Source organism: Nocardia donostiensis (assembly GCF_002081715.1).
GTDB lineage: Bacteria > Actinomycetota > Actinomycetes > Mycobacteriales > Mycobacteriaceae > Nocardia > Nocardia donostiensis.
The window spans coordinates 1-115,343 of record NZ_MUKP01000002.1 but is presented as its reverse complement, the minus strand read 5'-3'; the positions used below and the strand labels follow the sequence as shown (position 1 = coordinate 115,343).

General features: G+C 67.3%; 99 protein-coding genes and 1 pseudogene (1 of these 100 running past the window's edge). 49 read left to right on the top strand and 51 right to left on the bottom strand.

Annotated elements, in window-relative coordinates; translation table 11 throughout:
* The 4 genes from dprE2 to B0T44_RS02005 form a co-directional block, all read left to right on the top strand.
* Nucleotides 1-166 carry the end of a decaprenylphospho-beta-D-erythro-pentofuranosid-2-ulose 2-reductase gene (dprE2, locus tag B0T44_RS02020; RefSeq protein WP_077114981.1) on the top strand. 599 nt of this gene lie to the left of the window's left edge, so the window shows 166 of its 765 coding nt (coding positions 600-765); its start codon lies off the left edge, out of view; its stop codon occupies nucleotides 164-166.
* A 22-nt stretch (nucleotides 167-188) separates the two neighbouring features.
* The gene (gene cbiE / locus B0T44_RS02015; RefSeq protein ID WP_077114980.1) at nucleotides 189-1,469 is read left to right on the top strand and encodes a precorrin-6y C5,15-methyltransferase (decarboxylating) subunit CbiE; all 1,281 of its coding nucleotides are present in this window, start codon (nucleotides 189-191) and stop codon (nucleotides 1,467-1,469) included.
* A gap of 75 nt (nucleotides 1,470-1,544) precedes the next feature.
* Nucleotides 1,545-2,168 carry a DUF8020 domain-containing protein gene (locus B0T44_RS02010; protein WP_077115157.1) on the top strand — a complete coding sequence of 208 codons (624 nt, stop codon included), beginning with the start codon at nucleotides 1,545-1,547 and terminating at the stop codon, nucleotides 2,166-2,168.
* Entirely contained in the window at nucleotides 2,165-2,911 is a 747-nt protein-coding gene (locus B0T44_RS02005) for a cobalt-precorrin-6A reductase (protein WP_077115156.1), read from the top strand. Before B0T44_RS02010 ends, B0T44_RS02005 begins: the two co-directional genes overlap by 4 nt.
* A gap of 345 nt (nucleotides 2,912-3,256) precedes the next feature.
* On the opposite strand, the gene B0T44_RS02000 is transcribed toward B0T44_RS02005, so the two are convergent.
* Nucleotides 3,257-4,105, bottom strand: a complete 849-nt coding sequence (locus tag B0T44_RS02000) for a class I SAM-dependent methyltransferase (RefSeq protein ID WP_077114979.1) — start codon at nucleotides 4,103-4,105, stop codon at nucleotides 3,257-3,259.
* A gap of 89 nt (nucleotides 4,106-4,194) precedes the next feature.
* Here B0T44_RS02000 and B0T44_RS01995 point away from each other — a divergent pair, with 89 nt between their 5' ends.
* Complete coding sequence (locus tag B0T44_RS01995) at nucleotides 4,195-4,803, top strand: TetR/AcrR family transcriptional regulator (protein ID WP_077114978.1); 609 nt, start codon at nucleotides 4,195-4,197, stop codon at nucleotides 4,801-4,803.
* Between the two features lie 11 nt (nucleotides 4,804-4,814).
* Here the strand turns inward: B0T44_RS01995 and B0T44_RS01990 are convergent, their stop codons facing one another.
* Complete coding sequence (locus tag B0T44_RS01990; RefSeq protein ID WP_245839183.1) at nucleotides 4,815-5,294, bottom strand: PadR family transcriptional regulator; 480 nt, start codon at nucleotides 5,292-5,294, stop codon at nucleotides 4,815-4,817.
* A 128-nt stretch (nucleotides 5,295-5,422) separates the two neighbouring features.
* The gene (locus B0T44_RS01985) at nucleotides 5,423-8,122 is read right to left on the bottom strand and encodes an AAA family ATPase (protein WP_077114977.1); all 2,700 of its coding nucleotides are present in this window, start codon (nucleotides 8,120-8,122) and stop codon (nucleotides 5,423-5,425) included.
* Between the two features lie 155 nt (nucleotides 8,123-8,277).
* Between B0T44_RS01985 and B0T44_RS01980 the strand changes: the two genes are divergently transcribed.
* Nucleotides 8,278-8,634 (top strand): nuclear transport factor 2 family protein, encoded by a 357-nt coding sequence (locus B0T44_RS01980; RefSeq protein WP_077114976.1) that lies wholly within the window; start codon nucleotides 8,278-8,280, stop codon nucleotides 8,632-8,634.
* Nucleotides 8,635-8,684: 50 nt separating this feature from the next.
* On the top strand, nucleotides 8,685-9,107 hold the full coding sequence (locus B0T44_RS01975; RefSeq protein WP_077114975.1) for a hypothetical protein: 423 nt from the start codon (nucleotides 8,685-8,687) through the stop codon (nucleotides 9,105-9,107).
* Between the two features lie 94 nt (nucleotides 9,108-9,201).
* Here the strand turns inward: B0T44_RS01975 and B0T44_RS01970 are convergent, their stop codons facing one another.
* The 6 genes from B0T44_RS01970 to B0T44_RS01940 all read right to left on the bottom strand — a co-directional run bounded on the left by B0T44_RS01970 (nucleotide 9,202) and on the right by B0T44_RS01940 (nucleotide 15,842).
* Nucleotides 9,202-10,953: a precorrin-2 C(20)-methyltransferase gene (locus tag B0T44_RS01970; protein WP_077114974.1), complete on the bottom strand. Its 1,752-nt coding sequence runs from the start codon at nucleotides 10,951-10,953 to the stop codon at nucleotides 9,202-9,204.
* Nucleotides 10,950-11,585: a precorrin-8X methylmutase gene (locus B0T44_RS01965; protein WP_077114973.1), complete on the bottom strand. Its 636-nt coding sequence runs from the start codon at nucleotides 11,583-11,585 to the stop codon at nucleotides 10,950-10,952. Before B0T44_RS01965 ends, B0T44_RS01970 begins: the two co-directional genes overlap by 4 nt.
* Before the next feature lie 75 nt (nucleotides 11,586-11,660).
* The gene (gene cobG / locus B0T44_RS01960; protein ID WP_077114972.1) at nucleotides 11,661-12,875 is read right to left on the bottom strand and encodes a precorrin-3B synthase; all 1,215 of its coding nucleotides are present in this window, start codon (nucleotides 12,873-12,875) and stop codon (nucleotides 11,661-11,663) included.
* 740 nt (nucleotides 12,876-13,615) lie between these two features.
* A complete protein-coding gene (locus B0T44_RS01955; protein WP_077114971.1) occupies nucleotides 13,616-14,086 on the bottom strand; it encodes a hypothetical protein in 471 nt (156 codons plus the stop codon).
* A gap of 406 nt (nucleotides 14,087-14,492) precedes the next feature.
* Complete coding sequence (locus tag B0T44_RS01945) at nucleotides 14,493-15,065, bottom strand: putative immunity protein (protein ID WP_077114969.1); 573 nt, start codon at nucleotides 15,063-15,065, stop codon at nucleotides 14,493-14,495.
* Nucleotides 15,066-15,227: 162 nt separating this feature from the next.
* Nucleotides 15,228-15,842 carry a hypothetical protein gene (locus B0T44_RS01940; RefSeq protein ID WP_077114968.1) on the bottom strand — a complete coding sequence of 205 codons (615 nt, stop codon included), beginning with the start codon at nucleotides 15,840-15,842 and terminating at the stop codon, nucleotides 15,228-15,230.
* A 60-nt stretch (nucleotides 15,843-15,902) separates the two neighbouring features.
* Between B0T44_RS01940 and B0T44_RS01935 the strand changes: the two genes are divergently transcribed.
* The 4 genes from B0T44_RS01935 to B0T44_RS01920 all read left to right on the top strand — a co-directional run bounded on the left by B0T44_RS01935 (nucleotide 15,903) and on the right by B0T44_RS01920 (nucleotide 19,528).
* Nucleotides 15,903-16,709, top strand: a complete 807-nt coding sequence (locus B0T44_RS01935) for a DUF8017 domain-containing protein (protein ID WP_083744968.1) — start codon at nucleotides 15,903-15,905, stop codon at nucleotides 16,707-16,709.
* Nucleotides 16,710-16,724: 15 nt separating this feature from the next.
* Nucleotides 16,725-17,942 (top strand): hypothetical protein, encoded by a 1,218-nt coding sequence (locus B0T44_RS01930; RefSeq protein WP_077114967.1) that lies wholly within the window; start codon nucleotides 16,725-16,727, stop codon nucleotides 17,940-17,942.
* Entirely contained in the window at nucleotides 17,939-18,418 is a 480-nt protein-coding gene (locus B0T44_RS01925; RefSeq protein WP_245839156.1) for a hypothetical protein, read from the top strand. Before B0T44_RS01930 ends, B0T44_RS01925 begins: the two co-directional genes overlap by 4 nt.
* 159 nt (nucleotides 18,419-18,577) lie before the next feature.
* Entirely contained in the window at nucleotides 18,578-19,528 is a 951-nt protein-coding gene (locus B0T44_RS01920; RefSeq protein ID WP_139347656.1) for a hypothetical protein, read from the top strand.
* 22 nt (nucleotides 19,529-19,550) lie between these two features.
* Here the strand turns inward: B0T44_RS01920 and B0T44_RS01915 are convergent, their stop codons facing one another.
* Entirely contained in the window at nucleotides 19,551-22,472 is a 2,922-nt protein-coding gene (locus B0T44_RS01915) for a helix-turn-helix transcriptional regulator (RefSeq protein WP_175647930.1), read from the bottom strand.
* Between the two features lie 301 nt (nucleotides 22,473-22,773).
* Here B0T44_RS01915 and B0T44_RS01910 point away from each other — a divergent pair, with 301 nt between their 5' ends.
* The 4 genes from B0T44_RS01910 (at nucleotide 22,774) to B0T44_RS01895 (ending at nucleotide 28,214) form a co-directional block, all read left to right on the top strand.
* The gene (locus B0T44_RS01910) at nucleotides 22,774-23,916 is read left to right on the top strand and encodes a beta-ketoacyl-[acyl-carrier-protein] synthase family protein (RefSeq protein ID WP_077114963.1); all 1,143 of its coding nucleotides are present in this window, start codon (nucleotides 22,774-22,776) and stop codon (nucleotides 23,914-23,916) included.
* Between the two features lie 40 nt (nucleotides 23,917-23,956).
* Nucleotides 23,957-25,036, top strand: a complete 1,080-nt coding sequence (locus B0T44_RS01905) for an amidohydrolase family protein (protein WP_077114962.1) — start codon at nucleotides 23,957-23,959, stop codon at nucleotides 25,034-25,036.
* Complete coding sequence (locus B0T44_RS01900) at nucleotides 25,033-26,253, top strand: MFS transporter (protein ID WP_077114961.1); 1,221 nt, start codon at nucleotides 25,033-25,035, stop codon at nucleotides 26,251-26,253. The genes B0T44_RS01905 and B0T44_RS01900 overlap by 4 nt, the downstream gene beginning before the upstream one ends.
* Before the next feature lie 494 nt (nucleotides 26,254-26,747).
* Complete coding sequence (locus tag B0T44_RS01895; RefSeq protein WP_077114960.1) at nucleotides 26,748-28,214, top strand: wax ester/triacylglycerol synthase family O-acyltransferase; 1,467 nt, start codon at nucleotides 26,748-26,750, stop codon at nucleotides 28,212-28,214.
* Between the two features lie 23 nt (nucleotides 28,215-28,237).
* On the opposite strand, the gene B0T44_RS01890 is transcribed toward B0T44_RS01895, so the two are convergent.
* Nucleotides 28,238-29,254 carry an alpha/beta hydrolase gene (locus B0T44_RS01890; RefSeq protein WP_245839155.1) on the bottom strand — a complete coding sequence of 339 codons (1,017 nt, stop codon included), beginning with the start codon at nucleotides 29,252-29,254 and terminating at the stop codon, nucleotides 28,238-28,240.
* 913 nt (nucleotides 29,255-30,167) lie between these two features.
* Here B0T44_RS01890 and cobN point away from each other — a divergent pair.
* Together cobN and B0T44_RS01880 are read left to right on the top strand one after the other, a co-directional pair.
* Nucleotides 30,168-33,740 carry a cobaltochelatase subunit CobN gene (gene cobN / locus B0T44_RS01885; RefSeq protein ID WP_077114958.1) on the top strand — a complete coding sequence of 1,191 codons (3,573 nt, stop codon included), beginning with the start codon at nucleotides 30,168-30,170 and terminating at the stop codon, nucleotides 33,738-33,740.
* A gap of 163 nt (nucleotides 33,741-33,903) precedes the next feature.
* Entirely contained in the window at nucleotides 33,904-34,191 is a 288-nt protein-coding gene (locus B0T44_RS01880) for a hypothetical protein (RefSeq protein ID WP_139347655.1), read from the top strand.
* A gap of 248 nt (nucleotides 34,192-34,439) precedes the next feature.
* On the opposite strand, the pseudogene B0T44_RS26250 reads toward B0T44_RS01880, so the two are convergent.
* A pseudogene (locus B0T44_RS26250) lies at nucleotides 34,440-34,548 on the bottom strand (integrase core domain-containing protein); the annotation flags it as partial.
* 126 nt (nucleotides 34,549-34,674) lie between these two features.
* On the opposite strand from B0T44_RS26250, the gene B0T44_RS01875 reads away from it, so the two are divergent.
* Complete coding sequence (locus B0T44_RS01875) at nucleotides 34,675-35,634, top strand: endonuclease/exonuclease/phosphatase family protein (RefSeq protein WP_077114956.1); 960 nt, start codon at nucleotides 34,675-34,677, stop codon at nucleotides 35,632-35,634.
* Nucleotides 35,635-35,762: 128 nt separating this feature from the next.
* Here B0T44_RS01875 and B0T44_RS01870 read toward each other — a convergent pair whose 3' ends face one another.
* On the bottom strand, nucleotides 35,763-36,026 hold the full coding sequence (locus B0T44_RS01870) for a helix-turn-helix transcriptional regulator (RefSeq protein WP_077114955.1): 264 nt from the start codon (nucleotides 36,024-36,026) through the stop codon (nucleotides 35,763-35,765).
* A 76-nt stretch (nucleotides 36,027-36,102) separates the two neighbouring features.
* Here B0T44_RS01870 and map point away from each other — a divergent pair, with 76 nt between their 5' ends.
* Nucleotides 36,103-36,870, top strand: a complete 768-nt coding sequence (gene map / locus B0T44_RS01865; RefSeq protein ID WP_077114954.1) for a type I methionyl aminopeptidase — start codon at nucleotides 36,103-36,105, stop codon at nucleotides 36,868-36,870.
* Nucleotides 36,871-36,924: 54 nt separating this feature from the next.
* Here map and B0T44_RS01860 read toward each other — a convergent pair whose 3' ends face one another.
* The gene (locus tag B0T44_RS01860; protein ID WP_077114953.1) at nucleotides 36,925-37,644 is read right to left on the bottom strand and encodes a DUF8817 family protein; all 720 of its coding nucleotides are present in this window, start codon (nucleotides 37,642-37,644) and stop codon (nucleotides 36,925-36,927) included.
* 123 nt (nucleotides 37,645-37,767) lie between these two features.
* Between B0T44_RS01860 and B0T44_RS01855 the strand changes: the two genes are divergently transcribed.
* Together B0T44_RS01855 and B0T44_RS01850 are read left to right on the top strand one after the other, a co-directional pair.
* Complete coding sequence (locus B0T44_RS01855) at nucleotides 37,768-38,325, top strand: PadR family transcriptional regulator (RefSeq protein WP_077114952.1); 558 nt, start codon at nucleotides 37,768-37,770, stop codon at nucleotides 38,323-38,325.
* 92 nt (nucleotides 38,326-38,417) lie between these two features.
* Nucleotides 38,418-38,801: a PPOX class F420-dependent oxidoreductase gene (locus B0T44_RS01850; protein ID WP_077115153.1), complete on the top strand. Its 384-nt coding sequence runs from the start codon at nucleotides 38,418-38,420 to the stop codon at nucleotides 38,799-38,801.
* 240 nt (nucleotides 38,802-39,041) lie between these two features.
* Here the strand turns inward: B0T44_RS01850 and B0T44_RS01845 are convergent, their stop codons facing one another.
* The 3 genes from B0T44_RS01845 to B0T44_RS26915 form a co-directional block, all read right to left on the bottom strand.
* Nucleotides 39,042-40,424, bottom strand: a complete 1,383-nt coding sequence (locus B0T44_RS01845; protein WP_077115152.1) for a TldD/PmbA family protein — start codon at nucleotides 40,422-40,424, stop codon at nucleotides 39,042-39,044.
* 17 nt (nucleotides 40,425-40,441) lie between these two features.
* Complete coding sequence (locus B0T44_RS01840; protein WP_081511475.1) at nucleotides 40,442-41,992, bottom strand: TldD/PmbA family protein; 1,551 nt, start codon at nucleotides 41,990-41,992, stop codon at nucleotides 40,442-40,444.
* Nucleotides 41,993-42,071: 79 nt separating this feature from the next.
* Nucleotides 42,072-42,239 (bottom strand): hypothetical protein, encoded by a 168-nt coding sequence (locus tag B0T44_RS26915; RefSeq protein ID WP_175647929.1) that lies wholly within the window; start codon nucleotides 42,237-42,239, stop codon nucleotides 42,072-42,074.
* A 54-nt stretch (nucleotides 42,240-42,293) separates the two neighbouring features.
* On the opposite strand from B0T44_RS26915, the gene B0T44_RS01835 reads away from it, so the two are divergent.
* The 8 genes from B0T44_RS01835 to B0T44_RS01800 all read left to right on the top strand — a co-directional run bounded on the left by B0T44_RS01835 (nucleotide 42,294) and on the right by B0T44_RS01800 (nucleotide 64,170).
* Entirely contained in the window at nucleotides 42,294-43,463 is a 1,170-nt protein-coding gene (locus B0T44_RS01835) for a sensor histidine kinase (protein ID WP_077114951.1), read from the top strand.
* Between the two features lie 31 nt (nucleotides 43,464-43,494).
* On the top strand, nucleotides 43,495-44,154 hold the full coding sequence (locus B0T44_RS01830) for a response regulator (protein WP_077115150.1): 660 nt from the start codon (nucleotides 43,495-43,497) through the stop codon (nucleotides 44,152-44,154).
* 164 nt (nucleotides 44,155-44,318) lie between these two features.
* On the top strand, nucleotides 44,319-44,810 hold the full coding sequence (locus B0T44_RS01825) for an FxsA family protein (RefSeq protein ID WP_077114950.1): 492 nt from the start codon (nucleotides 44,319-44,321) through the stop codon (nucleotides 44,808-44,810).
* 78 nt (nucleotides 44,811-44,888) lie between these two features.
* Nucleotides 44,889-46,493 carry an amidohydrolase gene (locus B0T44_RS01820; protein ID WP_077114949.1) on the top strand — a complete coding sequence of 535 codons (1,605 nt, stop codon included), beginning with the start codon at nucleotides 44,889-44,891 and terminating at the stop codon, nucleotides 46,491-46,493.
* On the top strand, nucleotides 46,483-48,228 hold the full coding sequence (gene lnt / locus B0T44_RS01815; RefSeq protein ID WP_077114948.1) for an apolipoprotein N-acyltransferase: 1,746 nt from the start codon (nucleotides 46,483-46,485) through the stop codon (nucleotides 48,226-48,228). Before B0T44_RS01820 ends, lnt begins: the two co-directional genes overlap by 11 nt.
* A 395-nt stretch (nucleotides 48,229-48,623) precedes the next feature.
* Nucleotides 48,624-62,276 carry a non-ribosomal peptide synthetase gene (locus B0T44_RS01810; RefSeq protein WP_077114947.1) on the top strand — a complete coding sequence of 4,551 codons (13,653 nt, stop codon included), beginning with the start codon at nucleotides 48,624-48,626 and terminating at the stop codon, nucleotides 62,274-62,276.
* Complete coding sequence (locus B0T44_RS01805; protein WP_139347654.1) at nucleotides 62,273-63,262, top strand: ATP-binding cassette domain-containing protein; 990 nt, start codon at nucleotides 62,273-62,275, stop codon at nucleotides 63,260-63,262. The genes B0T44_RS01810 and B0T44_RS01805 overlap by 4 nt, the downstream gene beginning before the upstream one ends.
* A gap of 92 nt (nucleotides 63,263-63,354) precedes the next feature.
* Entirely contained in the window at nucleotides 63,355-64,170 is an 816-nt protein-coding gene (locus B0T44_RS01800) for an ABC transporter permease (RefSeq protein ID WP_175647935.1), read from the top strand.
* An 82-nt stretch (nucleotides 64,171-64,252) separates the two neighbouring features.
* Here B0T44_RS01800 and B0T44_RS01795 read toward each other — a convergent pair whose 3' ends face one another.
* Nucleotides 64,253-64,588 (bottom strand): RNA polymerase-binding protein RbpA, encoded by a 336-nt coding sequence (locus B0T44_RS01795; RefSeq protein ID WP_077114945.1) that lies wholly within the window; start codon nucleotides 64,586-64,588, stop codon nucleotides 64,253-64,255.
* Nucleotides 64,589-65,020: 432 nt separating this feature from the next.
* On the opposite strand from B0T44_RS01795, the gene B0T44_RS01790 reads away from it, so the two are divergent.
* On the top strand, nucleotides 65,021-65,344 hold the full coding sequence (locus B0T44_RS01790) for a hypothetical protein (RefSeq protein ID WP_077114944.1): 324 nt from the start codon (nucleotides 65,021-65,023) through the stop codon (nucleotides 65,342-65,344).
* 173 nt (nucleotides 65,345-65,517) lie between these two features.
* Here B0T44_RS01790 and B0T44_RS01785 read toward each other — a convergent pair whose 3' ends face one another.
* Nucleotides 65,518-66,198, bottom strand: a complete 681-nt coding sequence (locus B0T44_RS01785; RefSeq protein ID WP_077114943.1) for a M23 family metallopeptidase — start codon at nucleotides 66,196-66,198, stop codon at nucleotides 65,518-65,520.
* A 183-nt stretch (nucleotides 66,199-66,381) separates the two neighbouring features.
* Between B0T44_RS01785 and B0T44_RS01780 the strand changes: the two genes are divergently transcribed.
* Nucleotides 66,382-66,702: an ArsR/SmtB family transcription factor gene (locus tag B0T44_RS01780; protein WP_077114942.1), complete on the top strand. Its 321-nt coding sequence runs from the start codon at nucleotides 66,382-66,384 to the stop codon at nucleotides 66,700-66,702.
* 54 nt (nucleotides 66,703-66,756) lie between these two features.
* Here B0T44_RS01780 and B0T44_RS01775 read toward each other — a convergent pair whose 3' ends face one another.
* Nucleotides 66,757-67,734, bottom strand: a complete 978-nt coding sequence (locus B0T44_RS01775) for a glycosyltransferase family 9 protein (RefSeq protein WP_077114941.1) — start codon at nucleotides 67,732-67,734, stop codon at nucleotides 66,757-66,759.
* 263 nt (nucleotides 67,735-67,997) lie between these two features.
* Between B0T44_RS01775 and B0T44_RS01770 the strand changes: the two genes are divergently transcribed.
* A complete protein-coding gene (locus B0T44_RS01770; RefSeq protein ID WP_077114940.1) occupies nucleotides 67,998-68,303 on the top strand; it encodes a hypothetical protein in 306 nt (101 codons plus the stop codon).
* A gap of 353 nt (nucleotides 68,304-68,656) precedes the next feature.
* On the opposite strand, the gene B0T44_RS01765 is transcribed toward B0T44_RS01770, so the two are convergent.
* On the bottom strand, nucleotides 68,657-69,136 hold the full coding sequence (locus B0T44_RS01765; protein ID WP_077114939.1) for a nucleoside deaminase: 480 nt from the start codon (nucleotides 69,134-69,136) through the stop codon (nucleotides 68,657-68,659).
* Nucleotides 69,137-69,199: 63 nt separating this feature from the next.
* Nucleotides 69,200-69,793 carry a TetR/AcrR family transcriptional regulator gene (locus B0T44_RS01760; protein ID WP_077114938.1) on the bottom strand — a complete coding sequence of 198 codons (594 nt, stop codon included), beginning with the start codon at nucleotides 69,791-69,793 and terminating at the stop codon, nucleotides 69,200-69,202.
* A gap of 95 nt (nucleotides 69,794-69,888) precedes the next feature.
* Between B0T44_RS01760 and B0T44_RS01755 the strand changes: the two genes are divergently transcribed.
* The 3 genes from B0T44_RS01755 to B0T44_RS01745 are packed head-to-tail and all read left to right on the top strand — an operon-like array spanning nucleotide 69,889 to nucleotide 71,183.
* Nucleotides 69,889-70,317 (top strand): nuclear transport factor 2 family protein, encoded by a 429-nt coding sequence (locus B0T44_RS01755; protein ID WP_217697425.1) that lies wholly within the window; start codon nucleotides 69,889-69,891, stop codon nucleotides 70,315-70,317.
* Between the two features lie 8 nt (nucleotides 70,318-70,325).
* Nucleotides 70,326-70,781 (top strand): hypothetical protein, encoded by a 456-nt coding sequence (locus B0T44_RS01750; protein WP_175647928.1) that lies wholly within the window; start codon nucleotides 70,326-70,328, stop codon nucleotides 70,779-70,781.
* Between the two features lie 51 nt (nucleotides 70,782-70,832).
* Complete coding sequence (locus B0T44_RS01745; protein WP_077114935.1) at nucleotides 70,833-71,183, top strand: hypothetical protein; 351 nt, start codon at nucleotides 70,833-70,835, stop codon at nucleotides 71,181-71,183.
* Nucleotides 71,184-71,243: 60 nt separating this feature from the next.
* Here B0T44_RS01745 and B0T44_RS01740 read toward each other — a convergent pair whose 3' ends face one another.
* The 3 genes from B0T44_RS01740 to B0T44_RS01730 all read right to left on the bottom strand — a co-directional run bounded on the left by B0T44_RS01740 (nucleotide 71,244) and on the right by B0T44_RS01730 (nucleotide 73,717).
* Nucleotides 71,244-72,440 carry a Dyp-type peroxidase gene (locus B0T44_RS01740; protein WP_077114934.1) on the bottom strand — a complete coding sequence of 399 codons (1,197 nt, stop codon included), beginning with the start codon at nucleotides 72,438-72,440 and terminating at the stop codon, nucleotides 71,244-71,246.
* Nucleotides 72,433-72,999, bottom strand: coding sequence for a copper chaperone PCu(A)C (locus tag B0T44_RS01735; protein WP_081511473.1), 567 nt, complete (start codon nucleotides 72,997-72,999; stop codon nucleotides 72,433-72,435). Before B0T44_RS01735 ends, B0T44_RS01740 begins: the two co-directional genes overlap by 8 nt.
* A gap of 187 nt (nucleotides 73,000-73,186) precedes the next feature.
* Entirely contained in the window at nucleotides 73,187-73,717 is a 531-nt protein-coding gene (locus B0T44_RS01730) for a hypothetical protein (protein ID WP_077114933.1), read from the bottom strand.
* Nucleotides 73,718-73,915: 198 nt separating this feature from the next.
* Between B0T44_RS01730 and B0T44_RS01725 the strand changes: the two genes are divergently transcribed.
* Entirely contained in the window at nucleotides 73,916-74,194 is a 279-nt protein-coding gene (locus tag B0T44_RS01725; protein ID WP_077115147.1) for a hypothetical protein, read from the top strand.
* 11 nt (nucleotides 74,195-74,205) lie between these two features.
* On the opposite strand, the gene B0T44_RS01720 is transcribed toward B0T44_RS01725, so the two are convergent.
* The 3 genes from B0T44_RS01720 to B0T44_RS01710 form a co-directional block, all read right to left on the bottom strand.
* A complete protein-coding gene (locus B0T44_RS01720; protein WP_077114932.1) occupies nucleotides 74,206-74,988 on the bottom strand; it encodes an SDR family NAD(P)-dependent oxidoreductase in 783 nt (260 codons plus the stop codon).
* Nucleotides 74,989-75,274: 286 nt separating this feature from the next.
* Nucleotides 75,275-76,924 (bottom strand): MDR family MFS transporter, encoded by a 1,650-nt coding sequence (locus B0T44_RS01715; protein WP_077114931.1) that lies wholly within the window; start codon nucleotides 76,922-76,924, stop codon nucleotides 75,275-75,277.
* Nucleotides 76,908-77,414 carry a MarR family winged helix-turn-helix transcriptional regulator gene (locus tag B0T44_RS01710; RefSeq protein WP_077114930.1) on the bottom strand — a complete coding sequence of 169 codons (507 nt, stop codon included), beginning with the start codon at nucleotides 77,412-77,414 and terminating at the stop codon, nucleotides 76,908-76,910. The genes B0T44_RS01715 and B0T44_RS01710 overlap by 17 nt, the downstream gene beginning before the upstream one ends.
* A gap of 237 nt (nucleotides 77,415-77,651) precedes the next feature.
* On the opposite strand from B0T44_RS01710, the gene B0T44_RS01705 reads away from it, so the two are divergent.
* The 6 genes from B0T44_RS01705 (at nucleotide 77,652) to B0T44_RS01680 (ending at nucleotide 83,580) form a co-directional block, all read left to right on the top strand.
* Nucleotides 77,652-78,260: an HdeD family acid-resistance protein gene (locus tag B0T44_RS01705; protein WP_077114929.1), complete on the top strand. Its 609-nt coding sequence runs from the start codon at nucleotides 77,652-77,654 to the stop codon at nucleotides 78,258-78,260.
* 78 nt (nucleotides 78,261-78,338) lie between these two features.
* Nucleotides 78,339-79,817 (top strand): S8 family serine peptidase, encoded by a 1,479-nt coding sequence (locus B0T44_RS01700; RefSeq protein WP_077114928.1) that lies wholly within the window; start codon nucleotides 78,339-78,341, stop codon nucleotides 79,815-79,817.
* A 28-nt stretch (nucleotides 79,818-79,845) separates the two neighbouring features.
* The gene (locus B0T44_RS01695; protein WP_077114927.1) at nucleotides 79,846-80,481 is read left to right on the top strand and encodes a maltokinase N-terminal cap-like domain-containing protein; all 636 of its coding nucleotides are present in this window, start codon (nucleotides 79,846-79,848) and stop codon (nucleotides 80,479-80,481) included.
* Between the two features lie 48 nt (nucleotides 80,482-80,529).
* Nucleotides 80,530-80,940: a hypothetical protein gene (locus tag B0T44_RS01690; protein WP_077115146.1), complete on the top strand. Its 411-nt coding sequence runs from the start codon at nucleotides 80,530-80,532 to the stop codon at nucleotides 80,938-80,940.
* A 294-nt stretch (nucleotides 80,941-81,234) separates the two neighbouring features.
* Nucleotides 81,235-82,872 (top strand): TlrC/CarA/OleB/SrmB family ABC-F type ribosomal protection protein, encoded by a 1,638-nt coding sequence (locus tag B0T44_RS01685; protein ID WP_077114926.1) that lies wholly within the window; start codon nucleotides 81,235-81,237, stop codon nucleotides 82,870-82,872.
* 282 nt (nucleotides 82,873-83,154) lie between these two features.
* Nucleotides 83,155-83,580 (top strand): hypothetical protein, encoded by a 426-nt coding sequence (locus B0T44_RS01680; RefSeq protein ID WP_077115145.1) that lies wholly within the window; start codon nucleotides 83,155-83,157, stop codon nucleotides 83,578-83,580.
* 19 nt (nucleotides 83,581-83,599) lie between these two features.
* On the opposite strand, the gene nuoN is transcribed toward B0T44_RS01680, so the two are convergent.
* The 16 genes from nuoN to B0T44_RS26910 all read right to left on the bottom strand — a co-directional run bounded on the left by nuoN (nucleotide 83,600) and on the right by B0T44_RS26910 (nucleotide 101,580).
* Nucleotides 83,600-85,222: an NADH-quinone oxidoreductase subunit NuoN gene (gene nuoN / locus B0T44_RS01675; protein ID WP_077114925.1), complete on the bottom strand. Its 1,623-nt coding sequence runs from the start codon at nucleotides 85,220-85,222 to the stop codon at nucleotides 83,600-83,602.
* Entirely contained in the window at nucleotides 85,212-86,840 is a 1,629-nt protein-coding gene (locus B0T44_RS01670; protein WP_139347653.1) for an NADH-quinone oxidoreductase subunit M, read from the bottom strand. Before B0T44_RS01670 ends, nuoN begins: the two co-directional genes overlap by 11 nt.
* Nucleotides 86,837-88,723: an NADH-quinone oxidoreductase subunit L gene (gene nuoL / locus B0T44_RS01665; RefSeq protein WP_077114923.1), complete on the bottom strand. Its 1,887-nt coding sequence runs from the start codon at nucleotides 88,721-88,723 to the stop codon at nucleotides 86,837-86,839. Before nuoL ends, B0T44_RS01670 begins: the two co-directional genes overlap by 4 nt.
* Before the next feature lies 1 nt (nucleotide 88,724).
* Nucleotides 88,725-89,024: an NADH-quinone oxidoreductase subunit NuoK gene (gene nuoK, locus B0T44_RS01660; protein ID WP_029892786.1), complete on the bottom strand. Its 300-nt coding sequence runs from the start codon at nucleotides 89,022-89,024 to the stop codon at nucleotides 88,725-88,727.
* A complete protein-coding gene (locus B0T44_RS01655; protein WP_077114922.1) occupies nucleotides 89,021-89,872 on the bottom strand; it encodes an NADH-quinone oxidoreductase subunit J in 852 nt (283 codons plus the stop codon). Before B0T44_RS01655 ends, nuoK begins: the two co-directional genes overlap by 4 nt.
* The gene (gene nuoH / locus B0T44_RS01650) at nucleotides 89,869-91,713 is read right to left on the bottom strand and encodes an NADH-quinone oxidoreductase subunit NuoH (protein ID WP_077115144.1); all 1,845 of its coding nucleotides are present in this window, start codon (nucleotides 91,711-91,713) and stop codon (nucleotides 89,869-89,871) included. The genes B0T44_RS01655 and nuoH overlap by 4 nt, the downstream gene beginning before the upstream one ends.
* A 25-nt stretch (nucleotides 91,714-91,738) precedes the next feature.
* The gene (locus tag B0T44_RS01645) at nucleotides 91,739-94,258 is read right to left on the bottom strand and encodes an NADH-quinone oxidoreductase subunit G (protein ID WP_077114921.1); all 2,520 of its coding nucleotides are present in this window, start codon (nucleotides 94,256-94,258) and stop codon (nucleotides 91,739-91,741) included.
* A complete protein-coding gene (gene nuoF / locus B0T44_RS01640) occupies nucleotides 94,255-95,583 on the bottom strand; it encodes an NADH-quinone oxidoreductase subunit NuoF (RefSeq protein ID WP_077114920.1) in 1,329 nt (442 codons plus the stop codon). Before nuoF ends, B0T44_RS01645 begins: the two co-directional genes overlap by 4 nt.
* A 1-nt stretch (nucleotide 95,584) precedes the next feature.
* Complete coding sequence (nuoE, locus tag B0T44_RS01635) at nucleotides 95,585-96,370, bottom strand: NADH-quinone oxidoreductase subunit NuoE (protein ID WP_081511470.1); 786 nt, start codon at nucleotides 96,368-96,370, stop codon at nucleotides 95,585-95,587.
* Nucleotides 96,367-97,779: an NADH-quinone oxidoreductase subunit D gene (locus B0T44_RS01630; RefSeq protein WP_077114919.1), complete on the bottom strand. Its 1,413-nt coding sequence runs from the start codon at nucleotides 97,777-97,779 to the stop codon at nucleotides 96,367-96,369. Before B0T44_RS01630 ends, nuoE begins: the two co-directional genes overlap by 4 nt.
* Nucleotides 97,779-98,495 carry an NADH-quinone oxidoreductase subunit C gene (locus B0T44_RS01625; RefSeq protein WP_077114918.1) on the bottom strand — a complete coding sequence of 239 codons (717 nt, stop codon included), beginning with the start codon at nucleotides 98,493-98,495 and terminating at the stop codon, nucleotides 97,779-97,781. The genes B0T44_RS01630 and B0T44_RS01625 overlap by 1 nt, the downstream gene beginning before the upstream one ends.
* The gene (locus B0T44_RS01620) at nucleotides 98,492-99,046 is read right to left on the bottom strand and encodes a NuoB/complex I 20 kDa subunit family protein (protein ID WP_077114917.1); all 555 of its coding nucleotides are present in this window, start codon (nucleotides 99,044-99,046) and stop codon (nucleotides 98,492-98,494) included. The genes B0T44_RS01625 and B0T44_RS01620 overlap by 4 nt, the downstream gene beginning before the upstream one ends.
* 50 nt (nucleotides 99,047-99,096) lie before the next feature.
* Nucleotides 99,097-99,477, bottom strand: coding sequence for an NADH-quinone oxidoreductase subunit A (locus tag B0T44_RS01615; protein WP_077114916.1), 381 nt, complete (start codon nucleotides 99,475-99,477; stop codon nucleotides 99,097-99,099).
* A 322-nt stretch (nucleotides 99,478-99,799) separates the two neighbouring features.
* Entirely contained in the window at nucleotides 99,800-100,210 is a 411-nt protein-coding gene (locus B0T44_RS01610; protein ID WP_077114915.1) for an Rv3143 family two-component system response regulator, read from the bottom strand.
* Nucleotides 100,211-100,558: 348 nt separating this feature from the next.
* On the bottom strand, nucleotides 100,559-101,332 hold the full coding sequence (locus B0T44_RS01605; protein ID WP_077114914.1) for a PRC and DUF2382 domain-containing protein: 774 nt from the start codon (nucleotides 101,330-101,332) through the stop codon (nucleotides 100,559-100,561).
* 77 nt (nucleotides 101,333-101,409) lie between these two features.
* Nucleotides 101,410-101,580, bottom strand: a complete 171-nt coding sequence (locus B0T44_RS26910) for a hypothetical protein (protein ID WP_175647927.1) — start codon at nucleotides 101,578-101,580, stop codon at nucleotides 101,410-101,412.
* A gap of 310 nt (nucleotides 101,581-101,890) precedes the next feature.
* Between B0T44_RS26910 and B0T44_RS01600 the strand changes: the two genes are divergently transcribed.
* The 3 genes from B0T44_RS01600 to B0T44_RS01590 all read left to right on the top strand — a co-directional run bounded on the left by B0T44_RS01600 (nucleotide 101,891) and on the right by B0T44_RS01590 (nucleotide 104,056).
* Nucleotides 101,891-102,274 carry a BlaI/MecI/CopY family transcriptional regulator gene (locus tag B0T44_RS01600; protein WP_077114913.1) on the top strand — a complete coding sequence of 128 codons (384 nt, stop codon included), beginning with the start codon at nucleotides 101,891-101,893 and terminating at the stop codon, nucleotides 102,272-102,274.
* A gap of 213 nt (nucleotides 102,275-102,487) precedes the next feature.
* Nucleotides 102,488-103,591 carry a winged helix DNA-binding domain-containing protein gene (locus B0T44_RS01595; RefSeq protein ID WP_254854136.1) on the top strand — a complete coding sequence of 368 codons (1,104 nt, stop codon included), beginning with the start codon at nucleotides 102,488-102,490 and terminating at the stop codon, nucleotides 103,589-103,591.
* 60 nt (nucleotides 103,592-103,651) lie between these two features.
* The gene (locus B0T44_RS01590) at nucleotides 103,652-104,056 is read left to right on the top strand and encodes an NUDIX hydrolase (RefSeq protein ID WP_081511469.1); all 405 of its coding nucleotides are present in this window, start codon (nucleotides 103,652-103,654) and stop codon (nucleotides 104,054-104,056) included.
* Nucleotides 104,057-104,144: 88 nt separating this feature from the next.
* On the opposite strand, the gene B0T44_RS01585 is transcribed toward B0T44_RS01590, so the two are convergent.
* The 4 genes from B0T44_RS01585 to B0T44_RS01570 are packed head-to-tail and all read right to left on the bottom strand — an operon-like array spanning nucleotide 104,145 to nucleotide 107,962.
* Entirely contained in the window at nucleotides 104,145-104,771 is a 627-nt protein-coding gene (locus tag B0T44_RS01585; RefSeq protein ID WP_077114911.1) for a GTP-binding protein, read from the bottom strand.
* The gene (locus B0T44_RS01580; RefSeq protein ID WP_077114910.1) at nucleotides 104,752-105,126 is read right to left on the bottom strand and encodes a DUF742 domain-containing protein; all 375 of its coding nucleotides are present in this window, start codon (nucleotides 105,124-105,126) and stop codon (nucleotides 104,752-104,754) included. The genes B0T44_RS01585 and B0T44_RS01580 overlap by 20 nt, the downstream gene beginning before the upstream one ends.
* Nucleotides 105,127-105,148: 22 nt before the next feature.
* Nucleotides 105,149-105,574 (bottom strand): roadblock/LC7 domain-containing protein, encoded by a 426-nt coding sequence (locus B0T44_RS01575; RefSeq protein ID WP_077114909.1) that lies wholly within the window; start codon nucleotides 105,572-105,574, stop codon nucleotides 105,149-105,151.
* The gene (locus B0T44_RS01570; protein WP_081511487.1) at nucleotides 105,575-107,962 is read right to left on the bottom strand and encodes a sensor histidine kinase; all 2,388 of its coding nucleotides are present in this window, start codon (nucleotides 107,960-107,962) and stop codon (nucleotides 105,575-105,577) included.
* 177 nt (nucleotides 107,963-108,139) lie between these two features.
* On the opposite strand from B0T44_RS01570, the gene B0T44_RS01565 reads away from it, so the two are divergent.
* The gene (locus tag B0T44_RS01565) at nucleotides 108,140-109,687 is read left to right on the top strand and encodes a succinic semialdehyde dehydrogenase (RefSeq protein WP_077114908.1); all 1,548 of its coding nucleotides are present in this window, start codon (nucleotides 108,140-108,142) and stop codon (nucleotides 109,685-109,687) included.
* Here the strand turns inward: B0T44_RS01565 and B0T44_RS01560 are convergent.
* Nucleotides 109,581-110,096, bottom strand: coding sequence for a DUF779 domain-containing protein (locus B0T44_RS01560; RefSeq protein WP_077114907.1), 516 nt, complete (start codon nucleotides 110,094-110,096; stop codon nucleotides 109,581-109,583). The genes B0T44_RS01565 and B0T44_RS01560 overlap by 107 nt on opposite strands.
* Before the next feature lie 319 nt (nucleotides 110,097-110,415).
* Nucleotides 110,416-110,739, bottom strand: coding sequence for a hypothetical protein (locus B0T44_RS01555; RefSeq protein ID WP_077114906.1), 324 nt, complete (start codon nucleotides 110,737-110,739; stop codon nucleotides 110,416-110,418).
* A 190-nt stretch (nucleotides 110,740-110,929) separates the two neighbouring features.
* Between B0T44_RS01555 and B0T44_RS01550 the strand changes: the two genes are divergently transcribed.
* Nucleotides 110,930-111,811: an LLM class F420-dependent oxidoreductase gene (locus B0T44_RS01550; protein ID WP_077114905.1), complete on the top strand. Its 882-nt coding sequence runs from the start codon at nucleotides 110,930-110,932 to the stop codon at nucleotides 111,809-111,811.
* On the opposite strand, the gene B0T44_RS01545 is transcribed toward B0T44_RS01550, so the two are convergent.
* Nucleotides 111,812-112,387, bottom strand: coding sequence for a class I SAM-dependent methyltransferase (locus B0T44_RS01545; RefSeq protein WP_081511486.1), 576 nt, complete (start codon nucleotides 112,385-112,387; stop codon nucleotides 111,812-111,814).
* A gap of 115 nt (nucleotides 112,388-112,502) precedes the next feature.
* Between B0T44_RS01545 and B0T44_RS01540 the strand changes: the two genes are divergently transcribed.
* Nucleotides 112,503-114,776: an ATP-binding cassette domain-containing protein gene (locus B0T44_RS01540; protein WP_139347651.1), complete on the top strand. Its 2,274-nt coding sequence runs from the start codon at nucleotides 112,503-112,505 to the stop codon at nucleotides 114,774-114,776.
* 212 nt (nucleotides 114,777-114,988) lie between these two features.
* The coding region (locus tag B0T44_RS01535; protein WP_176219215.1) for an FAD-dependent oxidoreductase at nucleotides 114,989-115,343 on the top strand (355 nt) is incomplete at its 3' end.

Genomic DNA, 115,343 nt, shown 5'->3' with positions numbered 1-115,343 from the left:
GATGAGCCCGGCGCCGTTCTCCAGCACCCCGGCTCAGGTCGCCGACGCGGTGGTCGCGGCGCTCGGTCGCCGCGCGGGCAAGGTCTGGGTCCCTCGCGCGCTAGGCCCGATCTTTTTCGGTATGCGACTGCTGCCGCAGGCAGTCTGGCGCCGGATGCCTCGATGAGGCGCGAAGGAGCGCGGGAGTGATGTCGGAATCGGGTGGCAGCGTCCGGTGGGACGGTGCGCCGATACCAGTAGTCGGCATCGGGGCCGACGGCTGGGATGGCCTGGGCCGGGCAGCGCGTCAGGCGCTCGTCGACTGCGAGGTGCTGTTGGGGTCGCCGCGGCAGCTGGACCTGGTGCCCGATGCGGTCACTGCGCGGCGGGTGCGCTGGCCGTCGCCGTTGCTGCCTGCGGTGGCGGGGCTGCTGGACGAGTATCGCCACGTCCGGCTGGGGGTGCTCGCCAGCGGTGACCCGATGTTCTACGGGATCGGTACGACTCTGGCCAGGCTGGTCGGGCCGCAGGCGTTGCGAGTGTTGCCGCAGCCGTCGTCCGCGTCGCTGGCCTGTGCCCGGCTGGGGTGGTCCTTACCGGAGGTCGCGATCGTCAGCGCTGTCGCTCGCCCGCTGACCGGGTTGCTTCCCGAATTGGCCGACCAGCGGCGGGTTCTGGTGCTCAGCAACGACCAGGACACGCCCGCCCACGTCGCTGACCTGCTGGCCGGCCACGGCTTCGGCGGATCCGCGCTGACCGTGCTCGAACAGTTGGGCGGGCCCGCCGAACGGCTCGTCTCCGGGACCGCCGCCGGCTGGAACCATCCGCCCGCAGACCCGCTCAACATCGTCGCCGTGCACGCGGTCGCCGACCTGGACCGAGTGCGCATCACTCGGCTGCCTGGCCTGCCCGACAGCGTGTACGCAGGTGACGGGCAGCTCACCAAATCCGAGATACGCGCCCTGACACTCGCTGCCCTGGCGCCGGCACCGGGCGAACTGCTGTGGGATATCGGCGGCGGGTCGGGCAGTATCGCCATCGAATGGTGCCGCACCGATCCGGCCTGCCGCGCCGTCACTTTCGAGCGGCTCGGTGCACGCCGCCGCCAGATCGCCGGCAATGCCGCCACCCTCGGGGCACCCGGTGTGCAGGTGCGCGGTGAGGCCATGACCGAATTGGGTGGGACCGACCCCGCACCGCCGGACGCGATCTTCTTCGGTGGTGGCCTCACCCAGCACGGCCTGTTCGAGACATGCTGGGCGCATCTGCGCCACGGTGGGCGGATGGTGGCGAACGCGGTGACGGCGGAATCGGAGGCGTTGCTGCTGTCCTTGGCCGACGAGTACGGCGGTGAACTGCGTCGTTACCAGATCTACCGGGGTGAGCCACTCGGCCGGTTCACCACATGGCGTCCGCAGCTGCCGGTCACCCAATGGTCTGTGGTGAAAAGGAGGCAACGGCATGCCCATTCCGGGGAAATTCGGTCTTAAACCCGTCGGTGCCAACGGGTATCGTCTGTGCGAGTTCCGATCATGATCGGAAAACATTTCCTGACGGGGAGATCCATGAAATACAAGAAGTTCGCCGCCACCGCGCTCCTGGCTGTCGCCGCCACCGGTGTCACGGCCGGAACCAGCTATGCCGCACCTGCCGAGGCACCGCCGGCGGCTCAGGACCAGAACGCTACGGTGCCCGCCGTCACCGGTGAGGACCAGGGCGTGAACTACACCCTCGAGCTGGCCGAACAGGGCAAATCGCTGGTGACCACGGTGTCCGGTGGCGCGTTCCGCCTCGACACCGAGAACAAGGCCGTCACCCTGACCAACGCCGAAGGCGCCGTCGTCACCAGCATCCCGCTGGTCGTGACCGCCGCGAACCGGCCGGTCGAGATCGCTGCCGAGATCGACGCCGACAACAGCCGCCTCACCTTGACCCCGCAAGCGACCCCGGTCGCGGGCGCGCCGTCGCAGGCCGAGTTCATCGGGGCGCAGCAGTGGTTCATGGCCGAGCTGCAGCGCGCCTCGCTGGGGGCTCTGGTCGGCGGTCTGATCGGCGCCGCCGTCGGCATCCTGTTCTTCGGCGTCGGCATCTTGCCGGGCGCTGTGCTGGGCGCGATCATCGGCCTCGCGGTTGCGGGTGGGCCGTCGTTGCTCAATGCCGGCCTCGCCTACTTCAGCGGCCAGCCCTGAGAATTCTGTTACTGGGCGGCACCAGGGAAGCCAGGGAGCTCGCCCAGATCGCTTCCGGCGAGCGGGGATTCGAGATCGTGTCCTCGCTCGCCGGTCGTGTTCGTGAGCCGGTGCTCCCGGCCGGCGAGGTGCGCGTCGGCGGGTTCGGTGGCGCCGAAGGACTACGTGATTGGTTGCTCGCCCACCGCATCGACCTCGTCGTCGATGCGACCCACCCGTTCGCCGGAACCATCACGGCCAATGCCGCAGCCGCAGCCTCCGCCCTCGACCTACCACTGATCCGGTTGAGCAGACCCGGCTGGACGGCCGAGCCCGGCGACAACTGGATCCGCGTCCCGGACCTCGCCGCAGCCGCGGAAACCATTGCCGACGTGGGGGAACGGGTCCTACTGACTATCGGACGCCAGGGTGTCTCCGCCTTCGCCGGACTCACCCGGCCTTGGTTCCTGATCCGCGCTATCGACCCACCTGATCCACCCCTTCCGGCTCGATACGAACTGCTCCTCGCCCGTGGCCCGTTCACCGTCGCCGACGAAACCGATCTACTCGTCCGCGAATGCATCGACACCGTGGTCACCAAAGACAGCGGCGGCGACCTCACCTCCGCGAAACTCACCGCCGCCCGCGCCGCAGGGATCCCGGTCGTCATGATCGACCGGCCCCCCACTCCGCCGGGAGTGGTCCTCACCGCGACCGTCGCCGAGACCTGGGAACGAGTGTGCGCAGGTGCCTGCGGCCGCTGACTCGGCTGTCTCCCGAATCTGGCGTTCCTCCGCACCGACGACCCGCCGACAGCCCTACTGCCGCTAGGACCGGTAAGGGCTGAACAGGCGCTAGGGATGCTACGCGCCTGTCTCATAACGGCTTCGGTACAGGTACCTCGGGTTGCGCCGTGCACGGGCTTTGGTTGGGGGCAGGGACAGGGCGGGGGTGGAACCCGCACCAGAGAGCGGCGGTCGAGGGAGGGTTCGACGGGCCGGAAGGTTCCTCTACGCTGACGAGCGCGATGATGTCGAACGAGCTGACGCCGAGCCTGGGTGTGCGGCCGGCAAAGAGAGGTGCCGGCTCACGACATAGTGGTAGCGGTGTTAGGCCTGCGGCTGGTCGGGACGCCTGGCGACGATGGCGAAGTTCAGCGGGATCCTGGGCGATTCCGCTGGCAGTGTCCATCCCTGGGGGCAGGGGATGAGGTCGCCGAACGCGGGCCAGTCCATATAGGGCAGCTCGATGAGTGCCTCGATGCTCAGCCCGGCACGCAGCAGTGAGCCGACGATCTCGCCCAGGTCGTGGCGCCATTCGTGATTGGTGACGTGTGCGATGAGGCCGGCCGAGTTTTCTGTGTAGCTACCCGAGTCTTCGTAGGTTCGGGCCCCGCCGCCACCGAGGTAATCGTCGGTGATCGCCCAGGGCTCGAATTCCATTGCGCCGAGGATCGGGTGATCGTCGCGGATCATGAACACCCCGCCCGGCTGGAGGAGGTCGTGGATCGACTGGGCCCAGTGCTCGAGTTCCGGTAGCCACAGTATGGTTCCGGCGCTGGTGACGATGGTGTCGAAATGTCGGTCGATCAGCGACGAGGCGAACCGTACGTCGCCTTCTACCCAGGCGATGTCCCGGCCGTCGGCCTGCGCGATGCGCGCCGCATGGTGCAGGGATTTGGGTGACAGGTCGACCCCGTGTACGTCGATCGCCCCGAGCCGAGCCCATGAGATCGTATCGGTGCCGATATGGCACTGCAGGTGCAGCAGCGAGCGGTCCTGGACTCCGGAGTCCGGTAGGTGCGGAGCCAGCACCGACAGGTCGTTCTGCACGACCTGCGAGATGTCGGTGGGGTCGTTCAGGAAGCCATCGACGTCGTACATCGCCGAGCGTATGTGGACGTCGGCTCGGTCGTCCCAATTCGCCCGGTTTGCGGCGATGGCTTCTGCCTCGTGCATGGCTGGTCCTTTCGAAAGGAGTCGGTCCTCGGATCGACCCTTTGTATCACGCGCGTGATACATCCTGCATCGGTATTTACACTGTCTCGATGCCTGTACAGGTTGATGCTGATGAGCGCCGCCGCCATATCGCCGAGGCAGCGCTACGCCTGGTCGTCGCCAACGGCCTGGCTGCCGTGACCTTTCGCAAGGTCGCTGTGGAGGCCCGCCTGAATGTGGGCTCGGTCCGTCACTATTTCGCCGACCACGAATCTCTGGTCGTTGCGGCGGTGACCGAGGCAGGAGACCGCATGGGCAAGCGCCTCGCCCGCCGCCCTGCGCCGGCAGTACAGGGCGGCGAAGCAGCGAAACGGCACCTGCTCGCGGTACTCGAGGAGCTGGTTCCGTTGGACGACGAGAAGCACCGAGAAGCGATCGTCCTGATGGAGGTCATCGCCGCCTCGCGAACCAACCCCGCGTTCGAGCCGGTAACCAGACAGATGGCCGCCGACCTGCATACGGTCCTCGTGGAAGCGCTGACCGCTATCGAGGTGGCCGCCCCTGAGCAGGAAGCAGTTCGCCTCGCTGCCCTCATCTCCGGCCTGTCGCTGGATGCTGTCACCCCCCACGGGGCCGTCGATCGGGCGACTATCCGAGCCGTTCTCCACCAGCATGTCGCGACACTCGGACCGGGACGATCCGCCGCGATCGACGGCTGACGTGCTCGTCCCTACTGGCTGCTGTCCGCGACGGCGGGAGCCGAATGCAAGAGCTCCGGCAAACGATCGAACCAGGCGAGTACCGCACGTTCATAGGCGATACCGAACTCCAGCGTCGCCACTCGATGCGGGGGGAGTGTCGAGAGATCCTCGGTGAGATAGCGGTCGAGGCGCTGCTGGTGCACCTCGCGGCCATCGGCCACGAGCTGGTTCAGGTGGGCGGGGTCGAGGTGGTCACCGAAGTTCAGGGTCAGCAGCAGCGGCACCCGGATGGTTTCCGCGCCGGGGTCGCGGGCGATCCAGGCGGCGAACGCAGCGCGTCCGGCGTCGGTGATGTGGTACGGGGTGCGGTCACGGGCGCCGGTTTCGCCTTTGGTGACGAGCCCGGCGGCGTCCATGGCGGCCAGTTCTCGGTAGACCTGGCTCTGGGTGATGGTCCAGAAATCACCGATCCGACGCTGGGCCATGGTGATCAGGTCCCAGCCGGACATGGGGCCCTCGTGCAGAAATCCCAGCAGTGACGCGGCCGTGGAATTCAACGGTCGCTGCCCGCGCGTACTCACCGCCACCGGACTCCCTTCAACGGAAATATTCCATAGTGGGATGTTATCGGACTGCGCTACCCGATTCCCAGCTGGAGAGCCGCCAGCTCACCGCGCGAGGTGACGCCGAGTTTCGGGTAGGCCTTGTACAGGTGATGGCCGACGGTGCGCGGGCTCAGAAAAAGCTGTGCCGCGATATCCCGGTTCGACAGCCCCTGCGCGGCCAGCCGCACGATCTGCAGCTCCTGCGGGGTCAGCCGGGCCCCAACGCCCGGACCGGCCGCCGCGGGGCCGCTCGTACCGAGAGCCGCCAGTTCAGCCCGCGCACGCTGCGCCCACGGTACCGCCGCCATCTGGTCGAAAGCCTCGGCTGCCTGCTGTAGTTGGGTTCTGGCATCGTGTTTGCGGCGCACCCGGCGCAGCCACTCCCCGTAGACCAGTCGCGTCCGGGCCTGCTCCAGCGGCCGTCCACCGATCCGCAGCGACTCCACATAGTGTTCCTCCACTACGGGTGCCGCCACATCGGCGCAGGCGGCGAGCAAGCCGCGGCAACGTTGCGCGAGTGCCTCGATCCATTCGCTGCGCGCGGATGCGGCCCAGGCGGTGAGGCGTGCCATCGCCTCACCCGCTCGTTCCGGTGCGCCGAGCCGGACAGCGGCTTCGACGATATCGGGGAGCACCCGCAGGCCGGCCACATGATGACGTGCGGGTTCGACGGTGAGCGGCGCGAATCGCCGCAGCGCGTTGTCGGCGCGACCCGAGCCCAGATCGAGCAGCCCCAGCGCCGCGTGGGCCCAGCCAGCGCCGGGCGCGAGATCACCCCCGAACTCTTCCGCGGTGGCCCGCGCGACCGCCGCCGAGCAGTCGTCCTCGCGGCCTGTCAGCGCCGAAAGATAGGCGAGGTAGGCGTGGTGCTGGCTGATCCACTGCCCCAGCGCACTGTCTTCGGCGATGCGCAACCCCTCGGTCGCGGCGATCCTGCCCTCACTCGGCCTGCCCAACGCCGTCTCGGCTTCGGCGCGGAAGAACAGCAGCGCGGGCAGCAGGGCGATACGGCCCTGTTCCCGGCATTCGGTGATGAGTTCGGCGGCGAGCTCGCCGACCTGGACGTCCTGGCCGACCACCAAACCGGCTCCGCACATCTGCACCAGGTCACGGGGGCTGTCGGCTCCGAGGTCGCGCGCTCGAACGGCCGCTTCCCGTAGGTCGACGGTGTAGCGGGCGGCGACGGCCCCGAGCATGTATTGCGCAATAGGGGACATCGGTTCGTCCGGCGGCAGGTCGAGTCCGGCGAACAGCTCGGCCACTTCCGCCAGTGCGGTGTTACCGAGATACCACGCCGGGTGGACGGCCTGGACGAGTATCCGTGCGCTGCGCAGCGGATCGCGTTCACGGATACGTGCGGCCGCGCCGAGTAGTAGCCGATGCGCAGGACTCGCTCGGCCCGCACCGAATTCGGCGAGGCCGCGCACGAGGTCGAGCCGGGCGATCAGCACCGGGTCGTCGGTCAGCGCTGCGGCTTGCTCGGCCAGCCGCAGCGCCATATCGAATTGCCCGGTCTCGGCGGCGGTTTCTGCGGCGGGAAGCAGCCTGCGCAGCCTCGCTCTCGCATCGATGCTCAAGTCGGCGGCGCGGGCGTATGCGGCTACCGCGCCGTGGTAGCCGCTGCGCTTACGGGCCCGATCGGCGGTCGCCTCTAACGCGGCGGCCGCGGTTTCGTCGGGGCCGGTTGCTGCCGAGGCCAACTGCCAGGCTCGCAGATCGGCTTTGCCGGGGCCGGTCATCGTCTCGGCCAGCGCCCGGTGCGCGGCGATGCGGCGCGTCAGCGCTGCGCTCTGATAGACCGCCGACCGCAGCAGTGGATGCCGGAAGACGAGACCACCTCCGTCCGTGCGCACCAGCCCGGCCTCCTCGGCGGGCTGCAGATCAGCCAGACCCACACCGAGTTCGGCGGCCGCGCGCAGTACCGTGCCCAGATCCGCGGCGCCCGCGGCCGCCGCGACAAGCAGCAGCGACCGAGTTCGGTCCGGGAGCCGGGATAGGTGACCGTGGAACGCGTCGCGCAGCCGTTGGGTCAGCGGCAGCGGATCGGGGCCGGGGGTCTCGGCGGCCAGCACGGCGGGCAATTCCAGCAGCGCGAGCGGATTGCCACCCGACTCCACCAGCAACCGGTACCGCACCGTCGGCGACAGTTCCGGATAACGGCTGTCCACCAGTGCCGCCGCCGCGTCCTGGCGCATCCCGGTGACCAGCATGTCGTCCAGGCCGGGCGCCGGGAAATCGCCGGTGCCGGTGCGGGAGGCGAAGATCATCACCACGCCTTCGGCATCCAGGCGTCGTGCCGCGAACAGGAGCGTGTCCGCGGTAGCGCGGTCCAGCCAGTGCGCGTCGTCGATCAGGCACAGCAGCGGTTGCTCGGCGGCTTCCTCGGCGAGGAGTGAGAGCACCGCGAGCCCGATCAGCATGCGGTCGCCGGGGTCGTGGTCGGTCGTACCGAACGCGCCGAGGAGGGCCTCGCGCTGCCGTTGTGGAAGCGTGTCGAGCGGGGGAGCGCCGTGGCGCATCAGCAGATGCAGCCCGGCAAAGGGTAATTCGGCCTCCGATTCGATCCCTGCGCTGCGTACCGTCGCCATGCCCTTGGCGGCGGCGTAGTCGAGGAGCGCGGTCTTGCCGATACCCGCGTCGCCGCGCAGCACCAGTGCGCCGCTGCGGCCTGCCCGCGCCGCGGCCAGCAGTGCGTCGATACGGGCCTGCTCGGCCTCGCGTCCATAGAGCATCCGATCACCGTAGCCGTCTCGACCTACACGACCGGTCGCTCATCGCGAAAAGTACTGATGGATGACTGATTCGGCGACCTCACCTGCGCCATAACGTTGTCCGCGTAACCCAGAACCGACTTCGACCCGCAGGTCGAAGCTCTACAGGAGGCACCGTGAACGACATCGTCGCCCAGTATCTCGAGGCATGGAACGTCACCGACCCGACCGCCCGCAAGGCCGCCGTCGCGCGAGTGTTCGCGGCAGACGCCGCGTACACCGATCCGCTGATGGCCGTGCGGGGACATGAGGAGATCGACGCCGGTATCGCCGCCGCTCAGGGACAGTTTCCCGGCTGGGTGTTCCGGTTGGCCGGGCCGATCGACGCCCATCACGATCAGGTCCGGTTCACCTGGGAACTCGGTCCGGTCGACGGCCCGGCCGTAGTGATCGGCTTCGACGTCGCCGTCGTCGCCGAAGGCCGCATCAGCGCCGTGTACGGCTTCCTCGACAAAGTGCCCGCCTCCGCCTGACCCAGTTCCCGGCCGTCCGGCCGCATCTCCCATCCCTCAGGAGTTCTCTCATGACCACCGCCACCGCCTCAGGTTTTCTGTCCACCCTGCGCGCTCCGGGTGACACGCTGCTGCGCCTGTCGTTGCGCACGGACGCGCTGGTCACCGGCGTCAACGGATTGGCCTACCTGGCATTGTCCGGTCCGATCGAATCACTGCTCGGCCTCGACCAGCGTGTGGGGGTCCCGGTCGGCATCTTCTTGACCGTCTACGCCATGGCGGTCGCCGTGGTAGCCCAGCCCGCACGTATCTCCCGCGGCGCATCGCGGGTGGTGATCGCGGTGAATGTGGGTTGGACGGTTGCCAGCCTGATCGCGTTGGCCGGGGGCATGCTGGAACCCAGCGTGACAGGCGCGATCTGGACGGTATTGCAGGCCGTCGTGGTCGGTGCCTTCGCGGCCCTGCAGTATCAGGGGCTGCGGCAGGCTCGATGAACTGCCGAGAAGGCAAAGACGGCCGCGGTATCCCGCGGCCGTCTCGCCATGCCGGCAGGGCTGTTCCGGATTGCCGACGCTCGCTCGGTGAACGCTATCGGATGTGCTCGGCCGGGGTCCGGTAGCGGCGGGAGGTGTAGACGCGCGGGCCGTCGCCGGTGTCGACGAGCGCCGTGGTGGAGGCGCCGATGATCAACAGCGTGCGCATATCGATCTCCGCCGGGTTCAAGTCGGCCAGCGCCACCACGCGCACGGTTTCCTGCGGGCCGCCGACCTCGCGGCCGATCACCACCGGTGTCCGCGGGTCGCGATGCTCGAGCAGCAGGTCCCGCATCGCGCCCACCTGCCAGGTGCGCTGACTGGACGCGGGGTTGTAGACGGCGATCGCCATATCGGCGGCAGCGACCGCGGACAGCCGGCGCGCCACCACATCCCACGGTTTGAGCCGATCCGACAGTGAAATCATCGCGTAGTCGTGGCCCAGTGGTGCCCCCACTCGGCTCGCGACAGCGTTCGCCGCGGTCACCCCGGGCAGCACCCGGACCGGGACGCCCGCCCACTGCGGTGCGGCGGATTCCTCCAGTACCGCCGCCGCCATCGCGAACACCCCGGGGTCACCGGAGGAGACCACCGCAACCCGCGCCCCCCGCTGGGCGAGGTCGAGTGCCATGGCGGCACGTTCGGATTCGACCCGGTTGTCGCTGGCGTGACGCCGCTGCCCCGGCCGGAGCGGGACCCGGTTCACGTAGGTGGTGTAACCGACGATGTCGGTGGCCTCGGCCAACGCCTGCTCGACCTCGGGAGTGGTCCACTCGCTCGCACCGGGGCCGAGACCGACGACGACAACCTCGCCGTCTGCTGCCTCGTCGGCTCGGGTGTTCATCGACGCTGCTGTCGCATCCGACGGAATCCGCGCCTCAGATATCTGCCCGCGCGGCGCGCCGCCATTCGTGACGGCATGTTGCGGCTGAGGCGGGAGGCCATTTTCTGTTCGCCCAGAAGTACGGTGCGGGTGCTCCAGTGGTGCGCCCGAGGCGGTACCGGTGCGCTGCGCCGGTGCCGCGGCCGGGGCGGGCTCGGATCGGGACCTCTCCGATTGCGAAACGGGAAGCGAGGTGGTGGGTTCGGGTCCGGGGACGATGGTGATCGCGAAGTAGGGGACTTCGGAGTCGTCCACATCATCGGCGCGCAGCACCCGCTGACGTCCGGTGCTGGCTCTTTCGATGTAGTAGGCGTCGTCGAGCCGCCCCGAATCGGCGAGTGCGCGGCGGACACCGGGATAGGTGCGGCCGAGTTTCATCACCGCGGCCGCATCGGTGTCACGCAACCGCTGCGTGAGTTCGTCGGGGGACATGGTGCCGGGCAGCACGGTCAGCACCTGCTCACCCTCCACCAGGGGCGTGCCGAGAGCGGCCGACGCCGCGCTCACCGACGTGATGCCGGGAATGATCTCGGCTTCGAACCGGTCGGCCAGTCGCCGGTGCATATGCATATAGGAGCTGTAGAACAGTGGGTCACCGGCGGCGAGCAACGCCACCGAACGCCCCGCCGACAGATGCGCCGCCAGCCGTTCGGCGGCTTCGGTATAGAACTCCTCGATCGCGCCCTGATAGCCGCCCGGATGATCGGTGGTCTCGGTGGTGACCGGGTACACCAAGTGCTCTTCGAGCTGCCCGGCCCGCATATACGGTGCGGCGATCCCCCGCGAAATACTGCGGCCGTGGCGCGCGCTGTGGAACGCGATCACATCGGCCGCACCGATCACCCGCGCCGCCTTCACCGTCACCAGTTCGGGGTCGCCCGGCCCGAGCCCGACACCCCACAGTTTGCCCGCTCGCACCGTCATTCCTGTTCGCTCGCGATCGCGTTCAACGCCGATGCGGTGACGGCGCTGCCCCCACGCCGGCCGCGCACGGTCAAGTACTCGATACCGGTGGCAGCGATCAACGCTTCCTTGGATTCGGCCGCCCCCACGAACCCGACCGGGATACCCAGCACCGCCGCAGGCCGCGGCGCGCCCGCGTCGAGCATGTCCAGCAGATGGAACAGCGCTGTCGGCGCATTCCCGATCGCGACCACCGCCCCGTCGAGCCGTTCCCGCCACAACTCCAGCGCCGCCGCCGACCGAGTATTACCCATCCGAGCCGCCAACTCCGGCACCCGAGGATCCCCCAGCAGGCACAACACCTCGTTGTCGGCGGGCAACCGTTTCCGCGTCACCCCCGAAGCCACCATGTTCGCATCACACAGAATCGGCGCCCCCGCCCGCAGCGCCCCCCGCGCCGCCGCCACCACACCCGGAGTAAACGCGATATCCGCAGCCAGATCCACCTGCCCGCACCCATGGATCATCCGCACCACCACCTGCGCCACATCCGCCGGAAACCGGTCCAGATCCGCCTCGTCCCGAATGATCGCGAACGACTGCCGATAGATCTCGGCCGCGTCGGTGAGGTAACTGGTGCGCACGTCGGACATGCGGACACCCTATTCGGGGCGCGGAGGGCGGCCGGGGTGTGGGTGGCCACGTTCGTCGTGAACGGGCGCAAAAGATCAGGCCGGTGTGATCCGGTAGCCGTCCGGGGTTGCGGTGATCTCGGTGACCGGGCCAGTCGGGCGTCCGCAGCGGCGGTCGCAGCCGGACCAGTGCTGGCGTCCGGCGGCGACGACCTGAGCGGCGGGGACGGTGACAGGTGAGGGGAATCCCGCAGTGACGCCGGAGGCAGTGACGCCGGATACCGAGGCGGTGGGAACGACGCGACCGGAGATAACAGCTTCCGCGGCATCGGCGCGCACATCGGTATGGGATTTCGCGCAACCTGGCAGCCCCGCGCATGCGGTGACCTGCAACCACGGCGAATGCGCGTCGAAGATCAAACCCATCGGAGCGAGGACTCGCACGACCTGCTCGGCCGGCCCCTCGGCGAGATCAGTGATGACCAGGCCACGCCACGGGGTGACCAGCACCGGCCGTTCGACCGCCGCGACGAACTCGGCGGTACGCGCGGGCAGCGAACCCAACGGCACACCCGCACCCAGGCTGACCTGGCCGTCGTCCTGCGGCAGCCAGCCGATCGGGAGCTCGGTCGGTGTATCCAGGTGGAGCCGTTCGGGACCGGGTGTGCGGCCGAGCAGGTCGGTGACCCGGTCGATACCGTCGTCGATCTCGTGCAGTCGCCACTGTCCGTTGCTCAGTTCGAGGAACCCGTACGCCGCGGCGAGCAGCACATCGACGGTATCGCCCGCCGAGACCCGGATACCGCTGTCACGCCCGGCCAGCAGCAACGCGAACTCGTCGGCGGCCGTGGCATGCGCCCCGATATCCGGGCTCAGCCCGCTGACATCACCGCGGCCGTCGTCCAGGGTGAACAACACTCGCCCGGGCAACTGGGCCAATCGCGCCGCCCCCCGCAACCCGGCGTCCAACTCGCGAACCAGCGCATGCACATCCGCACCGCCCCCGACCCGACCGGCCAGCGGTGACGCGATGATATTGCGCACCCGCTCATGCGTGTGACTCGGCAGCAACCCGGCTGATTCCAGCCGCCCGGTCAGTTCCGCGGCATCCCGCACCCGACGCAGCTGCACATTCCCGCGCGAGGTGAGCTCGATATTCCCGTCCCCCAACTCCCGCGCCGCCTCCGCCAGCACCTGCATCTGCCCCGGCTCGACCCGCCCCCCGGGCAACCGGACCCGCGCCAACGGGCCATCGGCGGCCTCGTGCAGTCGCAGGACGCCGGGGCAGGAGTCGGGAGTTGTGCGCGTCATGATCCGACCAGCTTACGGATGTGCCGCAGCCGGCTGCGCGGCCGGTAAGCGAGTGTTCGGCCTGTTCGGCAGGCTCCGATCAGTCGACTCGGTCCGCCCTGAAAGAGCTTCGCCTGGCCGGATGCTCCCAGCTTCACTTTTCGCGGCGCAATGTGTCGGGTTCGGGTCGGGAAACCGGAGAATCAGAGCAGCGATGTTCGGTGGCTGATGTGAAAAATTGCGTTACCAGATCAGGGCGCTGCCGCACGTTTGTTCCGTAATTTCGCGAGTCCCCGTGTCAGCACGGATAAGCCGCTATCCCCTGCTTTGGAGTAACGGCAACGTGTTCAAACCTTACCCGCGGCACCGATTGGGCAAATACGTTCACCCTGCGCGTTACCTGCCGAGGCCCTGCCCTGAATGAAAGAGACGTATACAGTGTGTCGACGCGCGAAGGTAATACCGCCGCTGCATATTGTCCGTTCACATTTGTCCCCGTCGGACAGGCCGTCGTCATCGACCCCCGACTTATCTAATTCCCGGCCCGGCGGGAGTGTCGGTTATCCCGGCACTCCCCACTACGGTTGGCTCTGCCGATTCGCCGTCGTACGTTTTGGCCCCACCCCCATTCAGGGATGGGTCGTGAGAGAGATCGCCTACCTCGTCGGCAGCACATCCCAACGAGTTGGGGATAGTTCTTCCCGAGGTTGATCGGGAAGGAGCACTGTAGTGGCTACCTGGGCGTTTCCCTTCACGGGAGGTCAGCCGATCTGTTTACAGAAGCTGTCCTGGTAGGTGGGATCGGTGGGGAGTGGCAGGTGTAGGCAGCTGATCACCGTGTCGACGATGTCGAGGAGACCGTTGGGCGGTGGGACGGTGACGTGGCTGTCGACGAGAGTGCCCCTGCCGGGATCGCGTACCTGAATGTGGTGGGTGCCGGCGGGTACGTCGCAGATGCGGTGATAACGGTTCTGTCCGACGGTGTTTCGGTTGCCCCAGCCGCAGTGCCGGAGTTCGCGGCCGTCCATCCATATCGTTTCGTCGGTGGTTTCGTTCGGGTGATCCTTGTCGACGGTGACCAGGATCCGTCCCCGGCCTTCGACGACGGACGCGCTCTGTGCCGCTGTCGCGGTCGGTGCGGCGAGTGTCGCCATGGTGAGTGCGCACAGGGTCGTCGCGGCGGCGATGGTGCTTGTCCGGACGTGACGGCTGATTCCTCGCGTACGGGTCATGATCTGTTCCCTCCCGTGGTGTCCGCTCGTCGGAGCGGGTGGTAATTCCCGCCGTGAACGTTACCGGCTGCAGCGCAGGGCGAAAGGCCCCGGAAGTAGGGGTGGGTCGTCGCTCCGACCTCGCGCCGTCTCCTGCTGGTAACTTCCCTCCTGCGGCTCTGGGGGAACGGCTGCCTTGGCCCGACGTGGGAACCGTGGGCGGTTGGTGGAATAGGCGGTTCGATCCCGAGACCGACCCGGTCGGCGCTGATCGCGGGCTGGTGGCGAAACAGGTCTGGTCGCTGCGAGCCGGGCCGGAATCGCGCAAGAGGCGAAACACGCTGGAGTGGATCTTGTTCGGGGAGCGGAAGATGTGTTGTCCTCCTGGGAATGACCCACTGCGATCGATCCGGACCTGCGTGCGCGTCTAAAACCGGTCGGTCGCCAGCCGGCGCAGCGATGCATCCAATATCCGCATCAGCTCTCCGGCGCGGCCGCGACCACTCGGGGCGTTCGGGTAACGCATCAGAACGTTCACCACGGTGGGGTCGGCTAGGTCTCTTGCCTTGTCGATATGGTCGGCGCCGATGTTGCGGTCGTTGCCGGCATCGAGCTCGAAGGCGCGCGCCGCGTGGGCGGCCGATCCGAGGATGTGCAGGACCTGAGTCGCTTTCGCCAGTGGGTGCAGGAATGCTGCACTGGCTGCGGCAACGGCCGCGCGCGCAGCATCGCTCGCCGCGGTCTGTCCTGCGTCTCGTGCGTTTTGATATGCCCGGTGTGCCGCCCACGCGCTGTCACGGATCGCCTTGGTTCGCTCGGCTCCCTCCGCGAACGCCTGTGCAGCGTCGATTGCGGTGCGTGGGCGCTGATCGTCGGGGCGTTCGCGTTCGAATATCGCCAGTGCGGGTTCCGCGCAGGCCACGCCGTAGGCCGTGATCGCGCGTAGTTCAGCCAGGCTGAGTTCGATTTTCAGGTTTTCATCAGCCACGCCGTCAGCCATTCTGTCAACTGTATCGTTGAAACAAGGGTTGAATCTTTCCAGTGATATCAGCAGGACAGCGCAGAGAAACCTTCAAAGTAGTGGGTGGCTCCGCTCGGTAAATCTGCCGCGTGGGCACGGCCTATCGCGAGCCGAGACTGCAAATGCTCAAACCCGGGTGATTCAGCACCAGGCGGCGAACCCTCTGATGCTTTCCGAGCTGCGCGCTTCGTCGCGAGCGAGCATTCGGATCGTCTCGTGCACCATCGGGTGGTAGCGGGTTTGAGTGGGCGCAATTCGCTTTGCGGCGTGCAGTGAGCCGAATGCCGATTTGCGTTCTCCGTGTAGGAGATAAGCGCGAGCGAGGTCGATGTAGTGGTGGCCTGCCCGTTCCCGGGGAGTGGATGCGGGGAGTCGGACGGACTGTGCGCGCGTGACCGCTTCGGTGCCGTCCATCATTTCGACGGCGAGACCAACCGACCAGATGGCCACGTTGGTCGGGCCGAAGTACAGGCGGTAGTCGTCGCGGTCCCGACCGATGCGCTGTGCGGTTTCGGTGACCTCATGGAGACGGGCGTTGGCGAGGTCTCTTTTTCCGGCGCGGGCGGCGGCCAAGCCGGATTTCAGGTGGAGGTTTCCCCACATGGCCAGTGTCGCCGGGTCTTCGCGGCTGAGTTCGGCGTCGATGCGGCTGCGGCTGTTCTCGAGAAAGCGTAGTGCAGATGCCCAATCGGCGGTACCGATCAGCTCGCCCGCCCGCTGGTAGTCGCCGGCCAGCACGGCCAAACAGATTGACACGCTGGGTGCATGGGAATACTGTGCTTCCGGTCGGTTGCATGGGAGGGGTGGGGTTTCGCGGTGAAGTTCGTCAAACTTCTGCACCGGTATGGTGTGTTGAATCCGATCGGGCGGATCATCGTATTGATCGGCGCGTTCGTGCTGTTCCTGAATGTCGTGATGTGGATCGGCAATCCCTATCTCGAAGGCTCCGAGTCTTCGGATGGGGCGGTGGCCTCGTGGACGGCGCCGCCTGTGGAGCGGCCGAGTACCACGGTTGCACCACTGCCGCCGGGATTTCCGTCGATGATGTATCCGCCTCCTATGCCGGAGGTGGGGGAGGGAGAGCCGCAGCCGGTTCCCACCAAGTTCGGGCTCACCTATACCGTGCCAGCAGACTGGCTGGCAACCAACAGCATGGTCATGGGCTGGTCCGACAAAGACGGCTCCATCGCTACCTACGGTGCTGGAAGCGACTACCGGTCCGGTTACTGCGACGAAAGTGACACCTCATCCATGGCCACGGTAGGTGTCACCGGCCGCAATGGGATCGATATCGACCGGGCCGCGCGGGAAGAGGTCGAGAAGGCCGAGCGGCTCTATGCCGACGATGAGGCCGGTTATAAGCCGAAGGTGGAGATCCGGGGGCCGTTCTCATTCGAGGTGTCGGGTCGGCCGGCTATTCGTTACACCGCTGAGGTGAGCGATATCAGGCAGCCGGACACCTGCGGTCTGAGTCGGGCATCGTTCGATGTCGTCGCCACTTCGGGCTATTCGAGTGCAGAGTTCGTGCTATTGGTGGTGATGCGGCACAAGGATCTTCCTGATGCCCTGTCGGATGCTGATGTCGACGCGATCATCAAGTCCTTGCGCAAGACAGAAGAATAGGCAGCGACAGGAACCATGGAATCATTCAAAGCCGATCCCACCCAAATAGCAGGCCTGGCCAATCTCATCGACGATATCGGCGTGGACTGCGCGTCCATAGCGAAATTCATCAACGATAACGGCCGGCCAAAGGGGGAACTCTTCACTGGCGAGATCATCAGCGACCTTCTGCAACCATTGAATTCGGCCGCCGACATCACCCGCGGTCGAATGGCGGATATCGGCGTACACAACGCTAGTGCTGCGGTGGAGTTGAACAAGGCTGCCTGGATGTATCACGACCAGGACCAGAAGAACTACGCGGCTCTCAATGCGCAAACCAGCGAAGTGATGAGCGCAGTGCCCGGAGAGTACGGGTCGGATGTGGAACGGCCGGGTCAAACCGCCGACTACGGCGCAGCGGCTCAGTACCCCAAACCGGAATCCGTCAAACTGGACCCGCCGGAGGCGAATCGAGAGGAACTCGCGAGCCTGATCGGGGAAGTTGCCCCCTGGCTGGAAGGGGTCAACAACGAAATCAAGAGTGTTACCCGAATGGCGGGGGAGGAGGTGGATCCTCTGGTTCTGATATTGCGGCCAGTGGAAGGCAATTGGAATGAACTACGCCGAATCGGGGAGGCATACAAGGCCGCCGGAAACGCGATGGAGGCATCCGGTAAGAACCTCGAAAGCGGTGTCGTCCGAGTGGGCCCGACCTGGAACGGTAAGGCGGCTATTGCTTTCGAGCAGAACTGGGCGCGACGCCAGATCGCGGCAATGAAGTGGGAAGGTCCTGTCGGTCGGGTGATCGCCGACGTGACGGGGATGTTGGCCGACGAGATCCGGGCAGGCATCAAAGCGGCGCTCACCAAGCTCAGGGATATGCTCTTGGACTATATCGACGTCAAGAGCGTGAAGGGTATCTTCAAACAGGTCATCAAGAAAGTGCCTGGTCTCGGTCAGGTGGTCGAGGTGATCGATCTCGGGCACAAGATTTACACGATCGTGTCCACTATTCGGGATATCGTGGACAAAGTCGAGGAAGCAAAGAACAGGCTGAAGGAATTTCTGTCCTTTATCTCCGAGCCCACTGCGACCGTGGCGAGCAAGGTGCAGGAAAAGTTGGAGCCGACCTTGAAGAGGGCGGCTGTCGGCAAGGATTTGGCCGAAATAGCGCAGATCAACAGCACTCTCGAAAGACCACGAGAAGGCTATGAGGTGGGTAGCGGAAGACAACCGTGGGAGAACGGATGAAGTCCAACTGGGACAGCATGCGTGATCCGAACCTCGATCCCGAGATCGAAGCGGCGGCTCGACGAGTCATGGACAGTATCGACGGCTTGCGGACCGCTCGCATACGCGCCGAGAACATGGATGTCGCCTCCGTACTCCATGAGCCGACAGTGGTCACCGACGAGTTGATGTTCGAGTTCGCGGCCCTGCCGTACGCATCACCGGAGCTGCGGTATTACGCCGAACGCGTTCGCAACGGCGAATGCCGATGGCAGGAGATCGAACTGCTCATGCGACCGCTGCCCCCGGAGGTACTCGACCTTCGCTCCTCGCCGAATTTCATCTGGCCGTGGAAGCCGGAACCGCCACCACCGCCACCGGCGGCGTCCACCTCGCCGGGGCAGCAGCGGCAACGCAATGCTGACCGCGTCGTCGGTCCGAGCGATTGGCCGGACGATTTCGACGACTACCCGGGGAGCAAGTCCTGGCTCGTCTGACCGTCGAGAATCGACGATATGGCGTCGGGCATCGGATAACATGTCGCGTCGGACCGGCGGGGTGAGCTCCGATTGGTTCGGTCAGCGGTCTCGAGTTAGTTTGTCGGAGCCCGTATCTGTATCACTATTGGGGGGAATATGTTCCGGCTCCTGGCTCTGGTGAGTGTTCTGGTGGTCTGCGTCGTCGCGTGCGGATCGGAAACCCCCTCGCCCACAGCCGGGACCGACCTGGTGTGGCTCACCGCGCCGCAGAACACCGAACAGCGGCGGGAGGTCATGCAACGGGCTCGGAACATTGATGTGTGCGCCCTGTTGCCACGCGACGAGCTGGGAAAAGTGGGTGAGGTGACATCGGTGAAGACCACCGATACCTACACCTGCAAGGCGGTACTGGATGCTGCCGATCCGTCCGACGGGACCATGGTGAAATGGCAGGTGTTGATGGATCCGCCCCCGCAGGAGGGTGTCCTGCTGCCTGGCGCCGTCAGCACCCTGGGGGATGTGTCGGTGCGGACCGTTATCGATAGAGGCCGCTCCGGTGTCGACCCAGCCGAGCTCCGCGAACGGACCTGCAGCCTGACCGCCACCTACCCGTCGACTGCGGAGCTGTACCTGGAGGTGGTCACCCGGCCGGACACCGATCCGTGCCCCATCGCGCAGACTCTGTTGCCGATCGGTCTGGCCCGATGGGCCGCCGAACCCGAACCAGGATCCTCGCCCGATACGGCGGTAACCGCACTCACCGGTCAGGACCCGTGCGCGGTGGTCGACTCGTTGAACGGTGCCACGCTCGCGGAGGTGCAGCTGCTGTGGAACTGCTATTTCACCTATCAGGGTGACGACATCGTGGTGGACTACAAGTATCAGCTGGAGGGTTCGGCGACCATAGAACAGCCGCTGGTCTTCACCGTCGCCGACCATCCGGTCCACCTTTTCGACGGAGGCGAGGGATACCGCACCTACAACTCCATCGTTGGGCCGCCACTGTATGCGGGCGGGGAATCTTCTTTCCTGGGCACCGAAGTGCCGATGGTTTCGGTGCACGGAACCAATGCCGCCGCGCTCGAAGACGTTATGCGCCGAATACTGGAGTCGCTTCCGAAGCGGTGAAAGACGCTGGGTGCTGGTTCGGCTAATCGGACGGTGTACCGCCGGAAAAGGTTGACCAGCTGTCGCTGGCGACGGCGGCGAGTTCGGTGCGGGACGAGACTCCCAGCTTTGTGTACAGGCGGGTGAGATGGGCTTCCACGGTTTTCTCGCTGACGTAGAGCTCTTCGGAGATCTGACGGTTGGTTCGGCCGAGTACCACGCGGGCCACGATCTCGGACTGCCGTTCGGTCAGGTCGCCGAGCCGACCGGTGGCTGCCCGGGAACGGTTGCGGTGTCTGGGTGCTTGTCGTCCGCCCAGCCGGTGCAGGCCGAGCCGGGCTCGCTCGGCCAGCCGGGTCGCCCCGCACATCTCCGCCGTGCCCAATGCGCTATCGAACGCACGCTCGGCGGCGGGTGCGTCGCCGCTGTCGGATAACGCGTGCCCGAGCAGCAGTCTCGCCCGAGCGGCGTCCACCGGAGTTCCGGCTGCCTCGTAGGCGGCGACGGACTGCTCGGCGCTGGCGACGGCGGCCCGGATATCCCCGCAGGCCAGCTGGATTCGGGCACGGCAGTATCGCGCGTCTCCATCGCGCATACGTAATGTCGGCATCGCGCGGACGATGTCCTCGACATGCCGGGTCGTCTGCTCGGCGGCGTCGATACGGCCCAGGGCGAGTTCGCTGTCGACCAGGAAACGGTAGAAGTACGGCATGGTGGTCGGAAATATCTGCTGGAGTTCGTGACCGCCGTCGACGGTGAGAAGTTCGCGGCGGCCGTGACGGTAGCGGCCCGCCTCGATGAGCGCGGCCCCGTGGACAAGTGGGGCATGCCAGGCGAACAGTGCGTTCGGTGCCTGCGCGTTGACGCGGACGGCCAGCGCTCCGGAAGCGAGGGAATCGGTGGTGCGGCCCAGCAGCATCAACAGCCAGCAGCGTGTTGCTTCGGTCAACGCCACCATCGGTGAGTTGTCCAGCAGCAGCGCGCTTTCGGCGGCACTCGCGGCGGCCGAGAGCCCGGCCTCCAACCGGCCCTGCATGAGGAACGCGAGCGCTCGCAGATGCTGCAGCTCCACCAGATGCCTGCCGTGCCCGGTGTCACGAGACAGCCGGATACCTCGCGCGGCGTGTGCGGCGGCATTGGTGAACCGTTCCAGCGATACCTCGGCGTACACCACGTTGGTGAGTCCGTCCAGCAGGGCGGGCGCGACCTCGGTGTCGGTGAGGGCATCCAGGGCCGCGGTCGCCTCGTCGAGGTGGGCCGCTGCTTGCACCAGCGAGTCCCCACACTGCAGGGTGCCCATATACGCACTGGCTGCGGTCGCGGCGAGGTACAGGCGCCGGTCGTCGCAGGTCTGGGCACTGCGACGCACCTGCCGGGTGACGCGGGCCGCTTCCTCCCAGTTGCGCATCATCAGATGGTTCTTGGCCAGCTCTAGCTGCAGCGATCCCGCCGCGAGACTGCCAGGTGGGGTCAGTGACAAGGCCGCGGTCAGCAGCCGCCTGCCTTCGAGGGCATTGCCGAGTCCTTGCTCGGTCAGGGCGATCCTGGTCATGACACCGGTGCGGTCCATGACCGCGTCGGCGGGAATGAGTTCCAGGGCGCGGCGCAGCACCTCGCTGCATTCGCCGAGACGGCCGGTCGCGGTCAGCGCGTCCGCGAGCGACAACGTCAGGGAGAGACGCCGCTCGGCCGGCGCGTCGTCGGTCAGCAGCCGCAGCGCCGCACGGAACCAGCGCGCTGCAGCGACCGGCGCCCGGGGCGCCGCGGCCGCCCCCGCATCGGTCAGCAGACCGATCGCCTGTTCGTCGCCGACCGCGCCGCAATACTCCCAGTGGTGGGCGCGTACCGACAGCGCCGCGCCGCGCCTCGTCAACGCCGCCGCAGCCCTGCGATGTGCTTGGGTGCGCCAACCGTAGCCCGCGCCCTCGTAGACGGCGAGACGGACGATGGGGTGCCGGAAAACCAGCTGGCCCGGGGTCGCGGACTCGTGCACGATACCCGCGCGCACCACCTCGTCGGCTGCGGAACGGGCCTGTGGTTCGGTCAGTTCGCTGATCTCGACGGCCAGGTCCAGCTCGACCGAACTACCGATCAGCGCGGCGGCGCGGAGCAGGTGGCGGGCATTCGGGGACAAGGCGCGGATCTCCTGCGCCAGCGCGGCCAGGATCGCTGCAGGCACCCCGGCCGGGTCGGTGTCGCCGATATGGCCGGGCATCCGGCTCGGCGATCTTCGCAGGGAGCGGGCGAGTTCCTGGAGGTAGAAGGGGTTACCGCCGCATTGTTGATGCAGTTGCGCCAGTTCGCTGTCGTCGAGGCCCGCATCGTGGACGAGTTCGGCGGTCTCGTCCAGCGACAGCGCACCGAGCTCCAGCGCGGTGAGGGCGTGGTCGTAGGCGGCGCGGGACAAAGCCGCGGTCGCGATATCGGGAAGCTGCGACCTGCGGTAGGCCAGCAGCAGCATCAGGTGCGGCGACCGGTGTCGCAGCAGGTGCGCGATCACCTCGACCGAGGCATGGTCGGCCCACTGCACGTCGTCGAGCACCAGCAGCACGGGCCGCCGCGCCGCGAGCCGGTGCAGCACCGACCGGACCGCCCGATGGCAGCGGTGGCGTTCGATCTGCAGGGCCGTCGTCAACGGTGCCGCCCATGCCCGCAGCGACGGCAGTAGCCGGCCGAGTTCGGCCAGACTGTCCCGCCCGAGTGCCTCGAGCTCCGCGTGGTGCAGCGAACCCAGTGGGTCGTCGAGAGCGTCGATCACGACCGCGTAGGGAATCTCGTGTTCGAATTCGGTTCCGCGCCCGTCCACTACCTGAAAACCGCGTGCTGCGGCCCGCAGTGCGGCTTCCCGTAGCAGACTCGTCTTACCGATGCCCGGTTCGCCGGTGATCGAGATCGCTGCGCTCGCCCCCTGTTCCGTAGCGACCAGTGCCGTGTGTATCGCATGCAGTTCCGCCGTCCTGCCCACCAAGGACTGGCCAGCTCGTCCCGGTGACATCACCGATCCGCTACCTCCGGACCCTACCGGCCCGGTTCGCCGATCTGCCCGGGCCATGGCCGTGGATGGTAATCAGCCCGAGTCCACCTGTCGCGTCGAAACATTCGCCGAGGCCGGCCAGATGTAGGGATCTCCCTACTCTCTGCCTGCCCGCGATACCGGAGATCCTTGGGGTCGGCAGCGCTGCCGACACGAAACCCGTGGTAGACGGCGGCGCGCCGGGATAGAGATTGGACAGCACACCTTGAACCCGACCGCTAGACACCCCAGAGTGTCGGTCCCGGTGGTGACCGTTCCGCCACACGAGATACCCCACCCCGAACTCGTCGACGCGGTGCGCAGCCGATACGAGAAAGTGTTCCCGCCCGGCAGCCCGCGGTCACTCGCGGTCGACCGCGCCCTCGCGATGGCCGGTCGGCTCGCCATCGATGTGCACCCCATGCATCTGCGCACCGACGAGATCATGAGCATGCAGGGTTTCGCTGCCCGCAACGCCGCCGCCTGGGACGCCTTTCACGCCTACGCCGTACCCGCCGCGCGGGCAGCGCTGGCGTCGGTGCAGTGCACCGGTGCCGATATCGATCTGGTGATCCTCGAGACGTCCACACTGATCGCGATGCCCTCGCCGATCAGCGCGCTGGCGCAGGCCGTGGGGCTGCGCCAGGACTGTGCGGCATTACCCATTTCCGGGATGGGCTGCCGGGGCGGCGCGCACGCGATAACCATGGCGCATGCGTGGCTGCGCGCCCATCCTCGGGACACGGTCCTGATCGTCACCGCCGATATCGCGTCGCCGCATTTCCATGTCGAAACAGATCTGGATGAAGCCGCACTGGTCGGCAGCATCGTGTCCAGCGCGTTGTTCTCCGATGCCGCGGCGGCTGCTGTCGTGTCCACCTCGCTCGAGGAAGGTATCGAGCTGGTCGATATCGCGCGGTATGAGGTACCCGGCACCCCGGACGCCATCACCTGGGTCGTCACCGACGAGGGGCTGCGGTTCCGGCTCACCACCGACGCTGTGCGTTCCATCCCGTCCGTGGCGCCCACACTACGGGCGCTGCTGGCCGGGCAGGGGTGGACGGGCGCGGATCTCGCTGTCTGCGCGCTGCATTCGGGTGGGAACAACATTATCCGCGATGTCCAGCAGTCTCTAGGCCTCGACAGGCATCAGGTTGCCCCGGCGTGGCAGTCGCTGACCCGCGGAAACCTCATGTCTTCGGCCGTGCTGGACGCGATTGCGCTGATCGCCGCGGATCCGCGGCTGCGTCCGGCGTGGGGTGCGCCGCTGCTGGGCGTCGGGTTCGGTCCCGGCTTCGGAACCGACGCCTTCGTCGGGCGGGCCCTGTTACCCGACCTGGATATCCATGGCGCCGACAACGAGACAGCGGTACGCCGTGACGTCGCGGTCGGCTGATCGCGGCAGGCAAGGATCGAGAGAAAGGACAGTCATGTCCATGTCACAGCCCACCGGTCGTCCCGATCGGATCGTTACCGTCGAGGAGCATGTACTCCCGGATTTCCTCAGCGAGTACCTCGACGGTGCCCGCAGCAACCTGGACGCCGCATACTGGGCCGAATCCGAGCACAAGCTCCGTGATGTCGGCTACGAGCGGCTGGCCGATATGGACGCCCACGGGGTGAGCATGCAGGTGCTGTCGCCGACCGCGCCCGGTATCCAGGTCGAACCGGACCCGGCGAAGGCCACCGCCCTCGCCGCCCGCACCAACGACTGGATGGCCGAGGTGGTCGCTTCGGCACCCGACCGGTTCGCCGGGTTCGCGACGGTCGCGCTGCAGGATCCCACCGCCGCTGTGCGGGAACTGCACCGCGCTATCGGCGAGCTGGGCATGGTCGGGGTATTGGTCAACGGCCACACCGGCGGCGCCTACCTGGACGAACCGCAATACCGGGAGTTCTTGGATGCGGTCGCCGAGCTCGAGGTGCCGCTGTATCTTCATCCGGCGAACGCACCGGATGCCGCGGCGTGGACGGCCGGTCACCCGCAGTTGCGCGGCCCGCTGTTCGGGTGGGGGGTCGAGACTGCCGCGCATTTCCTGCGGCTGCTGTTTTCCGGTGTCTTCGACCGTACGTCGACCAGTGGGCTCACCGTGATTCTCGGCCATGCCGGTGAAGGTCTGCTCGCGGCCCCGTCCCGGCTCGACTCCCGCTGGCGGGTGGCCAACGCGCAGCGGCACGGTTACCGGCTCGACCATCCACCGTCGCATTACCTGCGCACCAATCTGTTCGTGACCACCTCGGGGGTGACCGACCCGCTGGCGTTCTGGGCGGCGGTTGCCGGGGCCGGCGCCGACCGGGTAGCCATGGCGCTGGACTATCCGATGGAAGAGATGGGTCCGCAGCTGGCCGCGCTGCGGGCGCGGTGGCGGGTGGCGGAGTTGGACGCCGCTGCCGATGACGATCTGTTGGATCGGGTCGCCTGGCGCAATATCAGCGAGCTGCTCGGGCTGCCCATGAGCTCGGATTCGGTTGCGGCGGAACCGGCTGCGGCCAACGGTGTTCCGGGGCCGAGGTGACCAGAACATCCACACTCGGCGGAGACACTGTTTCCGGTGCGTCGGGCCGCGCATGGCTGTTCGGCGCTGCCGCGCTGGTCGCCGCCGGTTTCAGCCTGCGCCCGCCGATCACCGGTCTGGGTGCGGCGCTGGAGTTCGTTCCGGTCTCGGCCGGTATCGACTCCGCTGTTGTCGGGTGGGTCGTGACGATGCCGCTGTGGTGTTACGCGGTGGGCGGAATACTGACGCCGCGGCTGGCGGCGACGTGGGATCCCGCACGTGCCTTCGCCGTTGCGCTGATGATCATGGCTGTCGGCCAGGTCGTGCGTGTCACCGGCGGGGCCGGGCTGCTGGTTGCCGGAACGACGGTCACGGCGTTGGCCACCGCGGTGGTGGCGACGCTGCTGCCGGTGCTGGCGGGCCGTTCCGTCCACGGCGCCGCCCGGCTGACGGCCCTGTATGCGCCCGCGATCGGGGTCGGCAGCGCTGCCGGTGCGTTCTTGACCACGCCGGTGAGCGCGGCCGGTTCGTGGCGGTGGGGCTTGGGGTTGTGGGCGGGGGTGTGCGGAGTCGCTGTGCTGCTGTGGCTTTACGCGCTGCGTCGCAACCCGGACCCCGGCCTCGTCGCGGGCCCTGCCGCCCCGCGGTCGCCGTCTCTCCGGTGGTCGGTGGTTCCACGAGGACGGCTTTCCTGGTCGTTGGTCGTGTTGTTCGCTGCCTGGGCGACCACCGCGTTCGGTGTTATGAGCCTGCTGCCGTCGTTCTACCATGAGGCCGGTATCGACCCCGCGACCGCGGGCCTGCTGCTCGGTATCGCGGCTGCCGCTGGTCTTCCGGCCGCCACCCTGTTTCCCGGGTGGGTGCGGCGCGCCCATGGCCCCGGTCGTGACCTGCCGCTCGTCGCCGCCACTGTGATACCCGCGGTGGGCTTGCTCGGCCTGTACCGGTTTCCGGACACAGTGCCCTGGTTGTGGGCCGCGGCCATCGGGGTGGGGTTGGGGACTCTGTCGCTGATCCTGACTCTGATACCGCTGCGCGCGCCGGACCCGGGCTCGGTCACGGTGTTGTCGGCGACCACCCATGGGGTCGGCTACGCGCTGGCCGGGGTGGGGGTCGCGACGCAGAGCGCTCTGTATGTGTGGAGTGGTTCCTGGGGGCCGGTCATCTGGCTGCTGTCGGCTCTGTGCCTGGTTCAGCTCGTCGCCGGTATGGCCGTGCCGCGCAGCCGGCGAGAGTAGGGAGGTAGGCGACCGTACCGGCCAGGGGCAAGGTAGGAGCCGGGTTCTCCGGCAGCCTGTTGCCGGTTCTCGGGTGCGGCGAGGTGGTGTTCCGGACCCGGACCCTATCGGCAAATATATAGCTAATACTCGCTATAAGTGATGTGGCTCACTGAAGTTGCGCGTATGTTCCTTAGTGCCCGGCTGGGCGGATGATGGATGTGGGGTCCTGGGTGACGATCCGAGTGCCGCTCGGTTGTTCGCCGGACAGGCGAGGGGTGCGAGGATCTCCAGCGGTTGAAAGCCATCCGCTATGAGAATCGCACAATGCGCCGGTTCCTGTGTTGTCTTTTGGGTATCTCGTATTTTGCAGCCGTTCGCAAAAGGGTTTTCCGAGTAGCGGAGCGCTCGTCGCGCCATGCGGGTCGAGCTGTAGAATCCAGCGGAGGTCGATCGATTTCCCCGGGCCGCCGTTCGGTCCGCGACATCGGCCCGAGCGGAAATGGGCGTGAAATATGAGTACGAATATTATCGGGGCCGCGAGCGGCGAGGAACTTCAGGTAACCCAGGTAACTATTGAACAGTTACAGCCCCGCGACGCTGTGTTCGTCTATGACGAATTCGACCGGCATCCCTCCAATATCGTGGCGGTGTATGTGTTCGATGCCGCCGACGCGGCCGAACCGGTGGATGCGCCCCGCATCGTGTCCTGGGTGTCCGCGCGGCTCGGATATGCGCAGCTCTTCCGACGGCGGCTGCGCCGTGTTCCGCTGGATCTCGACCTGCCGTATTGGGTTCCGGACACCGCATTCGACGTCGGCAAGCATGTCCTGATCGGCGAGCCGGAGTCCGGCTGGGACGAGGTGCGCCGCCGCCTCGGTGATATCGCCGCGCAGCGGCTGGATCTTGCGCTACCGCCGTGGCAGATCCATGTTTTCCCTCGGGTGCACGGTGTTCCGGGGGCACCGGGCGCGGCTGCGACGATCATGGTGCTGAAGTTCCATCACAGTGCTTGCGACGGGGTGGCAACCCGGGAGCTGGAGCTGAAGCTGTTCGGGGGCGGCGCATGTCCGCCTGCCGCTGCGGATGGCGCCCCGGTGTGGTCAGCGCCGCCAGTGTTCGCCCGGGCCGTGGGGGTGTTTCCCTACCGGTTCGCGCGTTTCGTGGCGGGAGTGCGGCGTACTCGGTCGGCGGCGCAGGCGGTGCGCAGGCGAGTCGATGCGGACCGGATCCATGAGCCGAGCCGATGGCGTCCGGCTACCCGCTTCAACCGTCGGATCGGTTCCGGTCCGACCGTCGGCTTGGTGACGATTCCGCTGCCGGAGGTGCTGACGGCCAAAGCCCGCTGCGCCGATCACGTCACCGTCAACGACGTCATGCTGACGATCGTGTCCGGTGCACTGGCCGCCTATCTGGCGGAAAACGGTGAACTGCCTGCGGAATCGCTGGCTGCCATGGTCCCGATGTCGATGCGGGGTATCGCGGACTGGAACTCGGCGAATCAGCTGTGCCAGATGTCGGTCGACCTGCACACCGATATCGCCGACCCGCACGATCGGCTGATGCGGATTCGGCGGTCGGTACGGTGGGAGAAGCAGCGCAACAGCGACGACGCGGTGCTGCGGCGAGAGTCGCGGGTGCAGACCTCGCCTGCCTGGTTGCTGCGACTCGCCGGATGGGCCAGGGCGCAGCAACCCTACGACAACCTGGCGCGGGTGCCGCTGAACAACACCACGATCAGCAACGTTGCGCCGGTCGGTAACGGCCTCGCCTTCTGCGGCGCACCGCTGATCAGGGTGTTCGGCGTGCTGCCGACCCTCGACGGCGACGGCCTGCGCCACCTGATCACATCCCAGGGGGACGAAATCGTGATCTCCTACAGTGTGGACCCGGCGATGATGCCGGACCCGGATCACTACGGCGAGCTGCTACTGCGGTCTTTCCGGGAACTGGTCGACGCCCTCCAAGCCGGCGGCAGCTGACCGCGCCGCCTGCGGAAACCGCCTCACACTCCCATCGCCGCCGCCAGAAGCGGCCACGACCGGTGCAGGTCGCTTTCCCAATAACCCCAGGAGTGCGTACCGGTCGGACGGATGTCGTAGACGATGTTGGTCCGGCCGAGTTCCTGCGTGCGCCGCGCGAGTGCGCGCGTGCAATAGTCGGTCACGGCTTCGATCCCACCGCCCACCAGAATCTGGTTCCACAGTTTCTTGTTGTCGTCGTTCAGCCGCGGATTGTCGAGGGTGTCATACCTTCCGGGAAGCCCGGTGCCGCTGGAGATGTACATCGGAATATCGGGCAGCCGGTGCGCTTGGAGGTAGGGATCGCGCTGCCGCCATCCCTCGCCACCGGTGGGGCCCCACATGTTCTCCGGGTCGCCGCCGCCCAGACTGATGACCAGTGTGACGAAAGTCTGCCCCAGTGGGTCGCTGGTCATCGCGCAACCGCTGTACGCGGCGGCGGCGCGGTACAGCTCGGGGGCGCGAATCGTGAGGTCGAGTACCGAAGTCGCGGCCATCGAGATGCCGGCGAGCGCGTTCGCGCCGGTCGTGCCGAACGTCGCATCGATCAGTGGCGGCAGCTCCTCGGTGAGGAATGTCGCCCACATATTGCGCCCGTTGTTTTCCAGGGTCTCGGCCAGGCCCTCATCCGGGTGCTGCCAATCGGTGTAGTAGCTGAAGGCGCCTTCCAGCGGAATCACGACATTGACGTGCTTATCCGCGAAGAACTCGGCCACATCGGTCTGCGCGGGCCAGGTTGCGCTGTCCTCGCCACCGCCCGCTCCGTTCAGCAGATACAGGGTGGGAGCCGGGATCCCGGTCTCGGCGGGCCGCAGCACCTGGAGGGGAATATTGCGATTCATCGACGGTGAGTAGACAGAGATCTCGACCGACTGCCCGGATCCGGGAGTGCGGCTGGCCACGTGGGCACCGGGCTCGGCGGCGGTATGCGGCGCCCCGCTCAGGACCAGCAGTGCCGCCAATACGAGAACGGATATCGCGGGGCGCACGCTACCCCGCATCTGAGAATTCATGGATTCGTACGCCTGTAGCTGCTCGCATAACTATGGGGGCCCACCCGCGAATCAGGCGGACCCCCACTAATGGTCGTCGGGACTATTTGCCTGCCCCGGGCGTTCCTCCACTGAGGGAGACCAACGCATTCACCAGATTGGTGCCGATGGTGCCGAGGCTGGCGGTTCCCATGCCCAGAATGTCAATGAGAGATCCCATGTGTTTCTCCTTGTTTTACGTGTTCGTCGGAAATCTGGATGCGAATTCCGGAATATAGAAATATTGGCTGGTGTCCGCTCAGCGGATGATGGACTCGAGTGAACCGAGGAAAACATCGAAAAGACCATCGCCTGCGACAGCCGAACCGAGGGCCGGAATCAACGCGCCGAGCAGATCGCCCATCGAACCCATGTGAATCTCCTTCAGTGGAAGTGTGTCGCCTCCCGGTCGTCGATACGAGGTCCGGGAGGGAGGTCACGACCGTGTCGACCGGTAGTGACGCACGCAACATATCAAGCGTCCACTTTTCTAGCAAGAGAATCCTCTAAATTACTCCATCGGGCTCGGCGGAAGGTTTGGTTAATAACAAGCAAACTTTGCTTCCGGGGGGACGGCAGGGCAGGTATCGGCTGACCGACGTCGAGCCGCACCATGAGACGGTGTTGGTGATGAGGGATCTGCGGCTCCCTGCGCCCGGCTCCGGGAGCCCGCTGCCATGGGAATCGCCGAACCGGGGGTGGTTCCGGGCGCTTCCCGGGGTGGGTCCGCGCGCTGTGGCCGGTCGCGGTAGATTCCGGGTGCTCGACGGGCGACGAGGAAACCGGTGGAACTCCGGTGCGGTCGCGCCACTGACACAGCCAGACCCTCACCGGCGAGCAGCACACCATCGTAGGGCGCGTCACCCGAGGAAGGCCATTACCTGTGATTCTGCTGCTGTCCACGTCCGATACCGATCTGCTCAGTGCGCGCGCCAGCGGCGCCGACTACCGGTGGGGTAACCCCGCTCGGTTGCTGGTGGACGATCTGCCCGCGCTGCTGGACGGGGCGGATCTGGTGATCGTGCGCATCCTCGGCGGAAAACGGGCCTGGGAAGAGGGCTTGGACGCGGTGCGGGCCAGTGGGGTGCCGATGGTGGCGCTCGGTGGTGAGCTGGCGCCGGACGCCGAGCTGATGGAGTGCTCCACGGTGCCCGTAGGGGTGGCCGCCGATGCGCACAACTATCTGGCCGCGGGCGGCGCACAGAACCTGCGGCAGTTGCACAATTTCCTCTCCGACACCGTGCTGCTCACCGGGCACGGTTTCGAGCCGCCCGTGCAGTTGCCCAGCTGGGGCGAGCTGGAGCGGGCGGCCGCCGACATCGACGGGCCGACGGTCGCGGTGGTCTACTACCGTGCCCAGCATCTGGCGGGCAACACCGCCTACGTCGACGCGTTGTGTTCGGCGATCGAGCAGGCCGGTGCGCGACCGTTGCCGCTGTACTGCGCATCGCTGCGCACGGCCGAACCGGAGCTGCTGGCGACACTGCGCCGCGCGGACGCCCTGGTGGTGACGGTGCTCGCGGCGGGAGGAACGAAACCCGCGACCGCCTCGGCCGGGGGCGACGACGAAGCATGGGACGTCGGCGCGCTGGCCGAACTGGATGTGCCGATCCTGCAGGGCCTGTGCCTCACCTCCGGCCGCGAACAGTGGGAATCCAATGACGACGGGCTGTCGCCGCTGGATGTCGCCACCCAGGTGGCGGTGCCGGAGTTCGACGGCCGGATCATCACGGTGCCGTTCTCGTTCAAAGAGTTCGACGCCGATGGACTGTCCACCTACGTTCCCGACGCCGAACGCGCCGCCCGCGTGGCCGGTATCGCGGTCCGGCATGCCCGGCTGCGGCATATCCCGACCGACCGGAAGCGGCTGGCGATCATGCTGTCGGCATATCCGACCAAACACGCCCGTATCGGTAACGCGGTCGGCCTGGACACCCCGCTGAGCGCGATCCGGTTGCTCACCGCGCTGCGCGCTGCCGGCTACGACCTCGGCGATCCGGGTGAGGTTCCGGGCCTGGCCGACGGCGACGGCGACGCACTGATCCACGCGCTGATCGCGGCGGGCGGCCAGGACCCCGACTGGCTCAGCGCCGAACAGCTGGAAGGCAATCCGATCCGCATCGGCGCTGCCGCCTACACCGCCTGGTTCGACACGCTTCCCGAGGAGTTGCGCAACGCGGTCGTCGAGGCGTGGGGCCCACCGCCGGGCGAGATGTACGTCGACCGTTCCACCGACCCGGCGGGTGAGATCGTCATCGCCGCCCTGCGTTTCGGCAATGTGGTGTTGATGGTGCAGCCGCCGCGCGGTTTCGGCGAGAACCCGGTCGCCATCTATCACGATCCCGACCTGCCGCCCAGCCACCACTACCTGGCCGCCTACCGCTGGCTGGCCGCACCGGACGGTTTCGCCGCCGACGCCATGGTGCACCTCGGCAAACACGGCAACCTGGAATGGTTACCCGGTAAAACCCTCGGCATGTCCGCGGCCTGCGGCACCGATGCCGCCCTCGGCGACCTGCCGCTGATCTACCCGTTCCTGGTCAACGACCCCGGCGAGGGCACCCAGGCCAAACGCCGTGCCCACGCCATCCTCGTCGACCATCTGATCCCGCCGATGGCGCGCGCCGAAAGCTATGGCGATATCTCCCGGCTGGAACAGCTGCTCGACGAGCACGCCAACATCTCCACCCTCGATCCGGCGAAACTGCCCGCGATCCGTCAGCAGATCTGGACACTGATGCGGGCCGCGAAAATGGACCACGACCTGGGATTGACCGAACGCCCGGACGAGGACGTCTTCGACGATATGCTGCTGCACGTCGACGGCTGGCTGTGCGAAATCAAGGACGTGCAGATCCGGGACGGGCTGCATGTGCTCGGCCAGGCACCGGAGGGGGAGACCGAACTCGACCTGGTGCTGGCCATGCTGCGCGCTCGGCAGCTGTGGGGCGGGGAGCAGTCCGTGCCCGGCCTGCGCGAAGCGCTCGGTCTCGACGAGTCGGGTGGGGAAACCCGCGAACATGTGGACACGGTGGAAGAGCAGGCACGAGAACTGCTTTCGGCTTTGCAGCGCACCGGCTGGGATGCCGCGGCGGTCGACACCATCAGCGTTGACACCACTGTCCGCCGGATTCTACGGTTCGCCGCGACCGAGGTGGTGCCGCGGCTGCGGCAGACCGCCCACGAGATCGAGCGCGTACTGCACGCGCTGGACGGCGGTTTCATCCCGGCAGGCCCGAGCGGATCCCCGCTGCGCGGTCTGATCAACGTGCTGCCGACCGGACGCAACTTCTATTCCGTCGACCCGAAGGCCGTCCCGTCCCGGTTAGCGTGGGAAACCGGTCAGGCCATGGCGGATTCGCTGCTGCAGCGGTACCTGACCGATCACGGTGAATACCCGAAATCGGTGGGGCTTTCCGTGTGGGGCACCTCCGCGATGCGCACCTCCGGCGACGATATCGCCGAAGTGCTCGCGCTGCTGGGCGTACGGCCGGTGTGGGACGAAGCCAGTCGCCGTGTCACCGGTCTCGCGGTGATCGACCTGGCCGAACTGGACCGCCCCCGTATCGATGTGACGGTACGTATCAGCGGCTTCTTCCGTGACGCGTTCCCGCATGTGCTCGCCCTGCTCGACGACGCCGTACGCCTCGTCGCCGACCTCGACGAATCCGACACCGACAACTACGTCCGCGCTCATACCCGCGCCGACCTCGCCGAACACGGCGATCAGCGTCGCGCCACCACCCGCATCTTCGGGTCCAAACCCGGCACCTACGGTGCGGGTCTGTTGCAGCTCATCGATTCCAAGAGCTGGCGCACCGACGACGACCTCGCGCAGGTGTACACCACATGGGGCGGCTACGCCTACGGTCGCGGCCTCGACGGCGCACCCGCCGCCGACGATATGCGCAGCGCCTACCGCCGGATCGCGGTCGCAGCGAAGAACACCGACACCCGCGAACACGATATCGCCGACTCCGACGACTACTTCCAGTTCCACGGCGGTATGGTCGCCACCGTGCGGGCATTGACCGGCACCAACCCGGAGGCCTACATCGGCGACAGCACGCGCCCCGACGCGGTCCGCACCCGCACCCTGTCCGAGGAAACCTCCCGGGTGTTCCGTGCCCGTGTGGTGAACCCGCGCTGGCTGGAAGCAATGCGCAGGCACGGCTACAAAGGCGCGTTCGAAATGGCCGCGACCGTCGACTACTTGTTCGGCTACGACGCCACCACCGATGTGGTCGCCGACTGGATGTACGAGAAACTCGCCGAGAGCTATGTGTTCGACGAGGCCAACCGCAAGTTCATGGAGCAATCGAATCCGTGGGCGCTGCACGGTATCGCCGAACGGCTGCTCGAGGCCGCCGAACGGAAACTGTGGGCCGAACCGGAACAGGCGACGCTCGACCAGCTGCGGCAGATCTACCTGGAAACCGAGGGCGAGCTCGAATAGGCGGCCGGGGCATCCGGCACCGCACCTCGGCCTTCGGCCCGACTCCGCGTGCCGACGAGTGAGCGGCGTGGCCTCGGTCCGGTCGCGTCGTTTCGCACAATCAGGGCACTGATCAGGGGTTACCCCGATGCGCGTGCCGGTCGGTGCGCGGATCGTTGGCGGTATGTTGATGCCAATCGTGTCGGTCACCGTCCTCGGTTTCGTGGGCGCTGTCGTGGTCGTGTCCCTCCGTCGAACGCCGGTAGGCCGTTCACTGCTGCTCGGCATCGTCGGTGCGTGGCTCGGGTTCGCCGCGGGCGCCATCGCCGGTGCGCTGGTCGACGTCGTCCTCGGCACCGGGTGGGTGCTCGCTCTCGCCGGACATGCCGCCGCGTTCGCGGCCGCCACCGCTCTCGTCGTCGGACAGCGGCAGGACCGGCCGAGCGCCGATGGTGCGGGGACGCCGAGCTGAACGGCCTGGCGACACATCCACACGCCCGGCGCGCCGGACGGCACCTCGCGGAACCCCACTGGGCCGCGTCCACTTCGCCCGGAACACACCTTTGCTCGATGGGTGACTCGTGTGCTGGCCGGGCGTGGGTTTCTCCGGCCGGGCGACTGGTTCGTCTTGTTCGGTCTGGGCTGTGATCCGTTTCTTCGGAACCGCCACTGACCGAGGTGGGTGATGATTGCAGGAAGTGCCCTGGTTGTACCCGGCCGTCAGGTTGGTGGCAGCCGGGTGATGGGTGGGCGACCGTGCGAGGGCACTGTGGCGGCGTCGAGAGTTGTAGTAGCCGAGCCAGGGTGCGAGGGCTGCGGCGCGTTCTGCTGGTACCGGGCGTCGGTGCGAGCTCGGATGCCGAATCGGAGCCGGTGCTGCTCACCGGCGTGAGTGCTCGGCCGGTCGGTGGGATTCCCACCGAGGCCCGTCGAGGCGAGCACATAGGGTGCGGTTATGACACGTGTGTGGGTGAGCCGGGTTCTGCTCGGGCTGGGGTGGTGTGCCCTGACGGCAGGGGTGCTCGGAATCGCGCTGTATACGGGTGGGTGGCAGCGCCGAGAGTTGGTGTTACTTGCCGCGGGGGCTTCGTATCTGATGGTCGGGGCGGTGGCCGGGCTGCTGTTGTTCCTGCTCGCGCGGGGCTGGCGTAGCGCAGCGGCGGCTGTTGTCGTGGTCGTGGCGGCGCTGTGGGTGCAGGTGCCGCTCTTCGTCCCGGACGGCCGGGCCGCCACGGGGACAGAAGTCACCGTGCTGCAAGCGAATCTGCTGTTCGGCGAGGCGGATGCCGCGGCGGTGGTCGGCGCGGTACGTGACAACGAGGTCGACGTGCTGACCTTGAACGAGTTGACCCCTGATGCGTTGGCGCGATTGTCCGCGGCAGGGCTGGACACGTTGCTGCCGTACCGATATGTGGAACCGGTGGCCGGTGGTGGCGGTACCGGCATCTACAGCCGCTTCCCGTTGCGGGACAACCGGAAATTCGACGGCTTCGTGCTGAACAATCTGGCCGCAACCGTCGACCTCCCAGAACTCGGCGCGGTCACCGTGTATGCCTTCCATCCGCTCCCACCGACTGCCGACAGCGCGATCTGGGGTGCGGAGATGCGCCGCATCCACGGAATCCTCGGCGGGGAACACGGCACCGCGATCGTCGGCGCCGACTTCAATGCGACCGGCGATCACGCCGCGTTCCGTAACCTGCTGGGCGGAAATTTCTCCGCCGCAGCCGATCTCGCGGGCGCAGGCATCCTGCCCACCTATCCGGCGGATCGGCCGTGGGGCCCGGTGATCGCGATCGATCATGTGCTGGTGGCTGGCGGGAGCGCGGAACGGGTGAGTACCTTGGTTATTCCTGGTTCGGATCATCGGGCGGTATTGGCGCAGCTACGGTTGCCTTCCGGACTGGCCGCCTGACGCGGGCGTATCTCGCTCGGCAAGTGCCCGAGCGCCGGTATCGGATGCGCTCGAGTCTGCCCCGCCGTGCAGCGGCTCACCCGGCCGGGCCGACGGCGCATCTCCGGGGAGGCCGACGTAACTGCTGGTCAGGCCGATGCGGCGAGGCCGGGCGCCTGCCATACGTCGGCGAGTTCCTGCAGTGGTAGGTCGAGGACCTGGCTCAGCAGAACCACGGTGCCGAAGGCAGGGGAGGGGAGCCGGCCGGTTTCGATCTTGCGCAGGGTCTCGGGGGAGATATTGGCGGCTCGCGCGACCTCGCCCAGGTCGCGGCTACCGCGTGCTTCCCTGAGCCGGGCGCCGAGGCGGCGGCCTGCCTCGATCTGGGCGGGGGTGAGTGGCAGTCGAACCATGCGGCACAGCCTACGGCTGGTATTTAAATACCACAAGATGGTATTAAAATGCCGATACTGTTCTGAGGAGGTTGTGATGGTGGAGTTGAAAACGCCCGCGGAGATCGAGCGAATGCGAGTCGCGGGCAGGTTCGTCGCGCAGATCCTGGCGGAGCTGCGCGAACGGGCGGCGGTGGGGGTGAACCTGCTGGAGTTGGAACAGGGTGTGCGGGAACGGATCTCCGCGCGCGGCGCGCAGTCGTGTTACTGGGACTATGCGCCGTCGTTCGGTCGCGGGCCGTTCCGCAACACCGTTTGCCTGTCGGTGAACGACGCGGTGCTGCATGGGCTTCCGTTCGACTACGCGTTGCGCGACGGAGATGTGCTGAGTATGGACCTGGCGCTCTCGATCGACAGCTGGGTGGCCGACGCCGCGACCACGGTCGTCGTCGGGACCGCCGCGCCCGAGGATCTGCGGCTGGTGCGCGCCACCGAGGAAGCGCTTGCCGCGGCGATCGAGGTGGCGCTGCCGGGGAACCGGATGGGGGATATCTCGGCAGCGATCTACACGGTGGCCCGCGATTACGGCTATCCGGTGAACACCGAATTCGGCGGCCACGGACTCGGCCGCACCATGCACGAAGACCCGCACGTACCCAACGCGGGCCGGGCTGGGCGCGGTTACCTGCTGCGCCCAGGCCTGACCATCGCCATCGAACCCTGGTTCGCCCGCACCACCGACCGGATAATCACCGATCCCGAGGACGGCTGGACCATTCGTTCTGCAGATGGTTCCCGCACCGCGCACTCCGAACACACCGTCGCCATCACCGAGGACGGCCCATCGGTACTGACCGCGGCCTGAGCGCTGCGCCGCTGCTGCTGGATATCGCGCCGCTCGCGGGGACCCTGCTCCGCGTTACGAGGTGCCGGAAAGCCATTCGGCCAATCCGTCGGCTGCGGAGAGTTCCTCGGTGAGGGTGCTGCGTTCGGATTCGGTGAGCTCGAGCGCGGCAAGGTCGGCGCGGCGGGCGGCGGCTCTTTCGGAATCTTCAGTTGCCACCGCGAGTTCGAGCAGCGCGGCCAAGGCGCGGGCCCGGTCCAGGGTGGTGGCTGCGGCGCCGAAGCGGCGCAGGCCCGCTTCGAGCGCGCGGGTCGCGCTCTTGTCGTCGTTCTTGAATTCGCGCAGGATGCGGGCGTTGTCGATGACCCTGGCCAAACCGTCGAGTTCTCGGGAACCGCCGTATTCGAGCTCTTCGGGTTCGTCGCGCTGAATGTAGGTGAGCCAGTTGCCGTCCGGGTCGATGACGCTGAAGCGGGTCTGTCCCGAGCGGAAGCGGGTGATGCGGGCGGGCCCGGAGGCGGGGACTTTCCCGTAGCGGGTGCGTAGCGCCTCGGTGAAGGAGCGATGCCTGCTCGCCACATCGTCCACCATCACCAGGCAGCCTGCCTGGCCATCCGATGCCGGGGCGTCCTTGGGGGCGGAGGTGAAGTGCAGGGCGCAGTCGTTGGCCTCGATCGCCCCGTAGACATAGGGCTTGGTTTGTTCGTGGGTGACGGTGTAGCCGAGCGCCCGGAAGAAATCCAGGGTGCGGCCGAGGTCGGTGCTGGGGAGTACGGGAACGGCGGTATCGCCCATTTTTACCCTCCGGTGAAGGTTGCCTTCGGTAGTCAAGTTTGACTACCGAAGGTTAGGTAGCTGACGATTCGGAAGTCAAGTTTGACTAGCATGGGCTGAGGCGGACTTACGGAAGGAGCGCCCATGTCGTCGGTGCGGCTGCTCGTGCTCGGGGTCATGCGCACCCGACAACCCATCCACGGCTATGCGGTGCGGCAAGAACTGCTGTCGTGGCGCGCCGACACCTGGACCAACGTCAAACCAGGCTCCATCTATCACGCGCTCAAACAGCTCACCCAGGAAGGAAAGCTGCGGGCTCTGGGCACCGAGGGCAGTACCCAGGGCCCGGGCCGCACCCTGTTCGAACTGACCGAAACCGGGGAAGCCGAATTCCGCACGCTCATGGACGAGGCGCTGGTCAGTATTGATATGGAGGAGTTCGGCGCTGCCCTCGCCTTCATGGACGCACTACCGCGCGAGCACGTCATCGAGAAACTACGCGAACAGCAGACACGCACCCGGGCCGTCCACGACGAGCTGCTCGCGATGATCGGCGATTTCCCCGGCCGCTACGACCCGCCACACGCCACCGATCTGCTCGAACTGTGGAGCAGCGTTTTCGCCAACTTCGCCGACTGGACCTCCGGTGTGCTCGGCCGCTTGGAAGCGGGCGAATACCGGATGGCCGACGACGACCGTTGACCAGGGAAGGCCCGTGCTGCTGCGCGGTGCAGCCGGTTTCGCCGTACTTCGCGGGCAGGCTCGGCGCCGGTTCGCTCGCTAGGCTGCTGGCCATGAGTAACACGCTCGGTGCGGTCGGTACCGCCGACTACGTCCTGGTGACCACCTTCCGGAAGGACGGCACACCGGTGCCGACACCGGTATGGGCGGTGTCCGAGGGCGGCAAACTGTACGTCTGGACCGTTACCGACAGCTGGAAGGTGAAAAGGCTCCGCCGCAACCCGTCGGTCACCCTGCAGCCCTGCAACTACAAGGGCACCCCGTACGGCGACGTGCTGGAAGGCACCGGCCGCATCCTCGACGCCGAGGGCACCGAACACGTACGCCGTCTGCTGCGCAAGAAGTACCGGCTGACCGCGCCGCTGATCCTGCTCGGCAGCACCCTGCGCCGCGGCAAAGCGGGCACCATCGGGATCGAGATCACACCGGCCGCCTGACCGGCGGTCCTGGCTGGGCCGGGCAAACCATACGGGTGGCGCCCGGTCGTCCACCTCGTCGCACAGTCTCGGCTCGACGTGCGCCTGCCTCGCGCCGCTGTTTTCGCTCGCCGATACCCAGTGGGCCGAGGCGGTTGTGCTCCGGCATGAGCTGCCCGGCGCGTGTGCGGGGAGCTTACGGACCCGCCCCCGGCAGGACACCGCGTCGCCACGGACGACCGGCCGGGACTGCCCGCGGTCTCAGGTCGCCTGACTCACCGACGACATGTGGAAATCGGGAACCCGCAACGGCGGCATCGCCGTACGCGTGAACCAGTCCTTCCATTCGCGTGGCAGCGTGACCTCGGTAGCCCCGGCTTCGCTGGTGCGCCGCAACAGGTCGAGCGGGCTTTCGTTGAAGCGGAAGTTGTTGACGGCGGCGGTGACAGCGCCGTCTTCGACGAGGTACACACCGTCGCGGGTGAGGCCGGTCAGCAGCAGGGTGGCCGGATCGACTTCGCGGATGTACCACAGCGTGGTCAGCAGCAGACCGCGTTCGGTGCGGGCGATCATCTCCTCCAGCGTGACCTGCGAACCACCGGTGAGCAGGAGGTTGTCGCCGGGAACAGTGGGGGTTGCGCCGAATTCGGCGGCGGTGGCACGTGGATAGATCAGCGAGGCGATGACACCGTCGCGCAGCCAGTCGACCCGGTGCGCAGGTATCCCGTTGTCGAACACCGACAGCGTCTCCGAGGAGGCCGATGTCGCGACGAACGGCTGATACTCCAACCCGGCCGCACCCGGGTCCGAATACAGGGTCAGCGGAATATCGGTGAGGCGTTCACCGATCCGCGTCCCGCCGGCGCGGGCGAACGCGGTATGGCCTTCGTGCGCGCCACGGCCCTCCATCGACCACGACATATAGATCATCAGGTCGGCCACCGCCGACGGCGGGAGCAGCGTCTCGTACCGGCCGGCAGGCAGTTCGACGCGACGCGCCGACCAGTCCAGCCTGCGCGACAATTCCGCCAGCAACGCGGGCACCTGCACATCGGTGAAATCAACGGTCCCGGCACCGACCCATGCGCTGGCCAGATCCGCGCCGGCACCGCGTTTCCCGTTGATCTCCACCGAACCCGTGGGCTGCACATGACGGCGGCGCACCCCGGTAGACGTCCCCAACCAGGTGGTGTGCACCTGGTGGTGGGCGAAACCGTAGAGCCGGTCGGCAGCGTCGAAACCGGCCGCCAGATCCGCGGCGAGCCCGCTGAACACCTCGATATCGGTGCTGCCCGGCGCCTGCGCCCAATCGCCGGCGTCGGCCTCGTCGCCGGGCTCGGGCAACGGCATCGCATCCCGGGCGGGTGCGGCCGTACGTGCCGCGCTTTCGCTGGCCCGCACCACAGCTTCGATATCGGCTTGGTCGACGCTGGTCGAGGCGACACTGCCCACCCGCGCGCTCCGCGGCCCGTCACGGAATACCGATATCACCGACCACTGCCGCGATACCGAGGAACCATTGGTAGTCATCGAATTCCCCGCCCAGCGCAGCGATGCCTCATGCGCATCGGTGACGATCACCATCGCCTCGTCGGCCCGGGACAACGCCAGCGCCTGCTCGACCACCGCCCCCGCGGGCAACACACCCGTGCCGGTCACACTCACTTGCCCGCCTCCGTCCGCGTATTCAGCACATTGACCCCGCGCACCAGCACCGACGGGCAGCCGTGGCTGACCGCCGCGACCTGCCCCGGTTGCGCTTTCCCGCAGTTGAACGCCCCACCCAACTGCCAGGTGGACCGGCCGCCCACCGCCTCCATCGCACCCCAGAAATCGGTGGTCGTCGCCTGGTAGGCGACATCGCGTAGTTGGCCGTCCAACCGGCCGTTGCGAATACGGAAGAAACGCTGGCCGGTGAACTGGAAGTTGTAGCGCTGCATATCGATCGACCACGATTTGTCGCCGACGATGTAGATGCCGTCCTCGATCCGGGAGATCAGTTCCTCGGTGCTGGTGTCGCGTTCGAGGTCCGGTTGCAGAGAGACGTTCGCCATCCGCTGAATGGGCACATGGTGCGGGGAGTCGGCGTAGGAGCAGCCATTGGAGCGGCCGAGTCCCAGCCGGGGCGCGAACACGCGGTCCAGCTGGTAGCCGACCAGTACGCCGTCGCGGATCAGGTCCCAGCGCTGCCCGGCCACGCCCTCGTCGTCATAGCCGACAGAGGCCAGCCCGTGCGGTTCGGTTCGGTCGCCGGTGACCTGCATGATCGGCGAACCGTAGCGCAGGGAGCCGAGCTGATCGGGGGTGGCGAACGAGGTGCCGGCATACGCGGCTTCGTAGCCGATGGCGCGGTCGTATTCGGTGGCGTGGCCGATGGATTCGTGGATGGTCAGCCACAGGTTCGTCGGATCGATCACCAGATCGGTGGGGCCGGCCACTACACTGGGCGCTTTCACTTTCTCGGCCAGCCATTCCGGGATACGGGACAGTTCGCCGTCCCAATCCCACACCCCGTCCGCGCCGGTGACGTACTCCCAGCCCCGGCCCGCCGGAGCCGCGACGGTGCGCATCGTCTCGAACACCCCGGTGGTGGTGTCGACGGTGATGGCCTCCAGCTCCGGTTGCAGCCGCACCCGCTGCTGGGTGATCGACGAGCCCGCGGTGTCTGCGTAGTAGGTCTGCTCCTTGACCTGCAGCAGCGACGCCGTCACATGGTCCACGCCGTCGGCCGCCGACAGCCGCCCCGAATAGTCCTGCAGCAGCGCCACTTTGTCGGTAGTAGGCACGGTGAACGGGTCGATCCGGTACGCCGAGCTCCAGTGCGCGTCGGCGTAGACCGGCTCCTCGGCCAGTTCGACTCGCTCCCGGTTGAGGGCGCGCAACGTCGTCGCCACCGTCACCGCCTGCCGCGCCACAGCGGCGGCGGTTTGCGGGGTCAGCGCGGCATGGGAGGCGAAACCCCAGGTGCCGTCGACGATCACCCGCACCGCGAAACCGAGCTCGGTGGCGTCGGTGACGGTCTCGACCCGACCGTCGCGCAACCGGATCGACTGGGTGATCAGGCGATGCACCCGCAGGTCGGCGTGACTCGCGCCGGCCGCCTTCGCCGCCGACAACGCGGCCTCGGTCAACACCGACAGGGGCAGCGCGGTGAAGTCGGCGTCGATACCGTGACCCGTCCCGCCCGATTCCGTGGAAGTCGCGATGCTCACCCCGACAACGGTAGACGGCAAGATCGGTCGCCGCTGCGTGAACCCGTTCCGGTGCCTCGCTGAACTGCTGCCAGCCCAATCACAGCACCATCGCCACCTCCACCACAAGCAACACCACGAGCACGATCGGGATGAACAGGTCCAGGTCGATGAGCGTGGTCACCGCCGCCCCGTGGCCGCCGCGACGGCCGCGTCCCACCCAGCCCGCCATCGCCGCCGACCGCCCCGCCCGGTCCCCGAAGTCCACTTCCCGAGCCGACCAGGCCCGCGGCGACCGGCCCGGCACACTTACGCTGGCGGCGTGCGCCGGTTCAGCCTGTGGCTCCGAGACAAACCCGTCATCACCGACTCCGCGCTGGCCGTGGCCCTGCTGGTGGTCGACGTGCTCGGGGTGGGCGACGCCGAGCACAAGGCCGGTTATCTGGTGATGAGCGTGCTGCTGCCGCTGCCGCTGGTGTTGCGCCGCATTTATCCGCGGGAGATGGCGGCGCTGCTGCTGGTGCTGTCGCTCACCGCGACCACCATCGGCTATCTGCTCGCCGACGACGCCATGCACAGCGCGCTGCTCGGCCTCGGGATCATGCTCTACACCCTCGTCGCCTACGTGGGCCGCCGCGACGGGCTGTGGTATCTGACGGTGCTGGTTGTCGACACGGGGTACGCGATAGTGGCGGTCACCGGGTTCACGGGCACCGATCTGGCGTTCATCGTCCTGTATTTCGCGCTGTGCTGGACACTCGCCGAATTCGTCGGAGCCCGCCACGCCTACGACGCCGAGGTCGCCGCCCGCCTCGCCGTCGCCGACTACGACCGCGAACGCAGCGCCCATGACGCCGTCTCGGCCGAACGCACCCGCATCGCCCGAGAACTCCACGATGTGGTCGCGCACGCGGTGAGCGTGATGATCGTGCAGGCCGACGGCGCCCGGTACGCGCTGCACCGCGACCCGGACGCCGCCGAACAGGCCCTCGTCACCATTGCGGGCAGCGGCCGGGAGGCATTGCGGGAACTGCGCCGCACCGTCGCGCTGCTGCGCACCGAACATGCGCCGGACCAGGTGCCCCAGCACGGCACCGCGGGGCTGGCGAAGGTGGTGCAGATGATGCGGGACACCGGGCTGGCCGTGGATCTGGAACTGTCCGGCGAGCTCGATGGGATCGCCCCCGAGATCAGCCTGGGCGTGCACCGGATCGTGCAGGAATCGCTCACCAACACGCTGCGCCACGCCGGCGCCCACCCCAAGGCGTGGGTGCGGGTGCATCGCCGCGAACGAGATGTGGAAATCGAGGTCACCGACTCCGGCGGGGTTCCGGTGCACGCATCCGGGCAACGCATCCAGGGCAGCGGTCTCGGCCTGGCCGGTATGCGCGAACGCGTCGCGGTGCTCGGCGGGGCCATAGAGGCGGGCCGCACCGCGGAGGGGGCGTGGCGGGTGCACGCGACGATCCCGCTCACACCACCGCAGGAATAGCGGCGCCCATGCGGCCACTACATTGGTGGCCGTGCCGATCAGCGTTCTCGTAGTGGACGACCAGGAACTCATGCGTATGGGATTGAAGATGGTGCTCGGCGCGCATCCGGATATCGAGGTCGTCGGCGAGGCCGACAACGGCGCGACCGCGGTGAGCCGTGCGGCGGAACTGGCCCCGGACGTGGTGCTGATGGACGTGCGGATGCCGGTGGTGGACGGCGTCACCGCCACCTCCCGGATTCTGGAGGCAGGGCACGGCAGCCGGGTCCTGGTGATGACCACCTTCGATCTGGACGAGCACGCCTTGGGCGCGCTGCGCGCGGGTGCCAGCGGTTTCCTGCTCAAAGACACCCCACCCGAGGATCTGGTGTCGGCGATCCGCAGCGTCGCCGCCGGGGACGCCGTGGTGTCCCCGAAAGTCACCAAACGTCTGCTCGACCGTCTCATCGCCGAAGATCCGGCGCCCAGCCGCGACCCCGGCGTGCTCGACGTCCTCACCGCACGCGAACGCGAAGTGCTCGAACAGATCGCGGCGGGCCGTTCCAACGCCGAAATCGCCGGACAGCTCTTCCTGTCCGAAGCGACCGTGAAAACCCATGTCGGCCGCGTCCTGACGAAACTCGGCCTGCGCGATCGGGTGCAGGCTGTGGTGCTGGCCTACGAGACCGGGCTCGTCCGGCCCGGCGGCTGAGCGGCGTGTCCGGTCCATCAGCCGTCCGGCGCCGCTCAGGGCGCAGGATTGCCGGACCGACCGGTCCGCGCAGGCTGCGCGCCGGCGTCGATGTGGCATCGGACCGTCGGGAGAAAATCGGGCAGCTCGCGCGTTGTACCGGTAGATCGTCCGGAAGGAACGTCATGCCAGTTCTAGTGTTCGTCGCCTACCTCGTCGTCGAGATCGCCGCGTTCGCCGCCGTCGCCCAGTGGCTCGGTGTGTTGACCGCGATCCTGGTGTTGATCGCCTGCTCGGCGGCCGGGATGCTGCTGCTCGGCTCCCAGTGGCGGCGCGTACTCGACCAGTTCCGCCGGGCAGGGCGCGGGGAGGTGAACCCCGGTACCGCTGTCGCCGACGGCGCTCTGGTCGCGATCGGCGCGGTGCTGCTGTTCGTTCCCGGCCTGGTCACCTCGGTGCTCGGCCTGCTGTTGCTGCTGCCACCGACCCGGGCACTGGCACGTCCGCTGGTCGCTGCGGTCGCTGCCCGGCGAGTGGCCGAGATCGCCGCATCGGTGCCGCATCGCGGTGTCGTCATCGACGCCGAGGATGTGGTGGACGCCACGGTGGTCACCCAGTGGTACGACGACCCGAGCGATCCCAGGCCCTCGACCCGGCCGGTTCTCGACAAGTACTGACCCGGTGGTCCCGGGTGTGAGCGGCGCCGCGACGCCCACACCGCGCTGCCGGCGCGCGGTACGGCAGACTGAACGACCGTGAGTACGCAGTTGCTGATCGGCGGTCGTATCTACAGTTCCAGTGCACCCGATGCCACCGCGCTGGCGGTGACCGATGGCACGATCGTCTGGCTGGGCGCCGATCAGGTGGGGCGGGCCCTGCACCCGGACGCGGAGATCATCGATCTCGACGGCGCGTTCGTCGCGCCCGCTTTCGTGGAACCGCATCTGCACACCACCGCCCTCGGCCTGCAACTGACGGGACTGAACCTGTCCGAGGCCCGCTCCCTGGCGCACTGCCTCGAACTGGTCCGCAACCACGCCGCAGCTCACCCGAACGGCGCAATCCTCGGTGACGGCTGGGACGAGACCCGATGGCCCGAACATCGGCCGCCCACCCCTGCCGAGATCGATGCCGCGCTCGGAGCGAATCCCGGTAGGCAGGTGTACCTGTCCCGGGTGGACGCCCATTCGGCGGTCGCCTCCACCGCGCTACTGGACGCCGTGCCCGAGCTGACCGGCGTCTCCGGCTACCGCAGGGGCGAACCGCTGCGCGCAGCTGCGCACCATCACGTCCGGGCCGCGATCCGCGCCGGGATGACCAGGGAACAGCGTGATACGGCCCGCCGCGCAGCCCTCGACCTGGCGGCAGCACGCGGTATCGTCGCCGTGCACGAATGCGCGGGCCCCGATATCGCCGGCGTCGACGATGTGCGGGAGCTGCTCGATATCGAGCACGGGGTGCAGGTCCGCGCCTACTGGGGGCAGGCGGTAAGCGACGCCGAGGAGGCTCGCGCCCTGATCGCCGACCTCGGCGTGCACGCGCTCGGCGGGGACCTGTTCGTCGACGGATCGATCGGTTCCCATACCGCCTGGCTGCGCGCACCCTACGCCGACGCGCCCGGCACCGGCCTCGGGTACCTCGACGCCGACGCTGTCGCCGCGCATATCCGTGCCTGCACCGAAGCCGGTATCCAAGCTGGTTTCCACGCTATCGGTGACGCCGCCATGGACGCCGTCGTCGCAGGTTTCGCCCGCGCTGTCGCCGACCTCGGCGGTCCCCGCGTCGCCGCACTCGGCCACCGCATCGAACACGCGGAGATGCTCGACGTCGACCAGATCGGCATGCTCGCCTCCTGGGGTGTGATCGCCAGCGTGCAGCCGGTGTTCGACGCCGCCTGGGGCGGTCCCGACGGTATGTACGCCGAACGGCTCGGCCCGCAGCGGGCAGCCACCTTGAACCCGTTCGCCGCAATGGCCGCCGCCGGTATCTCCTTGGCCATCGGCTCCGACGCCCCCGTGACCGCACTCGACCCGTGGGCGGCGGTCCGCGCGGCCGTCCACCACCGCACCGCTGGGCACGGGTTGTCGCCACGTGCCGCGTTCGCCGCCGCCACCCGGGGCGCCTGGCGCGCCGGCGGGGTGCGCGACGGGATCGCTGGGACACTGGTGCCAGGCGCACCCGCCTCCTACGCGATATGGGACGCGGACGAACTGGTCGTCGCCGCCGCATCCGATGCGGTGCAGCGCTGGTCCACCGACCCGCGTGCCCGGGTGCCCGGCCTGCCGCCGCTGGATCCCGATACGCCGCTGCCGACCTGTCTGCGCACCGTGCACCGGGGAGTGACCATCTATGGCGGCTGAACCGGCCACCCGGTCGCGGACCACTTGGTACGACCGCTATCCGGTGCCGACCAGGGCGGTCGCCGCGATCCTCGCGGGACTTCTGCTGTTCGGCAGTTTTCCGCCCCGGCCATGGTGGTTCCTCGCCCCGGTCGGTATCGCATTGCTGACCCTGGTCGTCCGCGCCGCGGGCCGGCTGCGCGACGCCTTCGGATACGGCCTGCTCGCCGGGCTCGGCTTCTTCCTGCCGCTGCTGCCGTGGACCGGGATCTACGTCGGCCCGCTGCCCTGGTTGGCGCTGTCGGCCGCGTGCGCGGTCTATATCGGGCTCTTCGGGGTGCTCGCCCGGTTGCTCGCCACACTGCCCGCGTGGCCGTTGTGGATCGCGCTGGCCTGGACCGCCGCCGAATGGGGCCGGTCCAGCTTTCCGTTCGGCGGCTTCCCGTGGGGACGGCTCGCCTTCGGTCAAGCCGACGGCTGGTTCCTGCCGCTGGCTTCGCTCGGCGGTGCACCACTTGTCGGTTTCGCCGTAGCGCTCACCGGAACCGGGATCGCGGCGCTTGTCCTCGCCATACGGGCAGCCGCCCTCCCGGATATCAACCGGACGAGCGCCGGGCTGCCTCTGCCCGAACGAGCCGCCACGCGGGGCGGCGGCGATGCTGTTCCGCCCGACCCGTGGTTCATCAGAACCGGCCGGGTGGTGGCTTCGCTACGAAGCCCGGGTGCGCCCATACGCGCTGTGATCGTTGCTGCCGTGCTCACTGCCCTCGTCGGGCCGGTCGCAGGTCTCCTCCTGCGCCCCACCCTGCCCGCCCAGGATGAGGGCGACTCGACGATAACCGTCGCCGCGATCCAGGGCAGCGTTCCCCGGCTCGGCTTGGATTTCAACGCACAACGACGGGCGGTGCTCGACAACCATGTGCGCCGTACCGAACAGCTCGCCGACGAGGTGGCCTCCGGCCGTGTCGCCAAACCCGACTTGGTGATCTGGCCGGAGAACTCCTCCGATATCGACCCGCTGCGCAATGCCGACGCCGCAGCCGCCATCACCCGCGCGGCGCGCCGGATCGACGCTCCTGTCCTGGTGGGCGCGGTCCTGGTGAACGACGACCGCACCACCACGAACTCGGTGATGGTGTGGACCGCTGACGGCGGGCCGGGGGAGCGGCACGACAAGAAGATCATCCAGCCGTTCGGCGAATATCTGCCGATGCGCGGTTTCTTCCGGCTGTTCTCCGAATACGCCGACCGCGCCGGATACTTCGTGCCGGGACACGGCGACGGCACGGTCACCGCCGCCGGAATAGATATCGGGGTCGCCACGTGTTATGAGGTGGCTTTCGACCGCGCCTTCGGCGATTCCATGAACGCGGGCGCGCAGTTACTCACCGTTCCGACGAACAACGCGACATTCGGCGACAGCGAGATGACCTATCAGCAGCTGGCGATGTCGCGGATCCGGGCGGTCGAACACGGCCGTTCGCTTGTCGTCGCGGCCACGTCGGGGGTCAGCGCGATCATCGCTGCCGACGGGGGGGTGCGGGAACAGAGCCAGCTGTTCGTGCCCGCGGCGCTGGTGGCGCAGGTACCGTTGCGTGACAACACGACCGTGGCCACCCGGTTGGGTTCGGTCCCGGAATGGGTCGCGGTGGCGCTGACCGTTGCGGTATCGGCTGCCGTGGCTATCAGGTGGCGAATAGAGCGTCGGGCTCGTACGGCCCATCGCGGCGCATCCGCCGACCGATCGTCGATCTGATCCCGGCAGAGCCGGTATCTGCCCCGCTCCCACGGCTGCCCCTAACCGGACAGCCGGTATTTTTCCGGCCCGAACCCGGGATTGCGGCTTTGCGCATGTAATTCGCCGTTCGCTGATCGGTAGCCACCGGGAAGATTGTGTAGGCCATAGGGGCCGACGTGCCCGCATTTCGGTCGTTCAATCCGGGTCGAGGCGCAGTGTTGCGAAAATGTAGCCAACCAAAGTGGCGTTCCGCCAACGACGTTGAAGCGAAACAAATCCGACCCAACAGGCCATCCGATCGTCACGACGCTCCGAATCATAAATCGTGGACCACACGTCCTACGGCCGGTGCGGCGCGCCCGCCGTGACGGTGCTCGGGGAGTTGCTTCAACAGTGGCAGAACGGAGTGATTGATGAGGTCATTGGCCACAGATCATGTCGACCAATGTTCATCCGGCAAATTCTCAGCACAGCCGTTCCCGCTCTCACCGGCACAGACGGCGATGTACTACGCCCAGCGCATCCGGCCCGATGTGCCGCTCACCATTGCCCAGTACGTCGAGATCCACGGTGACCTCGACGCGGGACGGCTGCTGTACTCGATCGAGCGTTTCGGCGCGGAAACACAGGTCGGTCTGGTGCGGATCGTGGAAGTCGACGGCGTCCCGCACCAACTGGTCGACCCGTCCCACCGTCCCGGCTGGGCCAGGGTGGACCTGCGTGCAGAGACCGACCCGCACGAGGCCGCGCTGCGGTGGATGCACGAGCACGCGAACTCCCCGATCGATCTGGTGCACGACACCCTCATCACCAATGCCGTGTTGCGCATCGGCGAGCACGACTACATCTGGTACGCCCGCGCCCACCACATCCTCATCGACGGTTACGGTGCCATGAACGCGCTGTCACGCACCGCCGAGATCTACACCGCCGTCGAGAACCGCACCGAGCCCTCGGTGTCCCGGGCCACCCCGCTGGCCGAGCTCTACGCCGACGAATCGCACTACCGCGAATCCGAACGATTCGCCACCGACCGCGAATACTGGCGGGAACAGCTCGACGGGGTCGGCGCGCCGATCAGCCTCTCCCATGTCAAGAACACCCCGACCGCCGACCCGGGCCGCCGCCTCGCCGCCGCCGTGCTCGATGAGCGCACCGAAGCCGCGGTCGGTGCCGCGACCGAAACCTTCAGCGCCTCGAATTCGATCCTGTTCGCCGCCGCACTGGCCTGCTACGTGCGCTCGGTCACCGCGGAGGACGATGTGGTGCTGAGCCTGCCGGTCTCGGCCCGCACCACCGTCTCGCTGCGCCGCTCCGCCGGTGTGGTGTCGAATGTGGTGCCACTGCGGGTGCGGTTCGACGCCGCGACGACGCTCGACGATGTCGTGCGCACGGTGGAACGGCAGATCACCGGAGCCCTGCGGCATCAGCGGTACCGGCACGACGACATCCGCCGCGACTGTGGTTACTCGCGCGATGCGCGCGGTTTCTTCGGGCCGATGGTCAACATCATGCTGTTCCACAACGAGCTGCGCTTCGGCGATCTGGTCGGTTCGCTGCACGTGCTGGCCACCGGCCCGGTCGAAGACCTGTCGGTGAACCTCTACAACGGTGTCGGTGACCGCATCCACATCGACTTCGAAGCCAACCCGCAGCTTTACGGCGACCGCGAACTGGCCGCCCACCACGATCGTTTCCTGGACTTCCTGGACCGCTTCCTCACCGCCGAACCGGCGACACCTGCGCTGGCCCTGACGGCGATCACCGATACCGAGCGGCACCGGGTACTGCGCGCGTGGAACGCCACCGAGGCGGCGGTCGCGCCGGGCACCCTGGCGAGTATTTTCGCCGAACGGGTCGAAACCTGTCCCGACGCGATCGCCGTCGAGTTCGAGGACGACTCGCTGACCTATCGCGAACTCGACGCCCGCGCCAACCGGCTGGCCCGCCTGCTCATCGACTGCGGTGCCGGCCCCGACCGGGTCGTCGGCCTGTGCCTGCGTCGCAGCCTCGAGCTGGTGATCGGCATGTATGCGGTCGTCAAAGCCGGTGCGGCATATCTGCCGCTCGACCCCGACCATCCGGTCGACCGGCTGGACCGGATCATGGCCCAAGCGCAGCCGCTCGCGGTGCTCGTCGCGGGCCGCGACCGGGTCGCGCTGCCCGATCGGGCGCCCGTGCTCGCCGTCGACAGCCTCGACGTGTTCGCCTACGATCCGGCGCCGGTCACCGACGACGACCGGCTCGCCCCGCTGCGCGGCGAGCATCTGGCCTACATCATCTTCACCTCCGGCTCCACCGGCACCCCGAAAGGTGTCGGTGTGCCGCATGCGGGCATCGTCAACCGGCTGCGCTGGATGCAGCACGAATACTCGCTCGACACCGACGATGCCGTGCTGCAGAAGACCCCGGCCACCTTCGACGTCTCGGTGTGGGAGTTCTTCTGGCCGTTGCAGATCGGCGCGCGACTGATCATCGCCCGGCCCGACGGGCATCGGGACCCCACCTATCTGGCAGACCTCATCAGCGAGAAATCCATCACCACCGCGCATTTCGTACCGTCCATGCTGTCGGTGTTCGTCACCGAAGCCGATGTGCGCGGCTGCACCGGACTGCGCCGGGTGTTCTGCAGCGGCGAGGGGCTGCCTGCGTCCACCGTCCGCGATTTCCACGCCGCCCTGCCGGGGCCGCGGCTGCACAACCTGTACGGCCCCACCGAGGCCGCCGTCGACGTCACCTACTGGCCGTGCCCGCCCGAACCCACCGCCGTGCCCATCGGCTCCCCGGTGTGGAACACCCAGACCTACGTGCTCGATTCGCGCCTGCAGCCGGTACCGCCGGGTGTGGTGGGCGAACTGTACCTGGCCGGTGCGCAGTTGGCGCGCGGCTATCTGGGTCGTCCCGCGTTGACCGCCGACCGTTTCGTCGCCAACCCGTTCACCCCGGGGGCGCGGATGTATCGCACCGGCGATCTGGCTCGCTGGCATCCCAGTGCCCGCACCCCGGCAGGCGGCGCCGAACGCGGCGTCCTGGAATACCTGGGCCGTACCGATTTCCAGGTCAAGCTCCGCGGCTTGCGCATCGAGCTCGGGGATATCGAGGCGGCCCTGCTGAACGACGAGCGGATCGCCAGGGCGGTCTGCGTCGCCCGCACCACCCGCACCGGTGATCAGCTCGTCGGCTACGTGGTCGCCGCCCCCGCAGTGCGGGAAAACACCGAAGACGGTGAGGCGAAACTCGACACCGAGGCAGTGTTGGCCGGTCTGTTACACACCCTGCCCGCCTATATGGTGCCCGCGGTATTGGTGGAACTCGACGAACTGCCGCTGAGCGCCAACGGCAAGATCAACCGGGCCGCACTGCCCGTACCCACCGATGCGTCGCTGCCTCGCGCGGGCACCGCGCCGCGCACCGAGGTGGAACGGGTGCTGGCCGGAATTTTCGCCGATGTGCTCGAGGTCGACGAGGTGGGTATCGACGACCGTTTCTTCGACCTGGGCGGTAATTCGCTGATCGCGGCCCGTGCGGTCGCGCGAATCAACACTGCGCTCGGCGCCGGGCTCACCATCCGCGACCTGTTCGAAGCGGGCACCATCGCCACGCTCACCGAACGTTTCGCCGCGCACAACCCCGATATCTCTCAGCCGACGCTGGCGCCGACCCAGCGGCCGGGGCGGGTTCCGCTCTCACCCGCCCAGCAGCGGCTGTGGGTCATGAACCGCTTCGCCGAACACGCCGCCGCCTACAACATGCCGCTGGCAGTGCAGTTGGACGGGCGGCTGGATATCGAGGCCCTGCGCGCAGGTCTGCGCGATGTACTCGAGCGGCACGAAAGCCTGCGCACCACCTTCCCCGACACACCGGAAGGCCCCTACCAGCACATACACCCCGCCGACGAGATCCCGCTCAATCTGGATCCGATCGATGCGAGCGGCACCGATATCACAGCGCTGGCCACCGAATTCGCCGGCTACGGTTTCGATCTGCGCAGCCAGGCTCCGATCCGGGTGGCGCTGTACTCCACCGACACCGACCGTTATGTCTTCCTGCTGGTCCTGCACCATATCTGCGGTGACGGTTGGTCGGTGGCGCCGCTGGCCCGCGACCTGATGCAGGCGGTGGCCGCCCGCGCCGCCGGGTCGGCGCCGCAGTGGACGCCGCTGCCGGTGCAGTACGCCGATTTCGCGCTGTGGCAGCGGGAACTGCTCGGCGAGGAATCCGATCCGGCCAGCGCGCTCAGCCGTCAGGTCACCTACTGGCGGTCCGCGCTGGCGGGACTGCCCGACCAGATCGATCTCCCCCTGGACCGCCCCCGGCCGTTGCACCGGTCCACCGACGGCGCACGCGTCGCGTTCACCATTTCACCCGAAACGCGTCGCGCAGCAGGGGAACTGGCCGCCGCCCGCGGCGTCAGCATGTTCATGGTGCTGCACGCGGCGCTGGCAAGCCTGCTGTCACGGCTGTGCGACAGCACCGATATCGTGATCGGCACCCCGATCGCGGGCCGCTCCGATCCCGCGCTGGACGAGCTGGTCGGCATGTTCGTCAACACCCTGGTGCTGCGCACCGAGGTCGACCCGGGCGCCGGTTTCGACCGTATGCTCGATGTCGCCCGCGAAACCGACCTCAATGCCTTCGCCAACGCCGATGTGCCGTTCGAACGGTTGGTTGAGATCGTCAACCCGGAACGCACCGGTTCCCGTCATCCGCTGTTCCAGGTCATGCTGTCCTACGACAGCGCCCCCGACCTGCATCTGGAACTGCCCGGCGTGCGCACCGAGGTACTCGCGCTGGATGCCGACGTCGCCAAATTCGATCTGCAGCTCGAGGTGCACGACGACAACACCGACGGACCGCTGCACGCCGAATTCGGATACGCTACCGATGTTTTCGACCGCCGCACCGTCGAGGCCTTCGCCCGCCGACTGGTCGCTGTGCTCGACACCGCGGTCACCGCGCCGGGTAAACCGGTCGGCGATATCCCCCTCCTGGACCGGCGCGAAAGCGCGTACCTGGTCCCGCTGGCCGGCGGTCCCGCCGAACCGGTGTGCAGCCTGGCGCGGATGTTCGGTGAGATCGCCGAACGGGTGCCCGAGCGGGTCGCTGTGCGCTACCGCGGCCGCGATACGACCTATCGGGAACTGGACGAGGCGTCCAATCGGTTGGCGCGGGTACTGATCGACCAGGGCGCAGGCCCGGAAGCGGTAGTCGCGGTCGCGCTACCGCGCGGTCTTGCCGCCATCACCGCCATCTGGGCGGTCGCCAAAACCGGTGCCGCCTATGTCCCGGTCGATCCGGGCTATCCGCGCGACCGCATCGCTCATATGATCGGTGATTCCGGCGCGCTGCTTGGTCTCACCGGCCCAGACAACCTGTCCGAGCTACCCGAGTGGCCCACCCACCGTGGTAGACACAGCCGGACCGCCGACAACTGGATCGTGCTCGGTTCGGCCGAACTCGACGGCGCCTGCTCTCGCCGCTCCGCCGCCCCGGTCACCGACGCCGACCGGCATCAGCCACTGCGCACCAGCCACCCGGCGTATCTGATCTACACCTCCGGCTCCACCGGAATCCCGAAAGCGGTGCTCGTCACCCACGCTGGCCTCGCCTCGTTCGCCAGCGAACAGCGATATCTGTTCGGCGTCACCGACACCTGCCGCACCCTGCACTTCTCGTCGCCGAGCTTCGACGCCTCGGTATTGGAGCTGCTGCTCGGTTTCGCCGCGGGCGCAACCGTCGTGGTGGCGCCCGCCGATATGTACGGCGGGAGCGAACTGGCGTCGTTCCTGCGCGCCGAGCAGGTCACCCACGCGTTCATCACTCCCGCAGCGCTGGCGACGGTACCGCCGGACGGGCTGGACGACCTGCGGGCCGTGATGGTCGGTGGCGAGGCATGCAGCCAGGAACTGGTCGACACCTGGGCGCCCCGATACCGCATGTACAACATGTACGGGCCGTCGGAGGCCACCGTCGCCGCCACCATGTCCGGAGCGATGCGGGCGGGACGTCCGGCGCCGCTGGGTCATCCGGTCCGCGGGATGCGGCTGTTCGTGCTCGACTCGCGGCTGCAGCCGGTACCACCCGGCACCCCCGGCGAGCTGTACCTGTCCGGTCCCGGCCTGGCCCGCGGCTACCACGGCCGCAACGCGCTCACCGCGGCGCGTTTCCCGGCGAACCCGCACGGCCGCAGCGGCGAACGCATGTACCGCACCGGCGATCTGGTGGTTGCCGACCGCACCGGCAGGCTGCGTTTCCTCGGCCGCGCCGACGACCAGATCAAGATCCGCGGTTTCCGCATCGAACTGCACGAAATCGATCACGTCCTGCGCGAACATCCCGGCGTGCGCTCCGCTTTGACGATCGTACACATCGACGAAGAAGGCAGGCAGCGCCTCGCCTCCTACATCACCGTCGACGCTGCGGTGGACCCGGCCGAAGTCGTCGACACCGCGCGCAGGCAGCTGCCCGGGTATATGGTGCCCGCTGCGGTGACCGTGCTGGACACGCTGCCGATCGCGCCCTCCGGCAAACTCAACCGTAAAGCGTTACCGGAACCGGTTTTCGCGACCACCGGGGGTTCCCGGGCCCCCGTCACCGATGCCGAACGGCGGATCGCCGAGGTGTTCGGCGATGTGCTGGGACGTCCGGTCGAGGGCGCCGAAGACAGTTTCTTCGACCTGGGCGGCAACTCGCTGCTGGCCACCCGGCTCGTAGCGGCGCTGCACGAACGCTTCGGTATCGAACTCCCGGTGCGGGCGGTCTTCGAGGCGCCCAGCGTCGCGGGCCTGGCAGGTCGGCTCGCCCAAGCCCCCGCGGCGCACCGGCTCCCGCTCACTGCCTACCAGCCGCGTCCGGACCGTCTGCCGTTGTCGCTGCCGCAGCAGCGGCTGTGGTTCCTCAACCGGTTCGCGCCCGAATCCAGTGCCTACAACATCGCTTTCGTTCTGCATATCGACGGCGATCTGGACGTAGCCGCGCTGCGTGCGGCCCTCACCGATCTGGTCGAACGGCACGAAGTGCTGCGTACCGTCTTCCCCGATGACGGACACGGCGCCTACCAGCGGGTGCTTCCCGTGACGCGGGCGGTACCGCCGCTGGTACCGGTCACCACCGACGAGACAGGTGCACGCGAGGTGCTGCACGCGTTGGCCGCCGGCGGTTTCGACCTCACCGAACACACCCCGCTGCGGGTCGCGCTGCTGCGCACCGGCCCCCAGCGTTACCTGCTCGGTGTCGCGGTGCACCATATCGCCGCCGACGGCTGGTCGCTCGGCCCGCTGACCCGGGATCTGGCCACCGCCTATCAGGCCCGCCACGGCGGTGTCGCGCCCGCATGGGCCCCGCTTCCCGTGCAGTACGCCGATTTCGGTCTCTGGCAGCGCGAATACCTCGGCGAGGACACCGATCTCGACAGCATTGCCGCCGCCCAGCTCGGCTACTGGCGTGAGCAGCTGGCCGATCTGCCGGACGAACTGCCGCTGCCGTTCGACCGGCCTCGTCCGGTCGAACCGACCCAGGAAGCGGCCACCGTACGGGTCGAGATCCCTGAAACGCTGCGGTACGCACTGGACGATCTGGCCCGCAGACAGGGCGTGAGCCGGTTCATGCTGCTGCGGTCGGCGCTGGCCGTGCTGCTGCGTGCGGTGACCGGTGGCCGCGATATCGCCATCGGCACCCCGGCGGCCGGGCGCACCGACACCAAACTCGACGACCTGGTCGGCATGTTCGTCAACACGCTGGTGTTGCGTTCCGACGTCGACCCGGATCGGTCCTTCGCTGCGCTGCTGCTGGCCGACCGTGACAACGAACTCGCTGCCATGGCCAACGCCGATATCCCGTTCGAACGAGTGGTCGAGGAATTGGGCCACGACCCGCGCACCACCAGCCGCCACCCGCTGTTCCAGGTAGCGCTGACCGTCGCCGAGGGGCCGACACCGGCCATGGAACTGCCCGGCTTGGCGTTGCGCGCCGAAGAACTCGATATCGCTCGCGCGAAATTCGACCTGGAAATGCGCATCGCCACAGGCGACGGTGCAGCGGGCGTCGAATTCGTCTACGCCGCCGAACTGTTCGACGCGGCCACAGTCCGGACGCTGGCCGACCGGTTCCTTCGGGTACTGGACGCGATCAGCGCCGATCCAGGGGTCCTGATCCGCGATATCGATACCCGCACCGATATCGAGCGGCGGCTGCTCAACCCGGCCGTCGGCCCCGGGGCCGACCAGCCGACCACACTGGCCGAGGTGTTCACCGCGGCCGCGCGGACCCGTCCACGTCATATCGCGCTGCGCTCCGGCGCGGTCACGCTCGGTTACGCCGAACTCGACCGGCGTTCCAACCAGCTGGCCAGGGCGCTGATCCGGCGCGGTGTCGGCACCGGTGACCGGGTAGCGCTCGGCCTGACCCGATCCATCCAATCGGTCGCCGCCGTATTGGCCGTCACCAAAACCGGCGCGGCATTCGTGCCCGTCGATCCCACCTACCCGGTCGACCGCATCGGCCATATGCTCGCCGACTCCGGGTGCGTGGCGGGGGTGAGCCTGTCGGCGCACGCCGACCGGTTGCACGCCGCCGCGACCGCCACCGGAACGAACGCCGCAGCCGGGACCGACTGGCTGCTGCTCGACGACCCGGTGCTGATCGCCGAACTCGAGTCGGTCGACGACAGCCCGGTGCGCGATATCGACCGGCTGCGCCCGGTTCGCGTCGCCGACCTGGCCTATCTGATCTACACCTCCGGGTCGACCGGGACACCGAAGGGCGTGGCCGTCACCCACGGCGGCCTGTCCAACCTCAGCGCCGAATTCCGGGAACGGTTGCGCATCGACGACACCGCGCGCACCATGCACTTCTCCTCCCCGAGCTTCGACGCCGCCATGCTCGACCTGCTGCTGGCGATCGGTGCGGGCGCGGAGATGACGATCGTGCCGCCGGATGTGTACGGCGGCGACGAACTCGCCGAACTGCTGACCCGCGAACGTGTCACCCATGCGTTCCTGACTCCAGCCGCGCTCGCCACCATCGACCACGAGCGCTGGCCGCTGCCCGATCTGCGGTCGCTGCTGGTCGGCGGCGAAGCCTACGGTCGGGAACTGGTGTCGCGGTGGGCGCCGGGCCGGCTCATGCTCAACGGTTACGGCCCCACCGAAACCACGATTGTGGTCACCATGGGGTCGCTCGACGTCGGCAGGCAGGTTGCCATCGGCACCCTCGTGCGCGGCGCGCGTGCCCTGGTGCTCGACGAACGGCTGCGACCCGTCCCTATCGGCGTCCCCGGAGAGCTGTACCTGGGTGGACCCGGCGTGGCCCGGGGCTATTTCGAACGGTTCGGTCTCACCGCCGCACGGTTCGTCGCCGACCCGTACGGCCCCGCCGGGCAGCGCGTCTACCGCACCGGTGACGTGGTGCGCTGGAACGCCGACGGCGAACTGGTGTACCTGGGCCGCAGCGACCACCAGGTGAAGGTGCGCGGTTTCCGCATCGAACTCGGTGAGATCACCGCTGTGCTCACCGGCCACCCCGATATCCGGTTCGCCCACACCGAGGTCCGCAACCTGGCCGGTGCCGACCGCATCGTCGCCTACGTGCAACCGGCCGACCCCGCCCGCGATCTCGACCTGGAGGAACTGCGCGCGCACACAGCGGCCCAGCTTCCGTCGCATATGGTGCCTGCCGCGATCACGGTAGTGCACCAGATCCCGCTGACTCCGGTCGGCAAACTGGATATCGCCGCGCTGCCGCAACCGCGGCTGCTGCCGGTCACCGGCACCGGTCGTCCACCGGTCACCGACACCGAATACCTGGTCGCAGCGGCGATCGGCGACCTGGTCGGCGTGGAAACGGTGCACGCCGACGACAACTTCTTCGACCTCGGCGGAACCTCGCTGATGGCGACGCAGCTGGTTGCTCGGCTGGCGGAGGCAAGAGGAATCCGCCTGCAGGTCCGCACCGTCTTCGCCGCACCGACCGTCGCCGAACTCGCGGCACTGCTCGACGGCGAAACACCCACCGACGACCGACCCCCGCTGACGAAACAGCCTCGCCCGGAACGCATACCACTCTCGCCCGCCCAGCGCAGGTTGTGGTTCCTCAACCGGTTCAACGCCACAGGCCCGGCCGAGGCGGACCGCAGCGCGGGCGCGTACAACGTCCCCGTGGTTCTGCGGATGCGCGGGCAGCTGGACCGCAACGCGCTCGCCGCCGCACTGCACACCGTGCAGACCCGGCACGAGACGCTGCGCACGGTGTTCCCCGAATGCGACGGCGAGCCGGCGCAGGTGGTGCTCGACCCCGCCGACGCCGCGATCGGACTGCACGAGGCGACCGCAACCCAACAGCAGATGCCCGCAGCCATCCGCGAATTCACCGCGCCCGGTTTCGACCTGGCCACCCAGGTTCCGCTGCGGGCGGGACTGATCCGCATCACCGATACCGCGGCGGACGACCCCGAACATGTCCTGCTCCTGGTGGTGCACCACATCGCCATCGACGGCTGGTCGCTGGAGCCTCTCGCAGTTGATATCGCCGAGAGCTACCGCGCCGCGCGCGACGGACATACGCCGCAGCTGCCCGAGCCGCGACTGCAGTACGCCGATTACACCCTGTGGCAGCGGGAAATCCTGGGCTCGGAGGACGACCCGGATACTGCGGTCAGCCGCCAGCTCGGCTACTGGCGCAACACGCTGACCGAGCTGCCCGAACTGCTACCGGTGCCCACCGACCGGCCACGCCCGCCGGTGCCCTCCTACCGGGGCGGCACGGTGACCTGCGGTATCAACGCCCACATCCATCGGGAGTTGCAGCGCATCGCCGCCGACCACAACGTCAGCATGTTCATGGTGCTGCACACCGCACTCGCGGTGCTGCTGCACCGGATGACGGGCACCGACGATATCGCCGTCGGCACCCCGATCGCCGGTCGCGGCCATCGGGAGCTGGACCGCATGGTCGGCATGTTCGTCAACACACTGGTACTGCGCACCCGCATCGACCCCAGCCTGGAATTCGGCAATCTGCTGCACACCGTCCGCGACACCGACCTGGATGCGTTCTCCAATGCGGATCTGCCGTTCGAGCGACTGGTGGAGGTGCTCAACCCGGCCCGGTCACAATCGCACCATCCGCTGTTCCAAGTGATGTTGTCGGTGCGCAACGAACCGATCCGCACCCTGGAATTGCCCGGACTGCGCATCGATGCTGTCGACACCGACGGCGGGATCGCGAAATTCGACCTGCAGTTCACTCTGACCGAAACCCACACCGATACCAGGGATCCAGCCGGTATCGATATCGCGGTGAACTACAGCGCCGACCTGTTCGACGAAGCCACCGCTGCCCGGCTCGGCACCCGGCTGGCCCGGCTGCTCAACGCGGTCGCCGCCAATCCGGCCGCTGCCGTCGGGGATCTGGACATGCTCGACCCTGCGGAATGGTCGCAGCTGGTGCCGGTGCGTGGGGCTCTTCGCGACCGCCCCGCCACCCTGCCCGAGGTGTTCGACGCCGCCGTGCGGGCCGACCCGCAGGCCGTCGCGTTGCGCTCCGGCGACACCGAGGTCAGCTACTCCGCCCTCGACCGGTGGAGCAACCGGCTGGCGCGTGTCCTGATCGAGCGCGGTGTCGGACCGGAAAACCTGGTCGCGCTGGGCATTCCGCGTTCGGTGGAATCGGTGGCGACAGTGCTGGCGGTTGCCAAAACCGGTGCGGCGTTCGTACCGGTCGACCCGAACTATCCGCCGCAGCGCATCGCCCATATGCTCTCCGATTCCGGAGCCAAGCTCGGCCTCACCCTCGCCGAACACCGCGACGGCCTGCCCGCCGCCGAATGGCTGGTGCTGGACGACCCGGTCACCCGCGGCCGGGTGCTCGCGGCCTCCGGCGATCCGATCACCGACGCCGACCGGGTCCTACCGCTGCGGATGGAGAATCCGGCCTACGTCATCTACACGTCCGGTTCCACCGGCACCCCGAAGGGCGTTGTCGTCACCCACGGCGGCCTGTCCAACTTTGCCGCCGAAACCGCGCAGCGGTTCGACGTGCACCCCGGTTGCCGGGTCCTGCATTTCGCGACACCGAGTTTCGATGCCGCGATGCTGGATCTGCTGCTGGCGCTCGGCGGCGCGGCCACCCTGGTGATCACCCCGCCCGGAGTGGTCGGCGGTGCCGAACTGGGCCGGGTGTTCCGGGATGAACGCATCACCCATGCGTTCATCACCACCTCCGCGCTGGGCACCGTAGACCCGGCCGGTGTCACCGAACTGCGGCATGTACTGGTCGGCGGCGAAGCGCTGCCGCCGGAACTGGTGGCCCGCTGGGCGCCGCACCGCAACCTCTACAACGTGTACGGCCCCACCGAGACCACGATCGTCACCATCATCTCCCCGGCACTCACACCGGGCGGGCCGATCCCCATCGGCGGACCGATCCGTGGCGTGGATGCCGCGATCCTCGACAGCAGGCTGCATCCGGCGCCGCTGGGCGTCACCGGCGAAATGCACCTGGCCGGTTCCGCCCTGGCGCGCGGCTACCTCAACCGGCCGGGGCTGACCGCGCAGCGGTTCGTCGCCAATCCGTACGGCAAACCGGGGGAGCGGATGTACCGCACCGGCGACCTCGTGCGGATCCGGCAATCCGGCGCTGCCGCGAGCGAGATCGAATACGTGGGCCGCACCGACTATCAGGTCAAGATTCGTGGTTTCCGCATCGAACTGGGGGAAATCGACGCCGCGCTGGCCGAACACGGCACGGTCGAGTTCTCCGTCACCATCGGGCACCGCACCGGCGCAGGCGCGACAGCACTCGTGTCGTATGTGAAACCACGGGCAGGCGCCTCGCCGACTGCGGCCGAACTCACCGCCCACCTGTCCGCGCGCCTGCCGAACTACATGGTCCCCCAGTCGATCATGCTGATCGACTCGGTCCCGCTGAGCCCGGTCGGCAAACTGGACCGTAAGGCGCTACCCGAACCGGTGTTCACCGCTACCGTCGGATACCGCGCCCCGCGGACCCGCACCGAAACCGCCCTGTGCGCTGCGTTCACCGAGGTGCTCGGCGCCGAAAAGGTCGGCGTGGACGATGGTTTCTTCGAACTCGGCGGCAACTCGCTGCTGGCCACCAAGGTGGTCGCCCACCTGCGCGACGCCGGTATCGAGATGCCGGTGCAGCTGATGTTCGGCGACTCCACCCCGGCCGCCATCGCTGCCCGGCTCGACGGAGCCGAATCCGCCGACGAGGTGATGGCGCAGGCGCTGGCGCCGGTCCTGCCGATCCGCCCCGACACCGGCGCAGGCAGGCCGCCGCTGTTCTGTGTGCATCCGGCGATCGGGCTGTCCTGGTGCTACTCCGGTCTGCTCGCCCACCTCGCCCCGGACCGTCCGGTGTACGGGTTGCAGGCCCCGCATGTGGCCGGACAGCCGGGATTCGATTCCATCGGCGCCGCGGCCGAGCACTACGTACAGCACATCCGGTCGGTCCAGCCGCACGGTCCCTACCATCTGCTCGGCTGGTCGCTCGGCGGGCTGATCGCCCATGAAGTGGCGGTCCAGTTACAGGAGGCAGGCGAACAGGTCGCGCTGCTGGCGCTGATGGACAGCTACCGCCTGTCGGACTCCCTGCTCGACCAGGCAACCCCGAGCATCGCCGAGATCATCGGCGAATTCGGCAGCGATCTGTTCGACGGTGCGGCACCCGACCCCGAGATGACCCTGCACCAGGCCGCAGCACTGCTGAGCTCCCGGCCGGGGCCGTTCGCAGCGCTCACCGTCGACCACCTGGAACGCCTCTACGCCGGCTACGCCGACGGCACCGTACAGGCCAACGGTTTCCGGCCCCGGGTCTACGACGGCGATCTGCTGTTCTTCACCGCCGCCGCCGACCGGATCAACCGTGCCGACCCGCAACGCCGCGCCACCGCGTGGCGGCCCTACGTCACCGGCGCAGTGCACGACTACGCGCTGCGGTGTGCGCATGCGGAGATGACCACCCCCGAATCGCTCGCCGTGATCGGCCCGGTGCTGCGCGACCACCTCGAGGGCGCGCACGCGCCGGAAACCAAGGAGGAAAACCCGTGAGTATGGCGGTGGAAGTCCTCGGCCTGGTCAAGAACTACGGCCGTGTCCGGGTGCTCGACGGGATCGACATCCAGATCCCGGCGGGTACTGTCATGGGCCTGCTCGGCCCCAACGGTGCGGGCAAGACCACCACGGTCCGTATCGTCACCACCCTGCTGAAGCCCACCGCCGGTTCGGTGCATGTCGCCGGAGTCGATGTGCTGCACGATCCTGCGGGCGCACGGCGGCGAATCGGGCTGTCCGGCCAATATGCCGCCGTCGACGCCAACCTCACCGGTTACGAGAACCTGCGTATGGTCGCCCGACTGTACGGGATGACCCATAAACAAGCTGCCGACCGCGCCCGCGAACTACTCGGCGCGCTCGGCCTCGACGACGCCGCGGACCGCCGCGCAGGCACCTATTCCGGCGGTATGGCTCGCCGCCTCGACCTCGCGGGCGCGCTGGTCGCCCGGCCCCCGGTCGTCGTACTCGACGAACCGACCACCGGACTCGACCCCCGCGGACGGCTCGATATGTGGCAGGTCATCGGCGACCTGGTCGACGACGGCACCACCGTGCTGCTCACCACCCAATACCTGGAAGAAGCCGACCTGCTCGCCGACCGCATCATCGTCATCGACCGCGGCCAGGTCATCGCCCGCGGCTCCGCCGACGAACTCAAAAACGCCATCGGCGGCGACCGGCTCACCATCACCCTCGCCGCGGGCCAGGCGCCGCAACCCGCGCTGAGTGTGCTGTCCCGGATCGGGATCGGCGAACCGAGCCATGAACCCGGCACCGACGAAGCCTCCATCGTGGTCGGCGACGGCACCCGAACCATGGTCGAAGCCCTGCGCCGTCTCGACGACGAAGGCGTCTGCGTTGTCGACGCCTCGGTGCATCGACCCAGCCTCGACGACGTATTCCTGTCCCTCACCGGCACACCGGCGCCCACCCCCACTGAACCGGAACCCGATGACGTCCCAGAGGAGATCATGTCGTGAGCACCGCCCCCGCAGCGGTACGAGACGAAACCGCCGACCCCGCCGACAACACCGAAACCACCGATGAGACCGACGTGACCGCCAAACACGCCATGCCGCGCCCGGAAATGTCGCCGCGCGGACGCGCTTTCCGAGACAGCGCGATCGTCGCCTACCGCAACCTGCTCACCATTCTGCGAGTGCCCACCCTGCTGACAACCGCCACCGTCCAGCCGCTGATGTTCGTGTTCCTGTTCGCCTACGTCTTCGGCGCGACCCTGGGCGGCAGCCAGTACCGGGAGTTCCTGCTCGCCGGGATCTTCGCGCAAACAGTGGCATTCAATGCGGCGTTCACCACCGTCGGCCTGGCAGGCGACCTGCAGAAAGGCATCATCGACCGCATGCGGTCGCTGCCGATGTCGCGGCTTGCCGTGCTGATGGGACGCACCCTGTCCGACCTCGTCGTCAACGTACTCAGCCTCGTGGTGATGGTCGCCTGCGGCTATATCGTCGGCTGGCGCATCCACGGACCCGTCGAGGACGCGGCGCTCGCCTTCGCCGTAATCCTGCTCTTCGCGTTCGCCATGTCCTGGATCGGCGCGCTCACCGGACTGTTCGCCCCCAACGTCGAAGTCGCCCAGAGCGCCGGACTGATCTGGCTGTTCCCGCTGTCGTTCATCTCCTCGGCGTTCATCTCCGCCGAAACCCTGCCCGGCCCGCTGCGCACCATCGCCGAATGGAACCCCATCACCGCGGTCTCGGCAGCCGGACGCAAACTGTTCGACAACAGCTCACCCCCCTCATTCGCCACCCCCACCGGCTGGGCCGCCGACCACTGCATCGAATACGCCGTCGGCTGCTCACTGGTCATTCTCGCCATCGCGGTCCCCGTCGCGCTGCTGCGCTACCGGAAAGTCGCCAGCCACTGACACCACCACGAACACACCCGAATACGCGACGAGGCCGCTCCCGGAAATCCGAGAGCGGCCTCGACGTACCAGTATGCCGAGATCAGCCGCGGCGGCGTGTCTTCAACAGTTCGAGACGTTCCTTGAGCAACTCCTCCAGCTCATCCTTGCTGCGCCGCTCCAACAGCATGTCCCAATGGGTACGCGGCGGCTTCACCTTCTTGGCCTCCTGCGTGGTGCCCTCGAGCAGCACACCTTCCTGCCCGTTACGGCACAACCAGGTCGGCGGGATCTCGGCGTCATCGGCGAAAGGAACATCGAACTCTTCACCGTTATCGGTCCGATACCTGGCCATTCGGCGCGGTGCCAGATCATGGTCGCGATCCGTCTCGTAGCTCACGGCCCCGAGCCGGCTGCCCCGGAGTACGCGATCTGCCATCTGTTCAATCCTCTCTGTCCATTTGCCGCGACTTCGTCGCGGCGGGTTCGCGGCCCCTGGTGGCTCGCATCTCCGCCCTCGCGACTTGCGCCTTCGGCGCGTGCGCGAGGGTCGGACGTTCGTCCGCCCCGGCGCTCCTAGCCGCGAGGGCGGAAACGCGAGCCGGGCCGTGAACCGGCGGGGGTGGCTGTGCTTTCAGGAACAGTGGTGGTGTTGTTTCCTTGGGTGCCGCCACTAGGCGCAAACCGGTGGTGCGGTTGCCTTCCGGTTCTGGTTGGTCGGTCCGTTAAACCCTCTGCTCTGTCAACGTTCGTGTGGGCCATTCCGTTCCCGGTGGGGGAGAATCCCGATATTCTACGCTGTTCGGACTTTGCCGGGGTGTGCGGCGTGCCCTATCGGGGGCCGCGGTGGCGAAGGCTAGGGTGTCGGGTCATGTCGCGCCGGTTGCTGTCGTGCCTGTGGTGTGGGCGGGAAATAGTCGAGTCGGAAGCGGGACGTCGGCGTAGGTATTGCCGTCAGTCCTGTAGACAGCGCGCGTACGAACACCGAAACAACCTGAAAGGGACGGGGATTCCGCCGGATTCGGTGGTGCTCAGTGCGCAGGAGGCGGCGGACCTGGCCGACCGGTGGTTCGCCGCCCGCTGCGCCGCCGAGGATGTGGCAACCGCCATCGACGAGGGCGCGGATACCGAGGAATTGGCGAGTTTGAGTAAAACCCTGATCGAACTCACCCGAGACGCCGAACGCCTGCGCTGAGAACGGCGTCGGTGGCTGCGCGGCGATGCGGAAATGCGGTGACCCCACCGTGCTCCGGTGCGTGATCGGCAGCCGCGGCGGGGTTTCGAGTGCGGGTATGGGAGAGCCCGGTCCGCGTCCTCGTCGAGGACGGGAACCGGGCTCCGGAGTCCTGTGGTTCTGGGTGGTCCGGCTCAGCCTGGGAAATGGGCCGGGTCGACACCGCGGGCGGCCAGCCACGGGTGCGGATCGACCGGGCCGATACCGGGCACATGCACTTCGTAGTGCAGGTGCGGGCCGGTGGACTGGCCACGGCTGCCGACAGTGGCGATCACGTCACCTGCGCGGACGGGCTGACCGACATGGGTGAGGATCTCGTTCATATGGCCGTAGACACCGATGCTGCCGTCATCCTGTTGGACGCGCACCCACAGGCCGAAACCGCTGGCCGGGCCGGCCTCGATGACGACGCCGTTGGTGACCGCGTGGATGGGGGCGCCCATATTGCCTGCGAAGTCGATGCCGTTGTGCGGCACGCCCCAGCGGGGACCGTAGCCGGAGGTCATACGGCCGTTCACTGGGCGGACGGTATGCGGCGGCGGCGGGGCGGGGATGGGGTTGTTCCAGGCGATCGGCTGTGCGTCGGACTGCGGGTGCTGGGATTCGGCGGGAGCTTGTTCGGCGGCCATGGGCTGGGCCTCGGCGACCAATTGCGTAGCCGGGGAGGTTTCGGCTGGGTTCGAGTCGCTGAAGGCCAGCAACCCGAGGGACGCACCCAGAGCCGTCGATACGGCCACTACCTGGGTGGCCACAGGGCGACGGCGGACGGCCGCCGCACCGAGACGGCGGAAAGGTAACGGGACGATCACGGGCATATTTCGAAGTTACGACGCGGTAAGAGTCGTTCGGCAATCTTGTGGCTACCATCACCTGTGGGAAAAACGCCAGGTCGAGTATTACCGAATGGTAACGAAGTTGGCCATTTGCTGCGTTTTGCTGCGAAAACGCGATATTTGGCGATCTTGACCAGAAGTGTGCTAGTTGATCACACTTAGTAAGTGGCGACTTACCGAGTTGAGCCCATAGTTGCGCTGGCGGACCCCACTCGCCGTGCGATAGTCGAGGCGCTGCCCGCAGGGCCGCGCTCGGTGGGGGAACTGGCCGAATCGGTGGGAATCAGCAGCTCGGCGGTATCGCAGCATCTGCGGGTACTGCGGGAAGCTCGCCTGGTGATGGTGCGTCCGCAGGGCACCCGCAGGCTGTACTCGCTGGATCCGCGCGGCCTCGGCGACGCCCGCGACTACCTGGAACAGTTCTGGGCCAGTGCGCTGGCCGCCTACGCCGCCGCGGTGAGCGAGGCGCGGATCCAGTCACCCTGACACTGCCCGCGGGATCGCGAACAGATAACGAAACCGGCGCAGGGATGGCCTCGCTCAACCGACGTGGCGGAAGGCCGCGCGGCGATCGCCGTTCGCGCCGTTTCGCCTGCTCAGCTGCTGGTCGACGGCGGCGATCACATCGCTCACCTGGATCTGGAGCAAACCGGGACCCGGCGTGTCGGCATTCGGGTCGCCTGGCTCGCCCGCCCACAGCACCTCATGCCGGGCGAGCAGATGTGGCGGCGGGCCGGCCTGGTGCGGTGGTCTCGGCCCGAACACCTGCACGGTGCGGGTGCCGAAGGCCGTGGCAAGATGCGCCGCCCCGGTATCGCCGGAGACCATCAGCGATGCCTCGGCCACGGTCGCGGCCAGTTCGATCAGGTTCTGCTCGCCCGCGAGAACCCGGTGCATCGACAAACCGGCGCGTGCGGCGATACCGAGCGCGATTTCGCGTTCGAACTCGTCGCCGGTGACCACGACCTCGCGGCCGAGCACCAGCAGATGCCGGATCACCGCCGCGAACCGCTCCGCAGGCCAGCGGCGCGCCCCCGCGCCTGCGCCGATGTGCACGACAACACAATCGCGATGACTGGTGGTCGCCACCGGCGGCACCAGGCCGAGGTTGCGGCGGTCGGCGGCGATACCGGCGGATTCGAGCAGATGGCACCAGCGATCCACCGGGTGCATATCGTCATGCCACTGCGGGCCCTCCAGCTCGGGGAACGCCTTGTTGCTGTGGGTGAGCACCCGACGAGCACCGGTCTTGTTCAACTCGACGATCGGCTCCGCGCCGGGACCGTGTAAGTTCACCGCCAGATCGGGGGCCGGGCCGTCCCAGCGCAGGCTGCCCAGATCGGCGGTCGGAACCATCGCGTCGACCGAGGTGATATGGCCGACGAGGGAGCGAAGCCGGTGCGGCGCTGCCAGTACGAGACGGTCGTTCGGCCTGGCCCGGCGCAGGGCACGCAACGCAGGTACAGCGGTGAGCAAATCACCGAGACCGCGTGCCTGAAGCACGAGAACAACCGACACCCAACTTCTCCTAGCCACCCGTTACTCGTCATACCGCCCCCACCAAACACCTACCGGTGCCCACAACGAGAGCCACTTCCCGTGGACTACCCGACACGCTTGGCCGCAAACGTGATTGCGAGCGCGTTTCCGATCACATCGATCGAGCAGGTGGCAGGGGGTGTGCGACGACTCAATGTGTCCAGCCCGGCTACTGCATGACACAATCGCACGCGCCAATGGTCGACGTCGGGGGTCGGCTTCGAAAGGAACTGGAGGCACGAATGTTTCGTACTGCTGGGATGGTCGGTGCGCTCGCTGTCGCGGGAACCGTCGGCCTGTTGGCGGCCGGTACCGCAAGCGCGGCGCCCGGAGGCCTGAACCTCAACGGCGAGGTGCACACCGATCCGGTGGGCTGCTACAACACCGGTGACCACTTCTTCAACACGCTGCAGACCACGGTCACCAACGGCACCGATCGCGACATCACCCTGTACGCCGGGCCGGATTGCGCTGGCCAGGTGCTCGGCGTGCTGCCGCCCAACAAAATCGGTTACGTGCCCAAGGGCGGTAGTGTCTCAGTCCCGTAAGTCCTGATCGGCGGCTTACGGTGTAGACGAAGCCGCGACCGAGGTGTTGCGTCGCCAGGGAGAGGGCGCCGCGGGACGAGGGTGGAGCTCGCCGACGAGTGCCGGTACAGCCCGGCGAGTTCCACCGCAACGGCCGCCGCGGCGCCGAACGCGGCCTCCGGACATACCCCCGAAGGCTCGTGGCCTCGGGGGTATTCGCCGATGTCCCGGCCGGTAATGGCGACAGGTGGGGAGCGGCCACATAGTTCGGCCGTGCATGAGGTTTTCAGCTGCGTCGAAACGTTGTCATCTCTGCGGTCCGCATTCGGGCTGTCCCGGATGTCGCGGACAATGGGGCGCATTCACCGCCGTGGTCAGGACGGCCGGGTGCGATGCTGTTGGTGTAACGCTCGAATCTCCGCTGTGAACTCGGGGGCGGGTCCGTCTGTCGGGATGTTCGGTGCGACCTCGTTGATCGCCAGCGGGCGAACCGGTGCTGACGCGCCGCCGAATTCGGTCGCCCATTGCACGAGTTGCGCCGCTGATGACGCGTAGACGATGCGGCCGAGCCCGGCCCAGGCGTGCGCGGCCGAACACATCGGGCAGTGTTCGCCGGAGGTGTAGACGGTGGCCGTTGCACGGTCTGCCGGGTCCAGTTCGGTGATGGCCCACTGGGCGAGTTCGAGTTCCGGGTGCCGGGTCGGGTCGCCGCCGCCCTCGGCGTTGCGTGCCTCGGCGACGATCCGGCCCGCACTGACCAGCAGCGAACCGAACGGCGCATTGCCGCCGTCGAGAGCCTCACGCGCGAGGGCGACACAACGACGCAGGTACTTCAGATCAGCGTCGTCAAGCATGATCCGAGCTTAGGTCTTCCCACTGCGGCACCGGTAGCAGGGCCGCGGAACCGGGGACCGCGACTAGCGCAGGCCCACGATCATCCTGGAAAGGATGGTGAGCACCTGCTGTCGTGTCTCGGCCGGGTTGGATGAATCGGCGACGGCGAACGCGCCTTCTCCGATCAGTGAGCAGCACAGACGGGAAAGTAGATCGACGGGGTACTGCGGTAAGGCGCCCCGCTCCATCAGCTCTTCCAGCAGGCGGTCGAGGTAGCTGCCCGCAAAGCGGCGGTCCAGTTCCCGCCATCGCGGCCAGCCCAATACGGCAGGTCCCTCTTCGAGTACGATCCGCCGATACCGCTCGGCTGTGCATACTTCCAGGTACCTGGCCAGGGCGTTCATCCCTGATTCCCAGATCTCGCCTTCCTGTTCGGTATCGGAGAGCAGGGCGTTCATGGTGTCGATCTCGACGCGTTCGAATACCGCGGCGAACAGTGTCTGCTTGTCCTTGAAGTGTCGGTAGACGGCCCCCTTGGTGAATCGTGCGGCCGCGCCGACGGCATCCAGAGATGTCAGACGGTATCCCTGTTCGATGAACAGTTCTTCCGCGGCCTGCAGTAGCGATTGCCGGGTTTGCTCGACATAGTCCCGGCGTTGAGGCTTGACTTCATCCACGATACCCAGAGTATCATTGATACTGTGAGTATCACCGAGTCCATCAGTATTGGAGAAATCGGATGACGCCCTGGCCGGATATACACAGGCGAGTTGTGGAAGCATTCGCGGCCGGATGGCAGCGACCGCACCCGCACGCGTGGGATGACCTTCTGGCCGAAGATGTCGTGCTCGACCAGCCGCTGTTACGCAGCGGAAACGGTCTGCGGCTGTGGCAGCAGGAGGTGGATCGTCTGCTCACGTTCCTGCCCGATATTCACGGCGAGGTATCGAGTTGGGCCGGCCGCGATGATGTCGTCTTCATTCGGATTCGCCTCAGTGCAACTGCCGGCGGTAAGCCGTTGTCCTTCACGGCGGTAGACCAACTCCACCTCGATGCGGCGGGTGTGGTGGTGGGCAGGGAATCGTTTTTCGATCCCACGCCTGTGCTCACCACGCTGCTGAAACGTCCACGCACCTGGGGTGCCTGGTGGCGTTCTGGCCTCGGGCCGCTACTCGGCCGACGGCGATTTCTGACCTCATAGGAGATTTCATGAATACACGTACTCGTACCCTGGTCGTTCGTGGGCTTGGCGTCACCCGCATGGCAGTCGGTGTGTCGACATATCTGCTGCCTCGACTCGCGCCCCGATCACTCGGGGTGGCCACCACCGACGGCGGTGACGGCGGCACCGTTGCCCGGATGTTCGGCATACGCGACGCCGCGCTTGCTGCCGCGACATTGAGCGCGGACCCCGCGGTACGCAGTGCCGGGCTACGTCTGGGAGTCGTCGCCGACGTGGCCGACACCGTCGCGGTCCTGTGCGGGCGCAAAGCCGGCGTCAGCACGGGCGGGGCATGGTTGATCGGTGGCGCAGCAGCATTCTTCGCACTGGCTGGAATCGCGGTATGGCCGCAACACGGTGCAGATCGCGTCCGAGCTCAGACGTGTGGACGGAACAGTTCGCCTGCGGCACCGGCGGTGCATACCATCTCTCGCGAGCTCTGATTTACGACTTAGTGTAGTAGAAGGAATGGCTATCGAGTACCGTAGCGATCCATGGGTTTGATCTACAACGTCGTGGTCACTACGCATCTGCTCGGTATGGCCGCTGTGGTCGGCGGTTACGCGGCCGGGCAGCCGCGGGTGTCGGAGGTTATGGTCTGGGGTGCGCGGGCGCAGCTCATCACCGGCATCGTTCTGGTCGGGATGGCCGAGGCGATCGGATCGCTCGACAAAGACCTGGACATGATGAAGATCGGGGTCAAGCTCGTGATCGCTGTGCTGGTCGCTGCCTTCGCCGAAATCAGCCGGGGGGATGCCAAACGCGGTAAAGCAGTGCCCTGGATGGTGCACGCCGCGGGCGGTCTGGCCATCGTCAATGTGCTGATCGCCGCGCTCTGGACCTGAGCTGCCTCGACCCGACGTCGATGCCGATGCCTCATCGCATCGGCATCGACGCCTTCCTGGTCACGACTCGAACAGTGACTGCCCGATATATCCGCCCGGCTCCCGCACGCCGGGCGGTACGGCGAACACCGCCGATCCGACCGGAACCGTCCACACGTTCAGCGCGTCGAACTCCGCCAATCGCTGCTGCACCGGCAGGAACTGGGTGCGCACGTCCCGCTGGTACGCCGCGAACAACAGTCCCGAATTCGAGGTGGCCCCACCGGTGGGCGCGTCGTCGTAGTTGTAGGCGCGGCGCAGGAACCGCTCCCCGTCATGGCGGTGATGTGCCCGGGCGATATGCGACGAGGGCGGGATCACCGCGATACCGTGCGCGTCCACCGCGGCGAAATCGGGTTCGGTGAACTCGTCGCCCCCCGTCAGCGGCGCACCGTCGGACAACCTGCGCCCGACCGTCAACTCCCGTGCGTCCGGATCGAGTTCGTCCCAGGTGTCCAGGGTCATCTCGATACGCCGCAGCACCAGCGAGGTTCCACCGGCCAGCCACGGGTGCTCGGTGCCGTCGTCCCAGACCAGCCGCGCGAAATCCGGTGTGCCCGGCGTCAGGTTCACCGTCCCGTCGATCTGGCCCATCAGATTCCGGGGTGTCGCACCGGGAGCCGCGTCGCGGAAACCGCGCTGTACCCACCGCACCGATACCAGCGAAACGACACTCTTGCACAGCACCCGGACCGCATGCGACACCGTCGTCGTCTCCTCGGCACAGACCTGCAAAAGCAGATCACCGTCGCAGAACGCCGGATCCAACCGGTCGACCGGGAACGCGGGCAGGGGCGCCAGCCACTCCGGCCTGCGGTCCGGGAGCCCGGCCACGTCGAACACCCGCGGACCCAGCCCGACAGTGACGGTCAGCCGGGCCGGTCGCTGTGTCAACTCCGGTTCGGTATCTGCCAGCGCCGCACGGCCCTGAGTCAGTCGTGCAGCGTCATCGGTCCAGATCTTCAGGAGGCCGATGATGTCCGCACGGTCGGTACCCGGCCGCAGATCCAGCGCGACGAACGCGATCTGCGATTGCGGCGCCGTCGCGATACCGGCCTGATGCACATCATAGAACGGTTCGAGCGCGGTACCCGTGGTTTCCGCGCTTCCGCGCTCCCACTGGTTCAGCGCCGCCGCGCCCAACCCGATACCGGCAACGCCGGCGGCGCCACCACCGAGCAGGCGCCGCCGGTTCAGCCGGGAGACCCGCTCAGCCACTGTGTTCTTCTCCGTGCCCGGGATCGTAATTCTCCTGGTTTCCGGAGAAGTCACGCACCCCAGCGGTGAAGGTGATGGTCGAACCGTCGTCGAAACCGAGCGTGATCGGAGCTTCCGACCCGGTACGCAGCGGGCCGTGCAGATCCATGAACATGAGATGTGCGCCCCCCGGTTCCAGCTCCAATGCCTCGCCCGCTGTGATCACGAACCCGCCGTGTTTCTGCCGCATCACCGTGGCGCCGTCCGCGCCGGTCACCACCTCGTGCAGTTCGACACGAGCCGAGACCGGACTGCTCGCCGAGACCAGGGTCACCGGCTGGCCGCCGGAATTGCGCACTTCCGCGAAGGCGGCCGACATCCCGGAATCGGCGGCCTTGGCCCACTGTTCGGTGACGGTCACCGAATCGGCCGCGGTATGTGCCGATGTTTCCTCGACGGAACAGCCGAGTGTCACCGTCAGCAGCAGCAGCAGCGGCGCGGCGGCGACGGCGGCGATACCCCGCAGCAGGCGGGGGCGGAAAGCGGCGCCCGTGCGGGGCGCCGGAAAACGAACAGACATGAGTGGATCTCCGAATCGAATCGACGTTGGCGCGTCCCTGTTCCGCCGTTGGGAACGCCCGGTACCGGCGTCCGCCACTACGGTTCGCGACCGACCATGGGTACGGCCGGGCACGCTTGTCACAGCAGGCGGCCACAACGTGCCGCAATGCCGCGCGATACCGGAAAGGGCGCGGTGGGGGAGAGGGTCAGGCGTGGACGGGCGGCGGGCCGCGGGTGCCGAGCCCGCGGCCGAGGAACAGCTCATGCGGCGCAGGCAGATTCGATTCGAGTAGGACGACCACCGGAGAACACGGTGGCGGTGCGAGCGTGCGCAACGCGTGGAAGGACCGGCGCAGCCGCGATACGACGCATACCAGCGCACGTTCGGCGGCGTGGATGAGGAGGGCGCCAACAGGTATCGCGATCAAATGCGCGACCAGCATCGCCGCTGCTCCTCCGGTGCTGTGCTGATGCCCCGGCGCGAGGGTCAGCGCGGTGTGCCCGAGCGCCTGGCCGCCCGCGAGCAGCGCCATGACCCGCATGATCCCGAACCCGGAAGACGCACGGCCTGCGAGTACTCCCGTCACGGTGCAACCGGCGAGCAGGAGGGCGATCGAGGATTGGCCCGGTGTCACGGTGCCGCCGCCCACGGCGTGCGCGGCGATGCTCACCGCTGCGGATACCCCGCCGACGAACGCGCCACGTAGCTGCGCGACAGTCGATCCGGGAGTTGGCACCCATTCATACTACGCCTGGTCGTAGAAGTGTGGGCCGGGGCTGTGATCGGCTGTGCGGTCACCCCGGCGGGTGAACCCGCGTCCTACCAGGAGGAAGGGGTTGACGGACAGGGGTGCGCGGCAGGATACTTCGGCAACGATAGCTGTTGTCTATCAAATGCTCCGTCGTCAGGCGAGGGTCCGCTACTGGAGAGCATGATGGTCATTTACGCATTGCACGATATGGTCGCCGCCCACGTGGGTAACCCCACGCCCGAGCCGCCGCCGATCTCCGAGGAGATCCTGCAGCTGGTGCGCTATTTCACCTGGTTCGTACTACTTTCCGGCGTGCTGGGAATCACCGTCGCCGGTGGACGCTTCGCGTGGGAGAAGTGGAACGGCGGCCAGCTGGCCTCGCCGAAAATGGTGGTGGGCGGGATGATCGGCGGTGTGGTTGCGACCAGCGCGGGCTCCATCATGAATGCTCTCGTCGGCTGAACGGCACGGCCTCAACGGAGGCCGGGTGCGGGCGCGGCGGTCAGGCCGGCCATCAGATTCGGAAACAACCGGTACGCCGTCACCAGGGCCCTGTTGTAGCGCGGAAAAACAATGTACTGCTTGTTCTTTCGCATGCCCCGGATGATCTGGCAGGCCGCGAGGTCGGGGTTCACCCCACCGATGGTCGTAGGGGGCGGCCGGTCGTATTCGCCGGCGCGGCCGGTGTCGAAGGCGCGGCTGGTGATCGGACCCGGAACGGCGACGCTCACCCGGACGCCTGCTCCGGCCGCCTCGGCGCGCAAGGACGTGCTGAGCCCGACGATCGCGTGCATGGTCATCGCATAGGCTGCCGATCGGGGTACCGGTGCCATTCCGGCGATCGAGGCGGTGTTGACGATATGGCCGAATCCCTGCGCCCGCATCAGCGGATATGCGTGCCGGGTCCCCTGCACTACACCCCAGATGTTGACGTCGACCAGGCGGCGCCACTGTTCGGGAGTCAACTGTTCGAACGGCCCGGAAACGTTCACTCGCGCATTGTTGAACAGGTAGTCGATCCGGCCCAGATCGGCCACCGTTCCGGTGAGCAGCCGCCGCAGCGATTCGCCATCGCTGCTGTCGATGCGCTGGGTGTACACCGATGCACCGTCGAGGCTGCGAGCCAGGACCCGAAGGCCCGCACTGTCGACATCTGTCGCGACTACCGCAGCACCTGCCTGTGTGAGGCGTCGGCACAACGCGGCGCCGATCCCGCCGGCGGCTCCGGTCACCACCGCCACTTTCTCGACACGCACAGCATCAACTAAACATGCGCGTTTTACATGGATGACGGCGGGGTGGGGGAGGGCGGACGGGTGGCAGCTCGGGCAGTGCCAAGCGTGGGTGGGTGTGGAAGCGCGCTGAGGTTGTAACACGAGGTGACCTGCACGTCCTCGTAATAGCAGTGCCCCAGTAGCAATTTGCCCATACGTAGATATGCGCATCCAACTATCCATGAGCCTAGTGTGCTCCTATCGATCTACTCATGAACGCAATATCGCGGACCCCGCTGGATAGCGGGGTCCGCGATGATGTTCTGTTCTACAGAGCGTGCACCTTGCTGGCCGAATCCGAATTCGCGGCCGAGGCGACGGGTTCCCGGCCGGATGGCGCGGGCACGGTCTTCGCCTGCATCGGGTCGAGTTCGGGATCGATATCGATGGTGTTGCGCAGCGTCCGGTTCGGCAGTGCCACGGTGACGATCAGCGCGACGGCTGTTGCGGCGGCGGCGATGAGGAAGATCCGACCGGTGGCATCACCGTAGGAGGTGCGCACGATGGTCGCGATCGGTTCCGGGAGCGCCGCGATGTCCAGGTTGCTGCCGCCGGAGGTGGAGGTTCGGATGCCGAGGCGGGCGAAGCCTTCGGCGGATAGTTCGCTCACTCGGGTGGCGAGCACCGAGCCGAGTACCGAGACGCCGATCGCGCCGCCGAAGGTGCGGAAGAAGGCGACGCTGCTGGATGCCGCGCCGATGTTCTGCACGCTCACCGTGTTCTGCACGGCCAGCACCAGGTTCTGCATCATCATGCCCATACCGAGCCCGACAACGGCGATATAACCGCCGACCAGCCACAGGTTCGTCGCGTGATCGAGGGTGGACAGCGCCGAGAAGCCGATCACCATCAGCACCGACCCCGACACCACGAAACGCTTCCATTTACCGAACCGGGTGATGAGTTGCCCGGACGACACGGAGGCGACGAGCATGCCCGCGACGAGTGGAATGGTCAGGATGCCGGCAACGGTGGGCGAGTAGCCGCGCGCGGTCTGGAAATACTGGCCGAGGAAGGTGGTCGCACCGAACATGCCGATACCGACGGCGATGGAGGCGATGATAGCCAGCCCGGTGGTGCGTTCGGTGACAATGGGCAGCGGAATAATGGGTGCTTTGGCGCGCGCCTCCACCCATACCGTCGCCGCCAGCAGCAGCACGCCGGCACCTACGTAGAGCACGGATTCGCGGGAGAACCAGTCGTAGTATCCGGCTTTGCCTGCGAACGACACCCAGATCAGCAGCACCGATACACCCGCGGTCATGAGGACCGCGCCGAGCCAGTCGATCGATACGTTGTCCTTGCGTTCGGTGGGCAGACGCAATGTGCGCTGCAGCAGTACCAGTGCGATCACCGCGAGTGGCACGCAGACGAAGAAACACCAGCGCCAACCCAGCGGGCTGTCGACGATCACGCCGCCGAGGATGGGTCCCCCCGACATGGATACCGCCATCACGGCGCCCATATAGCCGGAGTATCGGCCGCGTTCGCGCGGCGCGACGATGGATCCGATGATGGCGACGGCCAATGCGGTCAGTCCGCCCATCCCGATGCCTTGGATTACTCGCGCTACCAGTAGTACAGGGACGTTATGGGCGAAACCGGCGATCACCGAGCCGACGACGAAGATGACGATGGCCGATTGGACCAGCGCCTTTTTGTTGAACAGGTCGGCGAGCTTGCCCCAGATGGGAGTGGACGCGGCGTTGGCCAGCAGTGCCGTGGTGATGACCCAGGCATAGGCGGTTTGTGATCCCTGGAGATCCCCGATGATCGTCGGGAGGGCGGTGGCGACGATGGTGGTGCTCAGCAGCGCCGTGAACAGCGCTGCCAGCAGCCCGGTCATCGCCTCCAGGATTTCGCGATGAGTCATCGCGTAGGGATCGGGCCGCGTCACCGCCTCAGCTGTACTGGACATCGGGTACCTGACTTTCTTCCGGAACCGCTTTCTGCTCGGCCGCGGCGCTGCGGTGGCCATGGGCGGTCATCGTGTTCCTGAGCTTGTGCACAACCGCCCTGGCCTGTTCGGCTTCGTCTTCGGACCATTCGGCGAGGACGTCCTGCAGGCCCTTGGCTCGGCTCATTCGGATGCGCTGCAGTAGGTCGCGGCCGTTGTCGGTCACCTGGATGACGGTGGCCCGGCCGTCGCTGGGGTCGGGGTGCCTGCTGACATATCCGTCCGTCACGAGTTCGGTCACGTGACGACTCAGTGCCGACGGGCTGATGCACAGACCCGCGGCGAGGTCGACCTGCCTACATGGCCCCTTGGTCTCCAGTGCCACCAGCACGCCGACGCCCCCGGGGAGAAGCTGGCCTTCCTCTGGGTGGGCGAGGGTGGCGCGGATGGCCCGGCCTATCAGGAACAGCTCTCTGATCAAACCCTGCGCCGTATCGGACGACACCGACATGCAGACTCCCTGGGACAGCTATGAAGCTCAGAACAATGATTGCTTGCGGTAAGCAACTTTATATTCAGTTGCTTGCGCTAATCAACTAAAAAAGGAAGCGGGGTTCGGTGATCTCGAACACTCGAGATCCTGAGGGGAATTGCTGTCGTAGCGACCGTTGCCGGCGCAGATAGGCAAGCGAAACGCGAGGTTGGCAACCATTCCGCAATCGGAGTTGATCAGTCATATCATGTCGCTATGCCGACCTACGAGGATGCGGGGCTTGTGCCGGTGTTCAGTCGTGGCGTGCGTCAGGGGGTGCTGAGTGCAGGTATCTGCTCGGTGCTGCTGGGGGCGGCGGTCGTGCTGTGGCCGGATAAGACGGTGCCCTTGATCGGCCTGCTGTTCGGAATGTATCTGCTGGCCGGTGCGGTGGCATTGGGAACGGTGGCGTTCGGAGCCCGGCTGGGGAAAGTCCCCAAGGTGCTGCTGTTCGGCGCCGCGGTGGCATCGGCGATTCTCGCCGTACTGTGCTTCCGCAGCGGGAACTGGGTGCTGCTGCCCGCCATGTGGATCGGACTGGCATGGGCGGTGCGCGGCGTCGCCCACGCCATCGCCGCGGTCTGGGAAGACGACGAGGTGACCGGCAGCGCACGTCAGGAGACATTCGGCCTTGTCACCCTGCTCGCGGGCATGATGGTGGCTATCGCCCCATTCGAATCCGTCGGCGCGCTCGCCGTTCTGGCCGGATTATGCATGATCACCTTCGGGATCATGGAGATACTCACCGCCGTGCGGGCGCCTCTGGTCGAGGACGTCGACCAGGAAACCGAAGCCGAAGACGAGGCAGCTCAACTGTCCAGCTGATCTCCGTGAACCACGGTCGGAACACAGGAATCCCGGAACACCCAGCGCGGCGGCGCCGGGCGCGGTTGACTGGATTCCATGGGATCTCGAGACCAGCATCGCAATTCGATTCCGCATAGGCAGGCGGGACCGACCCGCTCCCCGGCGGAACTGATCGTCCTCACCCACGGTGCGCACACCGCGATCGAAACCGCGACCGTGCGCGAAAGCGTCTCCGCGCACACGCGGCTCGCCGCTCTGCTGCCGCAGGGAGCTCAGGTGAGCCGGGTCTTCGGACCCGCGAACCGGGTCAGGAACAGGTTGGCAGGCACCGCCGCCGAGCCATCGGGCGGGGAATTCCTCAACTATTTTTCGATACGCGGGCTCGACACCGGCCTAACTGAGCTGGCCGACCAGTTGCGTGTCGACGACACCGTCGCAGCGGCATATGTGAAACCACCGGCTGAACCGCCGTTGGCGCCGTCGATGACCGGAGCCGTCGCCGACATCGCCGCCCGCGCGTTGACCGAACCACCTGCGGTGACACCGGATTTCGCGGTGCGGCAGGGATATCTGGCGGCCGCGCCGGATGGTGTGGACGCGCACTGGGCGTGGAGCAGACCCGGCGGGCGCGGCGCAGGTGTGCGGGTGATCGACGTCGAGGGCGCGTGGCAGTTCAGCCATGAGGACCTGCTCGACAACCAGGGCGGGGTGATCGGGGGAGAACCGTCGCCCGATCTGGGCTGGCGTAACCATGGCACCGCGGTGGCAGGACAGATCAGCGCGGACGTCAACGAGTTCGGCGTCACCGGGATCGCGCCGGAAGCCGGTATCCGGGCGGTGTCGATCTTCGGCACCGGTTCGGCCGCTGCGATCCGCGCAGCCGCGGACGCGCTGCACTCCGGCGACATCCTGCTCATCGAATTGCACCGTCCTGGACCGCGCTTCGACTACAGCGGCCGTCCAGATCAGCGCGGGTACATCGCGATCGAATGGTGGCCGGACGACTGGGCGGCGATACGCTACGCCGTCTCCCGCGGCGTTGTGGTGGTCGAGGCCGCGGGCAACGGGGGCGAGGATCTCGACGCCGCGCTCTACGACGACCGGCCCGCGGAGTTCCCGGCGTCGTGGCGCAACCCCTTCCGCGGGGACACGGCCGATTCCGGCGCGATCGTGGTCGGTGCAGGAGCGCCACCACCGGGCACGCACGGTCGCGACCACGGTCCGGCGCGGTCTCGGCTGGAGTTCTCGAACTTCGGTGCCCGTATCGACGCACAAGGGTGGGGCCGGGAAGTGACCACCACCGGTTACGGTGATCTGCAGGGCGGCGCCGACGAGGACCTGTGGTACTCCGACACCTTCAGCGGCACCTCCAGTGCGTCGCCGATCGTCGTCGGCGCGCTCGCCTGCTATCAAGGCATACTTGCCGCTAGCGGGAAGCGGGCAACACCGGAGCAACTGCGCGCCCGGCTGCGCGCAACGGGATCACCGCAGACGGATGCCCCGGGCCGCCCGGTGGCGCAGCGTATCGGGAACCTGCCCGATGTGCGGGCCATGGCCGGGGGCGCCGGGTTTTAGCAGCGGCAGCAGGGGCAGAATCTCAGTTATGGCTGTCATCCATCACACGTCCATGGTGCCGTCGAAAATGGAGCTGCTGGCCGGATGGTTGCCGACGCGGCCGTGGTACTCCGGGCCGGGCCGGGCCGACGCGCTGCAACCGGCAGGTGGTTTCCGGCTCGACGACCCGGACGGCGAGGTGGGCATCGAGTTCATGGTGGTCACCGACACCGGCGGGGCGGAGCCGGTGACCTACCATATTCCGCTCGGTTATCGTGGTAGCGAAATCGACTCGGTCGCCGCCGGGCTCATCGGCACCTCCGAGCACGGTGTGCTGGGCAAACGGTGGGTGTACGACGGGACCAGGGACCCCGTGGTGGTCAACCGGATGGTCGCGCTCCTGGCCGGCGGCACGCAGGCACAGGCACAGAACGACAGCAACGCTCCCGATCGCACCGTCGCCGTCACCGCAGCCGATCTGCCCGCCGTAGGGTCGGCGCTGGTTTCGGCGGCGGAGGGCCCGCTGGGTACCGATATCGTCGTCGCCGACGGGCTGCTGCGCGTACACCGGGTACTCGGCCGCCCCGGCGCCGAGCCGGTGCGCAGGTTCGGTCAGGTGTCCGTGCCGTGGCAGGCGCTGGACGGCAGCGTCGTGCGCAGTGTGGTGCTGTCGGAGCTGCGTTAGTCCCGGGCCGCCCCCGGCAGCCTGGTGACACACCCGGCGCTTTATTTCATGCGCTTCCGCGCGGCCATGCCGAACCGGCACGGCCGATATCCGGGAGTGTCCGGCCTGGTGAACGGCCTGGCTGCGGCGGGTCGCCTCGCCGCACCCCAAGAGCGTTTCCGCCGGATCGGAAACGACTGGTACCAACGGAATCTCATCGATCCCAGTACTGTCGACCCCCGTGTATACGACCAGGAAGCGCACCCTGGTGCGGCCGCATGGTTCAAATCCACCGCGGTGGAGATGATCGACCGCGTCGCCGGGTATCCGGAGATCCTCGACCCCCATGACGTCGCCTGGACGCGAGTGGTCGTTGTTTCGCCCGATACGATCATCTACGACGACCCGCACCAGGTGATCGCAGTGCCACCACCCGCGGCGCGACGTTTTCGGGCGCCGCCGCTCGGAGTCGAGAACTGACTGTGCGAGCTCGGCCGACGGCCCGGGATACCTGTAGAGCTACACAGGCCGCTGCTCGGTCACGGCGGCGGCTCGGCGAAGGTGTTGACGCGGAGCAGGTTCCGCCGTATGTTTGTCGGCGTCATGGGTACCTTGTTGTTCTTCCTGTAAAACATCCCCCTCGAACGCGTCGAGTATCGCTCGCCTTGCCGAGCGTTGTCTCCGCGTCCGATCCCCGCATGCTCCCGGTTTCTCGGTGTTCTCCGCGTGCGGGTTCCGTGATGACGGCCGTGCGCCGAGAACAGGAGGACAACTGTGCCCACTGCTGCTCAACTCACCCTCACCGATATCACCAAGCGTTACGCGGACCGGGTCGTGTTCGACCGGGTGACGCTGTCCATCCGGCCGGGAGAAACCGTCGGTATCGTCGGCGATAACGGGTCGGGTAAATCGACACTGCTGAAACTGCTCGCCGGCGTGCAGCAGCCCGACAACGGCGAGGTGATCGTCATCGCGCCGGGCGGGGTCGGGTACCTGGCGCAAACACTCGACCTGCCGGGAACTTCGACCGTTGCCGACGCCATCGACCTGGCCCTGGCCGATATCCGCGACCTGGAGAAACACTTGCGGGCCGCCGAAGCCGATCTCGGTACCGGCGCATCGATACAGGCGAAGCTCGACACCTACGCCGAACTGATGGCACGGTACGAGGCACGTGGCGGTTACCAGGCCGACCACCGGGTAGACGCTGCGCTGGCCGGGCTCGGCCTGCCCGGTCTGGACCGCGCGCGACGTCTGGCCACGCTGTCCGGTGGGGAGCGGTCCCGTCTCGCGCTGGCCGCGACTCTGGCGAGTGCGCCGGAGGTGCTGCTGCTCGACGAACCGTCCAATGACCTCGACGACGCGGCGGTGGCCTGGCTGGAACAGCACCTGCGGAATCATCGCGGCACCGTCGTCGCGGTGACCCACGACCGGGTGTTCCTGGAACGCATCACTTCCACCGTTGTGGAAGTCGCCGGCGGGAAGGTCGCTCGCTTCGGCGACGGCTACCAGGGATACCTGGCCGCCAAGGCCGCGCAGCGGCGACGCTGGGCCGAAGACTACGAACGGTGGCGCACCGAGCTGGCCCGCAGCCGGAAACTCGCGGAATCGAATGTGGTGCGACTGGAGGCGATTCCACGGAAACTGCCGCTCGCGGTGTTCGCTGCCGGGCCGTTCCGGGCACGAGGCCGAGACCATGGTGCACGGTCCCGGATCCGCAACGCCAAGGAGCGGGTCGCGCGGCTCACCGACAACCCGGTCGCGCCGCCACCGGACCCGCTGAGTTTCACCCCGGGCTTGCCTCGAGGCGACACCACGGAGTTGGACGGGCCGGTGGCCGAACTGTCCGATATCACTGTCGCCGGACGCCTGCGTTTAGCCGGTCTGCGCCTCGGCGATACCGAGCGGCTGCTGGTGACCGGTCCCAACGGAGCCGGTAAGACCACACTGCTGCGGCTGCTCGCCGGGACTCTGATACCGGATAGCGGCAGTGTGCGGGTACGCGGCCGGGTGGGGTTGCTGCGACAGGAAGAAGTCGCCTGGCCGGCTGCGACCACCGTCCTGCAGGCGTTCGCCGCCGGACGGCCTTGGCACTCCGAGGAATACACCGAGGAACTGCTCGGCCTCGGTCTGTTCCGACGCGAGGACCTGCGCTTACGGGTCGGTGACCTGTCCTACGGCCAGCGTCGCCGTATCGAATTGGCCCGTCTGGTCAGCGACCCGGTCGACCTGCTGTTACTCGACGAACCCACCAACCATCTCGCGCCCGCCCTGGTGGAAGAACTGGAGGACGCCCTGACCGATTACCGAGGTGCGGTAGTACTCGTCACCCACGACCGCCTTCTGCGCGCCCGGTTCGCGGGCACCCGCCTGGAGCTGGCATCCGGACGGGTTGCGTCGACCGCTGCCTAGCTGGTGCGGGGCGGGAGGATGCCGATCAGCGGATTGCGGTGGGACGGTTGCGCTACCGCGCATGCTGCATACGGCAGGGGGCACGGCTGCCATCAACGCACTTCGTAGAGCCGAGGACGTGAAGCCACCCGGTTGTGGCGAGCGGACGGCTGCCAGGTGTAACCGGTGCTACGGCTGTCTGCGTCACGAAATCCTCGGCTCGCTCGTCCGAGAAGTGAGCCGGGGCCGAGGGTGCCCCGCGGACGGGAGGCTGATGTGACGCTCGAGAGGAAAGGCGGTGCCGTGACGAATCGACAGGGGATACCGCTCGGGCGGCTGGTCGGAGTCGCGACGGTACTGGGCGCGACGATGATGCTGGTGTTCGGAGTGTGGATGCGGGTGGACCCGGCGGGGTTCGCTCGATGGGCGAACTGGCCCAACCATGTGCATTTTCTGCATGATGCCGGTGTTTTCCAGATCGGTATCGGGTTGATGATGCTGTGCGCTCTGTGGTGCCGTGATCCGGTCATGGTGGTTCTGGTGGGGTTCGTATTCACGAATACGTTCCACGCGGTCAATCACGCACTCGACGGGCATCTCGGCGGGAACAGCTCGGACCCGTGGGGTCTGGGGGTTGTCTCGGTACTGGCTGCGGCCGGGCTGATCGTACGGTGGCGACAGTTGCGGGTACGGGGGGCCGGTAGGGGACGGGTGGAGGTCGGAGAGTGAAGACCGAGCCGGGGCAATATCACTGGGCGAATACCGCGGCGCGTTCAGCGAGTTCCAGCACGGGTTGCGGGACGATGCCGAGGACAAGTGTCGCGGCTCCCGTGACGGCAATGAGCGCGGTAGTGGCGGCCGGGGTGCTGACTACCGGAGGATCGGCGGGTGGTTCGGTGAAGAACATCAGCACGATAACCCGGATGTAGAAGAACGCGGCGATGGCGCTGGCGATGACGCCGACGATGACCAGGGTGGCGGCATCGCCGGCGCCAGCGGCCTGGAACACCGCAAATTTGGCGACGAAACCGCCGGTCAGCGGCAGGCCGGCGAAGGAGAGCAGCAGTAGCGCAAACACCGCGGCGAGCCGCGGATTGCTGCGGCCGAGACCGGCCCACTGCGACAGCGCGGTAGCTTCCGTGCCCGAGGCGTCACGTACCAGGCTCACCACCGCAAACGCACCGAGGGTGCCGAGCCCGTAGATCAGCAGATAGAACAGCACCGATGACACTCCGGCGTCGTTCGCGGCGACCAGCGCGGTGAGGAGGAAACCGGCATGGGCGACCGATGAATACGCCAGCATCCGTTTGATATCGGTCTGGGTAATCGCCATCACCGCCCCGACCAGCATGGTCGCAATACACACCGCGGCCAGCACGGGCCGCCAATCCGGTGCCAGCTGCGGGACCGCGATATGCAGCACCCGCAGCAGGGCGCCAACCGCCGCGATTTTGGTGGCAGCGGCCATGAACGCGGTTATCGGGGTCGGGGCGCCCTGATACACGTCCGGCACCCACGCTTGGAACGGCACCGCGCCGACTTTGAACAGGAGCCCGACGGCCAGCATCGCTGTCCCGAGCAGCGCCAGCGTTGTCGAACCCGAGTCGGCGGCGATCGCGTCGGCGATCCCGGCCAGCTGCACGGTGCCTGCCTGGCCGTACAGCAGCGCGACCCCGTACAGGAAGAACGCCGACGAGAACGCTCCGAGCAGGAAATACTTCAACGCCGCTTCCTGGGAAAGCAACCTGCGGCGGCGGGCGAGGCCGCACAGCAGATACAGCGGTAGCGACAGTACTTCCAATGCGACGAACATGGTGAGCAGATCGTTGGACGCGGGAAAAAGCAGCAGCCCACCGATAGCCAGCATGGTCAGCGGAAACACCTCGGTGGCCACGGCACCGGAAGCGGCAGCGGCCTTCTCGGCCGCGCTTCCAGGTACCGCGGACGCTTGCGGGGTGAAGGCGACCATCCCGCGTTCGCTGGTGGCGGCAGCGCGGCTCCAGGTGCCGGGACCGGACCGCACGCGCTGCCGCGGAACCCGTTCGGCGATGAACGCCAGCGCCAGAATCGACACCAGCAGCAGCGTGCCCTGCAGGAACAATGTCACCCCGTCGACGGCAACCGCGCCCACCGCGGCCGTCGCCTCGGTTCCCGCCAGCAGTATCACCGCCACGAGGGCCGCCACCAGACCACCGAACGCCAGCAGGAGCTGGGTGCGGTAGCGGTAGCGGCGGGCGACGAAGGTCTCCACCAGCACGCCGATCACCGCGGCGCCGAACACGATCAGCATCGGTGACAGGGTGAGGTATTCGATGCTCGGTGCGGGCACCGATGCGGCAAGCACCGCGCTCAGGTCGAGGTCACCGCTCATTGTGCGCACCTCCGGGGTTCGCCGAATCCGCCACCGGCGTCGCCGGGGCCGAGGGTTGGGGGTCTTCGCTGCCGATGGTGATGAGGGTCTGGTTCACCGCGGGATCGATGAACTCCAACACCGGTTTCGGATAGATCCCGAGGAAGACGAGCGCACCGATCAAGGGCACCACCACCAGCAGTTCCCGTGACTCGAGGTCTTTGACGTTTTCGTTGCCGTCGGTGACCGGGCCGGTCATCATCCGCTGGTACAGCCACAGCACGTAGACCGCGGCAAGTACCAGCGCGCCGGTGGCGAATATCGCGGCCACCTGGTAGCGGCTGAAAGTGCCGATCAGGACCAGGAATTCGCTGACGAAGGGTGCGAGCCCAGGTAGGGACAGCGTGGCGAGGCCGGCTATCAGGAAGGTGCCCGCCAGTACCGGCGCCACTTTCTGCACTCCGCCGTAGTCGGCGATCAGGCGGGTTCCGCGCCGCGACACCAGGAACCCGGCGACCAGGAACAATGCGGCTGTCGAGATGCCGTGGTTGACCATGTACAACGTCGCCCCGGTCTGGCCCTGGCTGGTCATCGCGAAGATACCGAGGACGATGAACCCGAAATGGGAGATCGAGGTGTAGGCAATCAGCCGCATCACATCGGTTTGCCCGATCGCCAGGAGCGCACCGTAGAGGATGCCGACCACCGCGAGGGTGACGATCAGCGGCGCGTAGGTGTGCGAGGCGGCCGGGAACAGCAGCAGACAGTAGCGCAGCATGCCGAATGTGCCGACCTTGTCGACCACGGCCATCATCAGCACCGCACTGGACGGGGTGGCGGCCACCGCGGCATCGGGCAGCCAGGTGTGCAACGGCCACAGCGGCGCTTTGACGGCGAACGCGAACATGAATCCGAGGAACAGGGCGTTGAGCACCACCGGGTCGGCGCCGAGTTCTCCGGCGTTGGCGGCGGCGACCACGGTGCGCAGATCGAAGGTGCCCGCGGACCCGTCGCCCAGCCCTTCCCGGATGGTGAGCACATACAGGCCGATCACCGCGGCGAGCATGAGCAACCCGCCGAGCAGGTTGTACAGCAGGAACTTCACCGCCGCCCGGGAACGCTGCCTACGGGCCTGCGCTTCGTCGGTGCGCGGCCCGAAACCCCCGATCAGGAAGTACATCGGGATGAGCATCGCCTCGAAAAACACGTAGAACAGCAGAATGTCGAGGGCAAGGAAGGAAACCAGCACCATCGCCTCGACCAGCAGGGTCAGTGCGACATAAGTGTGTGCGACGCGGCGGCCGGTGCCGACCTCGCGTTCGTCGCGCCAACCCGCGAGGATCAGCAGCGGCACCAGCGCGGCGGTCAGCAGCACGAGCACCAGCGCGATCCCGTCGACGCCGAGGGTGTATCCCGCACCGAACGCCGGTATCCACGTGTGGGATTCGACGAACTGGAACTGTTCGCCGCCGGGCTCGAACCCGGCGGCCACGCCGACCGCGACGGCCAGCACCGCCACCGAGACCGCCAGCCCGGCGCAGCGGGCGAGTAGTCGCTGGGAAGCGGGCAGGGCGAGAGCGAACACCGCGCCCGCGACGGGTAGCAGCCACAGGGTGGTCAACCAGGGGAATTCGCTCACCAGATCCTCACCGCCAGCAGGGCAGCGGCCACCAGGGCCGCGCCGGTGAACATGGACAGGGCATACGAACGCACGAAACCGGTCTGCACGCGGCGGACCCGGGCCGACAATCCGCCGAGGAACGCGGCGGTGCCGTTGACCACCCCGTCGATACCGCGGTTGTCGACGAACACCAGCGAGCGGGTCAGATGTTGCCCGGGACGCATGAACGCCGCCTCGTTGACCGCGTCACCGTAGAGGTCGTTGCGTGCGGCGACGGTCAATGCGGTCACCTCACTCGGTGCTGCCTCGGGGACCTCCCGGCGCGCGTAACGGGCATAGGCCAGTCCCACGCCCGCGGCGACCACGGTCAGTGCCAGAGCGGTGATGACCGGGACCGGCAGCGCCGGCTCGCCGTGGTGGCTGCCGACGACGGGCTCCAGCCAGTTCTGCAGCGACGACCCCCACACCAGCAACCCACCGGAGGCCACCGAGCCGACCGCGAGCAGGATCATCGGGCCTGTCATCACGGCGGGTGCTTCATGCGGATGGGTATCGGGTTTCCAGCGGCGTTCACCGAAGAAGGTGAGCAGCATCACCCGGGTCATATAGAAGGCGGTCAACCCTGCGCCGAGCAGGGTGATCGCACCCAGGGCCAGGCCGTTGATGCCGCCTTCGGCGAACGCGGCCTCGATGATGCGGTCCTTGGAGAAGAACCCGGCCAGCGGCGGCACCCCGATGATGGCGAGATAACCGAGCCCGAAGGTGAGGTAGGTGATCGGCAGCAGCGTGCGCAGCCCGCCGTAACGGCGCATATCGGTTTCGTCGTTCATCGCGTGCATTACCGAGCCGGCGCCGAGGAACAGGCCTGCTTTGAAGAACCCGTGGGTGAGCAGATGCATGATCGCCACCGCGTATCCGGCGGGTCCGAGACCGACTGCGAGCACCATATAGCCGATCTGGCTCATGGTGGACGCGGCCAGCGCCTTCTTGATGTCATCCTTGGCGCAGCCGATGATCGCGCCGAACAGCAGCGTCACCGCGCCGACCAGAACCACGGCCAGTTGCGCGTTGGGTGCGAGGTCGAAAACCGGGTTGGATCTGGCGATCAGGTATACCCCGGCGGTGACCATGGTCGCGGCATGGATGAGCGCCGACACCGGGGTGGGGCCTTCCATAGCGTCGCCGAGCCAGGACTGCAGCGGCACCTGCGCCGATTTGCCGCAGGCGGCCAGCAGCAACAGCAGACCGATCGCGGTGAGTGTGCCTTCACCGGCGCCGGGCGCGGCGCCGAAAACCTCGCTGAAACCGATCGAACCGAAGGTCGCGAACATGACCATCATCGCCAGCGCCAGGCCCATATCGCCGACCCGGTTGACCACGAACGCCTTCTTCGCCGCGGTGGCCGCCGACGGTTTGCCGTACCAGAAACCGATCAGCAGATAGGAGGCCAGGCCGACGCCTTCCCACCCGAGGTACAACACCAGGTAGTTATCGGCCAGCACCAGCAGCAGCATGGCAGCGAGGAACAGGTTCAGGTAGGCGAAGAACCGGCGCCGCGCCGGATCGTCGCGCATATAGCCGATCGAATAAATGTGGATGAGCGATCCGACACCGGTGATCAACAGCGCGAAACACATCGACAGCTGATCCAGTTGCAGACCGAAATCCACCTGCAGTCCGCCGACCGGAACCCAGCTGAACGCCTGCAGCGTGATGGCGCGGTAGGTGTCGGCGCGGCCGAGCATGCCGGCGAACGCGACAAGGGCGACCGCGAACGATGTCAGCGCGGCGAGGGTGCCGAGCAGATGACCCCATGCGTCGGCGAATCGGCCGGTGAGCAGCAGGATGATGGCGCCGGCCAGGGGCAGGGCGGGCAGCAGCCACAGCGTTGCGGTATCCACGTCAGAACTTCAGCAGGTTGGCGTCGTCGACCGAGGTCGAGCGGCGGGCGCGGAAAATGGTCATGATGATGGCCAGGCCGACCACGACCTCGGCCGCGGCGACCACCATGGTGAAGAACGCGAAGACCTGGCCGTCGAGGTTCGCATGCAGCCGGGCGAAGGTGACGAACGCGAGGTTGACGGCGTTGAGCATCAGCTCGATGCACATGAACACCACGATCGCGTTGCGCCGCAACAACACACCGGCGGCGCCGATGGTGAACAGCAGCGCGGACAGGAAAAGATAGTTCTCGGGGTTCACCGGTTACCTTCCTCATCGGCCGTGCGGGATGTGTCGCCGTCTGCCGGCCCCGCGACCGAGCTGACGGCGGCCTCGGTGAGCGCCAGGTTGCGGCGGTGGCGCAGGATGGTCGACACCGACAGCTCCTCGAACGAGCCGTCCGGTAGGCGGGCGGGAACGTCGACGGCGTTGTGCCGGGCGTAGACGCCGGGGGTGGGTAGCGGTGTCGCCCGGTTGTCGCCGGGGTCGCGGAACCGCCTGCGGGACAGTTCCCGTTGGGTCGGGCGGGGCGTGGCCGGTGTCCGGTGCGCCAGCACCATGGCGCCGATGGTGGCGGCAATCAGTAGGGCGCCGGTGAGCTCGAATGCCCACACGTAGCGGAGGAAGATCAGTTCCGCCAGCGAGCCGATCACATCGTGGCCGGGGAAGCCGGTGGCGGGGAATTCGACGCCGGAAGTGCGGATACCGTGGGCGATTCCGGTGATGAGCAGCAGCCCGAACCCGGCACCGACAGCGGCGGCGGCCCACCGCTGTCCGCGCAGGGTTTCCCGCAGCGACTCCGCGGAGTCGACGCCGACCAGCATGAGCACGAACAGGAACAGCATCATCACCGCGCCGGTGTAGACGACGACCTGTACGACGCCGAGGAACAACGCGTCTTGGCCGATATAGAACACCGCGAGCGCGATCATGGTGGCGGCCAGGCAGATCGCCGAATGCACCGCCTTGGCGGCGAACACCATACCGAGCGCACCTATGATCGCCAGCGGGGCGAGGATCCAGAATTGGACGGCTTCACCGGTGGAGGTGCGGGTGAGCGGTTCGGCGGCCAGCGGCGCGGTGGCTGCCAGCGCGGTCGTGAGCGTCATCGGGCAGCTCCTTCCGTCATGACCGCAGCGGCTGTGTTGTCGCCGTTGTCGCCGTTGTCGCCGTTGTTGCTGCCGTGCACGGCGCCGAGGTAGTAGTCGGCTTCGGTGGTGCCGGGTCGCATATCGTGCGGTGGCGCGTCCATACCGGGTTCCAGCGGTGCGAGCAGCCGGTCCTTCTCGTAGATCAGGTCCGCGCGGTTGTCGTCGACGAGCTCGTAATCGTTGGTCATGGTCAACGCGCGCGTCGGGCATGCCTCGATACACAAACCGCAGCCGATGCAGCGCAGATAGTTGATCTGGTACACGCGGCCGTAGCGTTCACCGGGGGAGAAGCGTTCGGTGTCGGTGTTGTCCGCGCCCTCGACATAGATGGCGTCGGCCGGGCAGGCCCAGGCGCACAGTTCGCATCCGATGCATTTCTCCAGACCGTCGGGGTGCCGGTTGAGCTGATGGCGACCGTGGTAGCGCGGTGCGGTTGGCACCTTCTGCTCCGGATAGAACTCGGTATTGGGTTTTTTGAACATGGTGGCGGCGGTGACGGCGAAACCGGCCAGCGGTTCGAACAGGCCGGGCTCGCCGACGACGTGCGTTCGGTCCTTCGGTAGTGGCGGCACCGGGAAACCGAGGAAAACCTCGCCCTCGGGCCGTTCTTCCGCAGGCGGTGGTGGGCCGGATGCGCGTCCGGCGCGCAAGAACAGCCCGACCAGCAGACCGGAGATGAGCACCCCGGTGATCACCAGGACCGGGGTCTGGATGTGCAGGCCCTCGAGTTCGGCGATACGAGCGGCGGCCACCAGCATCACCCACAGCAGCGAGGTGGGGATGAGCAGCTTCCACCCGAGCTTCATGAACTGGTCGTAACGGAGCCGCGGCAGGGTGCCGCGCAGCCAGATGAACACGAACAGGAACATCCACACCTTGGCGACGAACCACACCAGTGGCCACCAGCCGGTGTTCGCGCCCGCCCAGATGCTCAACGGCCACGGTGCCCGCCAGCCGCCGAGGAACAGGGTGGTGGCGAGCGCGGAAACCGTTGCCATGTTCACGTATTCGGCGAGCATGAACATCGCGAACTTCAGCGACGAGTATTCGGTGTGGAAACCGCCGACGAGTTCGCCTTCGGCTTCGGGCAGGTCGAACGGAGCCCGGTTGGTCTCACCGACCATGGATACGCAGTAGATCAGGAACGACGGCAGCAGCAGGAACACATACCAGGTGTCGTGCTGGGCGGCGATGATGCCGGAGGTGGCCATCGTCCCGCCGAGCAGGAACACCGCAGCGAAACACAGCGCCATCGCGATCTCATAGGAGATGACCTGCGCAGTGGAGCGCAGCCCGCCCAGCAGTGGATAGGTCGAACCGGACGCCCACCCGGCCAGCACGATCCCGTACACGCCGACCGAGGTGATGGCCAGGATGTAGAGCACTCCGACGGGCAGATCGGTCAATTGCAGGGCCGTGCGGTGACCGAGGATCGACACTTCGGGGCCGAACGGGATGACCGCGAATGCGAGCACCGCCGGGACCACCGCCAGGATCGGCGCGAGGATGAAGATCGGTTTGTCCACTACGGCGGGCACGATGTCTTCTTTGAAAGCCATCTTCACCCCGTCGGCGACGCTTTGCAGACTGCCTTTGGGGCCGACCCGGTTGGGGCCGACTCGCATCTGCATCCAGGCGACGATCTTGCGTTCGGCGAGCACCCCGAACAGCACGGTGAGGAGCAGGAAGACGAACACGGCGAGCGCTTTGGCGATGATGAGCCACAGCGGGTCGTGACCGAATCCGGCGAGCGTGTCAGGCCCGGAGGCGGTAGCTCGCGTGACCACGGAGGGCCCCATGGTCGCCGCTGTGAACAGAGTCGGATCACTCATGGTGGTGTTCCTTCGTCCTCTGGTCGGCGCGCCGCAGACCTACGACGCTGCCGGGCTGGGTGCCCAGTTCGGCGTACACCGAGCAGCCGGGCGAGTTCAGGGGCAGCCACACCACTCGGTCGGGCATCGCGGTGACCGATAGCGCCACGGTGAGGCTGCCGTGTTCGGTGGTGACGGTGATCGGTTCGCCGTCGCTTGCGCCTATTTCGTCGGCGGTCGCCGCCGACAGTCGCGCGACAGCAGGTCGCGCGGTACCGGCCAGTTCTGGTGCGCCGTCTTGCATCCGGCCGGAGTCGAGCAGCATCCGCCAGCCGGCCAGCACCGCTGTGCCGGGACTCGGCCGGGGCGTGGGATGCGGCAGGTGGGCGGGCGCGGGAGTGCGTGTGCTGTCCCAGATACCGAGTTCGGCGAGTTCGCGGCGGGCCGCCGCGGTATCGGGCAGGTCGAGCCGCACACCCATTTCAGCGGCGATGGTGTGCAGCACCCGCAGGTCGGGCAGCGGCGCGGAGGTGCGGCGGACGGTGCTGTCGGCGAGCGCGGCCTGGAACGGGCGTGAGCGGCCCTCCCAGGTGAGGAAGGTTCCCGGTTTCTCCATCGCCGAAGCGACCGGGAACACCACATCGGCACGGTCGGTGACCTCGCTGTGGCGTTGTTCGAGCGAGACCACGAATTCGGCGGCGTCCAGCGCGGCCAGCGCGCCGGGCGGGTCGGGCAGGTCGGCGACCTCGACACCGCCGACCAGCAGTGCGCCGAGGCCGGACGCGTCGGCGAGGATTCCGCTGGTGTCGCGGCCAGGAGAGGACGGTAGGTCCGCCACGTTCCACACCTGGCACACCTGGCTTCTGGCCTGCTCGTCCACCACGGGTCGCCCACCTGGTAGCAGGGTCGGCAGCGCACCGGCTTCCAGCGCGCCGCGTTCCCCGGCGCGACGTGGCACCCAGGCCAGGGCGGCGCCGGTGTCGTCGGCCAGTTGTGCCGCCGCCGACAATGCGCCGGGGAACCCGGCCAGTCGTTCACCGACCATGATCACCGCGCCGGGTTCCCGCAGCAGCCGCGCGAGCTCCTGTAGCTGTTCGGCAGGCAGGTCCGGCCGGTGGTCGTGCTCCGGGCCGCGTCCCCCACCGTCGGGTTCCCCGGCGCCGGAGCGGATCGCCGCGAGCATATGCGGTTCGGCGCCCGGCACGGTCGGGATCAGCGTGCCGCTCATGCGTTCCAGTCCGCGTGAGGCGTACGCCGCGAGGGAGAACACCCGTAGCCCGCGGGTGCGCGCGGCCTTGCGCAGCCGCAGATAGACGATCGGCGATTCTTCTTCCGCCTCGAAACCGGCCAGCAACACCACCGGCGCGGCAGCGAGGCTGTCGTAGCCGACAGCCATGGGCTGCCCGGCGATCCTGGCGGAGAGGAATTCGGCTTCCTCAGCGGAATGGGCCCTGGCGCGGAAGTCGATATCGTTGGTGGCCAAAACGGTACGAGCGAACTTGCTGTAGGCGTAGGCATCTTCGACGGTGAGACGTCCGCCGGTCAGCACAGCCGCGTTGCCGAGCGCCGCGCGTAGCCCACGGGCGGTGGCGGCCAGTGCTTCCGACCACGAACACGGGACGAGTTCTCCGTCGGGGTTCCGCAGCATCGGTGTGGTGATGCGGTCGCGTTCGGTGGTGTAGGCGAAGGCCCAGCGGCCCTTGTCGCAGTTCCATTCGTCGTTGACCTGCGGGTCGTCGCCGGCGAGGCGGCGCATAACTTTGCCGCGGCGATGGTCGGTGCGCTGCGCGCAGCCGGAAGCGCAATGTTCGCAGACGTTCGGGCTGGACACCAGGTCGAAGGGCCGCGCGCGGAACCGGTAGCTGGTTCCGGTCAGCGCCCCCACCGGGCAGATCTGCACGGTGTTGCCGGAGAAATAGGAGTCCAGCGGTTCGGCCGTAGCGGTACCGACCTGCTGTAGCGCGCCGCGTTCCATCAGTTCGATGAACGGATCGCCCGCGATCTGCTGACTGAATCGGGTGCAGCGGGCGCACAGCACGCAGCGTTCCCGATCCAGCAGCACCGCGCTCGACAACGGGATCGGCTTCGGGTAGGTGCGTTTGGTTCCCTCGAAGCGGGTTTCCGGGCGGCCGTTGGACATGGCCTGGTTCTGCAACGGGCATTCGCCGCCCTTATCGCAGACCGGGCAGTCCAGCGGATGGTTGATCAGCAGCAGTTCCATGACCCCCTGCTGGGCCTTGTCGGCGACCGGTGAGGTGAGCTGGGTACGGGCCACCATCCCGTCGGTGACCGTCATGGTGCAGGAGGCGACGGGTTTGCGCTGGCCTTCGACTTCGACGAGGCACTGGCGGCAGGCCCCCACCGGTTCGAGCAGCGGATGGTCGCAGAAGCGGGGGATCTGGATACCGATCAGTTCGGCGGCCCGGATGAGCAGGGTGCCCGCGGGCACGCTGACCGTCGTTCCGTCGATGGTGACGCTGACCAGGTCGGCGGGCTGCAGATCGCTGGCGTCGGTGCGGACGGTGGCGGTCATCGGGTTCCCTCTCCGGCCGCGGTACCGGCCCAGGCGGTGCAGCGTGCGGGATCGAACGGGCAGCCACCGAAGAGCAGGTGGTCGATGTACTCGTCGCGGAAGTATTTCAGTGACGAGACGATCGGGCTGGCCGCGCCGTCGCCGAGCGCACAGAACGATTTGCCGTTGATGTTGTCGCAGATATCGAGCAGCTTCTCCAGGTCGGCTTCGGTGCCCTGCCCGGCCTCCAGCCGGGTGAGCAGCTGAACCAGCCAGTACGTCCCTTCCCGGCACGGCGTGCATTTGCCGCACGATTCGTGGGCGTAGAACTCCGTCCAGCGCAGCACGGCCCGGACCACACAGGTGGTGTCGTCGAAGATCTGCAATGCCTTGGTGCCGAGCATGGATCCGGCCGCGGCGACGTTCTCGTAGTCGAGCGGCACGTCGAGGTGTTCGGCCGTGAGCAGCGGTGTGGACGAACCACCCGGTGTCCAGAACTTGAGCTGATGCCCGGTGCGGACGCCGCCGGCGTAGTCGAGCAGTTCCCGCAGGGTGATGCCCAGCGGCGCCTCGTACTGGCCGGGGATGGTGACGTGCCCGGACAGCGAGTACACGGTGAAGCCGGGCGATTTTTCGCTGCCCATGGAGCGGAACCATGCGGTGCCGTGCCGGATGATCGGCGGCACGCTGGCAATGGATTCGACGTTGTTCACCACCGTGGGGCTGGCGTACAGACCGGCGACGGCGGGGAAGGGAGGCCGCAGTCGAGGTTGGCCGCGCCGCCCTTCCAGCGAATCGAGCAGTGCGGTTTCCTCACCGCAGATGTAGGCGCCCGCCCCTGCGTGCACGATCAATTCCAGGTCGTAGCCGCTGCCGAGGATGTCGGAACCGAGGAACCCGGCCGCGTAGGCATCGGCGACGGCCGCCTGCAGTCGTCGCAGCACCGGAACCACTTCACCGCGCAGGTAGATGAACGCGGTGGCGGCGCGGATCGCGTAGGCGGCGATGATCACGCCTTCGATCAGGGCATGCGGGTCGGCCAGCAGCAGTGGGATGTCCTTGCAGGTGCCCGGTTCGGACTCGTCGGCATTGACCACCAGGTAGTGCGGTTTATGGCTGCCGTCTGGCTCGGGGCCCTGGGGGATGAAACTCCATTTCATGCCGGTGGGGAACCCGGCGCCACCGCGGCCGCGCAACCCGGCGTCCTTGACGCTCTGGATGACCTCGTCGGGAGACATGCGCAGCGCCAGCGGCACGGCTTCGTAGCCGCCGTGGGCACGGTAGGTGTCGATGGTCCAGGAGCGGGGGCGGTCCCAGCTGCGGGTCAGTACCGGGGTCAGCGTCATATCAGGCACCGCCCGTGTTGTTGCGGCGATCGTGGGGCCCTCCGTGGTCACGCGAGCTATCGTCTCCGGGCCTGACACGCTCGCCGGGGTCGTCGCCCGCCTCGGGAGCTGCCGTCTCCTGCCGGTCTGCGACGCGCAGCCCGGCAAGGGTGGGCGCGCCCGGTTCGCCGTCGAGGACGCCGGGACGTTCATCGGGGAATCCGGCGAGGACGCGTGCGGTTTCCCGGAAGGTGCACAGCGGCGCTCCCCTGGTCGGGGTGACGGTGTCGCCGGCCCGTAATGCGTCGACGAGGGCGCGCGCCGATTCTGGGGTCTGGTTGTCGAAGAATTCCCAGTTGACCATCACCACGGGTGCGTAATCGCAGGCCGCGTTGCATTCGACGTGGTCGAGGGTGATGGTGCCGTCGTCGGTGGTTTCCCCGTGCTCGATGCCCAGATGTTCGCGGAGTGCGGCGAGGATGGCGTCGCCGCCGAGCACTGCGCACAGCGTGTTGGTGCACACGCCGACGTGGTAGTCGCCGGTGGGGGTGCGCCGGAACATCGAATAGAACGTGGCCACGGCGGTGACTTCGGCTGCGGTGAGCCCGAGCTGCTCGGCGCAGAACTCTATTCCGGCGCCGCTGACGTAGCCCTCTTCGGCCTGCACCAGATGCAGCAGCGGCAGCAGCGCCGACCGGGGCTGCGGATAGCGGCCGATGATCTGTTTCGCGTCCGGTTCCAGACGTTCGCGCACCTCGGCCGGGTACGGTTCGGGCCGGGTGGTCAGGCGCAACAGTATTTCGGTCATCGGTCCACTCCGCCCATGACGGGATCGATACTGGCGACGGAGGCGATCACGTCGGCGACCATTCCGCCTTCGCACATGGCGGCCACCGCCTGCAGGTTGGTGAACGAGGGGTCGCGGTAGTGCACCCGGTAGGGGCGGGTGCCGCCGTCGCTGACCATGTGCACGCCCAGTTCGCCGCGCGGCGATTCGACCCCCACATACACCTGACCCGCCGGTACCCGCATGCCTTCGGTGACGAGTTTGAAGTGGTGGATCAGCCCCTCCATCGAGGTGCCCATGATCTTGCCGATATGGCGGGGTGAGTTGCCCAGGCCGTCGGGGCCCAGTTGTAGGTCGGCGGGCCAGGCGAGCTTCTTGTCGTCCACCATCACCGGGCCGGGACGCAACCGGTCCACGCATTGTTCGACGATTTTGAGCGACTCCTTCATCTCCTCGATACGGATGAGGTAGCGGCCGTAACAGTCGCAGCCATCGGTGGTGGGGATATCGAATTCGTAGCTCTGGTAGTCGCAGTAGGGCATTGATTTGCGCAGATCGTGCGGGAGCCCGGTAGCGCGCAGCACCGGTCCGGTGATGCCCAGCGCCATACAACCGGTGAGGTCGAGGTAGCCGATGTTGCGGGTGCGTGCCTTCCAGATCGGGTTGTGGCTGAGCAGATGCTCCATATCGCGCAACCGCTTCGGCAGCAGGGTCAGCAGTTCGCGCACTTTTGTCACGCCGTCGTCGGGCACGTCCTGGGCCAGGCCGCCGGGCCGGATGTAGGCGTGGTTCATGCGCAGCCCGGTGATGGTTTCGAATACGTCGAGGATCAGTTCACGTTCCCGGAAGCCGAACAGCATCGGGGTGAGCGCGCCCATCTCCATACCGCCGGTGGCCAGCGCGACCAGGTGCGAGGAGATGCGGTTGAGCTCCATCAGCAGCACGCGCACCACCGTGGCGCGTTCGGGGATCTGCTCGGTGATCCCCAGTAGTTTTTCTACGGCCAGGCAGTAGGCGGCCTCGTTGAAGAACGGGGACAGATAGTCCATCCGGGTGACGAAGGTGACGCCCTGGGTCCAGTTGCGGAATTCGAGGTTCTTCTCGATCCCGGTGTGCAGGTAGCCGATTCCGCAGCGGGCCTCGGTGACGGTTTCGCCCTCGATTTCCAGGATCAACCGCAGCACACCGTGGGTGGAGGGATGTTGCGGTCCCATATTGACGACGATGCGTTCTTCGCCGGAACCGCGCAGCGCCTCGGCGACCTCGTCCCAGTCCTGGCCTGCGACGGTGACAACTGTGCCGGTCGCCTCCTCGCCGGTGCGGTCGGCGCCGGGTGGTAGCTCCTGATCGCCGTGTCGCCGTTCGGTGGTTTCCGGCTGTTGGTTGTCGGTGCGGCCGCCGACGCCGGGTTTGGTATCGGTATTGCTCATCAGCTGTACGCCCTCCGCTCGTCGGGCGGCGGGATACGCGCGCCCTTGTATTCGACCGGGATCCCGCCGAGCGGGTAGTCCTTGCGCTGGGGGTGGCCGCGCCAGTCGTCAGGCATGGTGATGCGGGTGAGCGAGGGATGCCCGACGAACTGGATGCCGAAGAAGTCGTAGGTTTCCCGCTCGTGCCAGTCGGTGGTCGGATACACCCGATACAGCGACGGGATATGCGGGTCGGCGTCGGGTGCGGACACCTCGACGCGGATCCGGCGGTTGTGGGTGATCGACATCAGGTGGTACACGGCGTGCAGTTCGCGGCCGGTGTCGTGTGGGTAGTGCACGCCGCTGACGCCGAGGCACAGTTCGAATCGCAGCGCGGGGGCGTCGCGGAGCGCCTGCGCTACCGCCGGTAGGTGTTCGCGGCGTACGTGGAGGGTGAGTTCGTCGCGGAAGACGACGACTTTGTCGACCGCGGTATCGAACTCGGCGTCGAAATCGGGGCCGGCCAGCGCAGCGCGTAGTGCAGCGACGATATCGTCGAAGTATCCGCCGTAGGGCGGCGGGGTGCCGCCGGGCAGGCTGACTTCGCGGACCAGTCTGCCGTAACCGGAGGTGTCGCCGGTGCCGCTGACGCCGAACATCCCGCGCCGCACATCGATGACCTCGTCGTTCGCCCGCTCGGCGGGATTGCCGGTGTCCTCGGGGCGGTCGGTGCTCATCGCAGCAGACCTTCCATCCGGATGGTGGGGGTGGCGGCGAGCGCGGCCTGTTCGGCGGCGCGGATGGCTTCTTCGCGGTTGACGCCCATCGGCATTTCCTGAATTTTGCTGTGCAGCGCCAGGATCGCGTTGAGCAGCATTTCCGGCCGCGGCGGGCAGCCGGGTAGATAGATGTCGACGGGGACGATGTGGTCGACGCCCTGCACGATGGCGTAGTTGTTGAACATGCCACCGGAGGAGGCACAGACGCCCATGGCCAGCACCCATTTCGGTTCCGTCATCTGGTCGTAGACCTGGCGCAGTACCGGCGCCATCTTCTGGCTCACCCGTCCGGCGACGATCATCAGATCGGCTTGGCGGGGGGAGGCGCGGAACACCTCCATGCCGAAGCGGGCCGAATCGAACCGGCCCGCACCGGTGGCCATCATCTCGATAGCGCAGCAGGCCAGGCCGAACGTGGCGGGCCACAGCGAGCCTTTGCGCAGATAACCGGCGAGGCTTTCGACCGTGCTCAGCAGGAAGCCGCTGGGCAGTTTTTCTTCCAGACCCATACTCGACTACTTCTCACTTCCGGTGTGCTCGTTGGCGGTGCCGGTCCTGGTCAGTCCCAGCTGAGGCCGCCGCGGCGCCATTCGTAGGCGTAGGCGACCGAGACATTGACGATGAACAACGCCATCGCGGCGAGACCGAACACACCGAGCGCGTCGAAATGGACCGCCCACGGGTACAGGAACACGATCTCGATGTCGAAGATGATGAACAGCATCGCGGTGAGGTAGTACTTCACCGGAAAACGCTGGCCGGCAAGGTTTCCCGTGCCGCCCGCGACGGCGTGCGGGGTTGGCTCGATGCCGCACTCGTAGGCCTGTAGTTTGGCGCGGTTGTAGCGTTTCGGCCCGATCAGCGCCGCGATCAGAATGGATACCACCGCGAAGGCGGCGGCGATCGCGCCGAGTACGAGTATCGGCAGTTCGGTGTTCACGACTGCGCTTCCCCTCCTTGCGAACTGGAGCGGACGGTTGTGCCGTCCGATCCTCGAACGAGGTCCGGGCGATGGGCTGGTCGTCCGCATCGCCCGGCGGTCGCCTCATGGCCTCGGGCTGCGAGGTGAGGGGCGAACGGGGAACCTGGCGTTGCGGGTCGTCATATCATCGCCCGCGCTCATGTGAGCTACCGCACAGCCTACAACTGTCGCGGCAGGGTGAACGCGGTTTCGCGGTGCTGTTTGATCGAATTCAGGACTGCTATTTATGACCGAAACGCGGGTAATCCGGCGGAGAGTCGCGCCGGATTGCTGCGTCGGGTCAGGCGGCGGCCCGGTTGCGCAGCAGCGTGACGACCGCATCGGTGAGCCGGAACGGGTCGATCGGGTGCGGGACCGCTGCTTCGGCTCGTGACCAGCTCGCCAGCCAAGCGTCGTCGGCGCGGCCGGTGAGGACGACAACCGGTGGACACCGGTCGATTTCGTCTTTCAGCTGTTTGGCGATGCCGAGCCCGCCGACGGGTGCTGCCTCACCGTCGAGAATGGCAAGGTCGATACCGCCCGCGTCCATCTGCTCGAGCACTACCGGCCCGGTGGCGACCTCGAGGTAGTCCAGCGGGGGTAGGTCCGGATGTGGCTGTTTGCCCAAGGCCAGCATCACCTGGCTTCGGGTGTCGGCGTCGTTGCTGTAAACCAGAACCCGCAGCGCGGCGGGACGTTTCACATCGGCCACGACCGCATCGTACGTCCGGGACCGTTCACTTCGTGGGAGCTTCGCCCAGATCGGTGCAGCGGAAGATCGCGAACTCCCCCTTGCGCGTGGCGTGCGCACCTCGCTTCTGGCTGCTGAGCTCAGGATCGCGCTGGAGCCGCGGTGTCCGCGGCCAGGATCTGCTCGACCAGGATGTCGGCGTGGCCCGCGTGGCGGGCGTTTTCTCGCGACTTCGCGGCAGCGCAGTGCTCGACGATCGAGATCGGGGTGGTCGGTGAAGGACCAGCCTGCGATGGCTCTGCTCGTCACTGTGCCAGAACAGCGGCGCCGGTCCGGGACCGGGTCCCGGACCGGCAGATCGTGCACGCCTCAGCGGCGGCGCGGGTCGTCGCGGCCGGTGCCTTCGGCGTCGATCCGCTCCTTGCGGACATTGTCGGAGACGGTTTGCTCGTCCTCCACCTCGTCCACGGCCAGCCCGACCTTCTCGACCGGAACCGTTTCCTTGTTCACCGTCACCCGGTCCTCGTGCAGTGTGACCTCGCGTTCCTCATCACCCATGTCGGGGCTGGTTGCAGAGGATTCGGTGATCGGCTCGCGCTCGACGCGGACTTCTTCGTGGGTGGTCGGCACGGTCACCGACTGCTGCTCGGTCACCACGTACTTGCGTAGCCTCGCCTTGCCGGCGGGTTCCTGCTGGGTGCCGACATCGAGCCGTTCCTCTGAACGCACCATGGCGTCGTCCCGGGCGGTGCCGGTCATCCCTGCCGCGGTGCCCGTCCGGCCGGCTTCGGGGGCGGCGGCATGCCTGCCGTAGTCGTCCCAGCCTGCTTGGGTGGGGTCGATACCGTAGTGAACGAACAGTTCTTCCTCGGATTCTTGGCTGATCAGGCCGTCGCGCTCCAGGTGGGGCGCAGATTTGACAGCGTCCTTGCGTACCCTGACCTGCAGTTCGTCGGTGTTCTGCCGCAGCTGTGCTCCAGCCAGTGGAACCAGCGAATCGTCACTGAACAGCCCAGTGCTCACCGCGGCCCAGGTCGGCGCGCCGGAGTTGTTGTCGACGTAGACACGCTTGACCTTGCCGATCTTGTCGCCGCTGGTGTCGTATACGGCGTCTCCGATCAGGTCTTCCACCTTCTGAGCCATGTTTCCTCCTCAGTTGACATCTGATGTGCGATGGGCGGGCCGAGAACGCGACCTGCCACCGCGTCGCACGCGATCTGTCACCGCGTCGCGTGTGTTTCGTCGATCCTGAGTTGTTCGGCCGACTCGATCTCGGAGGTGGGTTTCACGCTCGGGTCGGCTTCGTCCGCCATATGTTCCAGGTAACGATCGATATCCAGTCGCTGGGTATCTTCATCGATCCTGGATTTGCGGGATTTTGTTTCAGGCATGGCATCGGCTCCTGCCTCGTAGTGAGTTCTCCGTTCCGTCTGGGAACGATGTTCAGCTACACCATGGCAACTACCCGCAGTGTGGGGCAGCAAACACCTAGGCGTGGGCGGATTCGGTGCGCTCGCCGCCGGGGCAGGAGCGCGGCAGGCGGCGCGGCGAAACCAGAAGAACGGAACGGCCTCGCAACCTACGGTCGCGCCCCGTAGGCATGCGCCGCAGAGAGTAAGTTCGGCGCTACGTATGTTCGGCGCTACGTATGTTCGGCGCTACGTATGTACGGATGCGGGCCATCGATGAGGAGTCGGCACGGTGCGTGGATTCGGGGATCTTGAGGGGGTGATCATGGATCGGATCTGGAATCGCGACACCGAAACAACCAGCGTCCGAGACATTTTCGAAGAGCTGAGCGCAGTCCGCGACATCGCCTACACGACGGTGATGTCCACCATGGACAACCTGCACGGTAAGGGCTGGCTGGCACGCGAACGCGTGGGCAAGGCCTACCGGTACTGGCCCACCTCGATCCGGGAGGAGTACTGCGCCGGGCTGATGCTGGAAGCGCTGGGGTCCGGCGGACGCGCCGATCTGGTACTGCGTCATTTCGTCGCCCGGATCAGCGATGAGGAATCGGCGGGTTTACGCGCGGCGCTGCGCAGCCACAGCGCACGGAAGTCTCGGGAGTCGAGCTTCTAGGAACCACCCGCCGGTCGTCCGCATCGTCTGCCTGCGGGCACCCGTCACCACCACAGACGGACAGTCGACACCGTGTGAACCGCGCGGGTCCGCGCGACCGGCAGTCGTGCTTGTCGGTGGCTGTACTTAGAGTCGGTGCCCTGAAGATGCACCGCAGGCAGGCGAGACCGGGCGGGGCGAGGCAAGGAAAGGCCAGGGTGACGAGTGGTGCGCGTGAGCTGGGATCAGGTGTTCGCGTGGCGGTTGCGGCGACAGTTCGTGGAACCACACGCGGACGGCGGCGCGGTCCAGGTCGCCGAGCGACTGTGCGGTGTGCAGGCGCAGGTGACCTCGGCGGCGGAGCTCGCGGTAGCTTTGCGGCAGCGCGTGCCGGAACCCGGCGCGGTGGTCAGCGCGCTCAACGAGGGCAGGCTGATCAAGACATGGGCCATGCGCGGCACCCTGCACGCGATGACCCCACACCTGGCCGTCGCCTATCTTTCGCTGATCGCATCTGCGCGTACATGGGAGAAACCGGTATGGCAGCGCAATTTCGGCGCGACACCCGGACAGGTGAGCGCCCTGGCCGACGCGGTGCGGGAGTTGCTGGCCGCAACCGAGTTGACCCGCGAGGAACTGGTGACCGAGCTCGCCGCCGAACCGGATTTCGCCGGTCTGGCCGAGCAGCTGCGATCGGGGTGGGGTGCGCTGCTCAAACCGCTGGCCTGGCAGGGTGCGCTGTGTCACGGCCCCGCCCGTGGCAACAAGATCACCTTCACCAGCCCGGCCCGCATGGTGGCCGAATGGCCGGTCCTGCCCGACCCCGATCAGGCCGCGGCCACCGCGATCACCGCATACCTCGGCGCGTACGGCCCGGCGACCCCCGAAGCCTTCGACGCATGGCTCACCCGCGGCGCGCACCGCAAGACCACCGTGCGGCGCTGGTTCGCCGAGCTCGGCGACGCCCTGACCGAAGTCGAGGTCGAGGGCAGGCGCGGCTATCTGTGCAGCGAGCACGTGGCAGAGCTGGCCGCTGCGGAACCTGCGCGGTCGGTGCATCTGCTCGGCGGGTTCGACCAGTACGTACTCGGCCCAGGAACCGGAGACACCGAACTGCTCCCGGCCGCGCACCGGTCCGCGGTGAGCCGGACCGCAGGGTGGATCGCACCGATCGTCGTCGTCGACGGGCGTATCGCGGGTACCTGGGAGCTGAGCGGCGAGAGCGTCGTGGTGGACATGTTCGACCCCTCGGCGCAGCCCGGTGCAGACCTCATCGCCGCCGCCGATCGAACATCCGCTGCTATCGGTGCCGATATTCGCCTGGTCCGTGCCGAGTAGAAGTTGCTAGGAACGGACTGCTGAACAGGTGAGCAGAGGGGCTCGCGTTAAGCTGCCGCGGTGACGGATGGGCTTGTCGGGAACCTGATCGATACGGTGGCCTGGGTGCGGATCGAGCACGGCCGCATCCTGTGCGCCCGCCCGCGGGGCAAGGATGTGTTCTACATACCGGGCGGCAAACGTGAAGCGGGCGAGTCCGACCTGCAGACGCTGGTGCGCGAGATCTCCGAAGAGCTCACCGTTGCCCTGCTGCCCGACACCGTGGCCCACGTCGGCGTGTATGAGGCCGTGCACTGCCAGATGCGCGTGCGGATGAGCTGCTACACCGGCGACTACCGCGGTGTGCTCACCGCCAGCAGCGAGATCGAAGCGCTCGCGTGGTTCGGCTACGCCGACCGGGCACTGGTCCCGCCGGTGGACCGTCTACTGTTCGACGAACTGCGCGCCAACGGATTGTTGCGCTGAGCCGGGCCGGGCGCGCACGAGCCTGTCCGAGGCGTGCCCGGCCCACTCCGCGTATCGGGAGGCGGTTGTGCCGCTCTGCTGACGCGCCCTAGGTGCTGCGTTCGGCCGCTACTCCCGCGCGGGTGGCTCGGTCGATGAGATGCTCGATCAGGCTGAGCAGCACATTCTTCGCCGATTCGCGGTTGCGGGCGTCGCACAGCATCACCGGGGTGACCGGATCGAGGTCGAGCGCGTCGCGCACCTCGTCGATGGTGTACTGCGGAGCGCCGTCGAAGCAGTTGACCGCCACCAGGAAGGGAAGACGCCGCCGCTCGAAATAATCGATGGCGGCGAACGAGTTGCCGAGCCTGCGGGTGTCGGCCAGCACCACCGCGCCCAACGCGCCACGGGCCAGTTCGTCCCACAGGAACCAGAATCGGTCCTGTCCGGGCGTGCCGAACAGGTACAGCACCAGATCGCGGTCGATGGTGATACGACCGAAATCCAGTGCCACCGTGGTGGTCGTCTTGGACTCGACGCCGGACAGATCGTCGACGCCGGTGCTCATCTCGGTGATCATCTCCTCGGTGCGCAGCGGCGGGATTTCGCTGATCGAGGCCACCAGGGTGGTTTTGCCGACGCCGAAGCCGCCGGCCACGAGCACCTTGACCGAGGCAGCGAGGTGTGGCACCCCGTTCGGGTCGAGGCGGGCAGGGTCAAATTTTTCGGATTCCATCCAGTACCGCTCGCAATACGTTGAGGTCGCCGGGACCGGCCTCCGGTTGCACCGGGGACCGGAAGATCAGATGGCCGTCACCGATCAGATCTCCGACGAGAATCTTGGTCACCGCCAGCGGCAGATTCAAGACGGCTGCCACTTCCGCCACCGACTGTGGATCCGCGCACAGCCGAACGATATCCGCGTACTCGGGCTCGACCCGACGCAGGGTCGGGGCCGGGCGAGTCGCTACCACGACCGTAACCATATCCAGATCGTGGCCTGCGCCCATGGTGCGTCCACGGGTCATGGCATAGGGCCGGACCAGTCGACCTGCCGCCTCGTCGAACCACGGCTCACCGTTGCGCGTCATAACCAGAACAACCTCGCCGACGTCACGGTCGCTGCGGCTCGGCCTCTGCGGCGCCGGTGTTGCGCAGCGTGGTCGACAGATAGTTGCCGACCCGCTGCACTGTCAGATTCATTTCGTAGGCCACCATGCCGAGATTGGCGGTCTCGGCGGCCTGTAATGCCAAGCAGGCATTGTCACCGGCGGAGGTGACGAACAGCACCGCGCGATCGAGCTCGATCACCGCCTGACGCACGCCGCCGCCGTCGAAACGACTGCCCGCGCTGCGCGCCAGCCCGTACAGAGTGGAGGCCATGGCCGCGAAATGTTCGGCGTCATCGCGCTCCATGGCGGCGGAGCGGCCGAGCAGCAAGCCGTCCGTGGACAACACCACGGCCTTGCGGACGCCGGCCAGACGCTCGACGAGATCGTCGAGTAACCAGTTCAGATCACCTGAGGTGGAAGTTGACACTTAGCCTTCCTGTTCATCCGAGGACGCGTCGGCCGTACCGCGGACCACGCCGGGATCATCGGCGGGCAGCGGTTTGCGTCCCTGTTTCGTGCCGATCTCGATCGCCGCCATCAGGTCTCTGGCCTGCTCGGGCGAGCGGGGCCGCTGCTCGGCGGAATCCGGGGTGTCCGAATCCGCCAATTGCGGTGCGAGATTAGCCTGCCTGGTGCGTCGCGGCAAAGCCGGTCGACCATCGGCAGTGAATTGCGGTTCCGGCGGGGAAAGCGGTGCCGGTTTCTGCTGCGCGGGTGCGGCAGATGGGCGTGTTTCGGGTTCGGGGCTTGTTGTCGCAGGTTCCGCAACGAGGGTTGCGGTCGCGGTATGCCCGGCCTCTGCGGCTGCGGTGCTGGTCTCGGCGGCCGAATCCGTTGCCGGTGCGGCGAGACGCTGCGGCGGGGGTGCGACGACACCGGACGCGCCGGGGCCGTCGGCCAGCAGCGCGGAAGGGACGAGCACGGTGGCGCACACCCCGCCGAAATCGGATTCGCTCAACCGCACCATGACCCCGTGCCGGACGGCCAGCCGCGCCACCACGAAGAGCCCGAGCCGGGAATCGGCGGACAGGGCTGCGACACCGAAATCCGGCGGTTCGGCGAGCGTTTCGTTGACCCGAGCCAGATCGTCGGCTTTCATGCCCATACCCTGGTCGGAGATCTCCAGGACCACGCCCTTGCCGACGACGCTGCCGGTGACCTCCACTCGCGCCTGGGGCGGGGAGAACGAGGTGGCGTTGTCGACCAGTTCGGCGAGCAGATGGATGAGGTCGGCTACGGCGCCGCCGGCGATCTGCGTATCGGGCAGTTTGGCCAAGCGGACACGGGCGTAGTCGACGGTTTCGCCGATCGCGCTGCGCACCAGGTCGACCAGCGGCACCGGGTTGCGCCACTGCCGTCCCGGCGTGCCACCGCCGAGGATGGTCAGGTTCTCGGCGTTGCGGCGTTCCCGGGTCGCCAGGTGATCGAGCCGGAACAGTGTGTCCAGCATGGCCGGGTCCTCTTCCCGGCGCTCGGCTTCGTCGAGGATTTCCAGCTGTCGGTGCACCACGACCTGGCTGCGGTGGGCGATGTTGAGGAACACCGCCTTCACCCCCTCCTGGGTGCGCGCCTCGGTCACGGCGGCGGCCACGGCGGCCGCATGCGCATGCTGGAACGCGGTGGCCACGGCCCCGATCTCGTCACGGCCGTAGTCCAGGCGGGGGGATTCCGCCTCCGGATCGATCTTTTCACCGGCCCGCAGCCTGCGCATCATCTCGGGCAGGCGTTCGTCGGCGAGGGCGAAGGTTTCCTCGCGCAGCCGCTTGAGCCTGCGGATGAACCGGTTGGCCAGCACCAGTGAGATACCGAAGGCAATCACGGCCGTCACGGCGCATGCGAGACCGGCGAGCACCGAGAACGTGGCGCTGCGCGTGGCCGAATCGTGGGCGAGGTCCTGGGCGTAACGACTGTGCTTGTCCCACAGATCGAGCAGTTCATGGTCCACCCGCGCCGTGGCGCCCTGCCATTCGGTCAGGGTCGACGGCAAGACGACCGGCGCTGCCGATGCGGCCTCTGCGGTGCCCGGCGCCGGGGCGAAACTGCGCCGGATCAGTGCAGTCTCCATCGCGGCGAGGCGCGCCCAGGCTCCGCTGGTGAACAGCGACTGCATGCGGTCGTGGAATTCGGGGTGCACTTCGGCGACGAGCTGGGCGATCCCGGTGTGGTAGGCGCCGACTTGGCGGACGTACTCGTCGGGCAGCGCGACGGAGGTATCGGCGCGTAACGCCGCCTCGGCGAGCGCGTTGCTGCGTGAGAGCGACTCGATGGCGTGGATGAGCTGGCTCGACATCGCGAATTCCACGACGATCTCCGGGTCCGGCGCCGTCCGCTGGGCGATCTGGGTGCCGACCGTGACGGCCTCGAGCAGGCGTGAATAGAACATGTAGCCATCGGCGGTGGGCAGGAGGCGTGCGTCCGCCGCCGATCGCACCGTGGCCAGGTGTTGGCGCAGGGTGTCGAATTCGGCGATTTCGGCGTTGATGGCGTTGGGGTCGAGACTACGTAGTCCGGGCAAGGTGGTGAACACGCCTTCCAGGGCGTCGTCGGTCCGTGATCGGGAAACGGCCAAGGCGGTGGTGGCTTCCTGATCGCCTGCCAGGTGGGCCAGAGTCAGGCGCCGTTCCTGCTGGACGGACTCGATCATGGCCCTGGCGGGGCCGACGGCCTCGGTCATCGCTTCGATCCACTGCCTGGTCTGGTAGCTGCGATCGACCAGGTATCCCGCCACGCCTACACCGGCTACCAGCAGAGTCAGGCTCGGGATCAACGCGATCATCAGAATCCTGGTGCGGACACCGAGCCTTGCTCCGAACATCGGCACAACGTAAACCATGCCGTGGTGGAGACGGGCGCCGGGTCCCGGTGAACGGAATCGGGTTTGACAGTCCAACCGACCCGTGAGAGAGGCGGAACGGCCGGAGACTCGCCGTCGGCGTCGCAGGGTGAGTAGATTGGGGTGTAACGAAAAGTTACCCACAGGTAGGAGGCAACGATGCCCGCGCCCGACGCCGCTGTTTTTGCCCGATTGAGTGCGCTCGCCGCTATCGACAACCCGCGCGATACCCGCTCCATCACCGAGGTTTTCACCGGTCGAGTGCTGGGTGAGGTCCCGGTGGGCACAGCTGCGGACGTGGCGTCTGCCGCCGAAGACGGCCGCGGCGCTCAGGCGCACTGGGCGGCCCGCACGCCGTCGGAACGGGCTGCGGTGCTGGAGCGGTTCCGTGCGCTGGTGGTCGAGCATCGCGAGTTCCTGATGGATGTGGTGCAAGCCGAGACCGGCAAGGCGCGCTGGGCGGCCCAGGAAGAGATCATGGGCTTGATGTTCGCGGCCCGGTATTTCGCCCGTGTCGCACCGAAATTGCTGAGTCCGTACCAGGTGCCCGGTGCGTTCCCGGTGCTCAACCGGACCACCGTGCACGCCAAGCCCAAGGGGGTCGTCGCCGTAATCGCCCCGTGGAACTATCCGCTGGTGTTATCGATCGGTGACGCGATACCGGCGCTGCTGGCGGGTAACGCCGTGCTGGTCAAACCCGACAGTCAGACCCCGTTCTCGTCGCTGGCGGCCGCCGAACTGCTGTACCGGGCGGGTCTGCCACGCCATCTGCTCGCCGTGGTGCCGGGGCCGGGTGCGGTGGTCGGCAAGGCGATGGTCGACACCTGCGACTATCTGATGTTCACCGGCTCTTCGGCGACCGGGCGGAAGCTGGCGCAGCAGTGCGGCGAGCGTCTCATCGGCTTCTCCGCCGAACTCGGCGGTAAGAACCCGATGATCGTCACCCGCGGCGCCAACCTGGACAAGGCGGCCAAGGCCGCGGTACGTGCGTGTTTCTCCAACGCCGGTCAGCTGTGTATTTCGATCGAGCGCATTTATGTGCAGCGCAGCGTCGCAGACGAGTTCACCGATAAGTTCGTCGCCGCGGTAGAAGCGGCGAAACTCGGCGCCGCCTACGACGGCTCCGCCGATATCGGTTCGCTGATCTCGCAGGACCAGCTGGAGACCGTCAGCAAACATGTCGCCGACGCCACCGCCAAAGGCGCGGAGGTGCTCACCGGCGGCAACCCGCGGCCCGATATCGGCCCGCTGTTCTTCGAACCGACCGTGCTCGCCGAGGTCACCGATGAGATGGACTGCGGACGCAACGAAACCTTCGGGCCGCTGGTATCGATCTACCCGGTCGACACCGTGGAAGAAGCGATCGAACGGGCCAACGACACCGAATACGGGCTGAACGCCAGCGTGTGGGCGCAGAGCAAGGCCGAGGGCGAGCGGATCGGGAAACAGCTGCGAGCGGGCACCGTCTGCGTCGACGAGGGCTATGCGCCGGCCTGGGGCAGCACCGCCGCGCCGATGGGCGGGATGGGTATCTCGGGGGTGGGACGCAGGCATGGACCCGATGGGCTGTTGAAGTTCACCGAACCGCAGACCGTCGTCGTCACCCGGTTCCTGAATCTCGATCCGCCGCCGCTGGTTCCGCAGGAGGTGTGGCAGCGGGTGCTGATGACGCTCGCACGCGGTCTGCGTTTCCTGCCCGGCCGCTGAGCGAGCCGCCCGTGCTGGTCAGCGGCCGGCGCTGCACGGTCGTGCGTGGCGCTTCGGTGGTGATCTCGGCTGCTTCGCTGGCGCTGAGCCGCCGGGCGCGGATGGTGAAACGCACATCCGCCGGGGCGGCCAGGTCGGTTTCGGCGAACACGTCCACGGTCAGGTGCTTGCGTTCGAAGAGTGCGCAGCGCTCGGGGCTCATCCACAGTTCGGTATGCCAGGCCAGCCGACCGAACAGCACATCCTCTGTCGCGGCGCGGAACTCGCGGGCAGGCAGCCAGTCGGGTGCGTGATCGTCTGTCGCCGCAGACGACAGATACAGCAAGACCGGCCCGTGATCTTCGATCAGGGCACGCAAGGCGTTGCGAGCGCGGTCGGTGACCGCCACGCGATCGCTGCGGTAGGCCATCAGCGCGCCCGCGGCCCGGACCCGCGCTGGGGAATCGGTGTCTGCTGGCTGTCCTGGCGTATCACGGCGGCTCCCTCGCACAGTTCGTCGGACGGCGGTCGCCGTCGACCACGACGGCAGAAGGGTGCGCCGAAGCCGAATCGCGCTGGGCCGCAGGAGCACTGCTGTCCCGGCGGATAGCGGGCGCTGATCGACCGCCGTCCCGGTCATCATATTGCGTTCACATTCTTGCGTCTGCGCGGAGGTGGGATGTTCTCGTATGCGGTCGGTGTCAGAAGCTCTGGGCGACAGGGCTTATCGGCCCGAAAACGTGTCTCGCCTATTTGCGAATGAAGATTCCCGCGACATCGGCGTTCTTGATCGGGGTATCGGCGTTGGCTTGGGCGCCGCACAGCATGTCGACCGCGACGATGGTCGCGTCCACGGTGGTGCCCGCCGGTTCGCGGTCGTCGGTGGTCTGTTCCTTGACGAACTTGGTGATGGTGGTGCGTTTCGTGTCGGGATCCTGTTCGATGTACTCCCGGCACGGCGTATCGCCGCCCTTGTTGAGGGCGCGCTCGATATCGGTGCACCCGCTCGATACCAGCGCTGTCAGCGCTGCGGCCGCCACTGCGAGCCCGGCCCGCGCGATCGTGGTGTTCATCTTGGTCCTCCTGGTCGGCTCGTGGGGCGGCGATGCCCGCAACGATGGATATCAGACTATGCGTCATGCGCTCGCCCGGCGGTCGTCGAGTCGTGGCAACGTTCACGTTCCCGGTGTTGTCGCCACCGGTGAGCGGGTGATGTCGCGGTGTCGGCTGTGGTGGCTGCGGAGGCACTGGTAGAGAGGACGGGTGACTACGCAGCGCGATTTTCGTTTCGGTGTCAACATGGTCGTCCCACAGTCGCGGGCCGAGTGGGTGGACAAATGCCGTCGTGCCGAATCCCTCGGCTACGACGTGATCGGGGTGGCCGACCATCTCGGCATAGCCCCGCCGTTTCCGGCGCTCGTGCTGGCCGCCGAATCCACCGAACATGTCCGGCTCAACACCTTCGTGCTCAATGCCGCGTTCTACAACCCGGTGCTGCTGGCCCGTGACGTCGCGGGCACCGACCAGTTCATCGACGGACGCCTGGAACTGGGGCTCGGTGCCGGCTACGTGCGGGACGAGTTCGATGCCGCCGGTATCCCGTTCGGCACCGGTGGGCAGCGGGTATCCCACCTGGAGCGGACGGTCGGGAAGCTGCGCGACCTGTTCGCCGACCCGAACTACCAGCCCGCGCCCGCTCAGGCAGGTGGCCCGCCGCTGCTCATCGCGGGCTGGGGCGACCGGCTGTTGCAGCTGGCCGCCGAACACGCCGCGGTGGTCGGCTTCACCGGCGCGGCGGCCACGGCGGAGGGCGGCCTGCGCCTGGCCGGTCCCGACGAGATCGACGAGCGGGTCGCCTATGTGCGCAGGCAGCTGGGGGAGCGCATAGGTGAGGTCGAACTGAACATTCTGGTCCAGGCCGTGGTCCCGGAATCCGAACGCACAGACATGTTGACCCGTTATGAGGCGGCGCTGCCCGCCGAGGTCGTGGCGGGTGCGGCCGAACTGCCGACCGTCCTTGTCGGCAGCCCGCAGTACATCGCGCAACGGCTGTGTGAGTATCGGGAACGGTTCGGAATCAGCTACATCACTGTGCTAGAGGACCGGATGGAGATTTTCGCGCCGGTGATCGAACGGCTGCGCTGATCAGGCCGGTTTGCGCCACAGTAAGGTGTAACGCCACAGCAGCCTGCGCCGGATACGGGCGCCGGGCAGGATCGCGGCGGCCGCGGTGCGGATCTGATGCAGGGTGTCGGCCGGGTCGAGGACCGCCGCGCCGGGGTCGGCCGGCCTGCGATAGGCGTTGATGGCCCAGATCGCGGGCAGCAGCGGCAGATAACCGAAATCGAGCCCGGGACTCATCCGCCACAGTCCGACGACTGCCAGGGTGCCGCCGGGGGCGACCAGCCGGTGCAGCGCGCTCAGACCCTCGCGTAACGGCACATGATGCAGCGAGGCGACCGCGGTCACCATGTCGAAGGTTCCGGTCAGGTCACGAAAATCGCTGTGCTCCACGCGGACCCGCGGGTCGGCTGGCACGCATTCGAGGATGCTCGCATCGCTGTCCACCCCGAGTACCGATGCACATCGTCCGGCCAGCTTTCCCGCTAGCAGCCCATCGCCGCAGCCGACGTCCAGTGCGGTGCGTGCGCCGGGCGGCACTCGGTCCAGAAGCCAGCGGTGGTAGTGGGTGTTGTGGTTCCAGTAGGGGTCACGGCTCACCTCGTTCACGGTACGACGACAACCATTGCTAGAGACGATCACGCACCCCATTGGTTGTGATTTACGTCACATTTTACGGGGTGTTTTGTCGGTGTCGCGTGGCATTGTGTCGTGCATGCCTCTCACCGACTCCGCCGATGTCATCCGGATACTCGGAGCCAGCGAACACAATCTCCGCGACGTCTCACTGGAGATACCCAAGAACAAGATCACCGTCTTCACCGGCGTCTCCGGTTCCGGTAAATCGTCGATCGTGTTCGACACCATCGCGGTCGAATCCACCCGCCAGCTCTACGCCACCTTCCCGGCGTTCATCCTCAACTTCCTGCCCCGCTACGAGCGTCCGCACGCGGAGGCCATCGAGAATCTGAACGCACCGGTCATCATCGATCAGCAACCCGTCGGTGGCGGCCCGCGCTCCACGGTCGGCACCATGACCGATATCTACTCGATGGTGCGGGCGATGTTCGCCCGATTCGGCTCCCCCTCCGCGGGTTTCGTCTACAAATATTCGTTCAATGTGCCGCAGGGTATGTGCCCGGGCTGCGACGGGCTCGGCATCACGGTGCGGGCCGATCCCGACCGGCTGGTGGACCGGTCCAAATCGCTCAACGAGGGCGCGATCCTGCTGCCCGGGTACACCGTCGGCGGCGGCGAATGGCAGCTCTACGGCGGCTCGGGACGGTTCGATCCGGACAAGAAACTCGCCGACTACACCGACGCCGAATGGCAGGACTTCCTCTACGGCAGCGGCGGCAAGGTGGAGCTGACTTTCAGCAAGGGCACCTGGAAAGCCGACTACGAGGGGCTGGCGGCCAAGTTCACCCGAACCCGTCTGCAGCGCGATACGTCCACGCTCAGCGAGAAGACGCGCGAGCAGATGCGCAAATTCCTCACCGAAGGCGTCTGCCCGGATTGCCACGGCGCGCGACTCAACGCGGATGCGCTGGCCACTCGCATCGACGGACGCAATATCGCCGACTGGTCGCGATTGCAGATCACCGATCTGATGACGGTGCTCGACGAGATCACCGACCCGGCCGCGACCGGGCTGGCCGACGCCATCCGCACTGCGCTCGGCCGGGTGATCGATATCGGGCTCGGGTACCTGAGTTTGGACCGGCCCACCTCGACCCTCTCCGGCGGTGAAGGACAGCGGCTGAAGATGATCAAGCACCTCTCCTCGACGCTGATCGGGATGACCTACATCTTCGACGAGCCCAGCGTCGGGTTGCATCCGCGTGATGTCGGGCGGCTCAACAACCTGCTGCGCGCCCTGCGGGACAAAGGCAACACCGTGCTCGTCGTCGAACACGACCCCGACGTCATCCAGATCGCCGACCATATCGTCGATGTCGGGCCGCGCGCAGGAGTGCACGGCGGGCGGGTGGTGTTCCAGGGCAGCTTCGCCGAACTACGCGACGCCGACACGCCCACCGGAGCCGGGTTGCGCAGACAGTTCCAAGTGAAGCAGGAGTTCCGGCCGCATCGCGGTGAACTGCTGATCGAACACGCAAGCCTGCACAATCTGAAAGACGTGTCCGTCACGCTCCCCACCGGGGTGCTGACCGCGATCACCGGCGTCGCAGGCTCCGGTAAGAGCAGCCTGATCCGGGACGTGTTCGTCGCCGAACATCCGGAGGCGATCTTTGTCGACCAGTCCGCGATCGGGGCCTCGTCACGATCCACCCCGGCCACCTACCTGGGTTTGATGGACCCGATCCGCAAACTGTTCGCCAAGGCCACCGGCCAGCCGGCGGGTTTGTTCAGTTTCAACTCCGGCGGTGCCTGCCAGCAGTGCGAGGGCCGCGGGGTGATCGTCACCGAGGTCGCCTATATGGACCCGGTGACCACCCATTGCGACGCCTGCGACGGCCGCCGGTTCTCCGATGCGGTACTCGCGCACACGCTGCGCGGCAAATCCATCGCCGATGTACTGGAGCTGTCGGCGGAAGAGGCGCTGGAGTTCTTCGCCGAGAAGTCGATCAACATGAAACTGCGCACCATGAACGAGGTGGGGCTGGACTATCTGAGTCTGGGTCAGGCCATGAGCACCCTGTCCGGTGGTGAACGTCAGCGCATCAAACTCGCCACCCAGTTGCAGAACACCGGCACCGTCTACGTGCTCGACGAGCCGACCACCGGCCTGCACATGTCCGATGTGGACACGCTGCTGGCGCTGCTGGACAGACTGGTCGAGCGCGGGAATACCGTGATCGTGATCGAACACAATCTCGACGTGGTCGCCCACTGCGACTGGGTGATCGATCTGGGCCCCGACGGCGGCAAAGACGGTGGGCAGATCGTATTCACCGGCACCCCGGCCGAACTGCTCGCGCATCCGGCCTCGTTGACCGGAGAGTACCTGCGCAAATATCGCGCGGCATAAGCCCTCGCGGTGGCAACGGCACTCTCCTCGGCTTCGGGGCCGGTCAGCACGATCCGTTCGTCCCGGAGCCGAGGAGCCGCTGCCTCACGACATCGCGCAGCGGTGGCGACCAAGCCGAGAAATTGCTGAGCAGCGACGCCGCGCGGCGTGATTCGAGATTCCGAGGTTTCAGCGACCCCGGGTAACGACCGCGGCTGGGTAGCGTGGCCCGTATGGCTGAGCGTTTGGTGATCATCGGCGGCGACGCGACGGGTATGTCGGCCGCGTCGCAGGCCCGTAGGCTCCGCAACCGCGACGAGCTGGAGATCGTCGTGTTCGAACGCGGCCATTTCGCCTCGTACTCGGCCTGCGGCATCCCCTATTGGGTGGGTGGTGCGGTCGCCGATCGTGACCAGCTCATTGCGCGCACCCCCGCCGAACATCGGGCCCGCGATATCGAGCTGCGGTTGCGCACCGAGGTCATCGAGATCGATATCGACCGTGCCCGGGTACATGCCCGTGATCTGGAGTCGGGTGAACGGAACTGGCTCGGCTACGACCGTCTCGTCATCGCCACCGGTGCCAGGC

What these genes read in the sequence shown, in the direction of transcription:
- cbiE (WP_077114980.1), top strand. Translation starts at nt 189, where the DNA reads ATGTCGGAATCGGGTGGCAGCGTCCGGTGGGACGGTGCGCCGATACCA.
- B0T44_RS02010 (WP_077115157.1), top strand. Translation starts at nt 1,545, where the DNA reads ATGAAATACAAGAAGTTCGCCGCCACCGCGCTCCTGGCTGTCGCCGCC.
- B0T44_RS02000 (WP_077114979.1), bottom strand. Translation starts at nt 4,105, where the DNA reads ATGCACGAGGCAGAAGCCATCGCCGCAAACCGGGCGAATTGGGACGAC.
- B0T44_RS01995 (WP_077114978.1), top strand. Translation starts at nt 4,195, where the DNA reads ATGCCTGTACAGGTTGATGCTGATGAGCGCCGCCGCCATATCGCCGAG.
- B0T44_RS01990 (WP_245839183.1), bottom strand. Translation starts at nt 5,294, where the DNA reads ATGTCCGGCTGGGACCTGATCACCATGGCCCAGCGTCGGATCGGTGAT.
- B0T44_RS01985 (WP_077114977.1), bottom strand. Translation starts at nt 8,122, where the DNA reads ATGCTCTATGGACGCGAGGCCGAGCAGGCCCGTATCGACGCACTGCTG.
- B0T44_RS01975 (WP_077114975.1), top strand. Translation starts at nt 8,685, where the DNA reads ATGACCACCGCCACCGCCTCAGGTTTTCTGTCCACCCTGCGCGCTCCG.
- B0T44_RS01970 (WP_077114974.1), bottom strand. Translation starts at nt 10,953, where the DNA reads ATGACGGTGCGAGCGGGCAAACTGTGGGGTGTCGGGCTCGGGCCGGGC.
- B0T44_RS01965 (WP_077114973.1), bottom strand. Translation starts at nt 11,585, where the DNA reads ATGTCCGACGTGCGCACCAGTTACCTCACCGACGCGGCCGAGATCTAT.
- cobG (WP_077114972.1), bottom strand. Translation starts at nt 12,875, where the DNA reads ATGACGCGCACAACTCCCGACTCCTGCCCCGGCGTCCTGCGACTGCAC.
- B0T44_RS01955 (WP_077114971.1), bottom strand. Translation starts at nt 14,086, where the DNA reads ATGACCCGTACGCGAGGAATCAGCCGTCACGTCCGGACAAGCACCATC.
- B0T44_RS01945 (WP_077114969.1), bottom strand. Translation starts at nt 15,065, where the DNA reads ATGGCTGACGGCGTGGCTGATGAAAACCTGAAAATCGAACTCAGCCTG.
- B0T44_RS01930 (WP_077114967.1), top strand. Translation starts at nt 16,725, where the DNA reads ATGGAATCATTCAAAGCCGATCCCACCCAAATAGCAGGCCTGGCCAAT.
- B0T44_RS01925 (WP_245839156.1), top strand. Translation starts at nt 17,939, where the DNA reads ATGAAGTCCAACTGGGACAGCATGCGTGATCCGAACCTCGATCCCGAG.
- B0T44_RS01905 (WP_077114962.1), top strand. Translation starts at nt 23,957, where the DNA reads ATGTCACAGCCCACCGGTCGTCCCGATCGGATCGTTACCGTCGAGGAG.
- B0T44_RS01895 (WP_077114960.1), top strand. Translation starts at nt 26,748, where the DNA reads ATGAGTACGAATATTATCGGGGCCGCGAGCGGCGAGGAACTTCAGGTA.
- B0T44_RS01890 (WP_245839155.1), bottom strand. Translation starts at nt 29,254, where the DNA reads ATGCGGGGTAGCGTGCGCCCCGCGATATCCGTTCTCGTATTGGCGGCA.
- B0T44_RS01880 (WP_139347655.1), top strand. Translation starts at nt 33,904, where the DNA reads ATGTTGATGCCAATCGTGTCGGTCACCGTCCTCGGTTTCGTGGGCGCT.
- B0T44_RS01875 (WP_077114956.1), top strand. Translation starts at nt 34,675, where the DNA reads ATGACACGTGTGTGGGTGAGCCGGGTTCTGCTCGGGCTGGGGTGGTGT.
- B0T44_RS01870 (WP_077114955.1), bottom strand. Translation starts at nt 36,026, where the DNA reads ATGGTTCGACTGCCACTCACCCCCGCCCAGATCGAGGCAGGCCGCCGC.
- map (WP_077114954.1), top strand. Translation starts at nt 36,103, where the DNA reads ATGGTGGAGTTGAAAACGCCCGCGGAGATCGAGCGAATGCGAGTCGCG.
- B0T44_RS01860 (WP_077114953.1), bottom strand. Translation starts at nt 37,644, where the DNA reads ATGGGCGATACCGCCGTTCCCGTACTCCCCAGCACCGACCTCGGCCGC.
- B0T44_RS01855 (WP_077114952.1), top strand. Translation starts at nt 37,768, where the DNA reads ATGTCGTCGGTGCGGCTGCTCGTGCTCGGGGTCATGCGCACCCGACAA.
- B0T44_RS01850 (WP_077115153.1), top strand. Translation starts at nt 38,418, where the DNA reads ATGAGTAACACGCTCGGTGCGGTCGGTACCGCCGACTACGTCCTGGTG.
- B0T44_RS01825 (WP_077114950.1), top strand. Translation starts at nt 44,319, where the DNA reads ATGCCAGTTCTAGTGTTCGTCGCCTACCTCGTCGTCGAGATCGCCGCG.
- lnt (WP_077114948.1), top strand. Translation starts at nt 46,483, where the DNA reads ATGGCGGCTGAACCGGCCACCCGGTCGCGGACCACTTGGTACGACCGC.
- B0T44_RS01810 (WP_077114947.1), top strand. Translation starts at nt 48,624, where the DNA reads ATGAGGTCATTGGCCACAGATCATGTCGACCAATGTTCATCCGGCAAA.
- B0T44_RS01800 (WP_175647935.1), top strand. Translation starts at nt 63,355, where the DNA reads ATGCCGCGCCCGGAAATGTCGCCGCGCGGACGCGCTTTCCGAGACAGC.
- B0T44_RS01795 (WP_077114945.1), bottom strand. Translation starts at nt 64,588, where the DNA reads ATGGCAGATCGCGTACTCCGGGGCAGCCGGCTCGGGGCCGTGAGCTAC.
- B0T44_RS01790 (WP_077114944.1), top strand. Translation starts at nt 65,021, where the DNA reads ATGTCGCGCCGGTTGCTGTCGTGCCTGTGGTGTGGGCGGGAAATAGTC.
- B0T44_RS01785 (WP_077114943.1), bottom strand. Translation starts at nt 66,198, where the DNA reads ATGCCCGTGATCGTCCCGTTACCTTTCCGCCGTCTCGGTGCGGCGGCC.
- B0T44_RS01770 (WP_077114940.1), top strand. Translation starts at nt 67,998, where the DNA reads ATGTTTCGTACTGCTGGGATGGTCGGTGCGCTCGCTGTCGCGGGAACC.
- B0T44_RS01765 (WP_077114939.1), bottom strand. Translation starts at nt 69,136, where the DNA reads ATGCTTGACGACGCTGATCTGAAGTACCTGCGTCGTTGTGTCGCCCTC.
- B0T44_RS01750 (WP_175647928.1), top strand. Translation starts at nt 70,326, where the DNA reads ATGAATACACGTACTCGTACCCTGGTCGTTCGTGGGCTTGGCGTCACC.
- B0T44_RS01745 (WP_077114935.1), top strand. Translation starts at nt 70,833, where the DNA reads ATGGGTTTGATCTACAACGTCGTGGTCACTACGCATCTGCTCGGTATG.
- B0T44_RS01735 (WP_081511473.1), bottom strand. Translation starts at nt 72,999, where the DNA reads ATGTCTGTTCGTTTTCCGGCGCCCCGCACGGGCGCCGCTTTCCGCCCC.
- B0T44_RS01725 (WP_077115147.1), top strand. Translation starts at nt 73,916, where the DNA reads ATGGTCATTTACGCATTGCACGATATGGTCGCCGCCCACGTGGGTAAC.
- B0T44_RS01715 (WP_077114931.1), bottom strand. Translation starts at nt 76,924, where the DNA reads ATGTCCAGTACAGCTGAGGCGGTGACGCGGCCCGATCCCTACGCGATG.
- B0T44_RS01710 (WP_077114930.1), bottom strand. Translation starts at nt 77,414, where the DNA reads ATGTCGGTGTCGTCCGATACGGCGCAGGGTTTGATCAGAGAGCTGTTC.
- B0T44_RS01705 (WP_077114929.1), top strand. Translation starts at nt 77,652, where the DNA reads ATGCCGACCTACGAGGATGCGGGGCTTGTGCCGGTGTTCAGTCGTGGC.
- B0T44_RS01700 (WP_077114928.1), top strand. Translation starts at nt 78,339, where the DNA reads ATGGGATCTCGAGACCAGCATCGCAATTCGATTCCGCATAGGCAGGCG.
- B0T44_RS01695 (WP_077114927.1), top strand. Translation starts at nt 79,846, where the DNA reads ATGGCTGTCATCCATCACACGTCCATGGTGCCGTCGAAAATGGAGCTG.
- B0T44_RS01690 (WP_077115146.1), top strand. Translation starts at nt 80,530, where the DNA reads ATGCGCTTCCGCGCGGCCATGCCGAACCGGCACGGCCGATATCCGGGA.
- nuoN (WP_077114925.1), bottom strand. Translation starts at nt 85,222, where the DNA reads ATGAGCGGTGACCTCGACCTGAGCGCGGTGCTTGCCGCATCGGTGCCC.
- B0T44_RS01655 (WP_077114922.1), bottom strand. Translation starts at nt 89,872, where the DNA reads ATGACGCTCACGACCGCGCTGGCAGCCACCGCGCCGCTGGCCGCCGAA.
- nuoH (WP_077115144.1), bottom strand. Translation starts at nt 91,713, where the DNA reads ATGGGGCCCTCCGTGGTCACGCGAGCTACCGCCTCCGGGCCTGACACG.
- B0T44_RS01645 (WP_077114921.1), bottom strand. Translation starts at nt 94,258, where the DNA reads ATGACCGCCACCGTCCGCACCGACGCCAGCGATCTGCAGCCCGCCGAC.
- nuoF (WP_077114920.1), bottom strand. Translation starts at nt 95,583, where the DNA reads ATGACGCTGACCCCGGTACTGACCCGCAGCTGGGACCGCCCCCGCTCC.
- nuoE (WP_081511470.1), bottom strand. Translation starts at nt 96,370, where the DNA reads ATGACCGAAATACTGTTGCGCCTGACCACCCGGCCCGAACCGTACCCG.
- B0T44_RS01630 (WP_077114919.1), bottom strand. Translation starts at nt 97,779, where the DNA reads ATGAGCAATACCGATACCAAACCCGGCGTCGGCGGCCGCACCGACAAC.
- B0T44_RS01625 (WP_077114918.1), bottom strand. Translation starts at nt 98,495, where the DNA reads ATGAGCACCGACCGCCCCGAGGACACCGGCAATCCCGCCGAGCGGGCG.
- B0T44_RS01620 (WP_077114917.1), bottom strand. Translation starts at nt 99,046, where the DNA reads ATGGGTCTGGAAGAAAAACTGCCCAGCGGCTTCCTGCTGAGCACGGTC.
- B0T44_RS01605 (WP_077114914.1), bottom strand. Translation starts at nt 101,332, where the DNA reads ATGGCTCAGAAGGTGGAAGACCTGATCGGAGACGCCGTATACGACACC.
- B0T44_RS26910 (WP_175647927.1), bottom strand. Translation starts at nt 101,580, where the DNA reads ATGCCTGAAACAAAATCCCGCAAATCCAGGATCGATGAAGATACCCAG.
- B0T44_RS01585 (WP_077114911.1), bottom strand. Translation starts at nt 104,771, where the DNA reads ATGGAATCCGAAAAATTTGACCCTGCCCGCCTCGACCCGAACGGGGTG.
- B0T44_RS01580 (WP_077114910.1), bottom strand. Translation starts at nt 105,126, where the DNA reads ATGACGCGCAACGGTGAGCCGTGGTTCGACGAGGCGGCAGGTCGACTG.
- B0T44_RS01570 (WP_081511487.1), bottom strand. Translation starts at nt 107,962, where the DNA reads ATGTTCGGAGCAAGGCTCGGTGTCCGCACCAGGATTCTGATGATCGCG.
- B0T44_RS01565 (WP_077114908.1), top strand. Translation starts at nt 108,140, where the DNA reads ATGCCCGCGCCCGACGCCGCTGTTTTTGCCCGATTGAGTGCGCTCGCC.
- B0T44_RS01560 (WP_077114907.1), bottom strand. Translation starts at nt 110,096, where the DNA reads ATGGCCTACCGCAGCGATCGCGTGGCGGTCACCGACCGCGCTCGCAAC.
- B0T44_RS01555 (WP_077114906.1), bottom strand. Translation starts at nt 110,739, where the DNA reads ATGAACACCACGATCGCGCGGGCCGGGCTCGCAGTGGCGGCCGCAGCG.
- B0T44_RS01540 (WP_139347651.1), top strand. Translation starts at nt 112,503, where the DNA reads ATGCCTCTCACCGACTCCGCCGATGTCATCCGGATACTCGGAGCCAGC.